This is a genomic window from Herbaspirillum sp. LeCh32-8, from assembly GCF_017814915.1.
GTDB lineage: Bacteria > Pseudomonadota > Gammaproteobacteria > Burkholderiales > Burkholderiaceae_D > Herbaspirillum.
In genome coordinates this window covers 1-89979 of sequence record NZ_JAGIPZ010000015.1, presented here as the reverse complement: position 1 = coordinate 89979, position 89979 = coordinate 1, and the positions used below count along the sequence as shown (strand labels likewise).

Sequence of the window (89979 nt, the reverse complement as noted above, 5' to 3'; positions counted from 1 at the left end):
GCCTTCGGCGCGATCATGATGATGTCCAGATCGGCGCGCGGCACGACCTGGCCGTAGTGGATGTTGAAGCCGTGCGCAAACGCCACGGTGGCGCCTTGCTTGGCGAACGGCGCAACGTTTTCGGCGTACACCTGGCCGATGTTTTCATCCGGCAGCAGGATCATGATGACGTCGGCGTCCTTGACCGCGTCGTTGACTTCGGCCACCTTCAGGCCGGCCTTCTCGGCCTTGCTCCACGATGCGCCGCCCTTACGCAGGCCGACGGTCACCTTGCAGCCCGAATCCTTCAGGTTCAGCGCGTGCGCGTGGCCTTGCGAGCCGTAACCGATGATGGTCACGTTCTTGTTCTTGATCAGGGACAGGTCTGCGTCTTTGTCGTAAAAAACTTTCATGGTCTTCCTAAAGAGATACGTAAGCCGGGCTCCCCGCCCGGCCTTGGTGAAATGTGAAGTGGGTGTCTCAGGCGACGGCGTAGGCCGGCATCGCCTGGTCGCGCACATGCGGGATATCCAGCTGGCGCAGCTTGCGATACAGCGAGGCGCGGCACATTCCCAGTTGCCGCGAGGCGGCGGAAATGTTCCAGCGGCTGCCATTGAGCGCATCGATAACGCGCGTGCGCTCATCCAGGAGCGCTTCGCCTGATTGGCGCAGAGGAATCGCCGCCGTATCGGCTTGTGGCACGATGGGACGGACGTTGGCGGCGTGGCCGGTATGGCCCAGGTTCGCCGCTTGGAATTGCATCAATTCTTCGGGCAGGTCGCGCACGTCGATGCGACCGCCATCCATGACCGCGCAGCTGTAGCGGATCACCGCATGCATCTGGCGCAGGTTGCCCGGCCACGGGTAGGCCAGCATGCGCTGCAGCGCCGCCGGCGCGATCATGGTTTCATCGGCATCGTCCACGGCCAGCTCGGCGGCGATCATGTTCATGATCACGCGGCGGCGGTCGGCGCGCTCGCGCAGCGCGGGCAGGCGCAGCACGCCGCCGGCGATACGGTAATACAAATCTTCGCGGAAGCGCCCTTCGGCGATCAGCGTCTTCAGGTCCTGGTGGGTGGCGCAGATCAGTTGCACGTCCACCGGTACCGGGCGCATCGCGCCCAGCGGAATCACTTCGCGTTCCGACAGCACGCGCAACAGGCGCGTCTGCAGCGCGAACGGCATGTCGCCGATTTCATCGAGGAACAGGGTGCCGCCGTCGGCCTGCTGCACCTTGCCTTTCATGCCGCCCGGCAGCGCGCCGGAGAAGGCGCCCTTGCAATAGCCGAACAATTCGCTCTCGGCCAGGCTCTCGGGAATGGAAGCGCAGTTGACCGCCACCCAGGCGGCGCGACGGCGCTCGCTGTACTCATGCAGGGCGCGCGAGAGGTATTCCTTGCCGGTGCCGGTTTCGCCAAGAATAAGAATAGGAATGCCGCGGTCGATCAGGCGCTTGCCGCGCTCGACCAGGTCACGCATGACGTCGTCGCCTTCGGCCAGTTGGTCGATGGCGCGATATTGCGGCGTGTTGCGGGACATGTTGCGCGGGGCATTGCGGCTAGTTGAACCGGCTGTTCCGACGTCGCTTCCTGCCATGGGCAGCTCTACCGTTTGTGTCGGCATGATTGTCTCCTGTCTTGAACTGCTTTTTCTTCTTATGGCGGCAAGGCGCGCTTTTGGCGTGCCGGGCACCTTGAGGCGGTCGCAAGTTTGCCACCTCTGCGTCGAAGAATAACGAGACAATCTGATGACTTCCAATACAATGTACTGACAGAATCAATACCTTGAAGGTATCAAATGATCGAGTTGAGACATCTCATCTATTTCCGCACCGTAGCAGAAACTCTGCATTTCGGACGCGCGGCCGAGCTGTTGCATATCTCGCAACCCCCGCTCACACGGCAGATTGCAGCGCTCGAGAGGGAGTTGGGCGCGCAATTGTTCGACCGCAGCAAACGCGCCATCCAGCTGACCCCGGCCGGCAAATATTTTTATCGCGACACCACAGAAATTTTCAAGGCACTGGAACGGGCGAAACGCAACGTGTCGTCCTCCAGCACCGGCAAAAGCGGCGCGCTGAAGGTCGGATTCATGATGTCCTCGGCCTACAACATCCTGCCTTCGGTCACGCGCCATTACTCGGCCGCCTATCCCGAGGTCGACATGCGCCTGACCGAATACGTCCCCAACCTGCTGGCCACCGACATCGAGGATGAAAAGGTCGATGTCGGCATCATGTACCGTCCCGAGGACTGCAGCCGGCTGGACAGCCACACCATCTACGCCGAGCCGCTGCTGGCGGTGCTCCCGCGCGACCACCGCCTGGCAGGCAAATCCGCCATCTCGATTGCCGAACTGGCTGACGACCCGTTCATCAGCATCCCCCGCAGCATCGCCCCGGTGGTGTTCGACATCATCGTCAACCACTGCCAGTCCAACGGCTTTCGCCCGCGCATCGTGCTTGAAGCCAACCTGCAGCAAACCATCGTCAACCTGGTCGGCGAAGGCCTGGGCGTAGCCCTGGTGCCGACCTCGATGCAGGCGATGCACCTCGAAGCCACGGTCTTCAAACCGCTGACCAACCCGCCGCTGGTGGAAGTGGCGGTGATCTGGAACAAGGAAAACTCGAATCCCTGCATCCGCACTTTCGCCGACACGGCGGTCGAGGTGTGGAGGAAGTTGCGGCCGGTGGCGGTTTGAGCGGAGACGTCTGAAGATGAACGACACTGGATCCCGGCCTTCGCCGGGATGACGGATTGCGTGAGATAGCGAGCCGACACATCGATGCCGCAGGCGAGGAAGAAACAGCGCGATGCCGCAGGCGAGCCCCAATCCCGATGCCGCAGGCGAGCCCCAATCCCGATGCCGCAGGCGAGGCGGATGGTATTTCCCCTTGTGGGCCAGCCGGCGGAGCGTGGTGAAAAATGGATCAGCAAGGCAAGCGGAGCGCAGCGACTTTGCCTTGCCCATTTTTCAGCGCGCTCCGACGGGTACCCCGCAGGGGCTGGCACTTTAGGGGCCGCCTTCTTTTGCTTACTTTTCTTGGCGGAGCAAGAAAAGTGAGCGGCTGCCGGGCCGCCCCCGGCGCTCCGCTCCGACCGGAGAAAGAAAAACACAAAGCCGGCACATCTGCACGTCGCAAGAGCAGACTACCGAGCACACCTAGCACACCTAGCACACCTAGCACACCCAGCAAGCACCAGTGAAGCGCAACAAACGACACTGGGTCTCTGCTTTCGCAGGGACGACGGATTCAATTGATGCCGAGTCTGTCTTGCGACCAATGACGACGCTTGATGCTGCTTGGGTAATGAACGTCAGCGCCGAAGAAGCACAACGAACGACGCTGGATCCCGCCCTGCGCGGGACGACGACGGTGCTGACGAACAAAACTGCGGCCTCAGGCCACCTTCAACGACAAGCCCCCATCCACAATCAAATCCAAGCCCGTGATGTAACGCGCATTATCCGACGCCAGGAACAACGAAGCATGCGCCACATCCCAGGCATCCCCCATGAACCCCATCGGACACTGCGCATGCCGCTTGGCCCGCATCTCTTCGATATTGCCGCCATAGGACGCCTTGAGCGGCTCGCGGATCATCGGCGTATCCATCAGGCCCGGCAGTACGCAGTTGGCGCGGATGCCCAGCGGCGCGTACTGCATCGCCACGTTCTTTGTGAAGGCCAGGATCGCCGCCTTGGTCGCGGTATAGCCCAGATAAGGGAAACCGATCCAGCGCAGGGCCGCCAGCGAGGAGATGTTCACGATGGCGCCCTTCTTCTGTTGCTCCATGATCGGCAGCACGTACTTGTGCGTCAGGAACAGGCTGGTCTGGTTCACCGCCACCAGGCGGTTCCAGCTCTCCTCGCTGGTCTCGACCGGGCCGCCGGTCTCGGCAATGCCGACGTTGTTGTGCAGCACGTCGACCCGGCCGAAATGATCCATGGCCGCCTCGGCAATGGCCTTCACATCCGCCGTCTTGGAGACGTCGGCGGCGATCACCTCGCACACGCCGCCTTCACTGCGGATGATCGCCTGGGTCTCCTGGGCTGCCTCGATGCTGCGGTCGACCGCCAGGATCTTGCCGCCCTCGCGCGCGTACAGCGCCGCTGCCGCCTTGCCGTTGCCCCACCCTTCGCCAACCGACCCCGCGCCGGTGACGATGATGACTTTGCCTTCCATCAGTTTTTGCATTGCCTGTCTCCTGTGGATTATCGAATTCAGATTTCCAGCACGCCGCCGGCGACGAACCCGCCGTCGACCGGAATCACGTGGCCGGTGATGTAAGACGCGTCGTCCGAGGCGAGGAAGGTCACCGCGGAAGCGATCTCGTCGGTGCTGCCGTAGCGGCGCATCGGCACCAGGCGGTAATAGCTCTGGCGCGTTTCTTCCGAGTGGATGGCCTGGGTCATCGGGGTGTCGACCGGGCCCGGTGCCACGCTGTTGACGGTGATGCCGTGCTCGGCCAGCTCGATGGCCATCTGGCGTGTCAGGCCGATCACGGCCGACTTGGAGGTGCCGTAGGCGGTGCGGCCGGCGCCGGCGCGAATGCCCGAGATGGACGAGATGTTGACGATGCGGCCCCAGCGGTTTTTCACCATCAGGCGCGCCGCCGCCTGGCCTGCCACCAGCACGCCGGTGACGTTGATGTTCATGGTCTGCAGCCAGTTCTCGATCGGGAAGTCGAGGAAGGGGTAGGTCTTGGCGATGCCGGCGTTGTTGACCAGCACGTCGCAGCGGCCGTAGTCCTTCTCGACGGCGGCGAAGGCCTGGGTGATGGAGTCCGGGTTGCCCATGTCGACCTGCACCGGGGCGGCCTTGCGGCCGGCCGCGACCAGCGCGTCGGCGGTCTTGGCGGCCGCATCCAGGTTGATGTCGGCCACCAGTACGGTGTAGCCCTTGTCGGCCAGTTGGCGACTGATGCTGGCGCCGATACCCATGGCTCCGCCCGTCACGAACGCCACGCGGGCGCCGCTATCGCTTTGATTCATGTTGTCTCCGTGGATGATGGCGGCCCCGGGAGGGGGAAGGATGGGGCCGCCGTTTTTAAGTCGTTACCGTGTCAGCAATGCATGATTGGTCTGCCTCGGGTGACATTGGTGAAGAGGTCAGAGGAAGCCGATGGAAATCCAGGGCACGAAGGCCACCACCAGCAGCGCCACCACCAGTGCGGCCAGGTAGCCCCACACGCGGTTGAACACGCCGTCCGGCGACACCTTGCCGATCGCGCAGGCGGCATAGAAGCCCACGCCGAAGGGCGGCGCGAACAGGCCGATGCCCATGGCCAGGATCACCACCATGGCGTAGTGCACGTCATGCACGCCCAGCGAACGCGCCACCGGGAACAGCAGCGGGCCGAACAGCACGATCGCGGGGATACCTTCCAGCAAGCTGCCCAGCACGATGAAGATGACGATGGTGATCAGCAGGAAGCCCACGCCACCGCCCGGCACGCCTTGCATCAGCGCCACCAGCTTGGCCGAGAAGCCGGACTGGGTCAGCGCCCAGGCCATCGAGGTGGCCATGCCGATGATCAGTAGGATGGCGCCGGACAAGGCGGCCGACTCGATCAGGATCGGGTACAGGCGCTTGAAGTCCAGGTGCTTCATGAACAGGTGCATGATCAGGCCGACCACGATGGTATAGGCCACGCCGATGGTCGCCACTTCGGTGGCGGTGGCCACGCCTTCGATGACGGCCACGCGGATCAGCATCGGCAGCGCCAGCGCGGGGATGGCGGCGATCATGGTCTTCATGATCAGCGACATCGGGGCGCGCTTGACGTCCGGCATGGGTTCGCGGCGGGCGCGCATCCAGCAGACAATGGCGATGGCGATGGTGGCGATGGCCGCCGGCATCAGGCCGCCGATGAACAGCGCCGTGATCGATACGCTGCAGACCGCGCCGATGGTGATGAGCACCAGGCTGGGCGGAATGGTTTCGGTCATCGCGCCGGAGGACGACAGCAGCGCCACCAGCTCTTCAGGCTTGGAGCCGCGCTTTTTCATCTCCGGGAACAGCGCCGGGGCGATGGCCGCCATGTCGGCCGCCTTGGAGCCGGAGATGCCCGACACCAGGAACATCGCGCCCAGCAGCACGTATTGCAGGCCGCCGCGCACGTGGCCCAGCAGCGAGGCCATGAAGTCGATCAGCGTCTTGGCCAGGCCCGACATTTCCAGCAGCGAGCCCAGCAGCACGAATAGCGGCACCGACAGCAGGATCAGGCTGGACATGCCTTCGTCCATGCGGCTGACCACGATCATCAGCGGCGCGCTGGTGGCCAGCGCCAGGTAAGCCATGGTCGCAGTGCCGAAGGCGAAGGCGATGGGAATGCCGCCGGCCACGCACACGCCGATCAGCAGCACGAAGAAGACGATCAGGTTGTAGTTGCCCATGGCCAGCAGCGCCGGCTTGGCCAGCCACAGGCCGCCGCCGATCACCGCCACCACGGCCAGCGCCGAGAGCAGCAGGCGCATCGAGGTCATGGCAGCCATGCGCGAGACCGCCGCCAGCAGCATCAGGATCGCGCCCACCGGCAGGGCCGCGGCGCGCAATCCATCGGGGATTTCCAATGCGGGGGTGGTGATCGCCATCTGTTCCAGCGAATGGTCCACCGCGGGGTGGATCACCATCAGCACGAAGATGCAGACCACCAGGGCCGCGACCGTTTCCAGCCAGACGCGGCCCTTTTCGGAGCATTTGTTGATGATGGCGGTCAGCCGCATGTGCTCGCCGCGATCCAGCGCCAGCACGGCGCCCAGCATGGACAGCCAGATGAACAGGATCGACGCCAGTTCATCGGACCACACCAGCGGATCGTGCAGCGCGTAGCGATAAATGACGCCGGTCAACAGCACCACCGTCTCGGCCACGACCAGCGCGGCGGCGACGGCGCCGACCACATGCATCACCATGCGGTTCAACGCCACCAGCGCACGCGCGGCCGGGTTCATGTTTACCGGCGCGCGGTAAGTCATTGCAGCTTCCATCATCAACCTCCTGGACGACTATCTCAGGCTTAAGCCAGCTTGCCGGTGTACTTCTCCAGCAGGGCCCAGGGCTCGTCGCCGAACTTCTTCTTCCACTCTGCGTAGAAACCGGCGCTGCGCAGCTTGGCGCGGAACGAGCTGGCGTCGATGTCGTTGAAGGCCATGCCCTTGCCCTGCATCTCGCCGACCAGCGAGTCGTTGAGCTTGCGCACGTCGGCGCGCTGATTCATGCCGGCTTCGTTGATCGCCTTGGTCATGATGTCCTGCAGATCCTTGGGCAGCTTCTCGAAGGACTTCTTGTTGCCCAGGAACCAGAAACCGTCCCACATGTGGTTGGTGATGGAGCAATACTTCTGCACTTCGTACAGCTTGGCAGTGGAGATAATCGCCAGCGGGTTTTCCTGGCCTTCGACGATCTTGGTCTGCAGCGCGGAATAGACTTCGGCGAAGTTGATCGAGGTCGGCGCCGATTCCACCGCGCGGAACATCGAGGTCCACAGCGGGCTCGGCGGCACGCGCAGCTTCATGCCCTTGAGGTCGTCGGCGGTCTTGATCGGCTTGGTGCTGTTGGTGATCTGGCGGTAGCCGTTGTCCCAGATCTTTTCAAAGGCGAACAGGGTCGACTTGGCTTCGATCTGCTTGCGCACGTGGGCGCCCAGCTCGCCGTCCATGGCCGCCCAGACCTGGTCGTAGTCCTTGAAGGCGAAGCCGATGCCGGAGATCTGCGCGGCCGGCACCAGGGTGCCCAGGATCAGCGGCGACAGCGTGAAGAAATCAATCGCGCCGGCGCGCACCTGCGACAGCATGTCGGTGTCGGTGCCCAGCTGGTTGTTGGGGTAGAGCTGCAGCTCGATGCGGCCCTTGGAGTCGGCGGCGATCTTGGCGGCCATCTCCTTGGCGCGGGTGTTCATCGGATGCGACACCGGCAGGTTGTTGGCGTACTTGAAGGTGAACTCCGCGGCGTGCGCGGAAGTGCCATACAGGCCGGTAGCGGCGGCGGCCGAGGCCACCGATGCGGTCTTCAGAAAAGAGCGACGCGTGATCTTACCAGTGGGATGTCCCATCTGTTTATCTCCTGTTTGTAGTTATATGAAACTGCTGAACCCGGGGGCTTCCCGTTGTTTTCAACACTGCCTGACAACGACAGAGCAATTTGGATGCCAAGCCGCCAACCCTCCGTCGGCGCCGCGGGCGTCTCCTCCCTGTCATCGGCATTGCGCCTGTATTCTCTGCGATAAGGGCGGCCCTGTACAAGGGCGCGAGCGATTGCCGCAACACTTTATTTGATGGGAAATGATGCACAAGGCGATGCGACACCTGTCGCACAAGTGTCGCATCGCTGTCGCAGGAGACGACAGTTGTACAAGCCGCAAATGCAGCCGCTGCGCATGTTGCAGCGCAATGACTTACGTTAACGTAAAGTCGTGCTATCTTGAAGTGGTCAGCGTCGGCCACGCCTGCGCTGAAGAGCATCAAGACCTGCCGCAGCACCAGCAACACCATCAGTAAAACAATGACAACGCGAGATCCGGCGCGCCTTTGCGCCGGCCTCGCAGGAGACGGGCAAACAGCGGATCACACGCCCGACAAGGCGCCGCGCCGACATCTGCCGCACCGATGCAACGACGCCGACGCCTGGCCGGAAGAGCCGCGCGACGAGCCTGTACACGCCGTGAAAAAGCGCGCCGCAGGCGACGCCGACGAGTGGCACCGATTTTGCATATTGCCCGGTGTGAACCGGAGCGCATAACGCTTTTCCTCGCTTCACCCGCAAGAGATGCGTTCCATCGACTAGTCTTACAAGGACCTACAACATGACTGCTTCTGCATCCTCACCCTGCATTACCGGCTGGCATCATTCCCAATTCGGCAAGCTCGACGGCATCGATCCCGAAGTGCTGATCGGTCAGGTCGCCAAGGCCGCCATCGAACACGCCGGCCTGCAACCGGAAGACATCGATTCCATCCACGTGGGCACCTTCAACGCCGGTTTCCTGTACCAGGACTTCCCTTCCTCGCTGGTGGTCAACAGCCTGCCGCAGCTGCGCTTCAAGCCGGCCGTGCGCCTGGAGAACGCCTGCGCCACCGGCTCGGCGGCGATTCATTCCGGCCTGCAATCGATCAAGGCCGGCGAATCCAGGCACGTGCTGGTGATCGGCTTCGAGAAGATGACCGAGCTGGCCACGCCGCAGGTGGGCGAGGTGCTGCTGAAGGCCTGCTACGCCAAGGAAGAGGCCGGCATCCCCGGCGGCTTCGCCGGCGTATTCGGCAAGATCGCGCAGAGCTACTTCGACCGCTTCGGCGACCAGTCCGATGCGCTGGCGATGATCGCCGCCAAGAACCACAAGAACGGCATGTCCAACCCGTACGCGCACATGCGTCGCGACTTCGGCTTCGACTTCTGCCGCAACGTCTCCGACAAGAACCCGTATGTGGCCGGCCCGTTGAAGCGCACCGACTGCTCGCTGGTGTCCGACGGCGCCGCCGCCATGGTGATCAGCGCCGCCGATGCGGCCAAATCGATGCCGCGTGCGGTGCAGTTCCGCGCCGCGGTGCACGTCAACGACTACCTGCCGCTGTCGCGCCGCGACGCCACCCGCTTCGAAGCCGCCGAGCTGGCCTGGAAGCAGGCGCTGGGCGCGGCCAAGCTGGATCTGTACGACCTGTCGCTGGTGGAAACCCACGACTGCTTCACCGTGGCCGAGCTGCTGGAATATGAAGCCATGGGCCTGGCGCCGCACGGCCAGGGCGCGCGCGTGATCGCCGAAGGCATCACCGCCAAGGACGGCAAGCTGCCGGTCAATCCGTCCGGCGGACTGAAGTCCAAGGGCCACCCGGTGGGCGCCACCGGCGTGTCGATGCACGTGATGGCGGCGATGCAGGCCGCGCACGACGCCGGCGACATGCAGATCGCCAACGCCAAATACGCCGGCGTGTTCAACATGGGCGGCGCGGCGGTGGCCAACTACGTCAGCATCCTGGAACGCATCCACTGATCACCCTGCAGTTCCCGGCCGGCCGCGCGCATCCCGCGGCCGGCGGCAGTATCGCCACAACACCGCAGTACCGCTGCAGCAATCGCGGCAATAACGCGGAAAAACCGCAGCAACGCCAATTTCAATTAGAACGAGTGAGACGATGTTAAAGAAAGTCATGAACCTGGGCCGCCTGCTATCGGACGTGGCGCGCCGCTTTCCCGACGAACCCGGCCTGATCCTGAGCCGCGGCGCCGCCAACGGTGAGGACAGAATCATCACCTGGAAGCAGATCAACGACCGCGTCGACGCCCTCGCCCATGCGCTGGCCAAGCGCGGCGTAAAAAAAGGCGACAAGATGCTGGTCCATTCGCGCAACAACCAGCAGATCTTTGAAAGCGCCTGGGCGGCCTTCAAGCTGGGCATGGTCTGGGTTCCGACCAACTTCCGCATCACGCCGCCCGAGGCGGCTTACCTGGGCCAGTCCAGCGGCGCCTCGGTGATGGTGTACGACCGCGGCTTCGGCAACTATGTCGACGCGGTCAAGGCGGCCTCGCCGGCGCTGGAACATGTGATTGCGCTGGCCGAACCGCGCGCGGGCGAACTGGATTTCGAGACCCTGGTGGCCGACGCCGGCGGCCAGGCCTTCGATGAAGTCGAGGTCGACTACGAAGATCCGATGTGGTTCTTCTACACCTCCGGCACCACCGGCCATCCCAAGGCCGGCATGCTGTCGCACGGCCAGATGGCCTTCGTCGTCACCAACCACCTGGCCGACCTGATGCCGGGCCTGAACCATCAGTCGCGCTCGCTGGTGGTGGCCCCGCTGTCGCACGGCGCCGGTATCCACGCGGTGATCAACACCGCGCGCGGCGCGGCCAGCATCCTGCTGTCGTCGGAACGCCTGGTGGTGGAAGAAGCCTGGCAGCTGGTGGAAAAGTACAAGGTCGATAACATGTTCACCGTGCCCACCATCGTCAAGATCCTGGTGGAAGACGAATCGGTCGACCGCTACGACCACTCATCGCTCAGGCACGTGATCTATGCCGGCGCGCCGATGTACCGCGCCGACCAGATCTTCGCCCTGAAGAAGCTGGGCCGTGTGCTGGTGCAGTACTACGGTCTGGGCGAAGTGACCGGCAACATTACCTTCCTGCCGCCTTACATGCACTTCGATGACGACGCCCATCCGCAAGCGCGCGTGGGCACCTGCGGCATGCCGCGCACCGGCATGGAAATCGCGATCCTGGACGACAACGGCAAGAAGCTGGCGCCGTTCGAGACCGGCGAGATCTGCGTGCGCGGCCCGGCTGTGTTCATGGGGTATCACAATAATCCGGAGGCCAACAAGAAGGCTTTCAAGCACGACTGGTTCAACACCGGCGACCTGGGCCACGTGGACAAGGACGGCTTCCTCTACATCACCGGCCGCTCCTCCGACATGTATATCTCGGGGGGCTCCAACGTCTATCCGCGCGAGATCGAAGAAGCGCTGCTGACCCATGCAGCGGTGTCGGAGGTGGCGGTGCTGGGCGTGCCCGATCCCAAATGGGGCGAGAGCGGCCTGGCCGTGATCGTCTGCAAGCCCGGCCAGAATGCCGACGGCGAGGCGCTGCTGGCGCACCTGGAAGAGCGCATCGGCAAGTACAAGTGGCCGCGCCGCTTCGTGTTCTGGGAAACCATGCCCAAGTCAGGCTACGGCAAGATCGTCAAGAAACAGATCAAGGCCCTGCTTGAGGAGAAAGGAGACTATCGCCTATGAAACTCACGAGCAAACCCGCCGACGGCAATCCGGGCTTCGTCGAGGTGCGCAAGTTCCTTCATGCAGGCCAGCAAAGCTACCCGCGCACGCTGGACCTGGAGGCCGATCCGGCCGAGGAACTGCGCATCACGCTGCAGCCGGGCACCATGGTGGGCGAAGCCCTGCGCAAGGTATTGGCGCGTTACGGCCAGCGCGGCGGCGTCGGTCGCATGTGCGGCGGCACGGCGCGCCGCCTGCACTATCACCGCATCGAAAACACGCCTGACAAGAACCGTCCCTACGACTACGGCCCGCCGCACGTGCTGGAGGGTGCGATCACCTTCGTAACCGGCGCCATCACGGTGGGCCAGAATCCCGAAGGGAAGGTGCTGCTGCATTGCCATTCCGGTTTCATCGACGGCGATGGCGCCATCCACGGCGGCCATCTGCTGCTTGATACGGTGGAAGTGGGCGACGATCCGCTCATCATCCGCCTTTGCCTGTTCTCCCGAGGCGCCTTCGTCGTCAACAGCGATGAAGAGACGCACTTCAGTCTATTGCATCCGACACCCATGGAATCATGATGACGAACCTAGTCAACACCAACACCAACGACACAGACGACAACATCCAAGTAGAAGAAGGCACCCTGGGCAAGCTGGTCATGGCCCGCCTCAAACCCAACCAGGATCTGACCGAGAGCGTGGAAGCGCTGTGCCGCCAGCACGGCATGAAGACCGCCATCGTGCGCGGCGCCATCGGCAGCCTGATCGACGCCCACCTGCAATACACCAGCGCCGGCGGCCGGCGCGAGATGGAGATCAACGGCCCCGGCGTGGAGATCCTGAACGTGTTCGGCGAGATCGGCTTCTCCGACGGCAAGTCCAATCCCAATCCGCTGCAAGGCGTGGTGGCCGACACCGACGGCAAAATCTTCGCCGGCCGTTTCGTGCGCGGCGCCAACCTGTCCTTCATCACCATCGAGATCACGCTGCAGGAGTGGATCCCGGCGCAGGTGCGCGAGGCCGTTCCGGCCTGATCGCCCCTCCCCGCTCGGGAAACCGGCAAGGCAAAAAGAAAAGGAGCAGGCCGGTTGCCCGGCGTGCTCCTTTGTGCGCTTGCGACCTGCAGATCAGGCGTGCAGCTTCAGTTCCGCTTCCTTTTCGATGGCCTGCTCGGCGGTACGCGCTTCCTCTTCGGACAACAGGCCGCCTTCCCACTTGGCGACCACGGCCGAGGCGATCGAGTTGCCCACCGCGTTGGTGGCCGAACGGCCCATGTCGAGGAAGGTGTCGATGCCCAGGATCACCAGCAGGCCCGCTTCCGGGATATTGAACTGGTGCAGCGTGGCGGCGATCACCACCAGCGAGGCGCGCGGCACGCCGGCGATGCCCTTGGAGGTCAGCATCAGCACCAGCATCATCGTGATCTGCGTGGACAGCGGCATGTGGATGCCGTAGGCCTGGGCGATGAACAGCGTGGCGAAGGTGCAGTAGATCATCGATCCGTCGAGGTTGAACGAGTAACCCATCGGCATCACGAAGCTGGAGATCTTGCGCTTGACGCCGAAGCGGTCCAGCGCGTCCAGCAGCTTGGGATAGGCGGCCTCCGAGCTGGCGGTGGCGAAGGCCAGCAGGAAGGCTTCCTTGATCAGGGCCAGCAGGTGGAAGATGCGCTTCTTCAGGAACACGAAGCCGGCGCCGATCAGCACCACCCACAGCAGCACCAGCGACAGGTAGAAGTCACGCATGAAGACCGCGAAACTGACCAGGATGTCCAGGCCGTTGACGGCCACGGTGGCGGCCATCGCCGCGAACACCGCAACCGGCGCGAACTTCATCACGTAGCCGGTGATTTTCAGCATGGCGTGCGACAGGTCGTCCACCACGGCCAGCAGGTTTTTGCCGCGCTCGCCCAGCGCTGCCAGGGCGATGCCGAAGAACATGGAGAACACCACGATCTGCAGGATCTCGTTTTGCGCCATGGCTTCGGCCACCGACTTGGGCACCAGGTGGTTGAAGAATTCCTTGACCGTGAACTTGCCGGTGGCCAGGCCGGCGCCGGCCGCGTCAGGCGGCGGCAAGGCCACGCCGGCGCCCGGCTGCAGCAGGTTGGCCATCAGCATGCCCAGCGCCAGCGAGATCAGCGACGCGGCGAAGAACCAGCCCAGCGATTTGCCGAAGATGCGGCCCACCGACTTGGCGTCGCCCATGTGGGCGATGCCCACCACCAGCGTGGAGAACACCAGCGGCGCGATCACCATCTTGATCAGGCGCAGGAAGATGTCCGACGCGATCGAGATATAGCCGGCCAGTTCCTTGGCCTCGGCCTTGCCGTAGTGCGTGAAGATCAGGTAGCCGACCAGGATGCCGAGCAGCATGGCGACGAAGATAAAGACGGCTGGCGGTATGCGTTTTTTCATGTGTTCTCCTGCTCCGGACATCGGCCTGCGCGGCCCTGCCCGGTTGGCGAGCGTGATGAGGGGAATGTGTTTCTTATCGTTGCCGCATGGGTGCAACCTGAACTGCAATTAGACAGGAGCGCGCCGGTTTGTTCGGCGGCGACAGGGTTTCCGGTGGGAAATTGCGAGGGACTTTTTCCTGCGGATCGATAAAAAAGGACGAAGCTTATTGATTTAGGGGCCTGCACGTCAAGCCGAATGCCCCAAAACCGGAGCAAATTGAGCGAAACCGACCCAAAGCGGAAGGAAAGTAGACATTCTTGCCACAAAAAAGCCCCGCATCGCGGGGCTTCTTGTCAAACGGCAACAGCGGTGAGAACCAGGGCCGGCGTCAGGCGCGCCCTTGCAGCGCAGCGTCCAGCAGCTCGATCCAGTGCCGCACCGGGGTGTCGGTGCCCGACTGCAGGTGCGTCACGCAGCCGATGTTGCCGGTGACGATCATGTCCGGATCGGTGGCGGCCAGGTTCTTGAGCTTGTTGTCGCGCAGCTGGTAGGACAGCTCCGGCTGCAGCACCGAGTAGGTACCGGCCGAGCCGCAGCACAGGTGGCTGTCGGCGCACAGCTGCACGTCGACGCCGGCCGCGCGCAGGATGGACTCGACCTTGCCACGGATCTTCTGGCCGTGCTGCAGCGTGCAAGGCGGATGGTAGGCCACCCGTTTGCCGTTGAAACCGGCCAGCTTTTCCTGCAGTTGGGCCTCGAACTCGGGCAGGATTTCGCTGATGTCCAGGGTCATGCGCGAGATACGGCGCGCCTTCTCGGCATAGGCATGGTCGTGCTGCAGCAGGTGGCCGTACTCCTTGACGGTGGCGCCGCAACCGGAGGCGTTCATCACGATGGCCTCGGCCTTGATGCCGTCGCGGCCCTCGATGTAGGGCCACCAGGCGTCGATGTTGCGACGCATGTCGTCCAGCCCGCCGTCCTGGTCATTCATGTGATAGCGGATGGCGCCGCAGCAGCCGGTCTTGGGCGGCACGAACAACTGCACGCCCAGGGTATCGAGCACGCGTGCGGTGGCGCTGTTGATGTTGGGCGACATCGAGGGCTGCACGCAGCCGTCCAGCAGCAGCATCTGGCGCGTGTGCGTGGCGCTGGGCCACACACCGGCGTCCTGCGGCAGCGGTACCTTGTTTTGCAACGCCTTGGGCAGCAGCGGGCGCACCATCTGGCCGGCTTTCATGGCCGGACGGAACAGCCACTTGCGCGGCAGCAGTTCCTTCAGCGCGGTGCGCGCCACGCGCTGGCCCAGCGGACGCGGCACCTGCTGCTCCACCACCTTGCGGCCGATGTCGACCAGGCGACCGTATTGCACACCCGAGGGGCAGGTCGATTCGCAGTTGCGGCAGGTCAGGCAGCGATCCAGGTGCGACTGCGTGGCGGCGGTGGCCGGCTTGCCTTCGAGCACCTGCTTGATCAGGTAGATGCGTCCGCGCGGGCCGTCCAACTCGTCGCCCAGCAATTGATAGGTCGGGCAGGTGGCGGTGCAAAAGCCGCAGTGCACGCAGTTGCGCAGGATGGCGTCGGCCTCCTGGCCGTCGTGGGTGTCGCGGATGAAATCGGCTAAGTTGGTTTGCATAACTGTTGGCTTTCGGCTTACAGACCCGCGTACATGCGGCCGGGATTGAAGATGCCGGCCGGATCGAATTGTTGCTTGAGGTTGCGGTGGATCTTCTCGACCGCAGGCTGCAGCGGATGGAATACGCCGATCGCCTTATCGCCGCCGCGATGCAGGCTGGCGCTGCCGCCCACGGCCAGCGCCGCGGCGCGGATGCTCACGGCGTCCAGGCTGCCGTCCGGGCGCAGCCAGCGCTGCGCGCCGCCCCACTCGATGAGCTGGCGACCGGGCAAGTCCAGCGGCGGCGCCACCGACGGCACCGACAGTCGCCACAGCGGCTGCTCGGGCGCATCGAAGAAGGCATGCTGCTGCTCGCGCAGATCGCGCCAGAAATCGTCACCGTTGGACAGCTCGCTGCCGCCCAGCTTCTTGACGGCCGAGTCCACCGCCGCCTGCGCGCCGGCCAGGCGGATGGTCAGCACCTTGTTGTTCCAGGCGCTGGCGGTCAGCGGCAAGGGCTGGCCGCCGCACTGGTTGAGCAGGCGCAGCGCGCCTTCCTGGTTGATCTCGAACACGCGGGTGCTGGCGGCGAACGGCTTGGGCAACACCTTCAGCGACACCTGCAGGATCAGCCCCAGCGTGCCCAGCGAACCGGCCAGCAGACGCGAGACGTCATAGCCGGCGACGTTCTTCATGACCTGGCCGCCAAAATGCAGCTCTTCGCCCTGCGCGTCCATCAGCACCGCGCCCAGCACGAAGTCGCGCACCGCCCCGGCTGAGGCGCGCGCAGGTCCCGACAGGCCGGCCGCGACCATGCCGCCGACGGTGGCGGCGCCGTCAAAGCGCGGCGGCTCCCAGGCCAGCATCTGGTTGTTCTTCTCCAGTGCGGCGTCGATCTCGGCCAGCGTGGTGCCGCAGCGCGCGGTGATCACCAGCTCGGTCGGCTCGTAGTCGACGATGCCGCTGTAGCCGCGCGTGTCGAGCAGCTCGCCCTGCGGCGCCTGGCCGTACCAGTCCTTGGTGCCGCCGCCGCGGATCTGCAGCGGCCGGCCGGCCTTGATGCGCGCGCGAAAACCCTCCAGCAGCGCATTCAGCTCGTGTTGCATATCGTGTTGCTCGCTCATCTCAGAATCTCGGCAAATCGGGGTAACGCAGCTGGCCGCGCTGCACGTGCATCTTGCCGTACTCGGCGCAGCGGTGCAGGGTCGGGATGGCCTTGTCGGGGTTGAGCAGGAAGGCGGTGTCGAAGGCGCGCTTCAACTTGAAGAAGGCCTCGCGTTCGGCCGGCGCGAACTGCACGCACATCGAATTGATCTTCTCGATGCCCACGCCGTGCTCGCCGGTGATGGTGCCGCCCACTTCCACGCACAGCTCGAGGATCTCGGCGCCGAACAGTTCGGCGCGGTGGAATTCGTCGGCGATGTTGGCGTCGAACATGATCAGCGGATGCAAGTTGCCGTCGCCGGCGTGGAACACGTTGGCGCAACGCAGGCCGTATTTCTTTTCCATCTCGGCGATGCCCAGCAGCACCTGCGCCAGTTTCTTGCGCGGGATGGTGCCGTCCATGCAGTAGTAGTCGGGCGAGATGCGGCCGGCGGCCGGGAAGGCGTTCTTGCGCCCGGACCAGAAGCGCAGGCGCTCGGCCTCGGACTGCGAACAGGCAATCGCCGTGGCGCCGCTGGCGTTGAGGACCTCGGTCATGCGGCCGATTTCTTCCTCCACCTCTTCGGCCGTGCCGTCGGATTCGCACAGCAGGATGGCTTCGGCGTCGATGTCGTAACCCGCCTTCACGAACGGCTCGACCATGCGCGAGCTGGTCTTGTCCATCATCTCCAGGCCGGCCGGGATGATGCCGGCGGCGATCACGTTGGCCACCGCGTTGCCGCCCTTCACCACATCGTCGAAGGAGGCCATGATCACGCGCGCCAACTGCGGCTTGGGCACGAGCTTGACCGTCACCTCGGTGACCACGCCCAACATGCCTTCGGAACCGATGAATACCGCCAGCAGATCCAGACCGGGCGCATCGAGTGCGCCGCTGCCCAGCTCCACCACGTCGCCCTCGATGGTCACCATGCGCACGCGCAGCACGTTGTGCACGGTCAGGCCGTACTTCAGGCAGTGCACGCCGCCGGAATTCTCGGCGACGTTGCCGCCGATGGTGCAGGCGATCTGCGAGGACGGATCCGGCGCGTAGTACAGGCCGTGGGGCGCCGCGGCCTCCGAGATGGCGAGGTTGCGCACGCCGGGCTGGACCACGGCGGTGCGCGAATACTTGTCCATCTTCAGGATCTTGTTGAACTTGGCAGTCGACAGCACCACGCCGTCGGCGATCGGCATGGCCCCGCCGGACAAGCCGGTGCCGGCGCCGCGCGGCACGATCTGTACCTTCAACGCATGACAAGCCTTCATGACGGCGACCACCTGCTGCTCGTTCTCCGGCAGCACCACCACCATCGGCAGTTGCCGATAGGCGGCCAGGCCGTCGCATTCGTAAGGGCGGGTATCTTCCTCGTCGAACAGCACGCAATGGCCGGGCACAGCCCGGCGCAGGGCGTCGACGACTTCACGCTGGCGAGCCGGCGCGAAGGATTGGTTGGCGGGAGCATTCATGCTGGACCTCGGCGTTGGGCTATGCGGGCGAATAGGAAAGCGGCCCGGAGGCTGAAAACGAGCGGATTGCATCCGCTTTCTTTCGTACTTGTCTCGCTTGTTCTGGGCCCGTTCTGACGGGCTTTTTTCAAGCTTCCAGTGTAACTAATTTTCGCGGGTGCAAAGCCGGGATGTTGTGCGGCAGCGCACTGAAAAGAATTTTTGGCGGGAATGAATTATTTTCAGCGGGGAAAGATGGTCTGACCTTTCCATGCGCTGGAGGCGACGACACTGCCACGAGGCTGGGTTTCTGCTTTCGCAGGAACGACGGACAGCCGAGGCCGATGTCCCTCGTGCGCCCAAGCTCCCACTACGCGTCGTCCCTGCGAAGGCAGGGAACCAGTGGCGTTTAGCGCAGGTGGAAATATGACGAAAGTCGCCATCGCCCGCCCATGCATATATGCGGGAAAGCCGCCCGCTGGGCGGCGAAACGACGCTGGGTTCCTGCTTTCGCAGGAACGACGGGTTACATCAGATAGCGAGCCGCCACATCGAAGCCGCAGGTGAACAGCAAGCAAACGAGGCCAAAGGCGAGAAAGAGACGGCGCGATGACGAAGGCGAAGAAGAAACAACGCGATGCCGCAGGCGAGAAAGAGACGGCGCAATGCCGAAGGCGAGGATGAGCAGAGGCGATGCCACAGGCGAGCCGGACGGGTTTCCCCTTGTGGGCCAGCCGGCGGAGCGTGATGAAAAATGGATCAGCAAGGCAACCGGAGCGCAACGACTTTGCCTTGCCCATTTTTCAGCGCGCTTCGACGGGAACCCCGAAGGGGCTGGCACTTAGGGGCCGCCTTTCTTTGCTTACTTTCTTTGGCGGAGCAAAGAAAGTGAGCGGCTGCCGGGCCGCACCCGGCACTCCGCTCCGACCGGAGAGAGCAAGCATCAAAGCCAAAGCACCAAGAAGCAGCAAGACCAGACTACCCTGCCCTGCCCAGCCCAACTCAGCCCAATCCAACCACCAAAAAACAGCTCAAATATTCCTGAACGCGTTCTGAATCCAGCTGATGAACGTATCCACCTCCGGCCGCTCACGCACCGAGCGCTCATACACCACGTAATAAGCATGCGGCGGCGTACGCAAGCGCACATCAAACAGCTCGACGATCTCGCCGCGAGCCAGCAGCTCCTCGGCGAAATGCTGGCGCGTCAGGCCCACGCCGTAGCCGTGGCGCACCGCTTCCAGCAGCAGGCCGAGGTCGTCCACGCGCAAGCCGGCGGAGGGCTCGGTCCAGTCCTTCAGGCCGGCCGCCTCGAACCAAGGCTGCCACGGCTCCAGCGCCGAGCGCAGCAGGTTGGCGTGCTGCAGGTCGGTCGGGCTCTTCATCGGCGGCAGCGTCTTCAGGTAAGACGGGCTGGCCACGGCGAAGGCCGGTTCCTCGAACAGCTTCTCGGTCACGATGTTGGGATAGTTGCCGGCGCCGAAGCGGATCTCGACGTCGCTCTCCGACAGCGACAGGTCGTACAGCGGCACCGACAGATAAAGCTCCACCACGATCTCGGGATGGCGCTGGGTGAAGTCGGCGATGCGCGGCATCAGCAGGTGGCGCGCAAAGGTCGGCGGCAGCATCACCTTGATCTTGGGCTGTACCGCGGCGTTGCGGTGCGGCATCGGGAAGTCGGTCAGCGTGCGCAGCGCCGAGCGCACCACGTCGAGATAACGGCGACCGAATTCGGACAAGCCGATGGAGCGGCCGTCGCGATAGAACAGGCGCTCGCCGACGAACTCCTCCAGCAGGCGGATGCGGTGCGACAGGGCCGATGGCGTGATGCAGAGTTCTTCGGCCGCGATGGCGAAGGAGTTGTGACGGGCCGCCGCTTCGAAGGCGGACAGGGCGTGGACGGGTGGAAGGCGGGTGGCCATGTGATGTTTCCTGCTGCTCTTGCCCGGGGCGGTGCCGCCCGGGGTGACGAAGATGAATCTGACGAAAATTCGCACTCATGCCGGCGGCACTGCCGCCGACGCCTGGCATGCCTGGCCGATCAATGTTCCCAGCGCAGGATCTTGCCGGGGTTCATGATGTTCTTCGGATCCAGCGCGTGCTTGATGGCGCGCATCACCGCAATCGCGCCGTCGCCGTGCTCCTGCACCAGGAAATCCATCTTGTGCAGGCCCACCCCGTGCTCGCCGGTGCAGGTGCCGTCCATGGAAAGGGCGCGCGCCACCATGCGTTCGTTGACGCCTTCGGCGCGCGCGACGTCGGCCGGATCGTTGGGGTCGACCATCATCTGCACGTGGAAATTGCCGTCGCCGACGTGACCGATGATGGCGTGGATCAGGCCCTGCTCTTCGCAGTCGGCCTTGGTCGCCAGCACGCATTCGGCCAGGCGCGAGATCGGCACGCAGCAGTCGGTGGAAATGGCGCGGCCGCCCGGGCGCAGCTGCAGCAGCGCGAAGTAGGCGTTGTGGCGCGCGGTCCACAGGCGCGAACGGTCTTCCGGGCGGGTGGCCCATTCGAAGCCGGTGGCGTTGTTGTCGTTGGCGATGTCCTGCACCACCTCGGCCTGTTCCTTCACCCCGTTCTCGCTGCCGTGGAATTCGAACAGCAACAGCGGATTGACCGGCAGGGTCAGCTTGTCGTGGGCATTGATGGCGCGCACGCCGTTTTCATCGAGCAGCTCCACGCGCGCCAGCGGCACGCCGACCTGGATGGTCTGGATCACGGTGTTGACCGCATCGGCCACGCTGGGGAAGGAGCAGATCGCGGCCGAGATCGCCTCCGGCTGCGGGTACAGGCGCACCGTGACTTCGGTGATGATGCCCAAGGTGCCTTCGCTGCCGACGTAGACGCGTGTCAGGTCGTAGCCGGCCGAGGATTTCTTGGCGCGGGTGCCGGTCTTGATGATGTTGCCGTCGGCGGTGACCACGGTCAGGGTCAGCGTGTTTTCCTTCATCGTGCCATAGCGCACGGCGTTGGTGCCGGAGGCGCGGGTCGAGGCCATGCCGCCCAGCGAGGCGTCGGCGCCCGGGTCGATCGGGAAGAACAGGCCGGTGTCCTTGATCTCCTGATTCAGCTGCTTGCGCGTCACGCCGGCCTGCACGGTGGCGGTCAGGTCTTCGGGGTTGACCGCCAGCACATGGTTCATCTGCGACAGGTCGATGGTAATGCCGCCTTGCAGCGCCAGCACATGGCCTTCCAGCGAGGTGCCTGCGCCGTAGGGGATGATCGGGGTTTCAAAGCGGCTGCACAGTTTGACGAAGGCGGCGACTTCCTCGGTTGTGTGCGCGAACACCACGGCGTCGGGCAACATCGGGTCATACGAGGATTCATCGCGGCCGTGATGCTCACGCATGGCCATGGAGGTCGACAGGCGGTTGCCGAACAGGGCCTTGAGCTCGTCCAGCAGCGCCTGCGGGACAGGCTTCTTCAGTTTCTGTGCATCAACAATGTGGTTCATGTGTCTCTCTCGGGGATCTCGCTTGTTCTGTCTGGCGCAGATTCAAACGCAATATCGGCTGGCAAATGGTGGTCCGGAAGAGCATCCCCGCTCCTCCAGTGGACTGACCACTGATTCAACTGATGAATTTTACTCTCTTGCGGCGAATCGATCCGGCAAATCTCCGATGCCTTTTCGGACTGCCCGCCAGATCAAGTGAATCTTTTACGCATTTTTGCTTGCTGCAATGGCAAGCCTGCCATCTTGCGCCCGTCACGCGCGCGGCTTAAGCTGCGCCACTTCACCAAGGAGAACACATGGGCAACCGCCTTTCCAAGATCGCCACCCGCACCGGCGACGACGGCAGCACCGGCCTGGGCGACGGCAGCCGCGTCGGCAAGGACAGCCTGCGCATCCAGGCGCTGGGCGATGTCGACGAACTCAACTCCCAGCTCGGTCTGTTGCTGTGCGAGGCCCTGCCGACGGCGCTGCGCGAAGAGCTGGTCTCGATCCAGCACGACCTGTTCGACCTGGGTGGCGAGCTCTGCATTCCCGGCTATACCGTGCTGGCCGATGCCCACCTCGCCCGGCTGGATGCGCTGCTGGAAAAGTACAACGCCACGCTGGCGCCGCTGAAGGAATTCATCCTGCCCGGCGGCTCGCGCACGGCGGCGCTGGCGCACGTGTGCCGCACCGTCTGCCGGCGCGCCGAGCGCAGCGTGGTGATGCTGGAAAAGGCGGAGGCCGGCGGCGTCAACGCACCCGCGCGGCAATATCTGAATCGCCTGTCCGATCTGTGTTTTGTGCTGGCGCGTGTGTTGAACCGCGAGGCCGGCGGCCAGGACGTGCTGTGGGAAAAGGGACGCGAGCGTTAGGCCACAGAACAAGCGCCGCACAATAAAAAACGCCCCGCGATCGGTGATCTGCAGGGCGTTTTGTTGATGCCGGCTCAGGCGACATCAAGCGTTGTTGACCACCAGTCGCGGCTCGTCCTTGCCGAAGCGCTGCACGATGGACTCGGTGATGCCGGCGGCGTCCAGGCCGCATTGCGCCAGCAGCTGGCCGGCGTCGCCGTGGTCGATGAAGCGGTCGGGCAGGCCCAGGTGCAGCACCGGCTTGGCGATGCCGGCCGCGGCCAGCGCCTCCGACACGGCGGCGCCGGCGCCGCCCATGATGCAGCCCTCTTCCACCGTCACCAGCGCATCGTGGGTGGCGGCCAGTTGCTTGACCAGCTCCACATCCAGCGGCTTGATGAAGCGCATATTGGCGACCGTGGCGTTGAGCTTTTCGCCCGCGCCCAGCGCCGGCGCGACCATGGTGCCGAAGGCCAGGATCGCGACGCTGCGGCCCTGGCGGCGGATCTCACCCTTACCCCAAGGCAGCACGTCCAGCGCCTTCTCGACGACGGCGCCGACACCGGCGCCGCGCGGATAGCGCACCGCGGCCGGGCCCTGATATTGATAGGCGGTGGACAGCATCTTGCGGCACTCGTCCTCGTCTGAGGCAGCCAGCACGGCCATGTTCGGGATACAGCGCAGGAAGGCCAGATCGTAGTTGCCGGCATGCGTGGCGCCATCGGCGCCCACCAGACCGGCGCGATCCAGCGCGAAAGTCACGTCCAGGTTCTGCAGCGCCACGTCGTGGATCAGTTGATCGTAGGCGCGCTGCAGGAAGGTCGAATAGATCGCCACCACCGGCTTCATGCCTTCGCAGGCGACGCCGGCGGCAAAAGTCACCGCATGCTGCTCGGCGATGCCGACGTCGTAGTAGCGCTCGGGGAATTTCTTCTCGAAGCCGACCATGCCCGAGCCTTCGCGCATGGCCGGGGTGATGCCGACCAGCTTGCCGTCGGCGGCGGCCATGTCGCACAGCCAGTCGCCGAACACCTGGGTATAGGTCACCTTGCCGCCCGAGCTGGGCTTGATGCCTTCGCTGGGATTGAACTTGCCGGGGCCGTGGTACAGCACCGGGTCGGCCTCGGCCAGCTTGTAACCCTGGCCCTTCTTGGTGACCACGTGCAGGAACTGCGGGCCCTTGAGGTTCTTCAGGTTCTGCAGCGTGGGGATCAGCGAGTCGAGGTCGTGGCCGTCGATGGGGCCGATGTAGTTGAAGCCGAACTCCTCGAACATCGTGGCCGGCACCACCATGCCCTTGGCGTGCTCTTCCAGCCGCTTGGCCAGCTCCAGCACCGGGCCGGGCAGCACCGACTTGCCGACGTCGCGCGCCTTGGCGTAGAACTTGCCCGACATCAGGCGCGCCAGGTAGCGGTTCAGCGCGCCCACCGGCGGCGAGATCGACATGTCGTTGTCGTTGAGGATCACCAGCAGGTTGACGTCTTCATGCACGCCGGCGTTGTTGAGCGCCTCGAAGGCCATGCCGGCGGTCATCGCGCCGTCGCCGATCACGGCGATGGCGTGACGGTCCGAGCCCTGGGTCTTGGCGGCCAGGGCCATGCCCAGCGCGGCCGAGATCGAGGTCGACGAATGCGCGGTGCCGAAGGTGTCGTACTCGCTCTCGACGCGGCGCGGGAAGCCGGAAATGCCGTCCTGCTGGCGCAGCGTGCCCATGCGGTCGCGACGGCCGGTCAGGATCTTGTGCGGATAGGTCTGGTGCCCCACGTCCCAGACGATGCGGTCGTCGGGCGTGTTGAACACGTAGTGCAGCGCAATGGTCAGCTCGACCGTGCCCAGGTTGGACGAAAGGTGGCCGCCGGTCTTGGAGACCGAGTCCAGCACGAAACCGCGCAGTTCTTCGGCCAGCGGCTTGAGTTGGTGGCGAGGCAGGCGGCGCAGGTCGGCCGGGTCATTTATCGTATTGAGCAGCATGCTGTTGTTACCGTTTGATTGGGTCTGAAGGCCTGGTGTCGCGGCGCGCTTTGAGCAGCGATGGATGCGGCAAAACCAGGGTTGGCTTCATGCCTTTCTTTGCACGATCAGGTCGGCAAGCTCGCGCAGGCGGCGCGCCTTGTCGCCGAACGGCGCCAGGGCCTGGTGCGCATTGCCGCGCAGCTTCTCAGCCAGCGCCTGCGATTCGCCCAGACCCAGTATCGACACATAGGTCGGTTTGTTGTCGGCCGCGTCCTTGCCGGCCGTCTTGCCCAGCGTGGCCGAGTCGGCGGTGGCGTCGAGGATGTCGTCGACCACCTGGAAGGCCAGGCCGATGGCGTGCGCATAGTCGTCCAGCGCGGCGCGCTCCTGCGCCGTCAGCGCCTTGCCGCCCAGCGCGCCCAGCATCACCGCGGCGCGCAGCAGCGCACCGGTCTTCAGGCGATGCATCTGTTCCAGTTCGGCCAGCGACAGCGTCATGCCGACGCTGGCCAGGTCGATCGCCTGGCCGCCGCACATGCCCACCGAGCCGGCGGCTTGCGCCAGCAGGTTCAGCATGCTCAGCTGGCGCGCAGGCAGGTCGGCCGCCGCATCGTCCAGCTCCGCATCGACCGGCGCCGACAGCGTGGCGAAGGCCTGCGCCTGCAGCGCGTCACCCACCAGCAGCGCGGTGGCTTCGTCGTACTTCACATGCACGGTGGGCTTGCCGCGGCGCAGGGCGTCGTCGTCCATGCAAGGCATGTCGTCATGCACCAGCGAATACACGTGGATCATTTCCAGCGCAGCGGCGGCGCGATCAAGCAGCGCCGCCGGCGCGTCGAACACTTCGCCGGCGGCGTACACCAACAGCGGACGCACTCGCTTGCCGCCGTCCAGCGCGGTATAGCGCATCGCCTCGTGCAGGCGCGCGGGCGCCACCGCGGCGGGCGCCAGGAAACGGTCCAGCACGGCTTCCATGCCGGCCTGCACCTGCGCCATCCAATCCGCGAACGACAGCGCGGAAGAAACCTGTGCCGGGATCTGCGCGTTCATCAGTCGTCCTCACCGGCGTTGTCGGCGGTGAAGGGCTTGAGCATCTCACCTTCGAGCACCTTGACCTGGCTGTCGACCTTGTCCAGTTGGGCAGCGCAGAATTTCACCAGTTCCGAGCCGCGCTTGTAGGCGGCGACGGAGGCTTCCAGCGGCAGTTCGCCGGCTTCCATCTGCGCCACGAGCTGTTCCAGCTCCTGCATGGCTTGCTCGAAGGAGGCGGGCTGCGCGGCGCCAGACGCGGCGGCGGCTGAAGTCGAAGTTCTAGGCATAACGACCCATTAAAAAATCTAACCCGCTATTTTAGAACAAACCTTCGTTTCCAAAATCAATTCGGGACGGGATTTGCCGGACGCGAGCTGGCGTGACACGTAAATTCGGCAGAAATGCTGACATTTTGATCACAAAATCCGCCCCTTTGGGTGCAAGTTACGGTAGAATCCCCGGTTCTGTCCAAAATTTCCTCTTCATATTATTTGAACATAGGTTTTTGCGGATTTTCTTCCTTAGGTTGGTGCAAATTAATTTGGGGGCGGAAATGTCCGATCTTGCTACTTTTGCCAAATTGGCGCGTTCAAACGCGCAACTTCCAGTCAACGTCTATTTCGACGAACCGCTCTATCAGCGGGAACTCCAGCAACTCTTCCAGCAGGGACCTCGTTACGTCGGCCATGAGCTGATGGTGCCGGAGGCCGGCGATTACTCGACCTTGCCGTGGGAAAACGAAGGCCGCATGCTGGTGCGCAATGCCCAAGGCATTGAACTCGTTTCCAACGTATGCCGCCACCGTCAGGCCAAGATGCTCGACGGCCGCGGCAATGCCCAGAACATCGTCTGCCCGCTGCACCGCTGGACGTATGACCTCAAGGGCGAGCTCATCGGCGCGCCGCATTTCGGCGAAACGCCGTGCATGAACCTGTCCAAGACTGAACTGCAGAGCTGGAACGGCCTGCTGTTCGAGCGCAACGGCGCCGATGTCGCCGCCAAGCTGAAGAACCTGGGCGTCACGCGCGACCTGGATTTCTCCGGGTACCTGTACGACCACACCGAAGTGCACCAGTGCGACTACAACTGGAAGACTTTCATCGAGGTCTACCTGGAGGACTACCACGTCGAGCCCTTCCATCCCGGCCTGGGCAACTTCGTCTCGTGCTCCGACCTGAAGTGGGAATTCGGCCGCGACTACAGCGTGCAGACCGTGGGCGTGAACCACGGCCTGATCAAGTCCGGCTCGCCGACCTACGCCAAGTGGCAGGAAAAGCTGCTGCAGTTCTCCAACGGCGCGCCACCGAAGTTCGGCGCCATCTGGCTAACGCTCTACCCCAACATCATGGTCGAGTGGTATCCGCACGTACTGGTGGTGTCGACGTTGTGGCCCAACGGTCCGCAGAAGACCACCAACGTGGTGGAGTTCTACTATCCGGAGGAGATCGCCCTGTTCGAGCGCGAGCTGGTCGAAGCTGAACGCGCGGCCTACATGGAGACCTGCGTCGAGGACGACGAGATCGCCCTGCGCATGGATGCCGGTCGTCGTATACTGATGGATCGCGGCACCAGTGAAGTAGGCCCGTACCAGTCGCCGATGGAAGACGGCATGCAGCACTTCCACGAGTGGTACCGCAGCCAGCTTGATGTGCCACCGGGCGCCAAAGAATAATCCGGCCACAGGCCGCGCGAGGGAGGTTTCATGCAAGAAGGGGAGCGGCAGGGCCAGGACGCAACGCAGATGCGTCACCGCCGCCACTCCCCTCTTGCCGACCTTCCAGACGCGCAAGGCGCAGACGCAATTCCCCATCGGCAGCACCGGTTCATTCCGGCGCTGCCGATTTTCATTTGCGCGACCGGCCGGGCGCCGCTGCGCATGCCCTCCTCTTCCACCACACCCACCACACGCCGCCATGCAATCGCTCTGGATGCTCGTCGCCTCTTTCCTGTTCTCCATCATGGGGGTCTGCGTCAAGCTGGCCGGCGACTACTACACCACGGCCGAGATCGTGCTCTGCCGCGGCCTGATCGGGGTGACCGTGATCACCGCCCTGGTGCTGGCGCGCGGCGGCACCTTCCGCACGCCCTTCCCGCGTGACCACCTGATCCGCGGCGGCATCGGCGTGATCTCGCTGTGGATGTGGTTCTACTCGTTCAGTCTGCTGCCCATCGCCACCGCGACCACGCTCAACTACATGTCCTCGATCTGGATCGCGGCCATGCTGTTCGTCGCCGGCTGGTGGCAGGGCAGCAAGAAGTTCGAATGGGGCCTGGCCGGCACGGTGCTGCTCAGCTTCATCGGCGTGGCCCTCCTGATGCGTCCCTCGCTCAATGCAGACCAGTTGCTGGGCGGCGTGATCGCGCTGTGCTCGGGCGTGCTTTCGGCGCTGGTCTACCTGCAAGTGCGCAAGCTGGGCCTGCTGGGGGAACCGGAGTACCGCGTCGTGTTCTACTTCTCGCTGACCGGGTTGGTGGCCGGACTGGCCGGCAACATGGCGACCGGCAAGATTCCGCTGCTGCACGCGCATACGCCGGTGGGCGCGCTGTTGGTGATCACCATCGGCCTGACCGCAACGCTGGCGCAAATCGCCATGACTCGCGCCTACCGGCTCGGCAACACGCTGCTGACGGCCAACCTGCAGTATGCGGGCATCGTCTTCGCCAGCCTGTTCGGCGTATTCATCTGGGACGACGCGCCGGGATGGATGGGCTGGACCGGCATGGCCATCATCCTGGTCAGCGGCATCCTGGCCACTTTCCATAACCAGCGCAGCAGCCGCAATGCCGCCAAGAACGTGCCCAAGGTCGACCCGATTGCGACCGAGGTCTGAATTCCGTCCCTACGCATGCAAGCACACAAGCAGACAAACAAACTAGGAGAGCCCAAATGACCTACAGCACCCTGATCAGCGCCGCCGACCTGAAGTCGCGCGCGCAATACCTGAACCTGGTGATCGTCGATTGCCGCCACGACCTGGCCAACCCGAACGCCGGCCGCGATGCGTACGCCGCAGCCCACCTGCCGCAGGCACGCTTCGCCCACCTGGATGAGATCCTGTCCGGCCCCAAGACCGACGCCGCAGGTCGCTTCCATGGCCGTCATCCGCTGCCGGATCGCCAGCAGTTTGTGGAAGCGATGCGCGCGCTGGGCGTAAACAACGATACCCAGGTGGTGGCCTACGACGCTCACGGCGGCATGTTCGCGGCACGCCTGTGGTGGCTGCTGCGCTGGATCGGCCATAGCGACGTCGCGGTGCTGGACGGCGGCATGGCGGCTTGGCAGGCGCTGGGCGAAGGCCTAACCGACGAGGTGCCGCCGCCGGCCGCGCACGGCAACATCCAGGACCTGACCTCGATCGTCAAGACGGTCGACGCCCAAGTGCTGGTGGACAACCTGAAGTCGCAGGCGCTGCAAGTGGTGGATGCGCGCGCGGCGGATCGCTTCCGCGGCGAGAATGAAACGCTGGATGCGGTGGGCGGCCACATCCCGGGCGCGAAGAACCGTTTCTTCAAGGACAACCTGCAGGCCGACGGCAGCTTCAAAGGCGCGGCCCAGCTGCGCGAAGAATGGCTGTCGGTGATCGGCGATCCGCAGGCGGCGGTGATGCAGTGCGGCTCCGGCGTGACCGCCTGCCACAATCTGCTGGCGCTGGAAGTGGCCGGCCTGGCGGGCGCCGCGCTGTACCCCGGATCGTGGAGCGAGTGGAGCTCGGATCCCAAGCGTCCGGTGGCGACCGGAGCCTGAGTCCTTCCTGCAAGCGCCGCACCGGAGGGGGCTTAGCCCGGTTCCGGCGCGGCCACGCCCGCCTCGCGCAATCCTGCGGCAAAAGCCTCCACGAACTGCCGCACCATGGCCGGCGCATCGCGCCGGCGCAGCAGCGCCACTTCGGAATAGAAGTCAGCATCTTTCACCGCCGGAAAGCTTACCCCCGCCGCCAGCGAAATACTGGCCATGCTCTGCGGCACCACCGCCACGCCGAAGCCGGCATTGACTAGGCTCAGCAACGAGTTCTTGCGTGACGTCGCGCGCGCCACGCGTGGATAGAACCCGTGGGCGATACAGCGCTCGGCCACCAGGTAACTCAGTCCACCGCGGTCGCGATGCGGCACCGAGACGAAGAATTCATCGCGCAACTCGGCGATCTCCACCGACTCGCGCTGCGCAAGTCGATGACCGCTGGGCACCGCCACCACCATCCGCTCGCGGTACAGCAAAGTGCTTTCCAGGCTGGGATTGGCGCGCAGGATGGGCAGACGCGCCAGGCCGAGGTCGGCGCTGCCCTCCTCGATCTCACGCGCCTGGTACTCGGAGGGCGCCTGCGAAATCTCCAGCGAGATGCCGGGAAACGCCTTGAGCGCAGCATTGAGAGTCGGTCCCAACGGTGCGGTCAGCGGCACCGAGCTGGAATGCAACAAGCGCAGCGCGCCCAGTTCGCCCTTGCCGATGGTGCGCGCCTGCGCGACCGCGCGGTCAAGGTCGAGCAGGATCTTGCGGCTGCGTTCATAGAAATCCTGGCCGGCATCGGTCAGTTCAAACTGCTTGGCCTCGCGCTTCAACAGCACCACGTCGAGGTCGGCCTCCAGCTCCTTGACCTGCCGGCTCAGGGCTGATTGCGCGATGTAGAGCCGTTCGGCGGCGCGCGTGTAACCGCGCGCCTCGACGATCTCGACGAAGTACCTGAGCTGCCGGATTGAAATCATGCATCCTCCCTCATTGCAACGGCTCCATATCGTTTTGAGATGGCGCGCCGCCTGATTTGATATTGGCGTGGGACGACGCGCGCGCCTACAGTGCAGTGGTCCGCCGCCTCCTGCGCCGGCCTCTCCCGAAAGGATGCATCCTGTTCCAGGATCTCGTGCTGTTCCTCGGCCTGCTCGGCTTCGTCTGCAGCATCGGCATGCGCGTGAGCATGCGTGGCAAATCCGGCAACATGGCAGCCGACGATAGCGGCGAGCAGGCGCCGACGACCTGCCTCAATGTCCGTGCGCGTGGTGCGTCAGCCCCAGCACGATCAGCACGCCGGCGGCAATCAGAATGACCTGAGGGATGGTTTCGCGCAAGGTGGCGCGACGCTGCATCTGCGGCATCAGGTCCGAGACGGCGATGTAAATGAAGCCGGACGAAGCGAACACCAGCACGTAGGGAATCCACTGCATGCCGCGTTCCAGCATGAAATAACCCAGCGCGCCGCCGGCCACCGCCATCAGGCTGCAGATCAGGTTGTAGGCATACGCGCGGGTGCGCGAGAAGCCGGCGTTGAGCAGCACGATGAAGTCGCCGATCTCCTGCGGAATCTCGTGCGCGATGATGGCCAGGCCGGTGACCAGCCCTAGGTGCGGGTCGGCCAGGAAGGCGGCGGCGATCAGGATGCCGTCGGTGAAATTGTGCAGGCCGTCGCCCACCAGGATCATCCAGCCGGCCTTGCCGGCTTCCTTCTTGTCATGCCCGTGATGATGGCCGTGGCCGTCGTCCTCGTGATGATGCGAGTGGCGCAGGATGGCGGTCTTCTCCAGCAGGAAGAAGGCCAACAGGCCGCCCAGCAGCACCGCGAACAGGGTGTGCGGCTCGGCGCCCGATTCGAAGGCCTCGGGCAGCGCGTGCAACAGCGAGGTCGACAGCATGATGCCCACCGACAGGCTGACCAGCCGCTCCACCATCTTCGACAACAGTGCGAACGAAAACACCGCGGCGGCGGTAATGCTGACTACGCCGGCCAGGGTGGTCGCGAGCAGAATGGAAACGAGCGTGGAGTTGATTTTCTGGCCTCGGTGGGAGTCGCGGGCGTACCGCCGGAGGGCGCCCAAAGCGCGCTATTGTACGCCCGGTGCGGCGCCCCCGCCATGAGGCGCCAGCTCAGCCGTCAGATCAGTACAGGACGTCACTGAAGTCATCGGCCGGCCGCTCGCCGGCGCCGAGCGTGTAGTGGCGGATGAGTTCCAGCAACTGCTCGTCCTGATAGGGCTTGCCGAGGTAATAATTCACGCCCACTTCCATCGCCCGCTCGCGGTGCTTGGCACCGGTGCGCGATGTGATCATCACGATCGGCTTGGCGTGGGTGGCGGGGTTGTCGCGCAAATGGCGCACCAGCGTGAAACCGTCCATGCGCGGCATCTCGATGTCGACCAGGAACGTGTCCGGCGTGATGTCGTGCAGCTGGCCAATGGCATCGTAACCGTCGGCGGCAGTCACTACTTCATATCCCTCCCGCGCCAGCAAGCGCTGCATGACCTTGCGCACGGTCAGCGAGTCGTCCACCACCATGATGATCTTTTGGGCCGGCTGCGCAGGCAGAACCACCTGGGCTTCGCGCTGTATGGCCATGCGGCGCGCGCCGGGACGATGCAGCAGCAACAGGGGATTGATCACCAGCACGATCTCGCCGTTGCCCAGCACGGTGGCGCCCAGCACGCCGACCAGGCTGCCCATCTGCGGGCCCAGCGGCTTGGCCACCACTTCGCGGTTACCGACCACATGATCGACCATGATCGCCAGCAAGTCGTTGCCGCTCTTGACGAACACGATGAACAACGACGGATGATGCAGCAGGCGCTGCTCTTCATGCGGCTCGTCCAGCAGGCTGTGCAGGCTATGCAAGGTCACCATGCGACCGTTGGCGACGGTGGCGCGCTGCGCCAGCGCCTGCCGCATCTGCTCGCCGCGCAGTTGCACCACCTTGTCGATCAGCATGGACGGAATCGCGTAACTCTGGCCGCCATGACGCAGCAGGCAAACCTGGTTGACCGCCAGCGACAGCGGCAGGTGCATGGTGAAGCGCACACCTGCGCCCGGCGTGGAATGCACCGTGATGCGCCCGCCCAGGGCGGCCACTTCCGAGCGCACCACATCAGCGCCGACGCCGCGTCCGGCCAATGCGGACAGCTGTTCCGAGGTCGAGAAGCCCGGCTCGAAGATCAGTTCCGCCAAGCGCGCCTGGCCCGCCGCATCGTCGCACTGCGCATCGGCCGGCAACAGGCCCAGCGTTATGCCGCGCCGACGTATGGCGGCGAAGTCCAGGCCGCGGCCGTCATCGCTGACGCGAATCACGGCCTCGTTACCCTCTACTGCGGCCTGTACGCTGATGCCGCCGACCGCCGGCTTGTCGGCGGCGGCGCGCGCTGCGGCGTCCTCGATGCCATGCACGGCGGCATTGCGCAGCAGATGCTCGAGCGGGCCGACCAGGCGTTCCAGGATGACACGGTCGATCTCCATGTCGCCCCCGGCGATCTGCAGCTCCAGCGGTTTGCCGGTCTCGCCGCCGAGTTGGCGCGCCAGATGTTGCAGGCGTTGCTCCAGGCTCCTGAACTTCATCATGCGGGCATACATCAGCTCGCGCTGTAGCTCACGCGTGAGGCGTTCCTGCATCTGCAAGCCATCCTGGGTCTTGGAGGCCGAGTCCAGCAATTGCTTTTGCAGCGAGGCGGCGTCGTTGACGCTCTCGGCCATCATGCGCGTGAGTTCCTGCAGGTGGGTAAAGCGGTCCAGTTCCAACGGGTCGAACTGCGCGCTGTCGCTGCTGGCGTGGTGCGAAGCGGCGATCTGGATCTCGGCCTGGATCTCGACATCACGCAATTGCGCCGACAGCTTGGCGATGTTGTCGGCCAACTCCTGGGAACTGCGGTGCAGCGCCAGCACCTCGTTCTCCAGCTGCGAACGCGCGATCGAGACCTCGCCGACATGGTTCAGCAAGCGGTCAAGCACAGCCGCCTTGATGCGCACCAGCGGCGAGGCCAGCTTGCGCTCGCCTTCGGACAGCGCGTGCACCGGCGCGCCGGTGCGTGGCTCGGCGCCCAGATGTTCCAGGGCATCGAATTGCGACAGTGCCTGGTCGAACAGGGCCAACAGCGCATCGATGCCGGGGGCGTCCTGGCGACGACTCAGCAACCGCTGGATTCCGCTTTCCAGTTCATGCATGCGATGCCCCAGGCGCAGGGCGCCGGTCATGCGCGCGCTGCCCTTGACGGTATGCAGCGCGCGGCGCAACTCGATCAACGCCGCCTGATCCGACGGATCACGCTGGAAGCGCTGCAGATTCTCGCCAACGGCCGCCAGCAGGTCATGCCCCTCTTCCAGGAACACCGGCAGCAGTTCATGGTCGATCTCGTCCTGTAGTTCGGGCGCTGCGGAGGGCGGCGATACTGGGGGCGCAACCGCCTGCGGCGGTGTCGGCGACGCTGCCCCGGGCATCAAGCTGGCCAGCTCCTGCAGCGATTGGGCGCAAGCCGCCGGAAATTCTCCGGCGGCGTACTGGTCAAGCATGTCGAGCATGGCGTCCACGGCGCGCTCGACGACGGCCAACTCTGCGGCGTCAAGCCCGGTGGCCGCCGCCTTGCGGCGCTCCAGCAATTCATCCAGCGCCTCGGCCATGCGCTGCATCCCCTCGAAACCTGCAGCAGCGCTGCAGCCGCGCAAGGTATGCGCGGCGCGCGAATACAACGGCGGCGCGCCGGTCACCAGTCCGCTGTCGGCCTTGGCGCGCCAGCTGCTGCCGTGCTGGCGCAATAGCTTGAAGAGGTTACGGGCCTCGGTCAGGAAGATGTCCCGCAGCGCCGGGCTGTCGATGTGAGCCCTGCCCGAGATCGCCTGCGTCGGCGCTGCGGGCGGCATCGCCGCCGGAACTGCCGAGGGTACGGCGTTCGCTACACCGGCAGCAGCGCCGTCGGCGGATCGGGCATCCTCGTCTTCGGTGACCGCAGCCGCCACGCTGCTGCGCAGGGCCAGCGCCGCCGCCACCAGCGAAGGCGCCTGGCGCCGCGAACGGCCGTGCGCCGCCAGCTCGCCAACCCAACCGTCCAGACGCGCGCGCGCCTGCGACAGCAACTCCATGACGGCGGCGGGCAACTGCACACGGCCACTGCCGCGCGCGACGGTGAGACAAGTATTGAGCAGCAGCTCGATCGCATGCGCAACGTCGGCCAAGGCCTCCAGCCCCACCATGCGGCCGCTGCCCTTGAAGGTGTGAAAACTGCGCCGCACGTCGGTCAACAGTTCAAGGCTGGCTTGGCCGCCGGCCAGCTGAGGCAGTTCGGTCTGCAGGCCGTCCAGCAGTTGACGCGCCTCGCCCAGGAAGATCTGCAACATCTCCGGATCGTCGTCCTCCGGCTGCCAGCTGCCCGGCGCATCATCGTCCGGCCGGCCTGGCGCGACGGCCGGGGCCGCCTGCGCAGCTGTTGCGGCGGGGACGGCAACCGGACTTTCCTCCTCGTCCAGCGCGCGCCGTATCTCGTCGGCCAGATGGGCGCCGTCGGCGATGCTCTGGTCTGCGTCCGGATGCCGGCGCCATTTGTTGTACGGCGAGCGGCGCGCCTGCTCCAGCATCTCGGCCAGACGCACCAGGTCGCGCACCATGCCGGCGCGCAGGCCGTCGCCGCGGCGACGGGTACGTTCATCCGGAATGTCGGCGCTCAGCTGCAGCGTGGCCGGCAATTGCGCGGCGATGTGGCTGCGCAGATGAGCGGCCTGTTCACGCATCTGGGACGAGCGCAGGTGAGACGACAGATCCTCGATCTGGGCCAGCTCGGCATGCATGTCGGCCAATAACACTTCCGGGCTGACGCCGAGCGCCGCTTCATCTCCCGGCGCTTCGCGCGCGGCGCGCACCGCGGCGATATAGCTTGGCGACCACAGGGTCTCAAGCGCACGCTGCACTTGCGCGAGCTTGCCTTGCAGCGCGCTCTCGACCACGCCTTCCATGCGTCGCGCCATATCGGCGCGCAGCTCGCGCGAGAACCAGGGGAACGGATCCGGCTCGGCTTCGCCGTAGGCGAGTACGGCCAGATGGTCGACGATGCAGTCGATCTGTTCGGTGAAGTCATCGTCCAGGAACAGACGCCTGCGCAGGCACTCGTCCAAGAAAATCAGGCAACTGCTGAGTTCACGATCGCGTCCCAGGGCACGCTGCGACATCGCCAGATCGAAGGCAAGCCTGGACAGCGCCGCGAGGAATCCCGACAGGCCGGGCGCGCGCAACCGCGGCCAGATGCGGCGACTGAGGGCGGCTGCGCGCAACACGCTCTCGCACCATTGCCAGGCCGCGCCGATGCGTCCACCCGACGCGCCGGCACAGACGCAGCGGTCCCAGGAGGTCTGCAGCTCGTCGGCCAGCAGCATCAGCCTGAGCATCTGCTGCGATTGTTCGCCGGGGCGGCTGTCCAGGCGCTCCTCTTCGCTGGCCAGCGATTGCAGGAAATCGATCCGGCGCCGCGCCAGCGCAAGACGCACCGGCATGCTGGCGGGATCCACGGTCTCGGCGGCCAGCAACACGCCCAGCGAATCCAGCACCGCGATTGCGTGCGGATCCAGCGGCTGGCCGGCGTCGAGCAGGCGACCGAGGAAGACATGGGCGAACGCCAGGTCGGGGACATCCCTCAGCAGGCGCTCCAGCGCCTGTAACGCAGCCAACGTGGCGTCATGCCCGTGGTCGGCGTGCAGCTCGTCCAGGGCCCGGCTGAAGCCTGCGGCACGTGCGCGCGCGTCCGGCGCAGCTGAGGCTGGCGCATCGGCAGCGTGAGCAATGCCGGCGATCAATTGCAGCCGACGACAGGCGGTGAACAGCAGCAGGTTGCAGATGTCGCTGTCGCCACTTTTGTCGAACAGGGCATCGAGGTAGTCGTGCAGGCTCCAGACCGCCTTGACCACGGCGGCAGGATCAGTCTCCAGCACTTCGCAGGCTGCAGCCAGCATGCGCGCGGGCTCGACCGCGCCGGCCAGCGCCAGCACGCTGACTTGAGTCGACAACCGGGCGGTGGCTTCCGCGCGCAGCCCGGGTGGCAGCACGCCATCTCCCTGCACGCGACCGAGCAGCTCGCGCAGTTGCTCCAGCGCGGCATGCATGGCGCCGGCCAGCATGCGCAAGTTGTCGGACACCTGGGCGCGCGACTGTGGCTGCACGCGGCCGATGGCGTCGGTCGCCGGATCGGTCTTTGGACCGTCGTCGGACAGGAAGGGAGCGCCTGCGTTCATCGCCCTGGCCCGGCGTCAGGACACCGTCACGCGAAAGCGTGACACCGAACTCTCAAGCTGCTTGGCCGCGCCCCACAGCTCGTTGTAGAGCCCGCTGACCTGCTCGCGGCTTTGCTCGATGATCTCGTTCTCGGTCAGGATGCTCTGGATATTTTGTGCCACGCCGTTGGCCGACACCGCCTGCTCTTCGGTGGACTGCGACATGCCGTGAATCAGTTCGGCAAGCTGGTTGGAGACGCTGCGGATGTCGGCCAGCGCCGCGCCGGCTGCGTCGGAGAGCACCGCGCCCTCGACCACGCCGGCGGTGGACTTTTCCATCGCGGCCACGGCGTCGTGGGTGTCGGTCTGGATCATGCGCACCAGCGCGCCGATCTCGCGGGTGGCGGCGCTGGAGCGCTCGGCCAGCCGCTGCACTTCCTCGGCCACCACCGAGAAACCGCGCCCGGCCTCGCCGGCCGAGGCGGCCTGGATGGCGGCATTCAAGGCCAGCACGTTGGTCTGCTCGGTAATGTCGGAGATCAGTTCGGTGATCTCGCCGATCACCTGCGACGACTCGCCCAGACGCTTGATGCGCTTGGAGGTTTCCTGGATCTGCTCGCGGATTTCATTCATGGCCTTGACCGCATCTTCCACCGCCTTGGCGCCGCGCTCGGCCACCACCACCGAGTGACGAGCGACGTCGGCCGACTCGGTGGCCGAGACCGAGATGTCAGTGATCTGCATTGACATCTGCAGCATGGATTGCCCGGTGTCCTGAATGCGGCGCGCCTGGGTGCGCGCGGCGGTGGACAGCCCCACGGTGGTATTGCGCACGTGGTCGGAGGTAGCGGCCACCTTGGAGGCCATCTGCGTGACCTGTTCAACCAGACCGCGCAGGGCTTCCACGGTGTAGTTGACGGAGTCGGCAATGGCGCCGGTGATGTCTTCGGAAACCGTGGTGTGCACCGTCAGGTCGCCGTCGGCCACTTTCTGCAACTCGTTCATCAGGCGCAGGATCGCCGCCTGGTTGGCGACGTTGGTGCGCATGGCCTTCTCTTCCTGCTGCTGGGCCTGCAGGCGTTGCGTCTCCGCGTCCTGGCGTCGCGCCTCAGCATCAGCGGCATTGTTGCGGCTGCTCTGCAACTGCACCAGCGCGATGCCCACGCTGCTGAGCAGTCCGCACGCCACGGCCGCCAGCATCGCCCAGAAGGCCCACGAGCGCGATTCCTGCACCACGCGGTAATCGGTCTGCAGCATGGTCAGATGCTTCTTGAGCATTTCATTTTCGAGGAACACCAGTTGCTCGGACTGCTTGGCCGCGATGAAATTCTGCAGGTTGCCGAGGATGCCGGCTACCCTGGGCTGGTATTCGCCAAAGACCTTTTCCAGCTCGATCAGCTTGTCGCGGGTTTCCTTGTCGCTCACCGCTTTCAGACGCAGCAACTCGCTGCCGTTGAGGAAGCCGTCGATGATGTCGTGGAAGGTGTTGACGTCCTTGCCCAGCAGGAAGGCCGTCTCGGGATTGACGCCCTCGGAGGTAAGAAATTCGTTGGCGCTGCGGCCCAGGCGCAGGGTCAGCAACACCAGCTGGCTGGCTGCCGTCACTTCGCGCGGGGTGGCGGTGCTCTGCGATTGCAGCATGGAAATTTGCTCGCTCAGATCCAGCAGCGTTGGCAGCAGCAGGTTGAGCCGCTTGAGGGTGACGCCGAAACCGGTCAGCTCTTTCTCGAGCTTGAGGATGGTGTCGGCAGCACGGTCGGTGCGCGCCCAGATCTTGTGCACGTCGTCCAGCACGGGCTTCATCTCGGCGCCAGGCGGGCCGATGGTATAGCCCTGGAATGCGCCGCCGGTGGTCAGCAGCGCCAGGCCGTGGTTGAATTCGTTGCGGCTTTCGGCCAGCTGCGCGAAGGCTTCCTTGTTGCCCTGAATGGCGTTGGGCACGGCCTTGCCGATGCGCTGCGAGTGCATCACCAGGTCGGAGGCGATGTGCGTCTGCAAGGTGGCGTGGATGTAGTTGAGCGAGCCCAGCCACATGAAGAAGATCGTGCAGGCCAGCGACAGCGCCAGCCCGGCCAGCAGGATGCGGGTCTGCACCCGCAGCGAGAAGCGATTGATCAGCGGCAACCGGGTACGACGCGACGATGGCACGGGGACCTCGTCCGACGGCCCGCTTGCGTGTGCTTTCTTCCTCGACAGACGCGGCAAGCTCAGTGCCATGAGTGGTGCTCCTTTTTCTAGTGTCGGATCGGCGCCCTCCGTCTCGCGACCGCGGGGCTTCACGTCCCGCTAACGTCCAATCTGCAGGAAAGCGGCGTCGTTCAGCAGCGTTGCCAGACCGATTTCATTCCACTCGGTTCCGCCCCTGTCCTTATAACGCTCAACAATTCCAATTAATTCAGTCTCTTCATTTAATTTTTTTTGTATTACGTGCATTTCGGAGAGCTGCCGCAATCCCATCACCGACGATAGCAGCAAGCCGCAATTGGGTGACAGCGCGGGCGCGAAGACCAGCACGCGACTGTCGCGATCCGGCACCTGGCGTTCTCTGCCGGCTTGGGCGGCAAGGTCCACGATGCCCACCAGGTTGCCGCGGATATTGACCATGCCGAGATACCAAGGCTGCGTCAGCGGCACGGACATCGGCGCGGAAAGGGAGGACAGCGGCACGATCTCGCCGGCCTCGGCCAAGTTGATCAGGCACAGAACGCCGCCGATGTTGACCGCCAGGCGTCGGGATTGCAGATCCTCGCTGCTGGCTGCATCCATCCGTGCGAACAGCGAATTCTGGAACGCCTGCAGGCCCTCGCGCCGGCGACTGCGCGCAGGCTGGTCGTTCGCTACAGCGTCGGAGGTCGCCTCGGAGCGACCGGGCGCGGCCTCGCCGTGCTCATCAGACACCGGCGCTTGGGCCAGGGGGAGGTTCTCGCTGTCAATGGATGGCGGCTCGTGCATACCGGTTTTCAGTCTATATCTGGCAGCAACTTGTGGCGGCGCGTTACTCGATGGCGCTGATCTTGGCCAGTAATTCGTCCGGATCGACCGGCTTGACGATGTAATCACAGGCGCCCTGGCAAAGCGCCCAGATGCGATCCGTCTCCTGGGCCTTGACGCTGCACATCATGATGGGCAGGTCCTTGAGATCGGGATCGCGCACGATCTGGCGGGTCACCTGATAACCATTCTTGCCGGGCATCACCACGTCCAGCAGGACCAGTTGGGGCTTGTCGGCACGGATCTTTTCCAGCGCATCGTCGCCGTTTTCGGCGGTTGCCACGGAAAAGCCGTTGCGCTCGAGGATGGAAGTCAGCACATGGCGGTCTGTCGGTGAATCGTCAACCACCAGCACCTTTTTGATCCCCATGCATTCTCCCCTGCTTCTCATTGAAAAAGGCGTCACGCCATATCGACGCCTTCGATGTAGGCCCGCACCAGCTGCAGCAGTCCTTCATCGGAAAACGGCTTGACCAGGTATTCGTCGGCCCCCGCCATGGCGCTGCGTGCCCGGTCGAACAAGCCATTACTGGAAGACAACATCACGATGGGCAAATTGATATACCCGTCGTTGCGGCGGATCAGGCGACAGGCCTGCAAGCCGTCCAGGCGCGGCAAGAACATGTCGCATACCACCAGGTCAGCCCCATATTCGGCCAGCAGCGCCAGCAATTCGATGCCATCGACCGCCGGCAGCACCTGATAGCCGGACGCGTCCAGCGCCTGCGCCGCAGCCCGGCGCACGGCGCTGCTATCGTCTGCCACCAGGATGGTCTTCATCGTCTGCGAGCCCCCTCGCGTCGAATCGAATGTGCAGGCTGCGTGCACGAATCGTTAAACTTTAGCAAATACAGGCACCGCCTATACGAGGAACAGCAGCAACTTCGTGGCTTTATTGAAAACGCTGGACTATTGCCTGCCAGCAAATTTAGCTATCGAACAAAGAAGTTTGATAGCGGGAGACGGAGAGGCAAAATGTCCCCCTCGAAAACGTCCGTCGGCGCTCGCACGACAAAGCGTGAACGACAGGAAATGACGTTGAAGGCAGGGAAGGAAGAGAATCTGCGCCTGGCTTGATGCAGATCAAACCGGCGAAACAGGGAAAAACAGGGGAATGTTCGGCAGCCCAGCGGGGCCGTTGGAACTGCCGTTCAAAACACGCCGGGAGCGTTGTGGCTCCTGGTAAAGCGCACGGGCAACGCGTGTCGGAATCGGCTGGCGCTCAGATGGCGACCATCTCGAAGTCTTCCTTGCGCGCGCCGCACTCGGGGCAGGTCCAGTTGATGGGCACGTCGTCCCAGCGGGTGCCGGGGGCAATGCCTTCTTCCGGCAAGCCTGCCTCTTCGTCATAGATCCAACCACAGATCAGGCACATCCAGGTTTTGAATTCGGTTTGGCTGCTTTGGCTATCGGTCACGGCTGACTATCCCTCAAATCAATTAAAATGCTTGGACATCCGCAACATCAGACGCGAACGCCAAGCGCGATATCTTAATCTACTCGACGTGCAAAACCAAACTTCTCCCCTCATCCTGACCTTCGGCGCGGCCGATCCCGTCGGCGCCACCGGCATCCAGGCGGATCTGGCCACCTTCGCGGCCATGGGTTGCCATGGACTGTCGGTAGTGACCTCGCTGCTCATCGGCGACACCGCCCGCGTCGAAGACGCGCAGATCGTCGAAGTCGACTGGGTAGCCGATCAGGCGCGCGTGATCCTGGAAGACATGGCGGTATCGGCCTTCAAGGTCGGTGCGGTCGGCAGCATCGAAAACATCTCGGCCATCGCCGAGATCGTGTCCGACTATCCCGACGTGCCGCTGATCCTGGATCCCTTCATCACCTCGCTGTCCAACCAGGAGGAAGAGGAAGACCGCCTGATTGCGATCCGTGAACTGCTGGTGCCGCAGACCACGCTGATGGTCGTCTCGGCCGGCGAGCTGTCGCGCCTGGCCGAGACCTGGCGCGAGCCGGTGCCGGGCGACGCGCTGATGCTGGACGCCATGCGCATCATCGAAATGGGTTGCGAATACCTGTTCGTGACCAATACCCAGACCGATTTGCAGGAAATCGCCAATTCGCTCTTCGACGAATCCGGCCTGGTGCGTCAGGACGCCTGGCAGCGCCTGCCAGGCTCCTTCACCGGCGCAGGCAGCACGCTGTCGGCGGCCATTGCATCCATGATGGCCAATGGCCTGGAAGTGCCGGAAGCCGTCGCCGAGGCGCAAGAATTCACACTGGCCACGCTCGCCAACGCTCAGCGCTTTGGCATGGGCAAGCTGGTGCCGGACCGTTATTTCTGGGCCCGCGAATCCGAAAATCCGGATAGCCCCCCGACCCTCAACTGAATTTGCAGAATCCATGACCACGACCAACGAATCCCTGTTCGCCCGCGCCCAGCAAAGCACGCCGGGCGGCGTCAACTCGCCCGTACGCGCCTTCCGCTCGGTGGGCGGCACCCCGCGCTTCATCGAACGCGCCGACGGCCCCTACTTCTGGGATGCCGAAGGCAAACGCTACATCGACTACATCGGCTCCTGGGGCCCGGCCATTGTCGGCCACGCCCATCCGGACGTGGTGAAGGCGGTGCAGGACGCCGCCGTGCGCGGCCTGTCCTTCGGCGCGCCGACCGAGGCCGAAATCCTGATGGCCGAGGAAATCATCAAGCTGGTACCGTCGATCGAGCAAGTGCGCCTGGTCTCGTCCGGCACCGAAGCCACCATGAGCGCTCTGCGCCTGGCGCGCGGCGCCACCAAGCGCGACAAGATCGTGAAATTCGAGGGCTGCTACCACGGCCACGGCGACTCGCTGCTGGTGAAGGCCGGCAGCGGCCTGCTGACGCTGGGTAATCCGACCTCGGCCGGCGTGCCGGAAGATTTCGCCAAGCACACCCTGGTGCTGGACTACAACAACACCGCGCAGCTGGAAGAGGCCTTCAAACAGGCCGGCAATGAAATCGCCTGCGTCATCGTCGAGCCCGTGGCAGGCAACATGAACCTGGTGCGCGCCAGCGACGAATTCCTGCAGACCATGCGCCGCCTGTGCACCGAGTACGGTGCGATCCTGATCTTCGACGAAGTAATGTCGGGCTTCCGCGTGGCGCTGGGCGGCGCCCAGGAACTGAACGGCATCAAGCCCGACCTGACCGCGCTGGGCAAGGTGATCGGCGGCGGCCTGCCGGTGGCGGCCTTCGGCGGCCGCGCCGACATCATGAAGCACCTGGCGCCGCTGGGCGGCGTTTACCAGGCCGGCACGCTGTCCGGCAATCCGGTCACGGTGGCGGCCGGCATGGCCACGCTGAAGATCATCCAGCAGCCGGGCTTCTACCAGAAGCTGGGCGCGCAGACCAGGAAGCTGGCCGACGGCCTCAGCGCCGCGGCCAAGGCGGCCGGCGTGAAGTTCTCGGCCGACGCCGTGGGCGGCATGTTCGGCCTGTATTTCGACGCGTCGGTGCCGGGCAGCTATGCCGAGGTGATGAAGGGCGACAAGGAGCGCTTCAACCGCTTCTTCCACAAGATGCTGGATGCCGGCGTCTACTTCGCGCCGTCGGCCTTCGAGGCCGGCTTCGTCTCGGCGCAGCACGACGATGCGGTGATTGAGGAGACCATCGCGGTGGCGGCCAAGGCCTTCGCGGAACTGGCCTGATTAGCTGAGCGGGCCCGTCGGTGAGCCGACCCGCAGGAACCTTGTCGAAAACTTATCGAAAGCGCAGCGGCCGGAAATTTTCGGCCGCTGTTGTTTTTTCTCCGCTGTTTGCCTGCGATTTACCCGCCTGCGCCAGGAAATTTCCCTCAAGACAATAAAAAAGGACGCCAAAGCGTCCTTTTTTATTGCGTGCGATCTTTCCCGATCAGACCGAGAACGACGAACCGCAACCGCAGGTGGTGCTGGCGTTCGGATTCTTGATCACGAACTGGGCACCTTCCAGGTCATCCTTGTAGTCGATTTCGGCGCCGACCAGGTACTGGTAGCTCATCGAGTCGATCAACAGCTGGACGCCGTTCTTGGTCATGGTGGTGTCGTCTTCGTTGGCGATTTCATCGAAGGTGAAACCGTACTGGAAGCCCGAGCAACCGCCGCCCTGCACGAACACGCGCAGTTTCAGGTCGGGATTGCCCTCTTCTTCGATCAGTTGGGCCACCTTGGCGGCGGCGCTGTCGCTGAAGTTGATCGGGGTCGGCATTTCGGTTTGTTGAAGTTCGGCTACGGCATTCATTTCGGGCTCCTGCTTGGCTTGAGTCGGATCAATACGACGGATCGATAGATCAATTATAAGCGCTTGCGGATTTTCATGCTTCCGATGCCGCGGCCAGCTTCAGCAGCGGCGTCTCGGCCGTCGACTGGTCGTGGCTCAACTTGCCCGAAACCAGCGCACCGCCGTGCATTTCCAGCGCCTTGTAATAGACATTGCCAGTTATGCGGGCTTTGGGCTGCAATTCAAGCAGTTCCGAGGAATGGACGTCGCCGGTGATTTCACCGTTGACGATCAGGTGCGCCGCGCGCACCTCGCCGACCACCTTGGCATGCTCGGAAATGACCAGCACGCTGGACTGGCCGGTTTCGGCATTGATGTTGCCGGTGATCTGGCCGTCAATGCGCAGGCCGCCCTTGAAGCCGACGTCGCCTTTGATGCTGGTGGACATGCCGATCAGGCTGTCGATAGTGCTTTTGGTCTTGCGTGTGAACATGGAATCACCTCACAGGTCTACCGACTGCTGGGCGCGCACCTGGCCGCGGTCGAGAACACGAACTGCAACCGCCTTGATGGTCGCTCCCTCCGGAACGTTCAGCAGACCTTCGACTCGCTGGTAGTACTTGAATGCGAGCCGATAACGCGCGAGGTCAGAAGAATTGGTTTCCGGAAAGTTCATAATAGCACTCTTGCCGCCCTGCCAAACCGTGATACTGAGCTGTAAATTCCCCGTAAATTGCTGCGTGCCGGCTCCGCCCTGCATCACCAGAACGCGATAGCGCACTTGGTTGGGGGCCGCTACCTCAGCCTTGAAACGCTGGATGGTGATGCCCGGCGCGCCCAGGTTGGTCGGCAACAGGCTGTCGAAGAAGGCCAGGTCTTCCTTCTGGCGGTTGTTCTCGGCCTCCAAATTCTTGACCTGGGCCGCCAGCTGCGCCTGCGCGGTCTGGGCGATCTTGAGCTCATTCTGCGAGGCGTTGGAAGCCGACTGCAGGCGATCGTTCTCCGCCGACAGCTTCTTGACCTGCTCGGTCAGCACTTCCACCTGCTCGCCGTCATCACCCTGCAGGCCCGGCAGATTGTTGCGCCCGAGCTGGTAGGTCCAGACCGCCACCGCCACCGCCAAAGCAATCGCCGCCGCCCACAGGAGCGCCAGCGCCGGCCACGGCAGATGGCGTTTGATGGTCATCTTCGGCGCAGAAATCGTCATGCGCCGATGCCATAGCCGGTACTTCACGGCAGAACCGGCACTTGCAGCAGACCGGTGGTCTCTTCCAGACCGAACATCAGGTTCATGCACTGCACCGCCTGGCCGGACGCGCCCTTGACCAGGTTGTCCTGCACCACCAGCACCACCACGGTGTCGCCGTTGTCAGGACGATGCACCGCCAGGCGCAGCATGTTGGATGCGCGCGTGGTGCGGGTTTCCGGGTGCGAGCCGAAGGGCAGCACGTCGACAAAGGGCTCGTTCTTGTAGGCGTCTTCGAACAGCGCCTGCAAAGCGGCGTTGTCGATGTCCTTGGTCAGGCGCGCATACAGCGTGGAATGCATGCCGCGGATCATCGGCACCAGGTGCGGCGTGAACAGCAGGCCGACTTTGCCCTCGGTCAGGGTCGACAGGCGCTCGGTGGTTTCCGGCGAATGACGGTGGCCGGAGACGCCGTAAGCCTTGAAGTTGTCGGAAGCCTCCGAGAACAGCAGGTTCAGCTCAGCCTTGCGGCCGGCGCCGGAGACACCCGACTTGCAGTCGGCGATCAGGTGCGAGGCATCAATCACGCCGGCCGTCAGCAGCGGTGCAAAGCCCAACTGCATGGTGGTCGGATAGCAACCCGGGTTGCCGATCACGCGCGCCTTGCGAATCGCTTCGCGGTTCAGTTCGGGCAGACCGTAGACGGCTTCCTTCAACAGGTCGGTGCAGCTGTGCGGCAGCTTGTACCACTTCTCGAACGCCGCCACGTCCTGCAGGCGGAAATCGGCGGCCAGGTCAATCACCTTGACGCCGGCGGCGACCAGTTCGGGCGCCTGGGCCATGGCCACGCCGTGCGGGGTGGCGAAGAACACCACGTCGCAGTCGGTCAGCTTGGCCTTGTCGGGCGAGGAGAAGGCGACATCAACGCGGCCGCGCAGCGACGGATACATTTCGGCCACCGGCATGCCGTCTTCCTTGCGGGAGGTGACGGCCTGCACCTTGACTTCCGGGTGAGTTGCGAAAATACGCAGCAATTCGACGCCGGTGTAACCGGTTCCGCCAACGATACCTACCTTGATCATGTCTTGTCCTTGCGAAAAAAGGCGAACAAAAAACGCCGCAACGGCAATGTTCTCAGCGCGTGCCGCAAGCACGCTCGAAAGCTTTTCATTCTAGCAGGAGAATATTTCCAGCTGATTTCCCTTGCGCCAGTTATTTCGCCGCCCAGCGGCCAAATCCTGTCCAGCGGGAACGCTTGCGCCAGGCTGCGAAGCTCAGGCAGCGGCGGCGCAAAAAGCAAAAAGCCGCCGGCATGACTGCCGACGGCTTTCTGTAATGCAAGAGGCGATTAACGCTTCGAGAATTGCTTTGCGCGACGTGCCTTGCGCAGACCAACCTTCTTACGTTCGACTTCACGCGCGTCACGAGTGACGAAGCCTGCGTTCGACAGAGCCGACTTCAGGCCGGCGTCGTAGTCGATCAGGGCGCGGGTGATGCCGTGGCGCACAGCGCCGGCTTGGCCGGACTCGCCGCCACCGTGAACGTTGACCTTGATGTCGAAACGTTCAACGTTGCCGGTCAGTTCCAGCGGCTGACGGATCACCATCAGGCCGGTTTCGCGGGAGAAGTACTCAGCGGCGGGCTTGCCGTTGACAACGATCTGGCCCGAACCTGCCTTGATGAAAACACGAGCCACAGCACTCTTGCGACGGCCGGTTCCGTAATTGTAGTTACCGATCATGTCTATTCCTTAGAGCGCGAGAGGTTTCGGTTGCTGAGCGGAATGCGGATGGTTGCCATCTGCGTAGACCTTCAGCTTCTTGATCATTGCGTAGCCCAGCGGACCCTTGGGCAGCATGCCCTTGACGGCCTTCTCCAGCGCACGGCCGGGGAAACGCTGTTGCATCTTCAGGAAGTTGGTTTCGTAGATGCCGCCCGGATAACCGCTGTGGCGGAAATAGGTCTTTTCAGTGGCCTTGGTGCCGGTCACGCGCAGCTTGCCTGCGTTGACGACGACGATGAAGTCACCGGTGTCGACGTGCGGAGTGAATTCGGGTTTGTGCTTGCCGCGCAGTCGGAGTGCCACTTCGCTGGCAACACGTCCGAGGACCAAGTCCGTCGCGTCAATCACGAACCACTCGCGCTGAACCTCATGGGCTTTAGCGGAAAAGGTCTTCATGTTTGACTTTCTCTATCAATAAATAAACGCTCAAAGTGGCGGTTCCGCTCGTGCGTGCGGCGTTGCTGCATGCCGCGGCGCCTTGCGGTCTCATCCTTTTATCTTCCCGAGCGCATGGGAAAGCCGAGAATTATAGCCTTTTTAAAGACTTAGCGTCAAAAGGTTTCGGACTCGCTGTGGCATCGATGGCCACTGGGCACGGCTTCAGGCGGGATTTGATGACAGACGGGAAACTTTTTTGATGCGCAGGGCGTAGTCCTGGCTGAAAAAGAACAAAGAGGACAAAAAAAAACCCGGAAACAGTGGTTCCGGGTTTAATCCACACCAATGAGGAGGGTGGAGGAGACATCGTTACGTGCTGCAAAAACTTCCGTTGAATTCAATATAGCAAAGGGGTTTGTGCGTCGCAATATCTATTTGAAGTTTTTTTCGAATCGCACCACAGCCCTTGTATTTGTTGGACTTAAGCGACTCAGCAATGCGCAAAAACCAGTTATCGGCCGATAACCAAATGAATATTTTCCGCAACGCAAAAAATCACCATTTTCCCTTTGCCGGACGCCCCTCCTGCGTCGATGCCGCAGCGACATCGCGCGCCAAAAGTTACAATACCGCCCTTCCCCAACCAATTTGGATGACTCAGATGGAATGCACAGTGCGCTGGACCGGCTTGTCCGGCATGACCTTTACCGCTGAAACCGGCTCGGGCCACCTGTTGACGATGGACGGCGCGCCCGACGGCGGCGGCCGCAACCTAGCGCCGCGCCCCATGGAAGTGGTGCTGGCCGGCACCGGCGGCTGCACCGCCTACGATGTGGTGGTGATCCTGCGCAAGAGCGGCCAAGACGTGCGCGGCTGCGACGTGACCCTGAAGTCCGAGCGCGCCGACGCCGACCCCAAGGTGTTCACCAAGATCCACTTCCACTTCACCGTGCGCGGCCGCAACCTCAAGGCCAACGTGGTGGAGCGCGCCATCAAGCTGTCCCACGACAAATACTGCTCGGCCTCGATCATGCTGGAGAAGACCGCAGAGATGACGCATTCCTTCGAGATCATCGACGACCTGACCGATACCTCGTCGGCCGCTGCCCAGCAACAGTAATTCCCATCACCCCGCCTGCGCCCTGCCGGCGGCGGAAATGAAAAAAGCGGCCCGAGGCCGCTTTTTTCATTGCTGCGAATATCGCATCAGATGCGGTAAGCCACGGTCGTCATCACCTTGGACATCGCCTTCATCACACCCTTGATGGGCGCCGGCATCTCGGCCGCGCCCAGGTCGCGCGCCGCCTGGCCGTGCTCGATCTCGTCGATGCGCATCTGATCGACGATGGCGCGCGAACGGTTGTCCTGCGCCGGCAGTTTTTCCAGATGCCCCATCAGATGCAGCTCGACCTGGCGCTCGGTCTCGGAGACGAAACCCAGGTTGCGCGCATCGCCCAGGCGCGCCGCAATGCTGCCCAGCACATAGGCGCCGCCGTACCACAGCGGGTTCAGCAGGCTGGTGTGCGAACCCAGCTCGCGCAGACGCTCGGCGGTCCAGGCCAGATGATCCTCTTCCTCGATGCCGGCGCGCTCGAAGGCGTTCTTGATCTCGCGCTTCTGCGCGAAACGGCCCTGGGCGTCGTATAGCGCCTGTGCGCACACTTCGCCGACATTGTTGACCCGCATCAGCCCGGCCGCGTGCCGCTTCTCGTCCTCGCTCATGACGCCATCGGGCAAGCCGCGCCCGGGATTCGGGCGGCTTTCGAACACCACGCCATTGATCACGCGCAGCGCCTTGTCGAAATCGGAAATCAGTTGGTCAACGAATAGCATGCACCGCAGCCTTTCTCTTGTTGTGAATACCATCCCGGCCGTAGCCGGGGACGAAGGACGACGACCGGTCGCTCAAGCGATCAGACCATCTTCCAATTGATTTGCTCGCCGGCAGACAGCGGCACCACGGTGGTGTCGCCCATGGGCAGCTCGGCCGGAATGGTCCAGCTTTCACGCTTCAGGGTCACCGTACCTTCGTTGCGCGGCAGGTCGTAGAAGGCCGGGCCGTTGAAACTGGCGAAGGCTTCGAACTTGTCCAGCGCGCCGGCCTGGTCGAAGGCCTGGGCGTACAGCTCCAGCGCGTGCAGCGCGGTGTAGCAGCCGGCGCAGCCGCAGGCGTGCTCCTTCAAGCCCTTGGCGTGCGGCGCCGAGTCGGTGCCGAGGAAGAACTTGTCATGGCCCGAGGTAGCGGCCGCCACCAGCGCCTGGCGGTGGGTTTCGCGCTTCAGGACCGGCAGGCAGTAGTAATGCGGACGGATGCCGCCCTTGAAGATCTCGTTGCGGTTGAACAGCAGGTGGTGCGCGGTGATGGTCGCCGCGGTCGGGCCTTCGCCTGCCAGCACGTAGTCGGCCGCCTCCTTGGTGGTGATGTGCTCGAACACCACTTTGAGCTCCGGCATGGTCTTGCGCAGCGGCTTCATGATGCGGTCGATGAACACGGCTTCGCGGTCGAACAGGTCGATCGCCGGGTCGGTCACTTCGCCGTGAACCAGGAAGGGCATGCCGGTTTCCTGCAACACTTCCAGCGTCTTGTAGCACTTGCCCAGATCGGTCACGCCGGCGTCGGAATTGGTGGTGGCGCCGGCGGGGTACAGCTTGACCGCCTTGACGAAGCCGCTTTCCTTGGCGCGGCGGATTTCTTCGGGCGGGGTATTGTCGGTCAGGTACAGCACCATCAGCGGCTCGAACGTCATGCCATCGGGCAGCGCGGCCAGGATGCGGTCGCGGTACGCTGCTGCCTGGGCGGTGGTGGTGACCGGCGGCTTCAGGTTGGGCATCACGATCGCGCGCGCAAACTGGCGCGCGGTGTGCGGCAGCACATCGGCCATGGTGGCGCCGTCGCGCAGGTGCAGGTGCCAGTCGTCCGGGCGGGTGATGGTCAGGTCGTTGCTCATTGCGGTGGTCTTTCGGTGTGGAATGTGGGTCTGGCGAGGCATCCCGGCGGATGCGGGCTGGTGGAGTTGCCGCGATGTCCTTCAAGCTGCGTATTCTACCGTAGCCGTCAAGCACCCCGGACAGCAGGCCAGCGCGCCGCTTTGATGTCGGACAAAAGAAAAAAGGCCGCATCGTCGCCGATGCGGCCTTGGTCCATCCGGATCCGGGATCAGTGGGTGATGATCTTGGCCAGGAAGTCGCGCGCACGTTCCGAACGCGGCGAAGCGAAGAACTCATCCTTGGCGCAATCTTCCACGACCACGCCCTTGTCCATGAACACCACGCGGTTGGCCACCTTGCGGGCGAAGCCCATTTCGTGGGTCACGACCATCATGGTCATGCCTTCCTGGGCCAGGCCGACCATGACGTCCAGCACTTCGTTGATCATTTCCGGGTCGAGCGCCGAGGTCGGCTCGTCGAACAGCATGGCGATCGGGTCCATCGACAGCGCGCGGGCGATCGCCACGCGCTGCTGCTGGCCGCCGGACAGCTGGCCCGGGAACTTGTCCTTGTGCGCCAGCAGGCCCACGCGGTCCAGGTACTTCAGGCCCTTTTCGGTCGCTTCGTCTTTGGAGCGGCCTAGCACCTTGATCTGGCCGATGGTCAGGTTGTCACGGATGGACAAGTGCGGGAACAGTTCGAAGTTCTGGAACACCATGCCGATGCGCGCGCGCAGCTTGGACAGATTGGTCTTCGGGTCGCCCACGGACACGCCGTCCACGGTGATGGTGCCCTTCTGGAACGGCTCCAGGCCGTTGACGGTCTTGATCAGCGTCGACTTGCCCGAACCGGACGGGCCGCACACCACCACCACGTCGCCTTTTTTCACCGAGGTCGTGCAGTCGGTCAGAACCTGGAAGCTGCCGTACCACTTGCTGACGTTGTTGAGTTCAATCATTTGTTTCTCCTGAATTTCTCGATTCGTTGGGCGGCCCGGCCTTCATCGGCGGGCCGCCGTCATAAGGCTTAGCGGATGATGGCGATCTTCTTCTGGAAGCGCTTGACCAGTTGCGACAGGCCGAAGCTCAACACGAAGTACACCACCGCCACGAACAGATACATTTCCACCAGGCGGCCGTCACGCTGCGCGATCTTGGATGCGCTGGTGACGAAGTCCGGCACCGAACCCAGCACGTACACCAGCGACACGTCCTGGAACAGAACGATGGTCTGGGTCAGCAGGATCGGCGTCACGTTACGAAACGCCTGCGGCAGCACCACGTTGCCCATCATCTGCCAGTAGTTCATGCCGATCGCGTAACCGGCAAACACCTGGCCGCGCGGAATCGACTGGATGCCCGAACGCATGATTTCGCAATAGTAGGCGGCCTCGAACAGGATGAACGTGATCAACGCCGACTGGAAGGCGCCGACCTGGATGGGCTCGGAGGCGCCGATGATCCACGCCCCGATGAACGGCACCAGGAAGTAGAACCAGAAGATCACCAGCACCAGCGGGATCGAGCGGATCAGGTTGACGTAGGTCGTGGCGATGAACGACAGCGGCTTGTTGGACGACAGGCGCATCATCGCCAGCAGCGTGCCGAGAATGATGCCGCCCAGCATGGCTGTGATGGTCAGGATCAGCGTGAACTTCAGGCCGGTCGTGAACAGGTAGACCCAGGAACGCTGGATAACGTCGAAGTCGAAATTGCTGAACATGGATCAATGCCCTCCCGCACTGGTGCTGCCGCTGGAAATGTAGCCAGGCACAGCGGTCACTCGTTCCAGCAGGCGTGCCAGCAGCAGCGCGATGACGGAAATGACGATGTAGATGATGGTCGCACCGGTCAGCGCCTCGAAGGTCTGGAAGGTGAACTCGCGCATCGAGTAGGTGGCGGCGGTCAGCTCGACCAGACCGATGGTCAACGCCACCGAGCTGTTCTTGATGATCGCGGCGAACTCGTTGGTCAGCGCCGGGATGATGATGCGGAACGCCATCGGCAGCAGCACGTAGCGATAGGTCTGGGTCGGGGTCAGACCGAGCGCGGCGCCGGCCATGCGTTGGCCGCGCGGCAGCGCCTGGATGCCGGTAGTCACCTGCACCGCCACACGCGAGGAGGTGAAGAAGCCCAGCGCCAGGGTCGCCGTGACGAACGAAGCGTCAGGCAGGCCCTTGAGCCAGTCGCCGATCGAACCGGGCATCAGTTCCGGCATCACGAAATACCAGAGGAACATCTGCACCAGCAGAGGAATATTGCGGAAAAGCTCCACGTAGCCGTTGGCGATGCTCACGACCCATGGTTTTGTTGTTGTACGGAGGGTACCGAAGATGGTGCCCAGGACCAGTGCCATGATCCAGGCGCATGCCGCAGTGGCCAGGGTCCATTTCAGGCCCGCCAGCAGGGTATCGATGTAGGGAATGCCGTCGGGAGACATCTCCCAGAAGATTCCCCAATTCCAGTTGTAATGCATAAATGGCCTCGTCTCTGTTTCGAGTCAATCTGTCGGGCGCGGTCACCAGGCAAATGCCGCGCCGCTTTGTGTTACGGTCCGCACCGGTTGCCGTGGAAAAAAGGATCATTGCAAATTGCGATATGGCAACGAGCTTTGACAGCCGGTTAAACAAAACGGGGGACAGGCCCCCGTTTCGTCATATTGCGCTAGGCAACCTACCGATTACTTCTTCTTGCCCATGTTCTTCTGGGCGTCCGGCACGACAGCGTAAGCTGCCGGATCCGGCGAATCGGTCGGCTTTGCCATCACGGCTTGCAGCTGCGGGCTCATCGGCACGTTCAGGTTGATACCCTTCGGCGGGATCGGCGACTGGAACCACTTGCCGTAGATCTTCTTGATGTCGTCGCCCTTGTAGACCACGGTCAGCGCATCGTCCACGACCTTCTTGAAGGCATCGTCGCCCTTCGGCAGGATCAGACCGTACGGCTCAACCGACAGCGCTTCCTTGGAGACTTCGTAGTCGGCAGGCGCCTTGGAGTTGGCGGCCAGGCCCGACAGCAGGATGTCGTCCATCACGAAAGCGGCGGCACGGCCGGTTTCGACCATCAGGAAAGCTTCAGCGTGATCCTTGGCAGCCAGGATGTTCATGCCCAGGTTGCGCTCGGCGTTCAGGCCGGTGATCTGCTTCAGGTTGGAAGTGCCCGAGGTCGACACGATGGTCTTGCCCTTCAGGTCGTCCAGGGTCTTCAGGTTAGCCGACTTCTTCGACAGGAAGCGGTTGGCGGTCACGAATTCAGTCACCGAGAAAGCCACCTGATTCCAGCGTTCCTTGTTGTTGGTCGCGGAGTCGCAGGAAATGTCGGTGGTGCCGTTGGCGATCAGAGGGATACGGGTGGCCGAAGTCACCGGAACCATCTTGATGTTCAGGGACGTCAGGCCCAGCTTCTTCTGGATCGCGGTCGCGGCCTTCAGGCACAGGTCGATCGAGTAGCCTTGGTAGGACTGCTTGTCGTCCAGATACGAGAACGGAATCGAGGAATCGCGAACGCCCAGTGTCAGGGTGCCGGAGTCCTTGATCTTCTTCAGACGGCCGCTGAATTCTTCAGCGTGAACCGAGCTCATCAGAACGCTTGCGCCGACCAAAACCCCTGCTAGCTTCAATAACTTCATTGTGTGACCTCCTGGAAAAATTTTTTACGTAGTGTACCAAAAGCCCTATCCCAAAAACAGCCAAGGCCGTCCACGGGGCGAGGCTTGCCGGTCCTGTTGCCATGCCTCTTTTTTGTTGTAAAAGCCATATCTTCGCAGGCTTTTTTCTTCATCCGGGCACAACGGTCGCCGCCGGTCACGGCGGCAGCCGATACGCTGCGGTGAATTCCACATGTGCAAGTCGCGGCGGCGGCATTGTACGACATAAGCCCACGCCCCATTCCGAAACCCGCAAATCCTTACTTTCTTCGATGCCGGCTTGCGCTGCCGGACACGCTGCGGCGCCCGGTTCCCTCGCGACAAACCCCGCATCATCTTACATGAGGCGGCAATGCCGCCGGTCATGCTTTCGCGGCATCGAATCGGGCTTGACTGCCGCCGCCCTCGCGCGCCGACTTATTGATACGCCAGCAATATCCATGCCAGAAACACTCTATTCCGCCGCCTTATCGGAAGGGAAGCGGAACGAGTCACGCAACAGATAACTCATCGTCAGCCCCAGCGCCTGTCGATGCGCGCCCACCGGGCGCATGAACCATTTGTCGTAAAGGCTGTAGATCTCGCCATCGGAAATGATGCGCACCATCTCGCGATCCACCACCGCCTTGAAAGCCGCGTCGTTCTTGCGCACCATCATTGCATACGGTTCCACCGCGAGCGCTTCGCCGACCACGGCGAGCAACTCCGGCCGTTCCACCGCGCTGCGGTGCGACGACAGCAACACATCGTCATCCACGTACGCATCCACGCGCCCCTCCGTCACCATCGCGATGGCGTCCAGATCGCGCCCCACTTCCGTCCAGCGCAGATTAAGCGCACCGGCAGCGTCGCGTGCCTTCACATAGGGCAAGACGGAACTCTGGCGCACCGTCACCACGCGTTTGTCGCGCATATCGAGCCACGAATGGATGCCCGCATCGGCGCGCACCATCATGCGCGTGGAGGTATAGAAATGGGGAATAGTGAAGGCGAATCGCTCGCGGCGCGCTGCGTTGTTGGTGGTGCTGCCGCACTCGATGTCGGCCTGGTCGCGAGCGATCGCGTCGAAGCGGCCGCTGGAGTTGACCTGCAGGAATCTGAGCTGCATCTGCGGCAACTTCAGCTCACGCCGCACGGCGTCGGCGATCTTGCGGCAAATGTCGATGGAGTAGCCGGCTGCGCTGCCGTTGTCGGCGGCTTCGGCGAAGGGGAAGCGGTTGTCGGGATAAGCGATGACCATGGTGCCTGTGCGACGGATCTTGTCCAGCGTACCTTCGGCGCACGCCAAGGCCGGCGCCAGGCATGTCAATGCCAGCGCCGCGGACAACGAACCTGCGCACACCCTGGTCGAGCGACCAAGGCTGCGCCTATGCACATGAACCACGTCTCCTCCCTGACTACACTGACTGATCAAGTCATGCAGCTGGCGATCTTACGTTGTCGCCTTCGCTGCCGATGCTCCGAATAAAGCCTGATTACGGGTACAAACCTCGCATTTCGCGCGCTTGCAGAACACGAGTGCAAGCCACGATGAAGGCCGCCGTGCGCAGCGACACCTTCTTCTCCTCGGCCAGTTGCCAGACCGCCGTGAAGGCTTCGCGCATGATGCGGGTCAGGCGCAGGTTGATCTCGTCCTCAGTCCAGAAGAAGCTTGAGAAATCCTGCACCCACTCGAAGTAGCTCACCGTCACGCCACCGGCGTTGGCGATCACGTCGGGCACGATCAACACGCCCTTGTCGCGCAGGATGTCGTCCGCTGCGGGTGTGGTCGGGCCGTTGGCGCCTTCGAGGATGATCTTGGCGCGAATGTTGTTGGCGTTGGCTTCGGTGATTTGCTGTTCCAGTGCGGCAGGCACCAGAATGTCGCAGTCCACCGACCAGAATTGGGCGCGGTCGGTGATCTCGTCGGCACCGGTGAAGCCCTTCACACTGCCGTTTTGCGCAACGTAGGTCTGCAGCGCGGGGATGTCCAGGCCACCTGCGTTGAACACGGTGGTCACGTGGTCCTGCACTGCAACCACCTTGGCGCCGGCTTCTGCGAACAGGCGCGCGGCGATGCCACCGACGTTGCCGAAGCCCTGCACCGCGACCTTGGCATCCTTGATGTCCAGGTTGCGCTTGGCGGCGGCTTCGCAGCCGACCACGAACACGCCGCGGCCGGTCGCTTCATGGCGACCCAGGCTGCCGCCCAGAGAAATCGGCTTGCCGGTGACCACGCCCGAGGCAGTGCTGCCCTGGTTCATGGAGTAGGTATCCATCATCCAAGCCATGATCTGCGAATCAGTGTTCACGTCCGGCGCCGGGATATCCTTGTTCGGGCCGATGATGATGCCGATTTCGCTGGTGTAGCGACGCGTAACGCGCTGCAGCTCATCGCGCGACAGGGTCTTGGGATCGACGCGGATGCCGCCCTTGGCGCCGCCGTAGGGCACATTCACCGCGGCATTCTTGACGGTCATCCAGGCCGACAGGGCCATCACTTCCGACAGTGTCACATCCTGGTGGAAACGCACGCCGCCCTTGCCGGGGCCGCGGGAGAGGTTGTGCTGCACGCGATAGCCCTCAAAGTGAGCGATGGTGCCGTCGTCGCGCTCGATGGCGACGTCCACCACCAGCATGCGCTTGGGACGCTTCAGGGTTTCCACCCAGCGTGCCAGCGAGCCTAGGTAAGGGGTAACGCGGTCGATTTGTTCGAGATAGACGCCCCACGGACCGATGCCGTGCGGGACGAGATAGGAAGGCACTTCGTGGTTAGGTACGTTCGACATGATGCAATCGCTCCTTTTGTTGGCCGTGCTGTTCAAGTCATGACGCTGCAAAAAAATCGATCTTCGCCGGGCATGTTACTCCGTCTGCGACCTGGCTTGAGGTGCGCCGCGCAAAGGCGCCGCATGCGGCGCTGCGGCAGGCTGCACCCATGATCGTGCAGTGCGGGAGAGTGTGGAATTTTCCCCCGTCCGAATCAGCGCCGCCATCGTAGCCAGCCCGACAATGCAAGGCTAATGCTTTGTGAGCATGCAACTATGCATGTGTTGCATAACCATCGCAATCCCCTTTCCCGTGCCGGATTGCGACCACCTCATCCGTGCCTGAGGGAGGATTTCAGCCGCCTTTGGGCGCCTTGGCGGACGCCTTCGCCGATGTCGCCGCAGCGCCCTTTTTACCGTCGTTGCGGGCCGCCTCCATCTCCACCAGATACTCCCATAGGCGCGCCACCAGAGCCTTGCCGGCGCGCTGCGCGGTGGGTCGTTCGCGGTACAGGCGGATCTCCATCTCCACCTCCCACTCACCGGCCGGACCGTCGGTGCGCGCCAGCTGGCGGTTGCGCACTTCGCGCACCACCGAAGACTCCGGCAGGAAGGCCACCCCGTGCCCCTCCAGCGCCATCATCTTCAGGCTTTCCGACATGTCGGTCTCGTAGTGCTTGACCAGGTGCAGCGGGCGCTTCACGTCCGACATCATCAGTTCCACCATGCGCCCGAGGTAGGCGTTGCTGGTGTAGGACAGGAACGGCACCGGCGCCTTGGAGCTGCCCGGAAACAGATAGTCCGGCCGGCCGTTGCGATCGCAGCGCGAATAAGGGCGCAGCGTCTCGGTGCCCATGGTCAGCATGTCGTAGCGGCTGGTGTCGAGCTGCACCGGCTGGCGCGGGTGGTGATAGCACAGCAGCAGGTCACAGCCGCCTTCGACGATGGTCATCACGGCATCGTGCACGTTCAACGCGATCAGGCGCGTGTTGATCGAGCCGAAGCCCGACTCCAACGAGCTCAGCCACTTGGGCATGTAGGTCAGCGAAAGCGTATGCGGCACCGCAAAATCGATGGTGGTCTGGGCGGTCGGGCGCTTGCCGCGCAGCAGCGCACGGGTGTTGCTGATCTGCCCCAGCATCGCCACCGCCTGCTCGTAGAACACCTCGCCGGCCGCCGTCAGCCGCGTCGGATACGAAGTGCGGTCGATCAGGTCCGCGCCCAGCCAGGCCTCCAGCGACTGGATGCGGCGCGAAAAGGCCGGCTGGGTAACGTGGCGCAACTCCGCCGAACGGCTGAAACTGCGCGTTTCCGCCAGGGAGATGAAATCTTCAAGCCATTTGCTTTCCATTGCCCGCCCACTTCTCGTTCTTGTATGAAGTCGCGCAGTCAAGCGCAACTGCGCGCAGGCGCGCGCATGGCCGAATTGTGCCGCTGCCGCCGCAGCGGCGCAAGCCGCCGCGCTTGCGGAAAACGCTTAGCGACTGTCGGCCGGCTTCAACACGCTCGGTTCGCCGTCCTGCACCGGCGCAGGCTCACCTGCGGCCTGCGCCGGCAGCGGCGAACCGCCTTCGTCGTCGCCCCCGGCCTGCTGACGCAGCCACATCTGCGCATACAAACCATCGGCCAGCAGCAGTCCCGCGTGGGTACCGCGCTCGACGATACGGCCATGGTCCAGCACCAGGATCTGGTGGGCGTCGACGATGGTCGACAGGCGATGCGCTATGACCAGCGTGGTGCGCTCTTTGGCGATCTCCGAGAGCTGCTGCTGGATCGCCTGCTCGGCGCGCGAATCGAGGGCCGAGGTAGCCTCGTCGAAAATCAGGATGGCGGGATCCTTCAACAGCGTGCGCGCGATCGCCACACGCTGCTTCTCGCCGCCGGAAAGCTTCAGGCCGCGCTCGCCGACCATCGTGGCGTAGCCGTCCGGCAGCGACTCGATGAAGTCGTGGATGTAGGCCGCGCGCGCAGCCGCCACGATCTGCTCGCGGCCGGCGCCGGGCTTGCCGTAAGCGATGTTGTATTCGATAGTGTCGTTGAACAGCACGGTGTCCTGCGGCACGATGCCGATGGACTGGCGCAGCGAGGCCTGGGTGATGTTGCGCAGGTCCTGGCCGTCAATGCGGATGGCGCCGCGGTCAACATCATAGAAGCGGTACAGCAGGCGCGACAGCGTCGACTTGCCCGATCCGCTATGTCCCACCACCGCCGTGGTAGTGCCCGGCGCCACGGTGAAATCGACGTCGAACAGGATCTGGCGCTTGGCCTCGTAGCTGAAGTCCACATGCTCGAAGCGCAGCTCGGCGCCGTCGGTCTGCAGCGGCAACGCGCCTTCACGGTCCGCCACCTCGCGGTTCTCCTCCAGCAGCGAGAACAGGCGTTCCATGTCGGCCAGGCTTTGCTTGATCTCGCGGTACAGCACGCCGAGGAAGTTCAGCGGAATGTACAACTGGATCATGAAGGCATTCACCAGCACCATATCGCCCAGCGTCATGGTGTCGTCCATCACGCCCACCGTGGCGCGCCACAGGATCATCGTGACCGCGATGGCGATGATGGCCGACTGTCCGGTGTTCAACAGCGACAGCGAGCTCTGCGACTTCACCGCCGCGCGTTCATAGCGCTGCAGGCCTTCGTCATAGCGGCGCGCCTCGAAGTCTTCATTGCCGAAATACTTGACCGTCTCATAGTTCAGCAGCGAATCGATGGCGCGCGTATTGGCGTGCGAGTCGAGTTCGTTCATCGTGCGCCGGAAGTGGGTGCGCCACTCGGTGACGGTGATGGTGAAGACGATGTACAGCACCAGCGCGCCGCCGGTGATGGCCGAGAACCAGATGTCGTAGTGCAGCATCAGGTACACCAGCACCAGCAGGATTTCAATGATGGTGGGCAGGATCGAGAACAGCGTGTACGACACCAGCGTCGACACCCCGCGCGTGCCGCGCTCGATGTCGCGCGACATGCCGCCGGTCTGCCGGTTCAGGTGGAAGCGCAGCGACAGCGCATGCAGGTGCCGAAACACCTGCAGCGCGATGGTGCGCACCGCGCGCTGGGTCACGCGCGCAAACAGCAGCTCGCGCAGCTCGGTGAACACCGAGGTCGCCAGCCGCAGCGCGCCATAGGCGGCCAACAGCCCCAGCGGCAGCACCAGCAACGCCTGCGGATGGGCGGCGGTGATGGTCATCTGGTCGACCAGTTTCTTCAGCACCAGCGGCACGCCGACGTTGGCCAGCTTGGCGCCGACCAGGAAGGACAGCGCCAGCATCACGCGCCATTTGTAGGTCCAGAGATAGGGCAGCAGGGTCCTGACCACCGCCCAGTCGCCTTTCTGGCGCGCAGCAGCGGGGGCTTTGGGAGAAGCGGATGTAGTCGGGTAACGGCGCATGGAGAGTCCGGAAAATGAGCGCGCGGCCGGCTTGCCGGGTGGCGCTGCAAACCCGCAGCAAAGCCGCTCAGGGCGAAGCAACATCCGATAAACTAGGCCTTTCGCGCACGACGCGAAAGAAACAGTTATCGGCTGCAATGCCTGTTTGACAATAACAGCGGGCAAAGCCGGAATTATAAGAGTCCGCAGGACTTCACGCTTTCAAGGAAGACTCACATGACCACCACACCCCGCATGCAACTGCCCGCAGGCCGCGCGCCGCAATTGCGCGTCATGCCCATGCCGTCCGACGCCAACGTGTACGGCGACGTCTTCGGCGGCTGGATCATGGCCCAGGTCGACATCGCCGGATCGCTGCCGGCCACCCGCCGCGCCAACGGCCGCGTGGCCACCATCGCGGTCAATTCCTTCCTGTTCAAGAACCCGGTGTTCGTGGGCGACCTGCTGTCCTTTTACGCCGATATCGTCAAGGTCGGCAACACCTCGATCACCGTCAACGTCGAAGTCTACGCAGAGCGCAACCGCCTGCAGACCGAGATCGTCAAGGTCACCGAAGCCACCCTGACCTACGTCGCCACCGACGAGAACCGCAAGCCGCGCTCGCTGCCGCCGCTGGGTCCGGACGATGACGTGACCGAGCTGAACCACCTGCAGGAACTGGGCGGCGGCTGGCAGTCGGTGTGAAGCCGTCGGTCTGAAGCCTCCGGCCTGCGGCGCGCGCCAATGTTGAAAAGAATTCAGCCCGCGCGCCGCGCTTAATCCGTATCGTTACCCTCCCCCCCACCGTTACCGATGCACTGACCATGAACCAAGCCGCCCGCCCCGCCGTCCTGATCGTCGCCCGCCTGCCGCAGCACCTGATGCAACTGCTGCACGACAACTTCACCTGCTACAACCTGCTCGACAATCTCTCCGACGAGCAGTTGAACGACATCGCCCCCTCGGTGCGCGGCATCGCCGCCAACGGCGAGGCCAAGGTGCCGCGCGACTTCATGGCGCGCTTCCCGGCGCTGGAGATCGTCTCGGTGTTCGGCGTCGGCTATGACGGCGTGGACGTGCCGGCTGCGCGCGAACGCGGCATCCACGTCACCCACACGCCCGACGTGCTGACCGAGGACGTCGCCGACATGGCCATCGCGCTGATGCTGGCCACCGCCCGCAACGTGGTGCGCGCCGACCGCTTCGCCCGCAGCGGCGAATGGAAGAACGGCCCCTTCCCGTTCACCACCAAGGTCAGCGGCGCCAGGCTGGGCATCGTCGGCCTGGGCCGCATCGGCGAAGCCATCGCCCGGCGAGCCGCCGGCTTTGACATGGACATCGCGTACCACAACCGCTCGCAAAAAGACGTGCCTTATACCTACTTCGGCGACATCAAGTCGCTGGCCGCGGCGGTCGACTTCCTGGTGATGATCACCCCGGGCGGCGCAGGCACCCGCGCGCTGGTCAACGCCGAGGTATTGGAAGCACTCGGCCCCAAGGGTTTCCTGATCAACGTGGCGCGCGGCTCGGTGGTCGACGAAGCGGCGCTGACCCAGGCGCTCAAGGACGGCAAGATCGCCGGCGCCGGCCTGGACGTGTTCGAGAACGAACCCAACATCCCGGCCGAGCTGGCTGCGCTCGACAACGTGGTGCTCACGCCGCACATGGCCAGCGGCACGCTGGTCACCCGCACGGCCATGGCCGACCTCGCCTTCAACAACCTGCAGGCGCATTTCGCCGGCAAGCCGGTGCTCACGCCGGTGCCGAACTGAGCGGACAAGGCCATGACAGGCGCCACCAAACTGATCGCGCTGGACTGGGGCACCTCCTCGCTGCGCGCCTATCGCCTGGGAGACGACGGCGCGGTGCTGGATCGCCGCGCGCTGCCCTGGGGCATCATGAACCTGCCGGTAGTGGAAGCCTCGGCCGTCGGCTCCAAGGCCGGCTTCGAACAGGCCTTCGAAGAAGCCTGCGGTGACTGGCTGGCTGCAGCGCCCGGCACGCCCGTGGTGGCCGCCGGCATGGTCGGCAGCGCGCAAGGCTGGCGCGAAGCGGCTTACCTGGAGGTACCGCTGCAGGTGGCCGACATCGGCGCGGGGCTGACCGCCGTCCCCACCCGCAATGGCGCCGTGCTGCACATCGTGCCCGGACTGATCGAGCGCGGCGAGCTGCCCAATGTGATGCGCGGCGAAGAGACCCAAGTGGCCGGCGCACTGCAGGACGGCGCTGCAGGCGAGCTGCTGATCGGCCTGCCGGGCACGCATTCGAAATGGGTGCGCATCATGGGCGAACACGGCGGCGAGCGCTTCACCCACTTCGATACCTTCATGACCGGCGAGGCCTATGCCGCGCTCTCCGGCCACACCATCCTGGGCCGCACCATGGAGCGCGGCGCCGGCGCCGGCTTCGACGCCGCGGCCTTCGAACGTGGCGCGCGCGTGGCGCTGGGCGCCGCCGGCATCAACGGCGTGCTGTCGACCATCTTCAGCACCCGCACGCTGGGCCTGACCGGCGCGCTCAACGGCGCCGCCCAGGCCGATTACCTCTCGGGGCTACTGATCGGCCATGAGATCGCCGCGCTGCGCGCCGCGCGCATGGGTGACGGCCTGACCGCCAACCCGCGCGTCGTGCTGATCGGCGACGGCAAGTTGTGCGAGCGCTACCGCCAAGCGCTGGCCCTATACGGTTATACGGATGTCTCGGTCGCCGCCCAGGCCACCGAGCGCGGCCTGTGGAAGCTCGCCATGCAGGCCGGCCTCATCAGATAAGGACATGACATGTTGAAAGAAGCCATGAAGAAATGCCGGCTCATCGCCATCCTGCGCGGGGTTCGCCCCGACGAGGTGGAGGCGATCGGCCGCGCCCTCTATGGCGCGGGTTTTCGCATCATCGAAGTCCCGCTGAATTCGCCCGAACCGCTGGAGAGCATCCGCATCCTGCGCGGCGCGCTGCCGGGAGACTGCATGGTCGGCGCCGGCACCGTGATGTCGCCGGCCCAGGTGCAGCAAGTGGCCGACGCCGGCGGCCAGATCATCGTCATGCCGCACAGCGACCCGGCCGTGATCCGCGCCGCCACCGACGCCGGCCTGGCCAGCGCGCCGGGCGTGGCCACGGTGACCGAGGCCTTCGCCGCCCTGGCGGCCGGCGCCGACATCCTCAAGATGTTCCCGGCCGAGCAGCTGGGCCCGGCCGTGGTCAAGGCCTGGCGCGCCGTGGTACCGGCTGCCGTGGTACTGGCGCCGGTGGGCGGCATCACGCCCGACAGCCTGAAGACTTTCATGCAAGCCGGGGCTACCGCTTTCGGGCTGGGGTCAGCGCTGTACAAGCCGGGAATGAGCGCTGAAGAGGTTGGTAGGAATGCGCGCGACTTCATCACTGCCCTGCGGGCTTGCGAGGCCTCCCAGGCTGCCTGAGGAGCACGGCGGACGACGCTGGGTCCTGACTTTCGTCAGGACGACAGGGAGGAGGGAGCTTGAGCCGGCAGACGGCAGGGCTATCTCAAGTTTGTCGTCCCGGCGAAGGCCGGGACCCAGCGTCGTTCGTTGCGTCACGACGCCCTTGGCAAGGAATGAAAAACGCCGCCATGGAACACTCCACGGCGGCGTTTTTCTTTGCGCCCAAGCCCGGTATCAGGCGGCCTTCTTCTCCGCCTCCGGCTTCTTCTCGTCGCGCAGCTCACGCCGCAGGATCTTGCCCACGTTGGTCTTGGGGAGCTCATCGCGGAACTCGATGTACTTGGGCTTCTTGTAGCCGGTGAACTGTTCCTTGCAGTAGGCCATCAGCTGCTCGGCGTTCAGCGACTTGTCCTTGCGCACCACGAACAGCTTGACCGCTTCACCGGTGTGTTCGTCGGGCACGCCCACGCAGGCGCATTCCAGTACGCCGGGGTGCTGCGCCACCACGCCTTCCACCTCGTTCGGATAGACGTTGAAGCCGGACACCAGGATCATGTCCTTCTTGCGGTCGACGATCTTGGTGTAGCCGCGCTCGTCCATCACGCCGATGTCGCCGGTCTTGAAGAAGCCGTCCGGCGTCATGACCTTGGCGGTCTCGTCCGGACGCTGCCAGTAGCCGGCCATCACCTGCGGACCGCGAATGGCGATCTCGCCGGGCTGGCCCAGCGGCACCGGCTGGCCGTCGTCGTCGAGGATGGCGAAGTCGGTGGACGGGAACGGCAGGCCGATGGTGCCGGTGTAGTCCTCGATGGTGCAAGGGTTGGCGCTGGCGATCGGCGAGGTTTCCGACAGGCCGTAGCCTTCGATGATGGGGCAACCGGTCAGCTTCTTCCACTTGTCGGCCACGCCCTTTTGCACCGCCATGCCGCCGCCCACGCAGCAGCGGTAGCCGGAGAAGTCCAGCTTGGCGAATTCGGCGTTGTTGAGCAACGCGTTGTACAGCGTGTTGACCGCCGGGAAAGTGTTGACCTTGTACTTGGCCAGCTCCTTGACGAAGCCGGGAATATCGCGCGGATTGGGGATCAGCAGGTTCAGCGCGCCCTCGCGCGTGCCCAGCATGTTGCATACCGTCAGCGCGAAGATGTGATAGAGCGGCAGCGCGCAGACGAACACCAGCTGGTCGACGTGGCCGCCCGACTTCAGCGCCGGGTTCAGCCATTCCTCGGCCTGCAGCACGTTGGCCACCAGGTTGCGATGCGTCAGCACGGCGCCCTTGGCCACGCCGGTGGTGCCGCCGGTGTATTGCAGGAACGCGATATCGTCATGGCCCAGCTTGACCGGCTGCAACTGCTTGCCCTCGGCCTGCGACAGCACGCGACTGAACGAATGCGCGTTGGGCAGCGACCAGGCCGGCACCATCTTCTTGACGTGACGCACCACCATGTTGACGATGGCGCCCTTCACCGTACCCAGCAGCTCGCCCATGCTGGCCACCACGATGTGCTTGACCTGGGTGCGCGCCACAACCTTCTGCAGCGTGCAGGCGAAGTTTTCCAGCACGAAGATGGCCTCGGCGCCCGAGTCCTTCAGCTGGTGCTCCAGCTCGCGCGCGGTGTACAGCGGATTGACGTTGACCACGGTGTAGCCGGCGCGCAGGATGGCGGCGATCGCGATGGGATACTGCAGCACATTGGGCATCATGATCGCCACGCGCGCGCCCTTTTGCAGGCCCAGGCCTTGCAGCCACGCGCCCAGTGCGCGCGACTTGGCGTCAAGGTCGGCATAGCTCAGGTACTTGCCCATGCAGACGTAGGCGTTGCGATCCGCGTACTTGGCAAAGGCCTCGTCGATCATCTGCACCAGCGAACCATAACGGTTGGGATCGATCTCGGCGGGAACGCCTGCGGGATACGATGCAAGCCAGAATTTTTCCATGTTGTTTACCTCTGTCTCCGGTCAGAACTTGCGCTGGGCTGGGCGTGCTCGGAACCCGTTGGCTGGATTCATTGCCTGGATGCGCACAGCAGAAAAAAGCACGAGTGTTTTTTTATTTAGTGCAGATGCTATCCAGCATTGAACGCTTGGGCAAGCTTTTTAAAACGTTTTTTGCGTAAAAATTCGAGGCGTTAGCAGCAGCTCGCCTTTGATACGGCTTGTCTTTCCGGCAAAAACGGGGCTGTAAGCATCATACCTCCGACTGCCTGGCTTGGGCAGCGTCGCCATGCGGCAGGGAAACAAAATCCTCCCGCGCTGCATCAAACCGGCGCGCGCTCGGCCTTGCGATCGCGCTTCTTCTCCCGGGGCTGATCCGCAGGCAGCGGATCGCCCAAGGCGGCATGGCGCGCCGCCTTGTCCATCTGCGCCAGCTGCTTCACCCGTGCATAGAAATCCGGGAAGCCGCTGCTCTGCGCGAACAGCGCCTTGAACGCAGGCACCATGTCGTGATACGCCCCCACCAACGCGAGGTGCGCGTTGGACAGCGGCATGGCGAACCAGCGGTCGTAACCGCTGTAACCGTTCCAGCGCTGGGTCTTCAATTGCGCGTACTCAGCGCGCAACTGGTCGAAAATCATCTCCTTGCACAGGCGCTTTTGCGCATCAGTAGCGTCGCTGTCGTAGTTGGCTTCCAGCTTGTCGCGGTATTTGTCCAGCAGCGCGAGGAAGTCCTGCTTGCGCGCGTCGAAGCGGCGATAGGCCTCGATCATCTTGTCGTCATGGCGCGCCTTCAGCCAGCGCTCGACGCCGATTTCCTCCACGGCCACGGCGAAGCCCTCGTTGAACGGCGTGTCATCACGCGCGTACACGGTCTGGTGCGCCAACTCGTGGAACACCAGCCGCGCCAGCTCGCCGTCGGGGTAATTGATGAAGGTGGAAATCACCGGATCGTTGAACCAGCCCAGCGTGGAATAAGCCGGCACGCCGACCACCTGCACGTCATAACCCTGCTGCTGCAGCTGCGCGCCGTATTGCTGCGCGTCCTGCTGGCTGTAATAGCCGCGGTAGTCGACGCAACCGGCGATCGGGAAGCACCATTGGTGCGCCTTCAATGACAGCTCGGGCGCCGCCACCACGTTCCACAGCACAAAGGGACGATCCAGCTGGGCGTAGGTCTTGTAGCTGCCGTTGTCGGGCAGGCCGAGTTCGGCGACGGCGAAGTGACGGATCTCGCGCACGGTTTCCAGCTTGCTCTTCAAGGCCGGCTTGGCGTCGGGGTCGTTGATCCAGTCGTCGAAGGGCCGCGCCTGCGCCAGCAGGGAGAACTGTCCGTGTGCGGCCTGGGCGTAGTAGGAAATGGACGTGCAGCCGCCCAGGGCGACAGTGGCAACGGCAGCCGCGACACAGGCGGCCAGTCGCGCCCGCAGCGAACGCGGCGGGCGATCAATATTGACCGGAAATGGCAGGCAGGCGCGGGACATGCCTGCTGAGACAGCAATGCTGCCCGGGCGTTTCAGGCCGCCCGGCTCAGGACGAGGCGACGGCTTCCCGGCTCGCATCGGCAGGTTCGCCAAGGTCGAGCTTCTCGACCTCCACCAGCACGTCGTAAAAGGTCGGCGCGTTGCCCATGTCGGTCAGCCGCTGGCTGGTGACTTCGTTGGCATTCTTGCCATCGGCGGCAAACTTCTTCCACCAGATCGACAGTCCCACCACCAGACCGGGACGCGCCTTGTCGGTCACGCGCACGCGCGCCTGCATGCTGCCGCGGTCATTGAAGATGCGCACCATGTCCTCGGCCGCGATGCCGCGCGCGGCGGCGTCCATCGGGTGCATGTCCAGGTGCGGCTCGCCCTCGGTGTCGCGCAGGCTCTGCACGTTGACGAAGGAGGAATTGAGGAAGTTGCGCGCCGGCGGCGAAATCATCGCCAACGGATATTTCGCGCCCAGCTGCGGATTGCTGGCCACCGACTCGTAAGGGGCGATGTAGGACGGCAGCGGATCCAGGCCGGCCGCCTTCATCTGCTCTGAATAAAACTCGCACTTGCCCGAGGGCGTGGCGAAACCGCCTTCGGCGAAGGGCGCTGCGGGCATGTCGAGCCGCTGCCAGCCCTTTTCCTTCAGCGCGTCCCAGTCGTAGCCGGCGCTGCGCGGGTGATCGCGGCGGAAGGCGGCGGCGGCGATGGCGTCGTCGCAGTCCTTGAAGCAGTCCTCCTCAAAGCCCATGGCCGCGGCCAGCAGGCGGAAGATTTCGGTATTCGGCTTGGCCTCGCCCAGCGGCGCGATGGCGGCATTGTTGGCCATCATGTAGACGTGCCCGTAGGCGGCGTGCACGTCCACGTGCTCCAGCTGGGTGGTGGCCGGCAGCACGATGTCGGCGTAGTCGGCGGTGTCGGTCAGGAAGTGTTCCAGCACCACGGTGTACAAGTCGTCGCGCGCGAAGCCCTCGACCACCTTGGCCGACTCCGGCGCCACCGCCACGGGGTTGGCGTTGTAGACGATCACGGCCTCTACCCTGGGGCCGAACTGGGGCGACGCGGGCTTGAGCAAATCGTCGCCGATGGTGCTCATGTTGATGGTGCGAGCCGGCGCCCCGTGGCGCGCCCCCAGATCGGGACGACCGAGCGCGGCGTTGTCCTTGGGGAAGCTGTCCGAGGTCGACAGCTGGATGCCGCCCGATGCATGACGCCAGGCGCCCACCAGCGCCGGCAGGCAAGCGATGTTGCGCGCTGCCATGCCGCCGCCGCGCACGCGCTGCAAGCCGTAGTTGGCGCGGATCATCACGCCCTCGCCGGCCAGCGCGCTGCGGCCGTATTCACGCGCCAGCGTCAGCACTTCGTCGGCGCTGATGCCGCAGACCTCGGCGGTACGCTGCGGCGTCCACTCGGCCACGCGTTGCTTCAACTGTTCAAAGCCCAGCGTGTGTCGCGCGATGTAGTCGTGATCCAGCAACTCCTCGGCCACCAGTACATGCATCAGGCCCAGCGCCAGCGCGGCGTCGGTGCCGGGCAGCAAGGCGATGTGCTGATGGCATTTTTCGGCGGTCAGCGAACGGTACGGGTCGATCGCGATCAGGCGCGCGCCGTTGCGCTTGGCGGCCTGTACGCGGGTCCAGAAATGCAGGTTGGAGGCGATCGGATTGCCGCCCCAGATCAGGATCAGCTTGGCGCCGTTGACCTGCTCCAGGTCGGTGCCGATGCGCGCGCCCACGGTGTAGCGGTAACCGACGCCGCCGGCCGAGGAACAGATAGTGCGCTCCAGCTGTGAAGCGCCCAGGCGATTGAAGAAGCGACCCGCCATGGACTCGCCCTGCACCATGCCCATGGTGCCGGCGAAGCTGTAGGGCAGGATCGCCTGCGGGTCGCGCAGGGCGATGGACGAGAGGCGGCCGGCGATCTCGGCAATGGCCTCTTCCCAGCTGATGCGCTCGAACTTGCCCTCGCCCTTCTTGCCGACGCGGCGCATCGGGTGCAGCAGGCGATCCTTGTGATAAGTGCGCTCGGTATAGCGCGAGACCTTGGTGCACAGCACACCTGCGGTCGGCGGGTGCTCCGGGTCGCCACGCACTTCGGTGGCCACGCCGTCCTTCACCGTCACCAGCAGGGCGCAGGTGTCGGGACAATCGTGGGGGCAGGCGGCGCGTACTATCGTGGTGGTCATGGCGGATCGGCAACAGGAAAACAGGTGCAAACCCCCGATGGAAGAGGCTTGCGGCAAAGCAGGTACTTTATCTTAAAATGCCCTTCCACGAGCTTTGCAGCCTCTCTTTACACGGTCCGCGAACATGCCCACCAACGCCCTGCCGATACCGGCGCAGATGCATTTCTGGCGCGATCCCGCGCTGCCCTTCCTGGAAGGCCGGCGCGCCACCGGCAGCCTGTCCTGCTACGCGCCGCACACGCATCCCACCTTCTCGATCGGCATCGTCGACGCCGGGCGCAGCGTGTTTGCGCTGGCCGACGGCAACACCGCCATCGGTCCCGGCGACGTGGTGCTGGTGCGCGCCGGCGACGTACACGCGTGCAATCCGGAAGAACTGCAACGCTGGAGCTACCGCATGTTCCACATCGACCTGCACTGGCTGGAGGCGCTGCTGGCGGAGTCTCCCGCCACCGCCGGACTGGCCACGGCGATGCAGTCGCAGGTGCTGCGCTCGGCCGAGGCCGTGCGGCTGCTGGACCGGCTCACCGATGCGCTTGAGCAAGACGCTGCCCAGCAGGAGAACGACAAGAAGACAGATAAAGAAGCCGAAGTCATCACCTGCCTGCACGAGCTGATGCTGCTGTGCGCCGAAGCCTGCGCGCGGCCCGCGCATGCGGATGCGGCCGACGCACCCGGCCTGCGGCTGGCGCACGACTACCTGCAGGCGCATTGCCGCGAACGCATCGCCATCGATACCCTGGCTGCGCTGGCCGGCACCGGCCGCTATCAGTTGATCCGCCAGTTCCGCCGCCGCTACGGCCTCACGCCCCATGCGCTGCAGCTGGACATGAAGATCAACCAGGCGCGCATGCTGCTGCAGCAAGGCGCCAGCGCCGCCGATGCCGCCTACGACACCGGATTCGCCGACCAGAGCCACTTCCACCGCGCGTTCAAATCGCGCGTGGCGGCCACGCCGCTGCAGTACAGCAAACCCTGAGCGGGCCTGCCGGACTCACACCCGCGCCAGCGCCAAGCCGGCGGCGGCCAGAATCAAGAGCAGCCCCGCGCCGCGATCCACCAGCGGCAAACCGCTCCCCAGCCACGCCATCACCCGGCGTTGCGACAGCGCGCATACCAGCAGCGCATCCCAGGCAAATACCGCGAACATCATCCACAGGCCGTACAGCAGCTTCTTGTCCATGCCGGTCTGCGCGCCCACCATCAGCGTGAACAGGCCGAAGTAAAACATGCCGTTCTTGGGATTGAGCGCGGCCGACAAAAAACCGGCCGCCATGCCGCTGCCGAAACCGGCGCGCCGCTGCGGCGACAAGTCACCGCGCTGCGGCAGCACCGGCGCCGTCAGGCTGGCGCGCATGAACATCCAGCCCAGCCAGGCGAGGTAGACGCTGGCCAGCCATTTCATCGCCGTCAGCACCACCGGGCTTTGCTGCAGCAGGCTGAAGCCGCACAGGGCCAGCGCGATGTAGGCACCGTTGGCCAGCGCAATGCCCAGGCTGGCGCCGACGCCGTGCCAGCGGCCGTGGCGTAGCGTGCTGCGCACCAGCAGCAGGAAGTCGGGGCCGGGGCTGGCCAGCGCCAGCAGATGCGCGCCGGCCAGCAGGAAGAATTCGGAAGAAAAGAAAGACCACATGCCACGCCTCGATTGCGTCAATAACGAAGAGGCGCATGCTAGGCAAGGCGAGGCAAGCTGTATTGAACAAAATTGCGCCGGCACAGATGAATGAATTTCGGTTGCCGCCCGCCGTTTCCTTGTGGAAAATGACTGCGCGGCATTGCCTCCCGGCTGCCGCGACAAGCTCATCCACAACAAACACCTCAAGGAGACTTCATGCGCCCCCTCCCCTCGCGCCTGAGCACGCTGGCGGCCCTGACCGCGCTGGCCGTCGCAACCACAGCCTCGGCCCAGCAGCTGACGCCGGAGCAGCAACGCTTCCACGACATCTACAAGGAACTGGTGGAGATCAACACCACCCACTCCGCCGGCAGCACCACGGTGGCCGCGCAGGCGATGCAGGCCGAGCTGGTGAAGGCCGGCTTCAGCCGAGACGACATCCAGATCATCGAACCCTTCCCCAAGAAGGGCAACCTGGTGCTGCGCTGGAAGGGCGACGGCAGCAAGCAGCCGCTGCTGCTGATCGCGCACATCGACGTGGTCGAGGCCAAGCGCGAGGACTGGAAGACCGATCCCTTCAAGCTCAAGGAGGACGACGGCTACTTCACCGCGCGCGGCTCGATCGACGACAAGGCGATGGCCTCGGCCTTCGTCTCCATCCTTTCGCAATTGAAGCGTGAAGGCTTTGCCCCCAAGCGCGACGTGATCCTGGCCCTGACCGCCGACGAAGAGCGCGGCGACGTCGAGAGCAACGGCGCCTGGTGGCTGTTCAAGAACAAGCCCGAATTGCTCAAGGCCGAGCTGGGCATCAACGAGGGCGGCGGCGGCGAGCTGTACGCCGGGCGCGGCGCCAAGCCCAAGCTGCACCGCGTGCAGGTGGCCGAAAAGCTGTACACCAGCTACCAGCTGGAGCTGCGCGACGTGGGCGGCCACAGCTCGCTGCCCACCACCACCAACCCGATCTATGCGATGTCGGCAGCGCTGGCGCGCCTGGGCGCATATCGCTTCCCGGTCAAACTGGCCGATGTCACCAAGACCTACTTCGCGCGCAGTGCGCAATTCGCCAGCGGCCAGCAGGCCGAGGACATGCGCGCGGTGGGCAACGGCAGCCTTGACGCCGCGGTGACCGACCGCCTCTCCACCGTGCCGCTGTACAACGCCCAGCTGCGCACCACCTGCACCGCCACCATGTTCAGCGGCGGTCACGCCGAAAACGCGTTGCCGCAATCGGCCAAGGCCACGGTCAACTGCCGCATGCTGCCCTTCGACGATCCGGCCGAGGTCGAGCGCCAGTTGAAGCAGGTACTGGGCAACGACAAGATCGCCCTGCACCAGATCGCGCCGCCCACGCGCAGCCCGGTGTCGCCGATGACGCCGGAGATCTCGTCGGTGGTGGAAGGCTTGACGCAGGAGATGTGGCCGGGCGTGCCGGTGATTCCCTTCATGAGCACCGGCGCCACCGACAGCCGCTTCGCGCGCAATGCCGGCGTGCCGATGTATGGCGTCTCGGGCCTGTTCACCGATCCGGCCGACCTGCGCACCCACGGTCTGGACGAGCGCATCGAGATCCCGCGCCTGTACGAGGGCCGCGAGTTCATGTATCGCCTGATCAAGCGCCTGGCGTCCTGATCTTCCATCCTGCGCCGCACACCCGGCGCGCCTGTGCGCGCCGGGTTAAGATTAAGCTTTCGTCCTTCGGCAGTGCCTGATACGGCATCACCTTCATCATGAAACTCATCGACCCCATCGTCCAATTCCACGCCGAGCTGCAAAAGATCCGCCGCGACATCCACGCCCATCCCGAACTGAGCTACGAGGAAGAGCGCACCGCCGACGTGGTGGCGCAAAAGCTGACCGAATGGGGCATCCCGGTGGTGCGCGGCCTGGGCGTGACGGGCGTCGTCGGCATCATCAAGAATGGCGACAGCGCGCGCGCCATCGGCCTGCGCGCCGACATGGACGCGCTGCCCATGCCTGAGCTCAACACCTTCGCCCATGCCTCGAAGCACGAGGGCAAGATGCACGCCTGCGGTCACGACGGCCACACCGCCATGCTGCTGGGCGCGGCGCATTATCTGGCGCAGCACCGCAACTTCGACGGCACCGTCTACGTCATCTTCCAGCCGGCCGAGGAAGGCGGCCGCGGCGCCGAGCGCATGATCCAGGACGGCCTGTTCGAAAAATACCCGATGGATGCGGTGTTCGGCATGCACAACTGGCCCGGCATCAAGGCCGGCCACTTCGGCGTGACGCCGGGCCCGCAGATGGCCTCCAGCAATGAATTCCACGTGACCATCAAGGGCCGCGGCTCGCACGCGGCGCAGCCGCACAAGGCGATCGACCCGGTGATGACGGCGGTGCAAATCGCCCAGGGCTGGCAGACCATCGTCTCGCGCAACGCCAACCCCAACGACCCGGCCGTGGTGTCGATCACGCAGATCCACACCGGCAGCGCCACCAACGTGATCCCCGACGAAGCGGTGATGATCGGCACCGTGCGCACCTTCAGCACCGGCGTGCTGGACATGATCGAGCGCCGCATGCAGGAGATCGCCGAGCACACCGCGGCCGCCTACGACGCCACGGTCGACTTCGCGTTCAAGCGCAACTATCCGCCGCTGATCAACCACGAGAAGGAAACCGCGTTCGCCGTCGAGGTGCTGACCGAGCAGTTCGGCGCAGCCTACGTCGACGCCCGCACCGAGCCGACCATGGGCGCGGAGGACTTCGCCTTCATGCTGCAGCACAAGCCGGGCTGCTACGTGTTCCTCGGCAACGGCGACGGCGGCCATCGCGACCATGGCCATGGCCTGGGCCCGTGCAACCTGCACAACCCCAGCTACGACTTCAACGACGACCTGCTGCCCATCGGCGCCACCTACTGGGTGCGGCTGGCGGAGAAATTCCTGCAGGCGAAGTAAGGCCGCCTCATTGATGAAATGAAAACGGCGCCGGGTCACACCGGCGCCGTTTTTTATTGCCGGCTGCGTGCTCAGTGCGTCAGGATCGCCACCGCCTGATTGCCATACGCGATCAGGTAGCCGCCGTGCTCGCGCTGCCAGCCCTGCGCCGCGTTCATGTCGGGGAACCAGTTGGTCTCGAAATCACGGAACATGCCCAGCTCGAAACGGTAGCGATCAAGCAGCGAGGACGGCTTTGCGTCGACCTGGCGCGCACAGCTTTCCCAGCTGGGAAAGCCCAGCTCGCGGGCCAGCGTGTGCAGCACGTGCTTCAACTGCAGGCTGGCGCGCAAGGGATGCAGCTCCGCCAGCGAGATCTCCGGCGTGACCTGCGCGGCGACGATGCGGCGCAGGACCGGCAAGGCTTCGCTGCGGCCGTCGGCGCGCGCGGCGCGCAGCATGCGCTTGGCGTAGCGGCGCAGGAAGTCGCTGTTGGCGACGGCGTTGCCGAACCCGGGTTCGATGCGATGGATGGCTTGGGGGAAATGGGTAGACCACATTACGTTTGTTCCTTTCATGCGTCGTTTCCCGCCACGACTATCAAGGTTCAACGTCTGTGTTCCGAATGGAAGGTACTGCAGACGGCAGGTGCATCGGCTTTCGCGGGATGGGGCGCCCTGCCGCGCCCGAGGCCGCATTCTAGCCGCAAGGCCGGCGGCTTGCCAAGCGCGGCGGTGGCGGCTATGCGACACTGCCGCCACGTTGGCGCAGGCCGCGCTTTCGGGCATGATCGCGAAAGCGCGCGCCACATCGCACGCATCCGATAACGATAAAAGGAGAAACCCTTGCAAATGCTCGCCACCGCCCTGCTCATCCTGATCGCCGTGGAACACGTATGGATCCTGGTGCTGGAGATGTTCCTGTGGACCAAGCCGATCGGCCTGAAGACCTTCCGCCAGTCGAAAGAAGCAGCCGAGGCCTCGCGCGTGCTGGCCGCCAACCAGGGCCTGTACAACGGCTTTCTGGCCGCCGGCCTGTTCTGGAGCGTGGCCACCGGCGAGCGTCCGGTACAGTTCTTCTTCGTGCTGTGCGTGCTGGTGGCCGGCATCTACGGCGGCCTGACCGCCAAGCGTTCCATCCTCTACGTGCAGGCGCTGCCGGCGCTGATCACGCTGTTGGTGCTGCTCGCTGCGGGTTGAGCAGCGCTTGTGCGCAGCTGGCCATGAAACGCATCCATTCCCTTCTGCTTGCAGCGCTGCTGTCGCTGGCCGCACTGCCGGGCCGGGCGCAGGAAACGCCGGACTGGTGGAACTACCAGAGCGTGCGCGAGGGCAAACCCTACGCGGTGCGGGTCGACATGGGCCTGCGCCGGGTGTTTCCTTTGTCCGGCCTGCCTTACGTGGTGATCACCGGTGTGACCTACCAGTCAGGCCGCGCCGACGGACTGCCCGACCTGAACGACCAAGAGCGGCTGGATGCGCTGTCAGAAGCGCTGGCCGCCGCCATCGGCCGCAAGACCCGCACCATCTACGCCGGCAGCAGCGCGCGCGACCAGCAGCAGCGCAATTACATTTACGTCACCGATCCCAACGGCCTGCAGGAAGTCATCGCCGCCGTCTACGCCAAACAGTGCCGCGGCTGCAAGGCATCGACCGAGATCCGCGCCGACGCCGCCTGGTCGGTCTATCGCGACGCCCTGTTCCCCGACGAAGAAACGCGACAACGCTACGGCCTGCGCGCTTATTGATGACGGCAGAGCGCCGCAAGCGCGCCATTTGCGGCTAAGCTCTGCAAGGGGCGTGCGGCGCCCAACATTTCCCATGGTAAAGTTTTGCCCCATTGCCGCCGATAACGGTGATTCACGGTGCGTTGCGGCGCATCGCCATGTCGCAGACATCGTAAAGAAATGACAAGCCTGGTTCGGACAGGGATGCCGGATCGATAACATCAGCCTAGCCCGGGGAAGGCCATGAAACAGATCAAACTCAACCTGAAGGATGACGTATTCGCCTCGCTGGATCGCGACTACAAGAATTTCGTGCGACTTTCGACCAAGGTCGACTCCGGCTTCGTCGCGCCCTCCTTCGACGCCTTCCTGCTGGCCCGGGTCTCGGAGAATCCACACTTCCTGACCGAAGAGGCGGTGCAGCACATGATGATCTCGGGCCAGTACGCCTGGGCCAAGCGCGCGATGGACAAGGATTTCCCCGACGTGGTGGCGATCCTGATCGAGCAGGCGTCGAGCTACGGCTTCCATATCGCGGTGCGCCACGACTGGAGCACCGACGACCTGGTCAACGCCTCGCGCGCCTGGGCCACCGCCATCATCAAGCAGGCCAAGGGCGATGAGACGCAGATCGACATCCTCGCCGGCCAGATCAAGTCGGCCTCCACCAGCATCGCCGCGGTGCAGGAAAAGCTGAAGTCACCGGCTTCGCAGCTGGCGCACGCGCTGGTGCAGGAGCTGCGCGAATGCCACATCGCCATCGAGCACGCCACCGGCGCCGTGGCGCGCGAAAAGCTGGGCGCGCTGCGCAGCCTGCTGCGCCTGGGCCGCGCCTATGGCAACGTCTCGGAAAAGGCGGAAAACGACATGATCGAACGCCTGAAGGCGCAAAAGCCCTGGCTGTTCACCGAAGGCCCCAAGGGCTTCTGGGGTCACGTCGCCGCCTGGTGGCGCGGCGTCTGACACGCCCCTCCTCGGGTCTGCCCAACGAAAAAAGCCTGCCGGACATGTTCCGGCAGGCTTTTTTAATTTCATGTGCTTGATGCGTTCGCTGCGTTCAGGATCTGCAGCGCGTTCGGCGTGTCTGTTGCACCGGGCGAAGAGAGGATGCATCGCACCGACCCATCGCCCGCCAGCTCTCATTCGCCTCCGTCGGCCTCGCGCAGCAACCGGATGTCGCCGTACCAGGCCTCCACCTTCTGCGCGGTATTGTCGGTATCGGTCAGCACGCCCACGCCGATCAGCTTGCCCGGCTTCTCGCCGAAGATCTTCTCGTAGTCTTCCGCCACATTGCGGTGATACGTCACCCACTGGCCGACCTTAGCCGGGCCGCTCTCGGCCACCATCATCTGGATGCGGCCGGTGCGGGTGTTGGCGATCACGGTGCCCACCGGCGCCTTGTTTTCCCAGATGTACATCAGGGTGGCGTAGGGCAGGTCGTTGCCGGTCAGGAGCTTGGCGGTGTCGAACAGGATGGTGTCCATCAGCGACAGCTTGTCGTGGTCGCCGTCGAAGGCCAGCACGATGCGCACCGGCGAGTCCTCGGTCTCGCGTTGGGTATTGTCGGCGGTCGGGATCAGGGCCGAGGTCTTCCAGGTCCAGGTCAGCCAGGGTTTCTTGTTGACGTCGATGTTGACGTCGTGACGCAAGCCGGACGAGGCCTGGTCGGCGTAGGCGCGCAGCACGGTGCGGCCGGCGTCTTCGATCAGCTGGTACTCGGTGCTTTTCTTCTTGCGCGTGAAGGCCAGAGGTTCCCAGCCGGCCGGCAAGCCGCTGGGCGGGTTGGTGGAGAACAGCGCCAGCGCCTGATCCAGCTTGGCCTGCTTGGCGGCGGCTTCAGGCGAAGGCGCGGCCTTTTGCCCTGCGCAGCCCGCCAGCAGCACGGCGCCGGCAATGCATGCCGCACCCAGCGCAGTACGCGCGGGAATGGACGAAATACGGGAGAACGCCTGAAAGCGGACTGCAGTGAAACGCGGAAAACGCAAAGTCATGAAGGCAAACCGAAAGAGCGGCCACCCCGGCCGCGAATGAAGGCTAACAGGAAAAAACAGCCACGGGAAATCAGGGAAAACCCGAAGTCGCCGCCACGCCACAGTCCCCGCTGCGCGCGCTTGAAAAACAGGCCTCATGAAGAGGCCGTCACACCCTGCGCCCTGCTCAGTTCTGCTGCCGCAGGATCTGGATGAACATCTTGGCCAGTGAAGATAGCGTGGTGTTCTTGCGCGTGACGATGCCGTAGTGCTCGATGCGCGTCTTCAGGCTGACCGGCAGGATGCCCAGCATCTGCTTGGCGGCGAAGAAGTGGGCGATGTCCAGCGGCATCACGGCCACCATGTTGGACTGCGCCAGCATGGTCACCGTGACGAAGGGCGATGCGGTCTCGATCACGTTGGCCGGCACCTGCATGCCTTCCAGCTTGAACTCGTGCTCGATCCAGATGCGCATGGGCATGTTGCTGGAATACAGGATCCAGGAGGCGTCCTGCAGCTCCGGCAGGCGCACCTTCTGCGCCGTGGCCAGCGGATGGTCGATGCCGCTGACGATGCACATCGGTTCGCCGCGCAGCATTTCGTAGTTGTACAGGTTGGGCTGCGAGCTGACCGAGGAGCGGCCGATCATCAGGTCGATGCGGCCCTGGTCCAGCTGCAGCAGCTGGCGCGCGCTGGTGTCTTCCAGGATCTCGATGGAGACGTCGGGCTGGATCTCGCGCAGGCGCGTCAGCGCGCGCGTGACGAACGGCGCCGCGCCCATGATGGTGCCGATGGAAATGCGCCCGCCGCGCCCGCTGATCATGTTCTGCAATTCGTCGCGCAGGTTGGCGACGTCGCTCTGGATCAGGCGCGCATAACGGATCACGCAACGCCCCAGCTCGGTGGCCTCGATGCCGCGCGGCGAGCGGTCGAACAGGGTCACGCCCAGCGCGTCCTCCATTTCGTGCAGCGCCTTGGTGGCGGCCGGCTGGGTCATGTGCATGACTTCGGCGGCCTTGTGCAGCGAGCCCTGCTCGTCCAGCGCGGTGAGCAGCGCCACCTGCCGGAAACGCAGGCGGCTGACGATGGAGCCGACCGACGGCAGTTCGCCGCCGACGACCGGAAGCGCGCTGCCGGCCTGGCTTTCTGCCTGACTGCCGAGTTGGTTATCACCCGATGAATTAAGCTCATTAGACATCGTTATGCATGCCTCTTATAGTCCGTCCATGCGAAAAACCACAATGCTAGCGCATCTATCGCCCACGCAAGGCGATGTGCGAAAAAAGCAGGAGACTTTTGCGATATTGATGGCATCGGACGATCTGGCAGCGCAGCAAATTCCTGCGGCCTGCGAACCGGGCGCCTGGTAGTGCGCAACAGCCGGCCACAATGTGGATCGCGCAGCTTGAAACTTCATCAGCCGGGAATCCGTTCCCGGTACAAGAACGAGCATCGGAGACAAGGTGAGGCTGATTCAATTCACGGATCGTGAAGGCGCGCGCCGCGTCGGGATCGTCGATGGGACGAGGATCCAGACGTTGTCGCTGGTCGCCACCATGCGCGAGCTGGCATTGACGGCCATGCGCAGCGGCAACGGCCTGGAACGCCAGGCGCAGTTGCTGAACACCGACCAGGTCGAAGACTACGCCGCGATCCTGCGCGAGCAGCGCATCCTGGCGCCGCTGGACCACGAGGACGCCGCGCATTGCATGGTCTCCGGCGCCGGCGTGACCCACATGGGCAGCGCCTCCACCCGCGACAAGATGCACCGCCGCATCGACAGCGACGAAGTGGACAAGACCGACACGCTGCTGATGCTCGAATGGGGTATCGAACGTGGCCGTCCCGCACCCGGCCAGGCCGGCGTGCAGCCGGAGTGGTTCTACAAGGGCGACGGCAACGTCGTGGTGGCGCCCGGTCGCGCCTTCCCCTGCCCCGAGTTCGCGCTGGACGGCGGCGAGGAGCCGGAGTTGGTCGGCCTGTACGTGATCGACGACGAGGGTTGCCCGCGCCGTCTCGGTTTTGCCATCGGCAACGAGTTCTCCGACCACGTGATGGAGCGCAAGAATTACCTGTACCAGGCCCATTCCAAGCTGCGCTACTGCTCCTTCGGCCCGGAGCTGCGCGTGGGCGAGCCGCCTGCGCATCTGGTGGGCATGACCCGCATCCGCCGCAACGGCCGCGTGATCTGGGCCCAGGAATTCCTCACGGGGCAGGACAACATGTGCCACGCCATCGAGAACCTGGAGTACCACCATTTCAAGTACAGCCAGTTCCGCCGGCCCGGCGACGTGCACGTGCACTACATGGGCGCGGCCAATCTGTCGTTTGCCTACAGCGTGCGCACCCAGCCGGGCGACAGCTTCGAGATCAGCATCCCCGAGTTCGGCGAGCCGCTGGTCAACGGCATCGAGGCGGCCGCCGGCAGCTTCCGCCCCGGCGGCGTGAAGGCCCTGTAAGCCGGCAGCACCACGCCGGCAGGAACAACGAATGCGCCGCAAGGCAATTGCAGCACCGCAGTACCAAGCCACCCCGACACGAGGCCCGCCAAGAGGCCGCCCGACGGTAGCCGGATCCTTCTTCCGCCACCGCCGGCATGCCGGGCCCGACCTCAGGCAAACAAGAAAGGAGACCACTTCATGCAGACATCAGCTCCCACCCGGCAAGGGACGGCGCACACCTGCCGCCGCACCACGTAATCCTCCCCGTCCCGTTTCACCGGAGTATCAATGAATTACACATTCGATTTCATGAGCGTGTTCGCCAACTGGGATCGCCTGCTGGTGGGCGCCTGGTTGACGATACAGCTCTCCGCCCTGTCGATCGTGCTCGGCTTCGTGCTCGGCACCTTGTGCGCGATCGCCTACAAGAGCAAGAACTGGCTGCTGCACGGCCTGGTGAAGGCTTATGTCGAAATCATCCGCAACACCCCGCTGCTGGTGCAGGTGTTCCTGGTGTTCTTCGGCCTGGCCAGTATCGGCTGGAAGCTGACAGCCGAAACCGCGGCGGTGATTGCGCTGACGGTCAACGTCGGCGCCTACACCACCGAGATCATGCGCGCCGGCATCAACTCCATCCATCCCGGCCAGATTGAAGCGGCCGAGTGCCTGGGCATGTCCAAGCTGCACGTGTACTGGCACGTGGTGCTGCTGCCTGCGGTGGAGCGCGTTTATCCGTCGCTGACCAGCCAGTTCATCCTGCTGATGCTGGCTTCGTCGATCACCTCGCAGATCTCGGCCGAGGAGCTGACCGCCACCGCCAACCTGGTGCAGTCGGAAACCTTCCGCAGCTTCGAGGTGTATGCGGTCATTGCGGTGGCCTACCTGGCGCTGTCCTTCCTGTTCCGCGCGGCATTCTGGCTGATCAGCCAGATCGCCTTCGTGCGCAAGCGCAAGCTCGGCACCAATCTGTAAGGAGAGCACGTGAATTCATTTTCCTTCCTCCACGTTGAATACCTGCTGCAGGCCGCCGTCTGGACCGTGGTGCTGTCGCTGGTGGCCTTCGTGTTCGGCGGCGTGGCCGGCATCGTGATCGCGCTGTGGCGCGTGTCGCCCAACAAGGCGCTGCGCTCCATCGCCAGCTGGTACATCCAGGTGGTGCAGGGTATCCCGCTGCTGGTGATCCTGTTCGTGGCCTACTTCGGCCTGGCGATTGCCGGCTTCAAGCTGACGCCGCTGGTCGCCGCCGGCATTTCGTTTGCGATCTACTGCGCGGCCTTCCTCGGCGAAATCTGGCGCGGCTGCATCCAGGCGGTGCCCAAGACCCAGTGGGAAGCTTCCGAATGCCTGGGCTTCAACCGCTTCGAGCAGCTCACCAAGGTGATCCTGCCGCAGGCCGTCAAGATCGCCACCCCGCCCACCGTGGGCTTCATGGTGCAGATCGTGAAGAACACCTCGCTGGCCTCGGTGATCGGCTTCGTCGACTTGGCCCGCGCCGGCCAGATCATCAACAACTCGACTTTCCAGCCGTTCACCGTGTTCGGCTGCGTAGCGCTGATTTACTTCTGCCTCTGCTATCCGCTGTCGGCGCTCTCCAAGCATTTCGAAAGGAAATTGAATGTCAGCAATCGTTAAGATCAAGGACCTGCACAAGAGCTTCGGCACGAACAAGGTGTTGAACGGCGTCTCGCTGGATGTGCAGAAGGGCCAGATGGTGGCCATCATCGGCCGCAGCGGTTCCGGCAAGAGCACCCTGCTGCGCTGCCTGAACGGCCTGGAGAAGGTGGACGGCGGCGACATCAACGTCTGCGGCCACGACATCCATCATCCCGACAAGCTCAACCTGCGCGAACTGCGCAAGCAGGTCGGCATCGTGTTCCAGAGCTACAACCTGTTCCCGCACCTGACCGTGGAACGCAACATCACGCTGGCGTTGACGACCATCAAGAAGATGTCGGTCGACGAAGCCAAGAAAATCGCGCACAAGGTGCTCACGCTGGTGGGCCTGGACAACAAGAAGGAAGCCTATCCCGAGCAGCTCTCCGGCGGCCAGGCGCAGCGCGTGGCGATCGCCCGCTCACTGGCGATGGCGCCCGAGCTGATGCTGTTCGACGAAGTGACCTCGGCGCTGGATCCGGAACTGACGGCCGAAGTGCTGAAGGTGATGGAAGACCTGGCGCGCGACGGCATGACCATGGTGCTGGTGACGCACGAAATGGCGTTTGCGCGCAAGCTGGCCGACGTGCTGGTGTTCATGCACCAGGGCCAGGTCTGGGAGATCGGCCCGCCGGACGAGCTGTTCTCCAACCCCAAGACCGCCGAGCTGCAGAAGTTCGTATCCAGCGACCTGTGATCGCCGCAAGCGACCGGGCCGATATTGCACGAGAGCGATTCATTCTCAAGCTGTACCAAAGCAGTACTTTTCATCTCAGGAGACATCAATGAAAACCTTGTTGAATTTCACAAAAAAAGCCGCAGCCGTGATGCTGGGCGTAGCCTGTTTCGCACAGGTCGTACACGCCGACACGCTGGCCGACATCAAGGCCCGCAAGAAGGTGCTGATCGCCATCGACCTGGGCGCGCCGCCGTTCGGCCGCACCAACGCCAAGATGGAACCGGAAGGCTCCGACGTGGAGACCGCCAAGGCGCTGGCCAAGGACATGGGCGTGGAACTGGAAATCGTGCAGGTGACCGGCCCCAACCGCATCCCCTTCCTGATGACCGGCAAGGCCGACATGGTGATCGCGTCGTTCTCCATCACCCCGGAGCGCCAGAAGGTGGTCGGCTTCACGCAACCGTACGGCGCGTCGCAGTTCGTGGTGGCCGCGCCGAAGGGCGAAAACATCAAGAGCATCAACGACCTGACCGGCAAGCGCGTGGCTGTCGTGCGCGGCAACATGCAGGATTCCCTGCTGACCCCGCTGGCGCCCAAGGGCACCAACATCGTGCGCTTTGACGACGACGCTACCGTGACTGCGGCCATCGTGTCGGGCCAAGTGGATGCGTTCTGCACCCCGAACTCGCTGGCCTCAGCCGTGGCCAAGCAGAATCCGTCCAAGAACCTGGAAACCAAGTTCGCCATCAAGGACATCCCCTACGCCATCGGCATCCGCAAGAACGAGCCGGCACTGGAAAAGTGGCTCAACGACTGGATCGCCGCCAACGTGAAGAACGGCAAGCTGGCCGACATCTACCAGCGCAACGTCGGCAGCCCGATGCCTGACCTGTCGCAGTTCGCTGCAAAGTAATTTACCGGGTTGTACCCTTTATGCATGCCGCGCATTCTTCATGCAGCGCGGCATGCCCGAAGTCCACACCGGATTTCGCAACGCTTTCACCGAGATCATCATGACAGCTATTTCTCCCATCATTCGATTGAATCCTGTCGATGATGTCGTCATTGCGCGCCGGCAGCTCATCTCCGGCACGGTTTTGCCAGAGGAAGGCGGCCTGAAGGTACAAGGCCTCATTCCCGCAGGACACAAGATGGCCACCCGCGCCATCGCCGTGGGCGAACCGGTCAAGCGCTATGGCCAGATCATCGGCACCGCCAGCCAAGCCATCGAGCCGGGCCAGCACGTGCATACGCACAATCTGGCGATGGCGGAATTTTCACGCGAGCACCACTTCGGCGCCGACGTCAAACCGGTCGATTTCGTCGAGACGCCGGCCACCTTCATGGGTATCGTGCGTCCGGACGGACGCGTGGCCACCCGCAACTACATCGGCGTGCTGACTTCGGTGAACTGCTCGGCCACCGCCGCGCGCGCCATCGCCGATTACTTCCGCCGCGATATCCATCCGGAAGCGCTGGCGGCCTTCCCCAACGTCGACGGCGTGGTGGCGCTGACCCACGGCCTGGGCTGCGCGGTGGACTCGGCCGGCGAGCCGCTGCAGATCCTGCGCCGCACGCTGGCCGGCTACGCCAAGCATCCCAACTTCGCCGCCGTGCTGGTGGTGGGCCTGGGTTGCGAGACCAACCAGATCTCCGGCCTGATGGAAAGCCACGATCTGAAGGAAGGCGAATACTTCCACACCTTCACCATCCAGAGCACCGGCGGCACCGCCAAGACGGTGGCGCTGGGTATCGAGAAGATCAAGAAGATGCTGCCCAAGGCCAATGCCATCCAGCGCGAGCCGGTGCCGGCCAAGCACCTGACGCTGGGCCTGCAATGCGGCGGTTCCGACGGCTATTCGGGCATCACCGCCAACCCGGCGCTGGGCGCGGCGGTCGACCTGCTGGTGCGCCACGGCGGCACGGCAATCCTCTCGGAGACCCCCGAGATCTACGGCGCCGAACACCTGCTGACGCGCCGCGCGGTGTCGCCGGAAGTCGGCGAAAAGCTGCTGGCGCGCATCGACTGGTGGGAAGAATATTGCCGCAAGAACGACGCCGAGATGAACAACAACCCCTCGGCCGGGAACAAGGCCGGCGGCCTGACCACCATCCTGGAGAAGTCGCTGGGTGCAGTGGCCAAGGGCGGCACCACCAACCTGGTGGACGTCTATAAGTACGCCGAAACCGTGACGGCCAAGGGCTTCGTGTTCATGGACACCCCGGGCTATGACCCGATCTCGGCCACCGGCCAGGTCGCCGGCGGCGCCAACATGATCTGCTTCACCACCGGCCGCGGTTCGGCCTATGGCTGCGCGCCGTCGCCGTCGCTGAAACTGGCGACCAACACCGCGCTGTGGCAGCGTCAAGAAGAAGACATGGACATCAACTGCGGCGAGATCGCCGACGGTAATGTCTCACCCCAGGAAGTCGGGGCGCGCTTCTTCCAGATGATCCTCGACACCGCGTCCGGCAAGAAGACCAAGAGCGAATTGCACGGATACGGCCAGGATGAGTTCGTACCCTGGCACATCGGCGTGTACACCTGATCGTCGTTGTCCCTGCTGCCGTTGGCGTATTCCTGCCAACGGCAGTTTTGCTTTCTGCCATGCCGGTGCAGCATCCGGCAAAGCGCCCTTCTTCCCCCTCAAGGACGCTTTGCCAGCGGTTACGCCAACAGCCAGTTTGATCCGCTTTATCCGTCCGCGCCTGAATCGTCCGGCGGGACGCTTCGCCTCAACAACCAAGGAGTTAAGAATATGGCCCACACTTTCACGATCCAGGCGCACCTGCCTGAGGACCACGCGCAAGCCACGCTGATCGGCCGCATCTGGCAGCCCAATGTCGGCCCGGTGCTGGTCAAGGTCGACGCCGACGGCGTGTATGACCTGACCCAGGTGGCGGCTACTTCCAGCCAGCTGCTGGAACTGGAAGACCCGGCCGCTGCCGTGAAGGCCGCCGGCGCTCTGCCGCGACTGGCGTCGCTGCAGGCGCTGCTGGACAATGCCGACGCCACGAAGCGCGACACCGCCAAGCCCTGGCTGCTGGCGCCGATCGACCTGCAGGCGGTCAAGGCCAGCGGCGTGACCTTCGTGGCCAGCATGCTGGAGCGCGTGATCGAGGAACAGGCACGCGGCGACGCGGCCAAGGCGGAATCGGTACGCAAGGCCATCACCGCCGTGATCGGCGACAATCTCTCCAGCGTGGTGCCGGGTTCGCCCGAGGCGGCCAAGCTCAAAGACGTGCTGCTGGAGCAAGGCGTGTGGTCGCAGTACCTGGAGGTGGGTATCGGCCCGGATGCCGAGATCTTCACCAAGGCGCAGCCGATGTCGTCGGTGGGCCTGGGCGACGAGGTAGGCATCCACCCGAAGTCGGTATGGAACAACCCGGAACCGGAAATCGTCCTGGCCATCAACAGCGCTGGCCGCGTCGTCGGCACCACGCTGGGCAACGACGTCAACCTGCGCGACTTCGAGGGCCGCAGCGCCCTGCTGCTGGGCAAGGCCAAGGACAACAACGCCTCTTGCGCGGTCGGGCCTTTTATTCGTCTGTTCGACGCAAACTTTTCAATTGACGACGTGCGCCGCGCCGAACTTACAATGCGGGTCGACGGCACCGAAGGCTTCACGCTCAAGGGCAGCAGCTCGATGTCCATGATCAGCCGCGATCCGCTGCAACTGGTGGAACACGCGATCGGCCCCAACCATCAATATCCGGACGGGCTGGTGCTGTTCCTGGGCACGATGTTCGCCCCGACCCAGGATCGTTTCGGCCCCGGCCAGGGCTTCACGCACCAGGTCGCCGACGTCGTGACGATCGCCACGCCCAAGCTGGGCGCGCTGGTCAACACGGTGAACTTCAGCGACAAGACGGCGCCGTGGACCTTCGGCCTGACCGCACTGTTCAAGAACCTGGCGCAACGCAAACTCATCTGATAACAAAGGAACACACATGTCTGCATCCACTGGACGCCTCGCCGGCAAGACCGTACTGATCACCGCCGCCGCGCAAGGCATCGGCCGCGCCTCGACCCTGATGTTCGCCAAGGAAGGCGCGCGCGTCATCGCCACCGATATCAGCAAGCAGCACCTGGACGCGCTGGCCGGCACCGCCGGCGTGGAAACCCGCCTGCTGGACGTGACCGACGACGCCGCCATCAAGGCGCTGGTGGCCGAGATCGGCACCGTCGACGTGCTGTTCAACTGCGCCGGTTATGTTGCCGCCGGCAACATCCTGGAGTGCGACGACAAGTCTTGGGACTTCTCGTTCAACCTCAACGCCAAGGCCATGTTCCACACCATCCGCGCGGTGCTGCCGGGCATGCTGGCCAAGAAGTCGGGCTCGATCGTCAACATCGCCTCGGCCGCCTCCAGCGTCAAGGGCGTGGCCAACCGCTTCGCCTACGGCGCCTCCAAGGCCGCTGTGGTGGGCCTGACCAAGTCGGTCGCGGCCGACTTCGTGGCGCAGGGCGTGCGCTGCAACGCCATCTGCCCGGGCACCATCGAGTCGCCCTCGCTGGAACAGCGCATCGCCACCCAGGCCAAGGAAACCGGCAAGACCGAAGCCGACGTGCGCGCCGCCTTCGTCGGCCGCCAGCCGATGGGCCGCATCGGTAAGGCCGAGGAAGTCGCCGCGCTGGCGCTGTACCTGGCCTCGGACGAATCGAACTTCACCACCGGCTCGATCCACATGATCGACGGCGGCTGGTCGAACTGATCCGTCCCGGCACGCATGAAGACGGCACGCCTGGCGCGTGCCGTTTTTTTTTGCGCAGCGCCTGCCGCGTTGATCTCTGCAGCTCATCCTTGCCATGGCGGGCCGGCGACCTAGGTTTGTGAATCGCACCTGACGGCGCATAATGTGCCTTTCCGTCATCTCACGCCCGCTCATGACCGACAACGCCCATCGCTTCGACACGATAGAAACCGCCTTCGCACATCCCATGCTGCTGGGCGAATCGCCGCTATGGCATGCGGAAGAAAACGCGCTGTACTGGATCGACATTCCCGGGCGCGCAGTGCACGGCCTGCACCCCGACAGCGGCCGGCACCGATCGTGGGACATGCCGCAAGAGCCGGGCGCCATCGTCAAGCATGCGCAAGGCGGCCTGGTGGTGGCGCTGCGCTCCGGCATGTCGCACCTCAACACCCAGACCGGCGCGCTGACGCCGATGCTGGACGCGCCCTACGACATGACGCGCATCCGCTTCAACGACGGTCGCTGCGACGCTTCGGGGCGCTTCTGGTGCGGCACCATCTATGAACCGCGCGACCGCGAAGCCGGCACGCTGTACTGCTTCGAACGCAACCGGCTGCGCGACGCGCACCATCCGGTGACTACCTCCAACGGCGTGGCCTTCAGCCCGGATCAGCGCCTGATGTACCACTCCAATACGCCGGCGCACCGCATCAACATCTACGACTACGACCTGGCCACGGGTGCCACCGGCAATTGCCGCCTGCTACGGCAGTTCGACGCCGACAAGTCCTCGCCAGACTACGGCGGTCGCCCCGACGGCGCGGCGGTAGACAGCGAAGGCGCCTACTGGTGCGCGATGTTCGAGGGCGGGCGCGTGCTGCGCCTGTCGCCGCACGGCGAGATCCTGCAGGAGATCCGCCTGCCGGCGCGCTGCCCGACCATGGTGGCCTTCGGCGGCCCCGACCTGAAGACGCTCTACATCACCACGGGCCGCAACGGCCGCAGTGAGGAGGAGCTGCAACAGTATCCACTGTCCGGCTGCTTGCTGGCAGTGCGCGTGGATGTGCCGGGTCGCCTGGAATACAGCTATCGTCCCTGAGGCCTGCCGGCGCCCCGCATTACAACAACATCACAAGGAGACACGCCATGGGCCGCTACATCCTCGCGCTCGACCAGGGCACGACCAGCTCGCGCGCCATTCTGTTTGACCGTGACGGGCAGATCGCGGCGCTGGAGCAGAAGGAATTCCCGCAGCACTATCCGCAATCCGGCTGGGTCGAGCACGATGCCAACGATATCTGGCGCTCGCAGCTGGAGGTGGCGCAAGCGGTGTTGAAGCGGCATCAGGTGAAGGCATCCGACATCGCCGCCATCGGCATCACCAACCAGCGCGAAACCACCGTGGTGTGGGACCGGCAGACCGGCGAGCCGATCTGCCCGGCCATCGTCTGGCAGGACCGCCGCACCGCCGCCCTGTGCGACCGCCTGCGCAATGAAGGACACGAGGCGCTGTTCGCCCGCAAGACCGGCCTGGTGCTGGACGCTTACTTCGCCGGCACCAAGCTGAACTGGATCCTGGACAACGTCGCCGGTGCGCGCGAACGCGCCGAACGTGGCGAGCTGGCGTTCGGCACAGTCGACTCCTGGCTGATCTACAAGCTCTCCGGCGAACATGTGGCCGACAGCAGCAATGCCTCGCGCAGCCTGCTATTCGACATCCACAAGCAACAATGGGACGACGAACTGCTGCAGGTGCTGGACGTGCCGCGCGCCCTGTTGCCGCGGGTCGTCGCCAGCAGCGGCGTGGCTGCTCACGCGAGGGCGGAATGGTTCGGCGCGCAATTGCCGATCGCCGGCATCGCCGGTGACCAGCAGGCCGCGACCTTCGGCCAGGCCTGCCTCCATGAGGGCATGGTGAAGAACACGTATGGCACCGGCTGTTTCATGCTGATGCAAACCGGTCGCCAGGCTGCGGCGTCGAAGAACAAACTGCTGACCACCATCGGCTGGAGCTTCGGCGCTGCCCAGCAAGATGCACCGCGCAACACTTGCTACATGCTGGAAGGCAGCATCTTCGTGGCCGGTGCCGTGGTGCAGTGGTTGCGCGACGGACTGGGCGTGATCGAGAAGTCTGCCGATATTGAACCGCTGGCGGCCCAGGCTCCCGACAATGGCGGGGTCTATTTCGTCCCGGCCTTTACCGGGCTGGGCACACCGTATTGGGATCCGTACGCACGCGGCAGCATCAGCGGACTCACGCGGGGCTCGACCAAGGCGCATCTGGCGCGCGCGGCGCTGGAGAGCATCGCTTACCAGATCGCCGACGTCCTGGAAGCCATGCAGAAGGACGCCGCGATCCCGCTACGCGAGTTGCGCGTGGACGGCGGCGCCGCGCGCAACGACCTGCTGATGCAATTCCAGGCCGACATGCTCAATGTGCCGGTGGTGCGCCCCCAGGTAACGGAAACCACTGCGCTGGGAGCGGCCTACCTTGCAGGGCTGGCGGTAGGGTTTTGGGAGTCGCAGGAACAGATTGCAGCGCTGTGGCAAGTAGAGCGACGCTTCGAGCCACGCATGGGCGAGGCAGAACGCGGCATTCTGCTGGAGAAATGGCACAAGGCCGTGGCGTGTTCACGCGGCTGGATGCTTGCCTAGCGGCGGCGGCGAGGTTCTTTCCCCGATTCAACTGTTGACGATAAACGTACTGTCCCGGCGACGTTATTGGTCAAAAACAGACACGCGAGTATGCGTTCTTGATGATTGTGAGAAAATATCGCGTCATTGCGAGCCGGAAGGCTTGCATCGGAATTCCCCTTGTAGAGATATCCATCAATAATATTTACGTGTCGAAAGAAAACACTATGACTACATTGAAGAGCCTGGTCGCCAAAATCGCATTCGCAGGTGTTGCTGCCCTCGCAGTCCAAGCACCGAGCTACGCCATCGACGGCATGTCGCTGGAATACGGCACCGGCAACAGCACCCAGCTGGTTCGCCTGGGCGCGCAATTCAACTGGGGCCCGAACTGGAATTTCTGGCAGTCCAACGGCACCCACATCGGCGGCTACTGGGACGTGTCGATCGCCAACTGGCGCATGAACCACTACAACAACACCAACAACAGCGGCAACCTGGCCGACATCGGCCTGACCCCGGTGCTGCGCTTCCAGCGTGACGACGGCCGCGGTTTCTACGGCGAAGCCGGCATCGGCGTGCACCTGTTCTCCAAGCTGTACCGCAACAACGACAAGGTGCTGTCGACCGCCTTCCAGTTCGGCGACCACGTTGGCGCCGGCTATGTCTTCGCCAACGGCCTGGATCTCGGCGTTCGCCTGCAACACTTCTCCAACGGCGGCATCAAGCAGCCGAACGGCGGCGTGAACTTCGCAGTGGCGCGTGTCGCGTACAAGTTCTGATGAAGCCTGGCGAGCCAGTGTATGGTTCGCGGGAGTTGAAAAGCCGGCGCGAGCCGGCTTTTTTATTGGGTGTTTGTCGTTGTTTGCTGCCGTCTGATCTGATTTGCGGGGAACGAGATGGGGCTTTGTTCAGGCGCCTGTGAACAAGATGGATTGATTGGACGCACGGC

The 89979-nt window shown here is 64.1% G+C and carries 80 protein-coding genes; 33 read left to right on the top strand and 47 right to left on the bottom strand.

Annotated features, from left to right (window positions below):
• On the bottom strand, window positions 1–392 hold a 392-nt coding region (locus J8I26_RS20545; protein WP_209608971.1), incomplete at its 3' end, for an NAD(P)-dependent oxidoreductase.
• A gap of 67 nt (window positions 393–459) precedes the next feature.
• Window positions 460–1602, bottom strand: coding sequence for a sigma 54-interacting transcriptional regulator (locus J8I26_RS20540; RefSeq protein ID WP_209608970.1), 1143 nt, complete (start codon window positions 1600–1602; stop codon window positions 460–462).
• Window positions 1603–1776: 174 nt separating this feature from the next.
• On the opposite strand from J8I26_RS20540, the gene J8I26_RS20535 reads away from it, so the two are divergent.
• On the top strand, window positions 1777–2679 hold the full coding sequence (locus J8I26_RS20535) for a LysR family transcriptional regulator (RefSeq protein WP_209608969.1): 903 nt from the start codon (window positions 1777–1779) through the stop codon (window positions 2677–2679).
• A gap of 700 nt (window positions 2680–3379) precedes the next feature.
• On the opposite strand, the gene J8I26_RS20530 is transcribed toward J8I26_RS20535, so the two are convergent.
• The 4 genes from J8I26_RS20530 to J8I26_RS20515 form a co-directional block, all read right to left on the bottom strand.
• On the bottom strand, window positions 3380–4177 hold the full coding sequence (locus J8I26_RS20530) for an SDR family NAD(P)-dependent oxidoreductase (protein WP_209608968.1): 798 nt from the start codon (window positions 4175–4177) through the stop codon (window positions 3380–3382).
• 26 nt (window positions 4178–4203) lie between these two features.
• A complete protein-coding gene (locus tag J8I26_RS20525) occupies window positions 4204–4974 on the bottom strand; it encodes a 3-oxoacyl-ACP reductase family protein (RefSeq protein ID WP_209608967.1) in 771 nt (256 codons plus the stop codon).
• A gap of 117 nt (window positions 4975–5091) precedes the next feature.
• A complete protein-coding gene (locus tag J8I26_RS20520) occupies window positions 5092–6975 on the bottom strand; it encodes a TRAP transporter large permease subunit (RefSeq protein WP_209608966.1) in 1884 nt (627 codons plus the stop codon).
• Window positions 6976–7001: 26 nt separating this feature from the next.
• Window positions 7002–8036 (bottom strand): TRAP transporter substrate-binding protein, encoded by a 1035-nt coding sequence (locus J8I26_RS20515; protein ID WP_209608965.1) that lies wholly within the window; start codon window positions 8034–8036, stop codon window positions 7002–7004.
• 750 nt (window positions 8037–8786) lie between these two features.
• Here J8I26_RS20515 and J8I26_RS20510 point away from each other — a divergent pair.
• The 4 genes from J8I26_RS20510 to J8I26_RS20495 all read left to right on the top strand — a co-directional run bounded on the left by J8I26_RS20510 (window position 8787) and on the right by J8I26_RS20495 (window position 12727).
• On the top strand, window positions 8787–9968 hold the full coding sequence (locus tag J8I26_RS20510; protein ID WP_209608964.1) for an acetyl-CoA acetyltransferase: 1182 nt from the start codon (window positions 8787–8789) through the stop codon (window positions 9966–9968).
• A 124-nt stretch (window positions 9969–10092) separates the two neighbouring features.
• Window positions 10093–11709: an acyl-CoA synthetase gene (locus J8I26_RS20505; protein ID WP_348635349.1), complete on the top strand. Its 1617-nt coding sequence runs from the start codon at window positions 10093–10095 to the stop codon at window positions 11707–11709.
• Window positions 11706–12272: a DUF296 domain-containing protein gene (locus J8I26_RS20500; protein WP_209608962.1), complete on the top strand. Its 567-nt coding sequence runs from the start codon at window positions 11706–11708 to the stop codon at window positions 12270–12272. The genes J8I26_RS20505 and J8I26_RS20500 overlap by 4 nt, the downstream gene beginning before the upstream one ends.
• Before the next feature lie 80 nt (window positions 12273–12352).
• A complete protein-coding gene (locus J8I26_RS20495; RefSeq protein WP_209608975.1) occupies window positions 12353–12727 on the top strand; it encodes a PPC domain-containing DNA-binding protein in 375 nt (124 codons plus the stop codon).
• Window positions 12728–12820: 93 nt separating this feature from the next.
• Here the strand turns inward: J8I26_RS20495 and J8I26_RS20490 are convergent, their stop codons facing one another.
• From J8I26_RS20490 to J8I26_RS20465, 6 genes are all read right to left on the bottom strand, one after another.
• The gene (locus tag J8I26_RS20490) at window positions 12821–14110 is read right to left on the bottom strand and encodes a dicarboxylate/amino acid:cation symporter (RefSeq protein ID WP_209608961.1); all 1290 of its coding nucleotides are present in this window, start codon (window positions 14108–14110) and stop codon (window positions 12821–12823) included.
• 370 nt (window positions 14111–14480) lie between these two features.
• The gene (gene glcF / locus J8I26_RS20485; protein WP_209608960.1) at window positions 14481–15725 is read right to left on the bottom strand and encodes a glycolate oxidase subunit GlcF; all 1245 of its coding nucleotides are present in this window, start codon (window positions 15723–15725) and stop codon (window positions 14481–14483) included.
• Between the two features lie 17 nt (window positions 15726–15742).
• A complete protein-coding gene (gene glcE / locus J8I26_RS20480; RefSeq protein WP_209608959.1) occupies window positions 15743–16828 on the bottom strand; it encodes a glycolate oxidase subunit GlcE in 1086 nt (361 codons plus the stop codon).
• Between the two features lies 1 nt (window position 16829).
• On the bottom strand, window positions 16830–18317 hold the full coding sequence (locus J8I26_RS20475; RefSeq protein ID WP_209608958.1) for an FAD-linked oxidase C-terminal domain-containing protein: 1488 nt from the start codon (window positions 18315–18317) through the stop codon (window positions 16830–16832).
• 1010 nt (window positions 18318–19327) lie between these two features.
• Window positions 19328–20218: a LysR substrate-binding domain-containing protein gene (locus J8I26_RS20470; RefSeq protein ID WP_209608957.1), complete on the bottom strand. Its 891-nt coding sequence runs from the start codon at window positions 20216–20218 to the stop codon at window positions 19328–19330.
• A 119-nt stretch (window positions 20219–20337) separates the two neighbouring features.
• A complete protein-coding gene (locus tag J8I26_RS20465; RefSeq protein WP_209608956.1) occupies window positions 20338–21753 on the bottom strand; it encodes an FAD-linked oxidase C-terminal domain-containing protein in 1416 nt (471 codons plus the stop codon).
• A gap of 296 nt (window positions 21754–22049) precedes the next feature.
• Here J8I26_RS20465 and J8I26_RS20460 point away from each other — a divergent pair, with 296 nt between their 5' ends.
• On the top strand, window positions 22050–22607 hold the full coding sequence (locus tag J8I26_RS20460) for a cob(I)yrinic acid a,c-diamide adenosyltransferase (protein WP_209608955.1): 558 nt from the start codon (window positions 22050–22052) through the stop codon (window positions 22605–22607).
• A gap of 84 nt (window positions 22608–22691) precedes the next feature.
• On the opposite strand, the gene dxs is transcribed toward J8I26_RS20460, so the two are convergent.
• The 3 genes from dxs to J8I26_RS20445 form a co-directional block, all read right to left on the bottom strand.
• Window positions 22692–24557 carry a 1-deoxy-D-xylulose-5-phosphate synthase gene (dxs, locus tag J8I26_RS20455; protein ID WP_209608954.1) on the bottom strand — a complete coding sequence of 622 codons (1866 nt, stop codon included), beginning with the start codon at window positions 24555–24557 and terminating at the stop codon, window positions 22692–22694.
• Window positions 24558–24644: 87 nt separating this feature from the next.
• Window positions 24645–25589, bottom strand: a complete 945-nt coding sequence (locus J8I26_RS20450) for a polyprenyl synthetase family protein (protein ID WP_209608953.1) — start codon at window positions 25587–25589, stop codon at window positions 24645–24647.
• Entirely contained in the window at window positions 25589–25858 is a 270-nt protein-coding gene (locus tag J8I26_RS20445) for an exodeoxyribonuclease VII small subunit (protein WP_209608952.1), read from the bottom strand. The genes J8I26_RS20450 and J8I26_RS20445 overlap by 1 nt, the downstream gene beginning before the upstream one ends.
• 266 nt (window positions 25859–26124) lie before the next feature.
• Between J8I26_RS20445 and J8I26_RS20440 the strand changes: the two genes are divergently transcribed.
• The 3 genes from J8I26_RS20440 to J8I26_RS20430 all read left to right on the top strand — a co-directional run bounded on the left by J8I26_RS20440 (window position 26125) and on the right by J8I26_RS20430 (window position 29316).
• On the top strand, window positions 26125–27243 hold the full coding sequence (locus J8I26_RS20440; protein ID WP_209608951.1) for an aromatic ring-hydroxylating dioxygenase subunit alpha: 1119 nt from the start codon (window positions 26125–26127) through the stop codon (window positions 27241–27243).
• Between the two features lie 241 nt (window positions 27244–27484).
• On the top strand, window positions 27485–28402 hold the full coding sequence (locus J8I26_RS20435) for a DMT family transporter (RefSeq protein WP_209608950.1): 918 nt from the start codon (window positions 27485–27487) through the stop codon (window positions 28400–28402).
• Between the two features lie 56 nt (window positions 28403–28458).
• On the top strand, window positions 28459–29316 hold the full coding sequence (locus J8I26_RS20430) for a sulfurtransferase (protein WP_209608949.1): 858 nt from the start codon (window positions 28459–28461) through the stop codon (window positions 29314–29316).
• Window positions 29317–29348: 32 nt separating this feature from the next.
• Here J8I26_RS20430 and J8I26_RS20425 read toward each other — a convergent pair whose 3' ends face one another.
• The 8 genes from J8I26_RS20425 to J8I26_RS20390 all read right to left on the bottom strand — a co-directional run bounded on the left by J8I26_RS20425 (window position 29349) and on the right by J8I26_RS20390 (window position 40876).
• Window positions 29349–30272 carry a LysR substrate-binding domain-containing protein gene (locus J8I26_RS20425; protein ID WP_209608948.1) on the bottom strand — a complete coding sequence of 308 codons (924 nt, stop codon included), beginning with the start codon at window positions 30270–30272 and terminating at the stop codon, window positions 29349–29351.
• A gap of 273 nt (window positions 30273–30545) precedes the next feature.
• Window positions 30546–31304, bottom strand: a complete 759-nt coding sequence (locus J8I26_RS20420; RefSeq protein WP_209608974.1) for a ZIP family metal transporter — start codon at window positions 31302–31304, stop codon at window positions 30546–30548.
• Window positions 31305–31437: 133 nt separating this feature from the next.
• Complete coding sequence (locus J8I26_RS20415) at window positions 31438–36531, bottom strand: Hpt domain-containing protein (RefSeq protein WP_209608947.1); 5094 nt, start codon at window positions 36529–36531, stop codon at window positions 31438–31440.
• A gap of 15 nt (window positions 36532–36546) precedes the next feature.
• A complete protein-coding gene (locus J8I26_RS20410) occupies window positions 36547–38727 on the bottom strand; it encodes a methyl-accepting chemotaxis protein (RefSeq protein WP_209608946.1) in 2181 nt (726 codons plus the stop codon).
• Between the two features lie 69 nt (window positions 38728–38796).
• Entirely contained in the window at window positions 38797–39462 is a 666-nt protein-coding gene (locus J8I26_RS20405) for a chemotaxis protein CheW (protein WP_209608945.1), read from the bottom strand.
• 43 nt (window positions 39463–39505) lie between these two features.
• Window positions 39506–39871: a response regulator gene (locus J8I26_RS20400; protein ID WP_209608944.1), complete on the bottom strand. Its 366-nt coding sequence runs from the start codon at window positions 39869–39871 to the stop codon at window positions 39506–39508.
• Window positions 39872–39903: 32 nt separating this feature from the next.
• Window positions 39904–40281 (bottom strand): response regulator, encoded by a 378-nt coding sequence (locus tag J8I26_RS20395; protein WP_209608943.1) that lies wholly within the window; start codon window positions 40279–40281, stop codon window positions 39904–39906.
• A gap of 442 nt (window positions 40282–40723) precedes the next feature.
• A complete protein-coding gene (locus J8I26_RS20390; RefSeq protein ID WP_006461975.1) occupies window positions 40724–40876 on the bottom strand; it encodes a rubredoxin in 153 nt (50 codons plus the stop codon).
• A gap of 130 nt (window positions 40877–41006) precedes the next feature.
• Between J8I26_RS20390 and J8I26_RS20385 the strand changes: the two genes are divergently transcribed.
• Together J8I26_RS20385 and hemL are read left to right on the top strand one after the other, a co-directional pair.
• On the top strand, window positions 41007–41846 hold the full coding sequence (locus J8I26_RS20385) for a hydroxymethylpyrimidine/phosphomethylpyrimidine kinase (protein WP_209608942.1): 840 nt from the start codon (window positions 41007–41009) through the stop codon (window positions 41844–41846).
• Window positions 41847–41859: 13 nt separating this feature from the next.
• Entirely contained in the window at window positions 41860–43143 is a 1284-nt protein-coding gene (gene hemL / locus J8I26_RS20380) for a glutamate-1-semialdehyde 2,1-aminomutase (protein ID WP_209608941.1), read from the top strand.
• Window positions 43144–43348: 205 nt separating this feature from the next.
• On the opposite strand, the gene erpA is transcribed toward hemL, so the two are convergent.
• The 6 genes from erpA to rplM form a co-directional block, all read right to left on the bottom strand.
• Window positions 43349–43714, bottom strand: coding sequence for an iron-sulfur cluster insertion protein ErpA (erpA, locus tag J8I26_RS20375; protein WP_209608940.1), 366 nt, complete (start codon window positions 43712–43714; stop codon window positions 43349–43351).
• 73 nt (window positions 43715–43787) lie between these two features.
• On the bottom strand, window positions 43788–44186 hold the full coding sequence (locus J8I26_RS20370) for a polymer-forming cytoskeletal protein (RefSeq protein WP_209608939.1): 399 nt from the start codon (window positions 44184–44186) through the stop codon (window positions 43788–43790).
• A gap of 9 nt (window positions 44187–44195) precedes the next feature.
• Window positions 44196–44900, bottom strand: coding sequence for a DUF6776 family protein (locus J8I26_RS20365; protein ID WP_209608938.1), 705 nt, complete (start codon window positions 44898–44900; stop codon window positions 44196–44198).
• A 23-nt stretch (window positions 44901–44923) separates the two neighbouring features.
• Complete coding sequence (argC, locus tag J8I26_RS20360; protein WP_209608937.1) at window positions 44924–45961, bottom strand: N-acetyl-gamma-glutamyl-phosphate reductase; 1038 nt, start codon at window positions 45959–45961, stop codon at window positions 44924–44926.
• A 266-nt stretch (window positions 45962–46227) separates the two neighbouring features.
• On the bottom strand, window positions 46228–46620 hold the full coding sequence (gene rpsI / locus J8I26_RS20355) for a 30S ribosomal protein S9 (RefSeq protein WP_209608936.1): 393 nt from the start codon (window positions 46618–46620) through the stop codon (window positions 46228–46230).
• Window positions 46621–46629: 9 nt separating this feature from the next.
• Window positions 46630–47058 carry a 50S ribosomal protein L13 gene (gene rplM / locus J8I26_RS20350; protein WP_006461967.1) on the bottom strand — a complete coding sequence of 143 codons (429 nt, stop codon included), beginning with the start codon at window positions 47056–47058 and terminating at the stop codon, window positions 46630–46632.
• Window positions 47059–47701: 643 nt separating this feature from the next.
• Between rplM and J8I26_RS20345 the strand changes: the two genes are divergently transcribed.
• Window positions 47702–48160, top strand: coding sequence for an OsmC family protein (locus J8I26_RS20345; RefSeq protein ID WP_209608935.1), 459 nt, complete (start codon window positions 47702–47704; stop codon window positions 48158–48160).
• Window positions 48161–48246: 86 nt separating this feature from the next.
• Here the strand turns inward: J8I26_RS20345 and coq7 are convergent, their stop codons facing one another.
• The 11 genes from coq7 to J8I26_RS20290 form a co-directional block, all read right to left on the bottom strand.
• Window positions 48247–48873: a 2-polyprenyl-3-methyl-6-methoxy-1,4-benzoquinone monooxygenase gene (gene coq7 / locus J8I26_RS20340; protein WP_209608934.1), complete on the bottom strand. Its 627-nt coding sequence runs from the start codon at window positions 48871–48873 to the stop codon at window positions 48247–48249.
• Window positions 48874–48953: 80 nt separating this feature from the next.
• A complete protein-coding gene (gene pyrC, locus J8I26_RS20335) occupies window positions 48954–49988 on the bottom strand; it encodes a dihydroorotase (protein WP_209608933.1) in 1035 nt (344 codons plus the stop codon).
• A gap of 209 nt (window positions 49989–50197) precedes the next feature.
• Window positions 50198–50926 (bottom strand): amino acid ABC transporter ATP-binding protein, encoded by a 729-nt coding sequence (locus J8I26_RS20330; RefSeq protein ID WP_209608932.1) that lies wholly within the window; start codon window positions 50924–50926, stop codon window positions 50198–50200.
• 68 nt (window positions 50927–50994) lie between these two features.
• A complete protein-coding gene (locus J8I26_RS20325; protein WP_209608931.1) occupies window positions 50995–51690 on the bottom strand; it encodes an amino acid ABC transporter permease in 696 nt (231 codons plus the stop codon).
• Window positions 51691–51693: 3 nt separating this feature from the next.
• The gene (locus J8I26_RS20320) at window positions 51694–52443 is read right to left on the bottom strand and encodes an amino acid ABC transporter permease (protein ID WP_209608930.1); all 750 of its coding nucleotides are present in this window, start codon (window positions 52441–52443) and stop codon (window positions 51694–51696) included.
• Between the two features lie 204 nt (window positions 52444–52647).
• On the bottom strand, window positions 52648–53595 hold the full coding sequence (locus J8I26_RS20315) for an amino acid ABC transporter substrate-binding protein (RefSeq protein ID WP_209608929.1): 948 nt from the start codon (window positions 53593–53595) through the stop codon (window positions 52648–52650).
• Window positions 53592–53840, bottom strand: coding sequence for a hypothetical protein (locus tag J8I26_RS20310; RefSeq protein ID WP_209608928.1), 249 nt, complete (start codon window positions 53838–53840; stop codon window positions 53592–53594). The genes J8I26_RS20315 and J8I26_RS20310 overlap by 4 nt, the downstream gene beginning before the upstream one ends.
• 227 nt (window positions 53841–54067) lie before the next feature.
• Complete coding sequence (locus J8I26_RS20305; protein ID WP_209608927.1) at window positions 54068–54901, bottom strand: amino acid ABC transporter substrate-binding protein; 834 nt, start codon at window positions 54899–54901, stop codon at window positions 54068–54070.
• 187 nt (window positions 54902–55088) lie between these two features.
• Window positions 55089–56381: a Glu/Leu/Phe/Val dehydrogenase gene (locus J8I26_RS20300; RefSeq protein WP_209608926.1), complete on the bottom strand. Its 1293-nt coding sequence runs from the start codon at window positions 56379–56381 to the stop codon at window positions 55089–55091.
• A gap of 334 nt (window positions 56382–56715) precedes the next feature.
• The gene (locus J8I26_RS20295; protein ID WP_209608925.1) at window positions 56716–57711 is read right to left on the bottom strand and encodes a LysR family transcriptional regulator; all 996 of its coding nucleotides are present in this window, start codon (window positions 57709–57711) and stop codon (window positions 56716–56718) included.
• Between the two features lie 126 nt (window positions 57712–57837).
• Window positions 57838–59745 carry an ABC transporter ATP-binding protein/permease gene (locus J8I26_RS20290; protein ID WP_209608924.1) on the bottom strand — a complete coding sequence of 636 codons (1908 nt, stop codon included), beginning with the start codon at window positions 59743–59745 and terminating at the stop codon, window positions 57838–57840.
• A 216-nt stretch (window positions 59746–59961) separates the two neighbouring features.
• Here J8I26_RS20290 and J8I26_RS20285 point away from each other — a divergent pair, with 216 nt between their 5' ends.
• The 4 genes from J8I26_RS20285 to J8I26_RS20270 all read left to right on the top strand — a co-directional run bounded on the left by J8I26_RS20285 (window position 59962) and on the right by J8I26_RS20270 (window position 63137).
• A complete protein-coding gene (locus J8I26_RS20285) occupies window positions 59962–60429 on the top strand; it encodes an acyl-CoA thioesterase (protein ID WP_209608923.1) in 468 nt (155 codons plus the stop codon).
• A 119-nt stretch (window positions 60430–60548) separates the two neighbouring features.
• Complete coding sequence (locus J8I26_RS20280) at window positions 60549–61496, top strand: 2-hydroxyacid dehydrogenase (RefSeq protein WP_209608922.1); 948 nt, start codon at window positions 60549–60551, stop codon at window positions 61494–61496.
• A gap of 12 nt (window positions 61497–61508) precedes the next feature.
• Window positions 61509–62492 (top strand): 2-dehydro-3-deoxygalactonokinase, encoded by a 984-nt coding sequence (locus J8I26_RS20275; protein ID WP_209608921.1) that lies wholly within the window; start codon window positions 61509–61511, stop codon window positions 62490–62492.
• Window positions 62493–62501: 9 nt separating this feature from the next.
• Window positions 62502–63137 (top strand): 2-dehydro-3-deoxy-6-phosphogalactonate aldolase, encoded by a 636-nt coding sequence (locus J8I26_RS20270; protein WP_209608920.1) that lies wholly within the window; start codon window positions 62502–62504, stop codon window positions 63135–63137.
• Window positions 63138–63353: 216 nt separating this feature from the next.
• Here the strand turns inward: J8I26_RS20270 and J8I26_RS20265 are convergent, their stop codons facing one another.
• The 3 genes from J8I26_RS20265 to J8I26_RS20255 form a co-directional block, all read right to left on the bottom strand.
• Window positions 63354–65054 (bottom strand): long-chain fatty acid--CoA ligase, encoded by a 1701-nt coding sequence (locus J8I26_RS20265; RefSeq protein WP_209608919.1) that lies wholly within the window; start codon window positions 65052–65054, stop codon window positions 63354–63356.
• Window positions 65055–65374: 320 nt separating this feature from the next.
• Window positions 65375–66535, bottom strand: a complete 1161-nt coding sequence (locus tag J8I26_RS20260) for an aminopeptidase (protein ID WP_209608918.1) — start codon at window positions 66533–66535, stop codon at window positions 65375–65377.
• 46 nt (window positions 66536–66581) lie between these two features.
• Window positions 66582–68711 carry a molybdopterin oxidoreductase family protein gene (locus tag J8I26_RS20255; protein ID WP_209608917.1) on the bottom strand — a complete coding sequence of 710 codons (2130 nt, stop codon included), beginning with the start codon at window positions 68709–68711 and terminating at the stop codon, window positions 66582–66584.
• 124 nt (window positions 68712–68835) lie between these two features.
• Here J8I26_RS20255 and J8I26_RS20250 point away from each other — a divergent pair, with 124 nt between their 5' ends.
• A complete protein-coding gene (locus J8I26_RS20250) occupies window positions 68836–69690 on the top strand; it encodes an AraC family transcriptional regulator (protein WP_209608916.1) in 855 nt (284 codons plus the stop codon).
• Between the two features lie 15 nt (window positions 69691–69705).
• On the opposite strand, the gene J8I26_RS20245 is transcribed toward J8I26_RS20250, so the two are convergent.
• Window positions 69706–70344, bottom strand: coding sequence for a LysE family translocator (locus J8I26_RS20245; protein ID WP_209608915.1), 639 nt, complete (start codon window positions 70342–70344; stop codon window positions 69706–69708).
• Between the two features lie 198 nt (window positions 70345–70542).
• On the opposite strand from J8I26_RS20245, the gene J8I26_RS20240 reads away from it, so the two are divergent.
• Both J8I26_RS20240 and J8I26_RS20235 read left to right on the top strand, forming a co-directional pair.
• Complete coding sequence (locus tag J8I26_RS20240; protein ID WP_209608914.1) at window positions 70543–71955, top strand: M20/M25/M40 family metallo-hydrolase; 1413 nt, start codon at window positions 70543–70545, stop codon at window positions 71953–71955.
• Window positions 71956–72053: 98 nt separating this feature from the next.
• Entirely contained in the window at window positions 72054–73247 is a 1194-nt protein-coding gene (locus J8I26_RS20235; RefSeq protein ID WP_209608913.1) for a M20 aminoacylase family protein, read from the top strand.
• A gap of 71 nt (window positions 73248–73318) precedes the next feature.
• Here J8I26_RS20235 and J8I26_RS20230 read toward each other — a convergent pair whose 3' ends face one another.
• Window positions 73319–73786 carry a hypothetical protein gene (locus tag J8I26_RS20230; protein ID WP_209608912.1) on the bottom strand — a complete coding sequence of 156 codons (468 nt, stop codon included), beginning with the start codon at window positions 73784–73786 and terminating at the stop codon, window positions 73319–73321.
• 285 nt (window positions 73787–74071) lie between these two features.
• On the opposite strand from J8I26_RS20230, the gene J8I26_RS20225 reads away from it, so the two are divergent.
• From J8I26_RS20225 to J8I26_RS20215, 3 genes are all read left to right on the top strand, one after another.
• Window positions 74072–74425, top strand: coding sequence for a DUF1304 domain-containing protein (locus J8I26_RS20225; RefSeq protein ID WP_209608911.1), 354 nt, complete (start codon window positions 74072–74074; stop codon window positions 74423–74425).
• Between the two features lie 23 nt (window positions 74426–74448).
• Complete coding sequence (locus J8I26_RS20220; RefSeq protein ID WP_209608910.1) at window positions 74449–74973, top strand: DUF695 domain-containing protein; 525 nt, start codon at window positions 74449–74451, stop codon at window positions 74971–74973.
• 222 nt (window positions 74974–75195) lie between these two features.
• Complete coding sequence (locus tag J8I26_RS20215) at window positions 75196–75915, top strand: DUF4088 family protein (RefSeq protein ID WP_209608909.1); 720 nt, start codon at window positions 75196–75198, stop codon at window positions 75913–75915.
• Window positions 75916–76091: 176 nt separating this feature from the next.
• Here J8I26_RS20215 and J8I26_RS20210 read toward each other — a convergent pair whose 3' ends face one another.
• Together J8I26_RS20210 and J8I26_RS20205 are read right to left on the bottom strand one after the other, a co-directional pair.
• On the bottom strand, window positions 76092–76943 hold the full coding sequence (locus J8I26_RS20210; protein ID WP_209608908.1) for a DUF3047 domain-containing protein: 852 nt from the start codon (window positions 76941–76943) through the stop codon (window positions 76092–76094).
• A 166-nt stretch (window positions 76944–77109) separates the two neighbouring features.
• Window positions 77110–78120, bottom strand: a complete 1011-nt coding sequence (locus J8I26_RS20205; RefSeq protein ID WP_209608907.1) for a LysR family transcriptional regulator — start codon at window positions 78118–78120, stop codon at window positions 77110–77112.
• Between the two features lie 265 nt (window positions 78121–78385).
• Between J8I26_RS20205 and araD1 the strand changes: the two genes are divergently transcribed.
• The 11 genes from araD1 (at window position 78386) to J8I26_RS20150 (ending at window position 89809) form a co-directional block, all read left to right on the top strand.
• On the top strand, window positions 78386–79381 hold the full coding sequence (gene araD1, locus J8I26_RS20200; RefSeq protein WP_209608906.1) for an AraD1 family protein: 996 nt from the start codon (window positions 78386–78388) through the stop codon (window positions 79379–79381).
• A gap of 270 nt (window positions 79382–79651) precedes the next feature.
• Window positions 79652–80335, top strand: coding sequence for an amino acid ABC transporter permease (locus J8I26_RS20195; protein WP_209608905.1), 684 nt, complete (start codon window positions 79652–79654; stop codon window positions 80333–80335).
• A 9-nt stretch (window positions 80336–80344) separates the two neighbouring features.
• Complete coding sequence (locus J8I26_RS20190) at window positions 80345–80995, top strand: amino acid ABC transporter permease (protein ID WP_209608904.1); 651 nt, start codon at window positions 80345–80347, stop codon at window positions 80993–80995.
• Window positions 80979–81713, top strand: coding sequence for an amino acid ABC transporter ATP-binding protein (locus J8I26_RS20185; RefSeq protein ID WP_245200428.1), 735 nt, complete (start codon window positions 80979–80981; stop codon window positions 81711–81713). Before J8I26_RS20190 ends, J8I26_RS20185 begins: the two co-directional genes overlap by 17 nt.
• Window positions 81714–81801: 88 nt before the next feature.
• Complete coding sequence (locus tag J8I26_RS20180; protein WP_209608903.1) at window positions 81802–82608, top strand: transporter substrate-binding domain-containing protein; 807 nt, start codon at window positions 81802–81804, stop codon at window positions 82606–82608.
• A 100-nt stretch (window positions 82609–82708) separates the two neighbouring features.
• The gene (locus J8I26_RS20175) at window positions 82709–84244 is read left to right on the top strand and encodes an altronate dehydratase family protein (RefSeq protein WP_209608972.1); all 1536 of its coding nucleotides are present in this window, start codon (window positions 82709–82711) and stop codon (window positions 84242–84244) included.
• Window positions 84245–84454: 210 nt separating this feature from the next.
• Window positions 84455–85630, top strand: a complete 1176-nt coding sequence (locus J8I26_RS20170; protein ID WP_209608902.1) for a fumarylacetoacetate hydrolase family protein — start codon at window positions 84455–84457, stop codon at window positions 85628–85630.
• Between the two features lie 16 nt (window positions 85631–85646).
• A complete protein-coding gene (locus J8I26_RS20165) occupies window positions 85647–86411 on the top strand; it encodes an SDR family oxidoreductase (protein ID WP_209608901.1) in 765 nt (254 codons plus the stop codon).
• Window positions 86412–86583: 172 nt separating this feature from the next.
• Window positions 86584–87492 (top strand): SMP-30/gluconolactonase/LRE family protein, encoded by a 909-nt coding sequence (locus tag J8I26_RS20160; protein ID WP_209608900.1) that lies wholly within the window; start codon window positions 86584–86586, stop codon window positions 87490–87492.
• A gap of 47 nt (window positions 87493–87539) precedes the next feature.
• The gene (gene glpK / locus J8I26_RS20155; RefSeq protein ID WP_209608899.1) at window positions 87540–89048 is read left to right on the top strand and encodes a glycerol kinase GlpK; all 1509 of its coding nucleotides are present in this window, start codon (window positions 87540–87542) and stop codon (window positions 89046–89048) included.
• A 206-nt stretch (window positions 89049–89254) separates the two neighbouring features.
• Complete coding sequence (locus J8I26_RS20150) at window positions 89255–89809, top strand: acyloxyacyl hydrolase (protein WP_209608898.1); 555 nt, start codon at window positions 89255–89257, stop codon at window positions 89807–89809.
• Window positions 89810–89979: the final 170 nt, after the last annotated feature.

What these genes read in the sequence shown, in the direction of transcription:
- J8I26_RS20540 (WP_209608970.1), bottom strand. Translation starts at nt 1,602, where the DNA reads ATGCCGACACAAACGGTAGAGCTGCCCATGGCAGGAAGCGACGTCGGA.
- J8I26_RS20535 (WP_209608969.1), top strand. Translation starts at nt 1,777, where the DNA reads ATGATCGAGTTGAGACATCTCATCTATTTCCGCACCGTAGCAGAAACT.
- J8I26_RS20530 (WP_209608968.1), bottom strand. Translation starts at nt 4,177, where the DNA reads ATGCAAAAACTGATGGAAGGCAAAGTCATCATCGTCACCGGCGCGGGG.
- J8I26_RS20525 (WP_209608967.1), bottom strand. Translation starts at nt 4,974, where the DNA reads ATGAATCAAAGCGATAGCGGCGCCCGCGTGGCGTTCGTGACGGGCGGA.
- J8I26_RS20520 (WP_209608966.1), bottom strand. Translation starts at nt 6,975, where the DNA reads ATGATGGAAGCTGCAATGACTTACCGCGCGCCGGTAAACATGAACCCG.
- J8I26_RS20515 (WP_209608965.1), bottom strand. Translation starts at nt 8,036, where the DNA reads ATGGGACATCCCACTGGTAAGATCACGCGTCGCTCTTTTCTGAAGACC.
- J8I26_RS20510 (WP_209608964.1), top strand. Translation starts at nt 8,787, where the DNA reads ATGACTGCTTCTGCATCCTCACCCTGCATTACCGGCTGGCATCATTCC.
- J8I26_RS20500 (WP_209608962.1), top strand. Translation starts at nt 11,706, where the DNA reads ATGAAACTCACGAGCAAACCCGCCGACGGCAATCCGGGCTTCGTCGAG.
- J8I26_RS20495 (WP_209608975.1), top strand. Translation starts at nt 12,353, where the DNA reads ATGGCCCGCCTCAAACCCAACCAGGATCTGACCGAGAGCGTGGAAGCG.
- J8I26_RS20490 (WP_209608961.1), bottom strand. Translation starts at nt 14,110, where the DNA reads ATGAAAAAACGCATACCGCCAGCCGTCTTTATCTTCGTCGCCATGCTG.
- glcF (WP_209608960.1), bottom strand. Translation starts at nt 15,725, where the DNA reads ATGCAAACCAACTTAGCCGATTTCATCCGCGACACCCACGACGGCCAG.
- glcE (WP_209608959.1), bottom strand. Translation starts at nt 16,828, where the DNA reads ATGAGCGAGCAACACGATATGCAACACGAGCTGAATGCGCTGCTGGAG.
- J8I26_RS20475 (WP_209608958.1), bottom strand. Translation starts at nt 18,317, where the DNA reads ATGAATGCTCCCGCCAACCAATCCTTCGCGCCGGCTCGCCAGCGTGAA.
- J8I26_RS20470 (WP_209608957.1), bottom strand. Translation starts at nt 20,218, where the DNA reads ATGGCCACCCGCCTTCCACCCGTCCACGCCCTGTCCGCCTTCGAAGCG.
- J8I26_RS20465 (WP_209608956.1), bottom strand. Translation starts at nt 21,753, where the DNA reads ATGAACCACATTGTTGATGCACAGAAACTGAAGAAGCCTGTCCCGCAG.
- J8I26_RS20460 (WP_209608955.1), top strand. Translation starts at nt 22,050, where the DNA reads ATGGGCAACCGCCTTTCCAAGATCGCCACCCGCACCGGCGACGACGGC.
- dxs (WP_209608954.1), bottom strand. Translation starts at nt 24,557, where the DNA reads ATGCTGCTCAATACGATAAATGACCCGGCCGACCTGCGCCGCCTGCCT.
- J8I26_RS20450 (WP_209608953.1), bottom strand. Translation starts at nt 25,589, where the DNA reads ATGAACGCGCAGATCCCGGCACAGGTTTCTTCCGCGCTGTCGTTCGCG.
- J8I26_RS20445 (WP_209608952.1), bottom strand. Translation starts at nt 25,858, where the DNA reads ATGCCTAGAACTTCGACTTCAGCCGCCGCCGCGTCTGGCGCCGCGCAG.
- J8I26_RS20440 (WP_209608951.1), top strand. Translation starts at nt 26,125, where the DNA reads ATGTCCGATCTTGCTACTTTTGCCAAATTGGCGCGTTCAAACGCGCAA.
- J8I26_RS20435 (WP_209608950.1), top strand. Translation starts at nt 27,485, where the DNA reads ATGCAATCGCTCTGGATGCTCGTCGCCTCTTTCCTGTTCTCCATCATG.
- J8I26_RS20430 (WP_209608949.1), top strand. Translation starts at nt 28,459, where the DNA reads ATGACCTACAGCACCCTGATCAGCGCCGCCGACCTGAAGTCGCGCGCG.
- J8I26_RS20425 (WP_209608948.1), bottom strand. Translation starts at nt 30,272, where the DNA reads ATGATTTCAATCCGGCAGCTCAGGTACTTCGTCGAGATCGTCGAGGCG.
- J8I26_RS20415 (WP_209608947.1), bottom strand. Translation starts at nt 36,531, where the DNA reads ATGAACGCAGGCGCTCCCTTCCTGTCCGACGACGGTCCAAAGACCGAT.
- J8I26_RS20410 (WP_209608946.1), bottom strand. Translation starts at nt 38,727, where the DNA reads ATGGCACTGAGCTTGCCGCGTCTGTCGAGGAAGAAAGCACACGCAAGC.
- J8I26_RS20405 (WP_209608945.1), bottom strand. Translation starts at nt 39,462, where the DNA reads ATGCACGAGCCGCCATCCATTGACAGCGAGAACCTCCCCCTGGCCCAA.
- J8I26_RS20400 (WP_209608944.1), bottom strand. Translation starts at nt 39,871, where the DNA reads ATGGGGATCAAAAAGGTGCTGGTGGTTGACGATTCACCGACAGACCGC.
- J8I26_RS20395 (WP_209608943.1), bottom strand. Translation starts at nt 40,281, where the DNA reads ATGAAGACCATCCTGGTGGCAGACGATAGCAGCGCCGTGCGCCGGGCT.
- J8I26_RS20390 (WP_006461975.1), bottom strand. Translation starts at nt 40,876, where the DNA reads ATGTGCCTGATCTGTGGTTGGATCTATGACGAAGAGGCAGGCTTGCCG.
- hemL (WP_209608941.1), top strand. Translation starts at nt 41,860, where the DNA reads ATGACCACGACCAACGAATCCCTGTTCGCCCGCGCCCAGCAAAGCACG.
- erpA (WP_209608940.1), bottom strand. Translation starts at nt 43,714, where the DNA reads ATGAATGCCGTAGCCGAACTTCAACAAACCGAAATGCCGACCCCGATC.
- J8I26_RS20370 (WP_209608939.1), bottom strand. Translation starts at nt 44,186, where the DNA reads ATGTTCACACGCAAGACCAAAAGCACTATCGACAGCCTGATCGGCATG.
- J8I26_RS20365 (WP_209608938.1), bottom strand. Translation starts at nt 44,900, where the DNA reads ATGACGATTTCTGCGCCGAAGATGACCATCAAACGCCATCTGCCGTGG.
- argC (WP_209608937.1), bottom strand. Translation starts at nt 45,961, where the DNA reads ATGATCAAGGTAGGTATCGTTGGCGGAACCGGTTACACCGGCGTCGAA.
- rpsI (WP_209608936.1), bottom strand. Translation starts at nt 46,620, where the DNA reads ATGATCGGTAACTACAATTACGGAACCGGCCGTCGCAAGAGTGCTGTG.
- rplM (WP_006461967.1), bottom strand. Translation starts at nt 47,058, where the DNA reads ATGAAGACCTTTTCCGCTAAAGCCCATGAGGTTCAGCGCGAGTGGTTC.
- J8I26_RS20345 (WP_209608935.1), top strand. Translation starts at nt 47,702, where the DNA reads ATGGAATGCACAGTGCGCTGGACCGGCTTGTCCGGCATGACCTTTACC.
- coq7 (WP_209608934.1), bottom strand. Translation starts at nt 48,873, where the DNA reads ATGCTATTCGTTGACCAACTGATTTCCGATTTCGACAAGGCGCTGCGC.
- pyrC (WP_209608933.1), bottom strand. Translation starts at nt 49,988, where the DNA reads ATGAGCAACGACCTGACCATCACCCGCCCGGACGACTGGCACCTGCAC.
- J8I26_RS20330 (WP_209608932.1), bottom strand. Translation starts at nt 50,926, where the DNA reads ATGATTGAACTCAACAACGTCAGCAAGTGGTACGGCAGCTTCCAGGTT.
- J8I26_RS20325 (WP_209608931.1), bottom strand. Translation starts at nt 51,690, where the DNA reads ATGTTCAGCAATTTCGACTTCGACGTTATCCAGCGTTCCTGGGTCTAC.
- J8I26_RS20320 (WP_209608930.1), bottom strand. Translation starts at nt 52,443, where the DNA reads ATGCATTACAACTGGAATTGGGGAATCTTCTGGGAGATGTCTCCCGAC.
- J8I26_RS20315 (WP_209608929.1), bottom strand. Translation starts at nt 53,595, where the DNA reads ATGAAGTTATTGAAGCTAGCAGGGGTTTTGGTCGGCGCAAGCGTTCTG.
- J8I26_RS20310 (WP_209608928.1), bottom strand. Translation starts at nt 53,840, where the DNA reads ATGTCGTACAATGCCGCCGCCGCGACTTGCACATGTGGAATTCACCGC.
- J8I26_RS20300 (WP_209608926.1), bottom strand. Translation starts at nt 56,381, where the DNA reads ATGTCGAACGTACCTAACCACGAAGTGCCTTCCTATCTCGTCCCGCAC.
- J8I26_RS20295 (WP_209608925.1), bottom strand. Translation starts at nt 57,711, where the DNA reads ATGGAAAGCAAATGGCTTGAAGATTTCATCTCCCTGGCGGAAACGCGC.
- J8I26_RS20290 (WP_209608924.1), bottom strand. Translation starts at nt 59,745, where the DNA reads ATGCGCCGTTACCCGACTACATCCGCTTCTCCCAAAGCCCCCGCTGCT.
- J8I26_RS20285 (WP_209608923.1), top strand. Translation starts at nt 59,962, where the DNA reads ATGACCACCACACCCCGCATGCAACTGCCCGCAGGCCGCGCGCCGCAA.
- J8I26_RS20280 (WP_209608922.1), top strand. Translation starts at nt 60,549, where the DNA reads ATGAACCAAGCCGCCCGCCCCGCCGTCCTGATCGTCGCCCGCCTGCCG.
- J8I26_RS20275 (WP_209608921.1), top strand. Translation starts at nt 61,509, where the DNA reads ATGACAGGCGCCACCAAACTGATCGCGCTGGACTGGGGCACCTCCTCG.
- J8I26_RS20270 (WP_209608920.1), top strand. Translation starts at nt 62,502, where the DNA reads ATGTTGAAAGAAGCCATGAAGAAATGCCGGCTCATCGCCATCCTGCGC.
- J8I26_RS20265 (WP_209608919.1), bottom strand. Translation starts at nt 65,054, where the DNA reads ATGGAAAAATTCTGGCTTGCATCGTATCCCGCAGGCGTTCCCGCCGAG.
- J8I26_RS20260 (WP_209608918.1), bottom strand. Translation starts at nt 66,535, where the DNA reads ATGTCCCGCGCCTGCCTGCCATTTCCGGTCAATATTGATCGCCCGCCG.
- J8I26_RS20255 (WP_209608917.1), bottom strand. Translation starts at nt 68,711, where the DNA reads ATGACCACCACGATAGTACGCGCCGCCTGCCCCCACGATTGTCCCGAC.
- J8I26_RS20250 (WP_209608916.1), top strand. Translation starts at nt 68,836, where the DNA reads ATGCCCACCAACGCCCTGCCGATACCGGCGCAGATGCATTTCTGGCGC.
- J8I26_RS20245 (WP_209608915.1), bottom strand. Translation starts at nt 70,344, where the DNA reads ATGTGGTCTTTCTTTTCTTCCGAATTCTTCCTGCTGGCCGGCGCGCAT.
- J8I26_RS20240 (WP_209608914.1), top strand. Translation starts at nt 70,543, where the DNA reads ATGCGCCCCCTCCCCTCGCGCCTGAGCACGCTGGCGGCCCTGACCGCG.
- J8I26_RS20235 (WP_209608913.1), top strand. Translation starts at nt 72,054, where the DNA reads ATGAAACTCATCGACCCCATCGTCCAATTCCACGCCGAGCTGCAAAAG.
- J8I26_RS20230 (WP_209608912.1), bottom strand. Translation starts at nt 73,786, where the DNA reads ATGTGGTCTACCCATTTCCCCCAAGCCATCCATCGCATCGAACCCGGG.
- J8I26_RS20220 (WP_209608910.1), top strand. Translation starts at nt 74,449, where the DNA reads ATGAAACGCATCCATTCCCTTCTGCTTGCAGCGCTGCTGTCGCTGGCC.
- J8I26_RS20215 (WP_209608909.1), top strand. Translation starts at nt 75,196, where the DNA reads ATGAAACAGATCAAACTCAACCTGAAGGATGACGTATTCGCCTCGCTG.
- J8I26_RS20210 (WP_209608908.1), bottom strand. Translation starts at nt 76,943, where the DNA reads ATGACTTTGCGTTTTCCGCGTTTCACTGCAGTCCGCTTTCAGGCGTTC.
- J8I26_RS20205 (WP_209608907.1), bottom strand. Translation starts at nt 78,120, where the DNA reads ATGTCTAATGAGCTTAATTCATCGGGTGATAACCAACTCGGCAGTCAG.
- J8I26_RS20195 (WP_209608905.1), top strand. Translation starts at nt 79,652, where the DNA reads ATGAATTACACATTCGATTTCATGAGCGTGTTCGCCAACTGGGATCGC.
- J8I26_RS20185 (WP_245200428.1), top strand. Translation starts at nt 80,979, where the DNA reads ATGTCAGCAATCGTTAAGATCAAGGACCTGCACAAGAGCTTCGGCACG.
- J8I26_RS20180 (WP_209608903.1), top strand. Translation starts at nt 81,802, where the DNA reads ATGAAAACCTTGTTGAATTTCACAAAAAAAGCCGCAGCCGTGATGCTG.
- J8I26_RS20175 (WP_209608972.1), top strand. Translation starts at nt 82,709, where the DNA reads ATGACAGCTATTTCTCCCATCATTCGATTGAATCCTGTCGATGATGTC.
- J8I26_RS20170 (WP_209608902.1), top strand. Translation starts at nt 84,455, where the DNA reads ATGGCCCACACTTTCACGATCCAGGCGCACCTGCCTGAGGACCACGCG.
- J8I26_RS20165 (WP_209608901.1), top strand. Translation starts at nt 85,647, where the DNA reads ATGTCTGCATCCACTGGACGCCTCGCCGGCAAGACCGTACTGATCACC.
- J8I26_RS20160 (WP_209608900.1), top strand. Translation starts at nt 86,584, where the DNA reads ATGACCGACAACGCCCATCGCTTCGACACGATAGAAACCGCCTTCGCA.
- glpK (WP_209608899.1), top strand. Translation starts at nt 87,540, where the DNA reads ATGGGCCGCTACATCCTCGCGCTCGACCAGGGCACGACCAGCTCGCGC.
- J8I26_RS20150 (WP_209608898.1), top strand. Translation starts at nt 89,255, where the DNA reads ATGACTACATTGAAGAGCCTGGTCGCCAAAATCGCATTCGCAGGTGTT.